Here is a 112,598-nt window from a genome sequence, read left to right as displayed (position 1 = left end):
GGCGGCGGAAAAGGATTCGCCCATCGACGCCTATATGGGAATCGGCGGCGCGCCCGAAGGCGTGCTGGCGGCGGCGGCGCTGCAATGCACGGGCGGGCAGATGCTGGGCCGGCTTGTGTTCCGCCAAGACGGTGAAAAAGCGCGGGCCGAAAAAATGGGCATTACCGATTTTGCGCGCATCTATACCAAGGACGACATGGCCTATGGTCCCAACGTGATGTTCGCGGCCACGGGGGTGACCGACGGGGCGATGCTGCCCGGCGTGCGGCGTTATGCCGGCGGGGCGGTCACACATTCGGTTATCATGCGGTCCAAGACCGGCACCATCCGCCGCATCGAGGCCACGCATAATTTCACAAGGAAGCCGGGGCAATGAGCAAGGTTTATATCCGTTTGTTTGAGCCGCGCGACGCCGAGGCGGTGGTGCGCATGAACGCGGCGCTGGCCCGGTTTCGCGGGGCGACGTCGCTGGCCAATGCGGCGCAGTTCATCGCGGGCGCGGCGCTTGGGAAAATCTGGGTGGCCGAAATTCTGGGCCTTGGCCTTGTCGGGTTCGTCGCCGGGTATGACTGGATGGATTATGTGCTGGGCGTGCGGGTGCGCCAGATCGATCTTCTGTATGTCGACGATGCATGCCGGCACAAGGGCGTGGGCAAGATGCTGGTGCATGCGCTGGTGCACGATGCCACGGCCTGCGGGTGTGGGCGCATCGACGTCACGGATATCGAAACCAACGAGCTTGCCGCCCAATTCTACCTTGCGCTTGGGTTCCAAGCCTCGCACAGGGCGGGGATGCGTTATTCCGTGTCCGGCGACGCGCTTGGCCGGCTGGCTCCCTGAAGACGTGTCGCTTGAACGAATCGTTTAGCGTGGCCGGATGAGTGCATTGCCCGAGCCGGTTTTGGCGCACAGCTATTTCATGGATACGCCGTCCTTCAAGGGGCGGCTGTGGCGGCGGCCGGAATACGACCGGGCGGCGGCCACGCGCATGGCGCAGGCCCATGGATTGCCTGAGATGGTGGCGGCGCTGTTGACCGCGCGCGGGGTGCCGCAGGCGGGGGTGGAGGCGTTTTTAACGCCGGGCATGAAGGATTTTCCCGATCCGTCCTTGCTTGCGGGCATGGATGCGGCGGCGTCGGAGGTGGCGGCCGCGATCATGGCCGGGCGGCGGATCGGCATTCTGGCCGATTTCGATGTCGATGGCGCGACTTCGACCGGGATCCTCACCCGGTTTCTGCGCAGCGCCGGCGCGGGCGAGGCGCCGTTATACATCCCCGACCGTCTGAGCGAAGGTTACGGGCCGAATAACAAGGCTTTTGAATGGCTTAAGGAGCAAGGTTGCGATTGGGTCTTAATTGCTGATTCCGGCATCACGGCTTTTGACCCCATCCAGCATGCCGTTGATTTAAATCTGAAAACCGTGGTTCTGGACCATCACGAGGCGGAATCGCGTCTGCCCCTCGCCACGCATATCATCAACCCCAAGCGGGCGGACGACACATCCGGTTTCACCATGCTGGCGGCGTGCGGGGTGGCGTTTTTGTTCTGCGTCGCGCTCAACCGCGCGCTGCGCGCGGCGGGGCATTACAAGAACGGGCGGGTGGAGCCGGATCTGCGCCAATGGCTCGACCTCGTCGCGCTGGGCACGGTGTGCGACATGGTGCCGATGACCGGGCCCAACCGGCTGTTCGTCAAGGCCGGGTTCGCGCGCATGGCGCGGCGTGAAAACGCGGGCATCGACGCGCTTTTGAGCGTCGGCAAGATCAACGCCGTGCCCGATCCCGGTCATGCCGGTTTCGTGCTGGGTCCGCGCATCAATGCGGGTTCGCGCGTCCATCATTCCGATCTTGGGGCGCGGCTTCTGGCCACCGAGGACCGGGAGGAGGCGATGCGCCTTGCCTGGCTTTTGGACGATTGCAACGTCAAGCGCCGCGCGATGCAAAAGGATATGGTCGCGCACGCCGCCGCGCGGGTGTCGGCGTTCGGATATGACGGGGACCCGGTGATCGTGCTGGAAGACCCGGAATGGCATCCTGGTCTGGTCGGGCTGGTGGCCGGGGACATCAAGGAGCGTTTCGGGCGGCCCGCCTGCGTTATCGGTTTCGCCGATGCCGCGGACGGCGGGCGCGAGGGGCGCGGGTCGGGCCGGTCGGTCGCGGGCATCAACATCGCCGAGGCGCTGATCGCCGCGCGCAACGACGGGGTGCTGGTCAAGGGCGGCGGGCACGCGATGGCGGGCGGTTTCACCGTTCTGCCCGACCGGATCAAGGATTTCCGCGACTATATGAAGGCGCATATCGGGCGGCAGGCGCAATCGCTGCCGCCGCATCCGGAAAGCGCGGTCGATCTGGTGATGAACGTGCGCGGGTTGACGATCGACCTTGCGCGGCTGGTGCACGGGGCGATGGCGCCGTATGGCAGCGGCTATGTCGAGCCGGCCTTCGTGCTTTCGGACGTCATGGTCGTTCATGCCGACATCGTGGGCGGCAGTCATGTGCGTTGTACGCTGCGCGACCGCGACGGCGGCCCGACCATCAAGGCGGTGGCGTTCCGCGCGGTGGATACGCCGCTGGGGCGGTTTCTTTTGAAGGATGCGCGGGATTGTGCCGTGCCGGTGCATTTGTTGGGTCAGGTCCAGATCAACAGTTGGCAGGGCCGGGAAAGCGCCGAATTCCACATTTCCGACGGTTGCACGGGGTATGTGTGAACCGGATGCAGGCCTTTTTCTCCTGTCTGGTGTGGGGCTTGCGGGCGCCGCTGGATGGAGGGGTGGCCGGGATTAAATTCGGGCTGGGCATGAGTCCGCGCATGAGTACGTTCATGCAATTGCTGACCAGTTACGCCTTGCCGTTGTTTTTCGGCGTGGTGTGCGGCGTTTTGGGGCTTGTGCTGGGGTGTCTGGCCTTGATCGGTTCGGCGGTCGAGGCCGTGGCACAGTTGTTTCGCGCTATGCCTTATGCGCGTCCGATTTCGCGCATACTTGTCGACTGGGTTCCGGTCGCGTAAATAATCCCGCATGTTCGCGATGAATATCCGCAAGGCGAAAACCGCCGATCTGGGCGCGCTGGTGGCGTTCGACACCGTCGCGCGCGGCCTGCAACGCCGGATCGAGACGATCAAGCAGGCGACGATTCAGGGGCGGTGCTGGGTCTATGCCGAGGGCGGGACGCCAATGGGCTATGCCATCATGCAGGACGACGTGCTGGACCATCCGTTCATCCAACTGGTCTTCGTCGCGGCCGAGCATCGCCGCCACGGTATCGCCAGCAAGCTGATCCGGCACATCGAAACTCTTGCGCAGGGGCAGGGGCGGGAGAAAATTCTGACCTCGACCAATAAAAGCAACGCGCCGATGCAGGCGGCGCTGGCCACGCTGGGTTATCGACCCTGTGGCGAAATCACGGGGCTGGACGAGGGCGACCCGGAATTTGTTTATCTTAAGCCGCTGGTCTGAACCGCATTCAGGCGTCGATTTATCAAATTGACAAAACGCCCTGATTTTATTTATCTTCTGCGCCGATTCGACATTTGGAGTTTTTTACATGAAGACCAATCAATATCTTCCGTGCGCGGTTAACCGGATTCTTGCCCATACGGCCGCGACCATGGATAGCAAGGGCGTAAGGCCATGCGACGCCGCGCGCGAATTTGCTGCGGCGAGTGTTGCGTGTCCCAGTAAAATGGCCGTGGTGCGTTACGCGCACACGATCGCGCGTCATATCCGCGAGGGTCGGGTTTGTGGCGACGATCGCCGTGCGTTTACCGAAATGGTCGATACGCTTCGAAACATGGGCGAATCCATGGGTATTCCGGCCAAGGCGCTTTCACTGAAGCTGGCCGCCTGATTGCCCGCAAGGCCATTCATGCAGACCGAAAACCCGTATTGCCGTTAAACGGCTACACGCGCGGCGCAATCGGCGCTAAACAGGTTCCATGCGCGTTTCCGTCCTGCCCGCCACCGCCGTCGACAAGGCCTATACCTATGCCCTGCCCGAAGGGGTGGACGCGCCCGCGCCCGGCACGTATGTGCAGATACCGTTGGGGCCGCGCAAAATTCTGGGCTGTGTGTGGGACGATGCGCCGGACAACGTGCCCGCAGGCAGGCTGAAGGCAATCGTACAAATCTATACTTCGGTTCCGCCGCTTGCTTCGGTCATGCGCCGGTTTATCGAGCGGGTGGCGGAATACACGCTTGCGCCGCGCGGCGAGGTTTTGAAAATGACGATCTCGGCGCCCAAGGCGCTGACCGGCAAACGGATGGTCAAGAAGATCGAAGCGCCTTGCGCAGCGCCGGACCCCGCGCGGCCGGGGCCGGCGCTGAGCGCCGACCAGCACCGCGCGGCGGAGGTTCTTTCCGCCGCCGCCGCGCACGATGCGTATTCCTGCACGCTGCTTGACGGCGTCACCGGCGCGGGCAAGACCGAAGTGTATTTCGAGGCGGTGGCCGCGGCCCTGCGCGGCGGCGGGCAGGTGTTGATCTTGCTGCCGGAAATCGCGCTGTCGAACGCGTTTCTGGGCCGGTTCGCGCAACGTTTCGGCTGTGCGCCCGGCCTGTGGCATTCGGGGTTGAGCGAGGCGCAGCGCAAGGCGACGTGGAAGGCGGTGGCGGGTGGCGCGTGCCGGGTGGTCATCGGCGCGCGCTCGGCGCTGTTTTTGCCTTACGCGGATCTTGCGCTGATCGTGGTGGACGAGGAGCACGACGCCGCCTTCAAACAGGAAGACGGGGTGCGTTACCATGCACGCGACATGGCGGTCCTGCGCGGGGCGATGGCTGGGCATGCGGTGATTCTGGTGTCCGCGACGCCATCGCTGGAGACTCTGCATAACGTGCGCGCGCGTCGTTACGACGCCGTGCATTTGCCGGACCGGTTCGGCGGTGCGCGGTTGCCCGATGTCACGCTGGTCGACATGAAGCGTACCCCGCCCGAACGCGGGCGGTTTTTAAGTCCCGCGCTGATCGACGCGATGCGCGCGACGCTGGCGGCGGGGGAACAGGCGTTGCTGTTTTTGAACCGGCGCGGCTATGCGCCGCTGACGCTGTGCCGCGCGTGCGGGCACCGGATCGAATGTCCGCATTGTTCGGCGTGGATGGTGGCGCATAAAGGCGCGGGCCGGCTGGTGTGCCATCATTGCGGGACGTCGATGCGGCGGCCCGATTCCTGTCCGAAATGCGGGAGTGTGGATTCGCTGGTGCCGATCGGCCCCGGCGTCGAGCGTATCGCCGAGGAAGCGCGGGATCTGTTTCCACAGGCGCGAGTGCTGGTGCTGGCATCCGACACGGCGGGGGAAGACGGCGGGGCGCTGCATCAGGCTTTGGAGGCAATCCGCGCCCACGCGGTCGATATCATCATCGGCACGCAGATCATTGCCAAGGGGCACCATTTTCCCAAGCTGACTTTGGTTGGCGTGGTAGATGCGGATCTGGGGCTTTCGGGCGGCGATCTGCGCGCGTCGGAGCGCACGTGGCAATTGCTACATCAGGTCGCGGGACGCGCCGGGCGCGAGGCCGCGCCGGGCCGCGTGCTGCTTCAGACCTTCATGGCCGAAAACCGCGTCATGCGCGCGCTGGCGGCGCATGACCGCGATGCCTTCGTGGCGGTGGAGCTGGAAGAGCGTGCGCAGGCGCGGATGCCGCCCTTTGCGCGGCTTGCGGCGGTCATCGTGTCGGGGACCAATCCGCAAAAGGTGGAAAACGCCGCGCGGGCGTTGGCGCAGATCGCGCCGCAGGCCGAGGGGTTGAGCTTGCTTGGTCCCGCGCAGGCCGCGATTTACAAGCTGCGCAACCAGTATCGCTGGCGCCTGCTTCTGGCCGCCGGGCGGCATTTCCCGATGCAGGCCTATATCCACGACTGGCTGGCGGCGGCCAAGCCGCCATCAAGCGTTCGCGTCGCGGTGGATGTCGATCCGTACAGTTTTTTATAGAACGGTATAAATCAGTCTTGGGTTTTATGCGGGGGTTTCATTAAATGTCGCTCAAATTTGCCTGAAACCCGCTGAAACGGCAGGGTTTCGTTCATATTTTTCTCATAAAATTAATACTGGGCAACGAAGATCATTTCAGGCCGCGAGAGGGAAAACCCATGGGCGCCGAAACCTTGTTTGAAACGTACAGCGTCAGCGGAAAGGTGCTGACAGCGAATCTCTGGAACGAGCGGATCGATACCGGGGCTGCGTATCTGCATGCGGATGCGGGGCAGCAGAAACTGCTTGTGTGCGATGCGCTGGGCCAGAAACATTCGGTGGTTCTGGATGCCGGGACGTTTACGGCGCATGTGGGGCAGGAGGTTACGCTTTTATACATGCGCGCGCGGTTGACCGGGCCGGACGGACGTTATCGCTGTGTGCTGGCTTTTAACCACGAAACGCGCGCCTATGGCGTGGATGCCTTACGGCTGCGCCGTGTGGCGCGCGATACATTGCGCGTCACCGGGGGCGGGCTGATGTTCGGTGTATGGCTTTTGTCGCTTGCGTTGGCCGTGTATGAAAGCGTTGCGCCGGGCGCGGCGGCGGGGTTCGAGGAGGATCTGACGCCGTTGTGGCTGCCGCTGGTGTTGTGGATGCCGGGCATGGCGATCACGCAGTTGCGGTTGGCGCCGCGGCTCAGACTTGCGCAGAGTTTGATCGACGAGGCGCTGCACGGCATTGCCGGCCCGCACCGCGCCAGCCGGGACATTGACCCGTTCTTCGCGGTCGGGATGGCTTGAATAAATTGACATAATTTAAAACGTTTTGCTAAAACCGGCGCATCAAAAACCGTAACCGGATGGCAGGGCGACGTCATGGCCAAAGATCACAAAAAGAAGAAAAGAAAGCGCGTGGCGAAGCTGGCGTTCATACGTTCCGCGTTGCGTTCGGAAGTAGAGAAGAACGAATGGAAGACCCTTGTCGTCTGGGGCATGGCGGGAACGCTGATCGACTGGTCGCCCGCCATGCGCAAGGCTTTTATCCGGCGGACGATGGATGCCGTGCGGGCGCATTACGGCGCCGAAAAACTTTCCTTCGGCGTTGCGCGCCAGATCCACGATCTGGCCGGGGCCGCGCTGGCGCAAGGTTGTTTGCCCACGCATGGCGTGGCGCAGGCGTTGGGGATGGACGAATCGCGTCTGCTTTCGGATGTCACGACCCGGCTTCTTGTCCACGATATCCCCTCAAAGGCTTCGGAATACGGGCTTGGCAATGCGGGCGACCTGAATTTCTTCGTCGATAGCCGGGATCGCGGAATCCTGCACATGGTCGCCACGGCATATCCCAGTTTCTTTGCGCGTGGCGTCCTGAATTACCACGCGTTGCTGCCGCTGATCCACGGAGTCGTGGGCAGCGAAAGCATCGTTTCGCCGGACGGCACGGTCGCGACCAAGGATACACATCCGGATGCGTTTCTGGATGCCGTTCTTTCGGGAGTCAGGAAAAAGCGCATGCACGACGTCATCGTGGTCGATCATCGCGGCGCTTATATCGATGCGGCGGTTGCGCGCGGGGCGCGTGCGGTGATGCTTGACGTACCCATGCCGGCCGTCGATCAGGTACGCGCGGTTTTTGAAAAAGTTCTGGGCGTGCCGTATCAGGAAGAAGGACGGCCCTTTTACCTGCGCGAGCCCGATTACGTGGCCAGTTATGGGCTGGTCTAAACCCGGCCCGCGCTGATTCCCATGTCCGGTTCCTAGATGCGCAAGGCGGGGATGCAGTAGGTTTTGGGCGGTTCAAAGCCGTTAAAGCAATCCGCCGCGTAGGCGCTGGTATAGGCACCCGCGCTTTCAATCCATATTTTGTCGCCGGGTTGTAGCGTCCGGGGCAATGGATAGGGTGTTTTCTCGTAAAGCACGTCGACGGAATCGCAGGTCGGCCCGGCCACGATGCAGGGTATTTTTGGGTCGCCGTCACGCGGCGTGGTGATGGGGTAGCGTATGGATTCGTCCATCGTTTCGGCCAGCCCCGTGAATTTGCCGATGTCGAGATAGACCCATGTAAGCGTGTCGGCGGCGGATTTTTTCGACACCAGCACCACTTCGGAGCGGATGATCCCGGCTGTACCGACCACGAAGCGGCCCGGTTCGATGGCGGTGCGGATTGCCTTTTCGCCGAAATGGTGCCGTAGCGAGGCGTTGATCGCCCGGCCATAGGTCGCGGCGGTGGGCACGTCCTTCAGGTAGCGCGCGGGGAAACCGCCGCCCAGATTCAACATGGCAAGATGGATGCCGCGCGCCGCCAACGCCTTGAACAGCGCGGCAGACGCGGCGATGGCGCTGTCCCATGCCTTTGGGTCTGGTTGTTGCGAGCCGACGTGAAAGGACACGCCGTGCGCGACCAGGCCCGCGCGGGCGGCGGATTCCAGCACCTCTGCGGCCATTTCCGGGTCACAGCCGAATTTGCGCGAAAGCGGCCATTCCGCGCCCTTGTTGTCCACCAGCAGGCGGCAAAAGACGCGCGCGCCGGGGGCGGCGCGGGCGATTTTTTCCACCTCCGGCAGACAGTCCACCGCAAACAGGCGGATGCCGCGCCGGTAGGCATAGCCGATGTCGGCTTCCTTTTTAATGGTGTTGCCGTATGAAACGCGTTCCGGCGCGATACCCTGATCGAGCACCAGATCGATTTCCCACGGGCTGGCCACGTCGAATCCCGCGCCCTGCGCGGCCAGAAGGCGGACTATTTCCGGCGCGGGGTTGGCCTTGATCGCGTAATAGATGTCCGAACCCGGCATGGCCTCGGCAAGGTCGCGGTAATTCCCGCGCACGGTTTCAAGGTCGACGACAAGGCAAGGGTTGCGGTCGGGCAGGGTTTCAAGAAACGCGCCGACGCGCCTGCGAAATGCGGCTCGCAGGCTTTCCCACCCCGTTGCGGCGGGCGGCGCGTCGTTTCGTTTGGCTGAAGCTTCGGCTGCGGGCAAACTGGCCTCCGATGCGTCGGACGGGATCCGGCGTTATTTACGCGCAGAAGCAGGGCGTCCATGGCGGATCGTCGTTGCGGAACGGATCCGGGCAGGTATAGCAGCGGCCGAAGGTTTCATAGCGATCCCATTCGGACAGAAGGCTTTGGTGGAAGCGGCCGTTGAAGATGTGCATCACCTCGCGCCGGCCCCATTCGCCGATGCGCGCACGCACGGGGTTGCGCCAAAGCGCCTCGCGCGAGAGTTTGATGCGCTCGATCAGGTTGAGGCGCGCAAGCGGGATGTTGCCCTCGAAACGCGGGGCAAGATCGAACAGGCTGATGCCGAGTTTGAACCCAGAAGATCCGGAGCCGGACGCGGAGCCGCGGCCGGTTTCGCCGGAATCTTCGGTTTCCACATCGTTTTCAAGCGCTGATTGCGGGTTTGAAAAGTGCGGATTTAATTGTTCCGGGAGGGATTGCGACGTAAAAAGCACGTCGACAGCCGACTTACGCGCGGCCGGCGCGGCAAGAACCATGGTCATGAGCATAAAACCCTAATTAAAATCGTTGTGGGGCTTGGTCCCCAAAACAACCCAAGTTTTACGCCGTTGCATAAACCATTATTTCAGGCCAGTGGCACGCACGTCCCCTAAGTATGGGTTAAGCGGTCCGGGTTTCAAGAGTTTTTTTGATTTTTGCCAAAAAAATTTCGCACGACGTCCAGCGCGGCGTCGAGCGGGAGGCGTTCGACGGGCACGCCATCGGGGAAAGAATCCTCCAACCGGGTCGGAAAAGCGCCATCGAGGATGACGAAGACGCCGTGATCGGCGGGCGCGCGGATCAGCCGGCCGTAGGCCTGGCGCAGCTTCATGCGGGTGATCGATTCGTCATAGGCCTTGCCGCCCATGGCCTTGCGCCGTTCGCGGTGCAGGATGTCCGGGCGCGGCCACGGCACACGGTCGAAGGCGATCAGGCGCAGCGAGCGTCCGGGCACGTCGACGCCGTCGCGCACCGCGTCGGTGCCAAGAAGGCAGGATTCTTCCTCGGCCCGGAAAATATCGACCAGCGTGCCGATGTCGATTCGATCGACATGCTGGGCGTAAAGCGGAATGCCGGCGGATTCGAGCGCGGGGGCCAGACGCGCATGCACCGCGCGCAGACGGTGGATGGCGGTAAACAGGCCGAGCGCGCCGCCGGACGAGGCACGGAACAGCGCCTCGTAAGCGCGGGCGAGCAGGGCGGTGTCGTTTTTCGGCACGTCGCGCACCACCAGCACGCGGGTCTGGTCGCGGTAATTGAAGGGCGAGGGCACGGCGACCCGTGCCGGGGCCAGATCGGCCATCGCGCCCGCGCCGGTCAGGCGGTCGGTTTCGGACCACGCCGTTTCGTCGTCCGCGCGCGCGGATTTGAGCGTGGCGGAGGTGATCAGCACGCCGTGCGCGTGGGGACGGATTTCGGCGGCAAAGGGTTTGGCCGGGTCGCGGTGGTGGCGGAAGAAGCCGACATCGATGTCGCGGCCTTCGGCGCGGGTGATCTCGAACCAGTCGATGAAATTTTCCGGCGCGGGTTGTCCAAGCCCGTCCAGCATGTCGATCCATGCCGCGACGGTCATCGCGGCGCGGCGGTCCAGCCCACGGGACAGCGCATCGAGGCGGCCGCGCTGGTCCGCCGACAGATCGTCGTATTCGCGTTCCAGCTTCGCGCGCAGCGCTTGCGCCAGCGCGACCAGCGGGCGGTACAGGGCGCGCAGCGCGGCAAGGGCGGCGGGTACGGCGCTGGCGACATCGGGGGAAAGCGGGCGGACGTCGCATTCGATCGCCCAGGGCGATGCGGCGTCGGCGGCGCGGGCCCGGACTTGATGCGCGATGCGGTGAAGCAGGGTTTCGATCGCGCCCAGCGGGGCGTCCGTGCCCATACGTTTGTGCCAGTCGGGACCGGGCAGGGCGCGGGCGGCTTCCAGCGCGTCCTCGATCAGGCGGGCGGTCGCGGCTTCGTCGCCCGCGACCACGCCTTCCAGCCGTTTGCGCAGCCCCTTGGCGCGGCGGCTTCGGCGTGAATGGGTTTTTTCATCCTCAGGTCCCAGCACCCAGCGGCGCAGATCGGCGCCCTCGATTCCGGTCAGATGGGCGGCGAAGGTCGAATCGGCGGCGTCGAACAGGTGGTGCCCTTCATCAAAGACAAAGCGCGTAGGCATGGCGTCGGCGTCGGCGGCGCGGGCCAGCATGGTCATGGCCAGCGCGTGGTTGCCGACCACCAGTCTGGCGCGGCGGGCCCGGCGTTGGGCGCGTTCGATGAAGCAGCGGTGGTAATGGCTGCACGCGGCATAGATGCATTCGCCGCGCCGGTCGGCCAGACCCAATGTGTGGTTGTAACCCAAAAGCCCCGGCAGCCAGCCGGGAAAATCCGCGCCCGACATGTCACCGTCGCGGGTCGCGCCGATCCAGCGCGCCATCAGTCCCGCCGCGACCAGCGCGCGCGGATTGCGCGCCAGCGGCGCGGCGCCCGCCGCGTCCTCGTAATTCAGCAAGCACAGATAATTCTCGCGGCCCTTGCGGATCACCGCCTTGCGCGCGCGCTCCATCGGGTCGGGGTAGAGGGTTTCGAGTTCGGTGTCGATCTGACGCTGGAGGTTGCGGGTATAGGTGGAGATCCAGACCGTGCCTTCGTTTTCCTCGGCCCAAAGCTGCGCCGGGGCGAGGTAGCCGAGCGTCTTGCCGACGCCGGTGCCCGCTTCGGCGGTGACGATGTGGGGCTGGTTTTCCTGTTCGCGCGGGGAAAAGGCGGGGACGATGCGGGTGGCGTAATTGTCCTGCGCGGTGCGGGTTTCGCCGTTGCGTCCCGCGCCGCGGCGGCGGGTGATCAGGTCGTGCAGATGGGCGCGCGCATCCTCGCCGCTTACCGGTTTGCTGCCGGGTTGCGGGGGTGGGGCGTCCTCGCTCCATTCGGGCAGACGCTCCCACGCGCCCAGCGCGTCGCGCGCGCGCGTCACTTCGGCGGGGTCGTAGATTTCGTCCATCGCCGCCAGCACGGCAAGGGTCCAGCCCCAGCCCTTTCCGCTTGCGCCCATTGCCACGGCCAGCGCGCGCAAGGCTGGGTCGGGCTTGATTTCGCGCAGCAATTCGGCGGCGCAGGCGGGCAGGGCCATCGCCGCGTCCTCGACGCTTTGCGGAATTTTCAGGCCCAAAGCGGCGGCGATGCCGCCGATGGTGGGCACGCAAAATTGCGCGGGGCGGACGAAGGCGAAGAGTTCAAGGATGTCGAGCGCCATAGGCGGAATGCCCGTGCGCGTCGCCAGATAAGGCAGGTGGCAGACCAGCACCGGCACGTTTTCGGGCAAGACCGGCGCGGCGGGCAGGGTCCCCTCCAGCACCTCGCCGTCCGGCGTCAGCGCGGCCCAGTGCCCGGCCTGCACGGCCAGCGATGTCATCGACAGAGGGATCATTTCTTCGCGATTCTAGCGGGCGGGCGGGGCTGCGCCAAGGCTGGTCTTGACTGAAATCAAGGGGGATGCCTGTATGGCGGCCTAAACTTTGAACGAGAGAGAAAGAGGAGAGAGAGCGATATGTCAGATCTCAACCACGCGCTGATCGACGACCTGCCAGACATGAAGGAAGAAATCCACGCGCTGCGGCAGTCGGACAACCATTTCGCGCGGCTGCTCGATTCCTACGACGACATCAGCCATCAGGTCGCGCTGATGGAGGCCAACGTCACGCCTACGACGCAGGAAACGGAAAGCGGGCTTAAACAGCAACGCGTGCGCCTTAAGGACGAACTGATGCGCATTCTGAACGACAGCGCCGCCTGATACGGGTTTTTTGTTTCGTGTAATAGGGGTGAAAAAAAGGCCGGGTGAGAGATCACCCGGCCTTACAAGTTTTTGTGGGGTCAGAGCAGGGAATCTTCCAAACACAGGGGAAGGTGGTCATTGGCGGGCGCGAACGCCTCCAAAATCAGGTGCCCGGCGACGCTGCCGCCCAGCGAGGGCAGAGGCGCATCGGGAATCTCGAAATAAAAACTTTCGGTCGGGGCGAACATCGCGGTGGTCGTGCCGCAGTCGAGGAAAAAAGGGTTGAGCCCGGACCACACGGGAAGCGCATCGAGCGCCCGTAGCAGGGTGGTGGCAGGGGGGGTGGCGGGCGTGTCGCGGTCGGACGGGCTCATAGATTCAGAATACCGCGAAAACGCGGTTTCCGGCTATTGCGCAGAGGGTCTAGACCTTTTGGTCTATGCCGCGCAAGTCATTGTTAATTATGGATATTTTTTCGATGCGCGGAGGCGGGCGCAAGGGGTGCGGCCGATTCCCGTTTTGGCGCCTTGGCGGGGGCGCGCATGCGCATGCCGACATTGTAATCGTAGCCCTGAACCTGTGCCGAGGCGTGGCAAAGCAGGGCGTTGGCGAAACCCCATTTCCACAGGATCGAGTCGGCGAAATCGGTGTCGGTCAACAGGATCAGGTCGGTGGTCGCCATATAGCGCAGGCGCAGATTGCGGCGGCGCGGATAGCGCGTGAGCATGAAGGGATAGACGCGCTGCGGCGTCATGTCGATGAAGGTGAAGAAGCTTTCGCCCATGGGCGCGACGCGCGCAACCTCGACATCAAACTGGGCGGCGATGTAGCTGCGCGCGGAATCAATGTCGGTGACGCTGGCGGGCAGCGGCAAAGTGGGCAGGGTGAGCATCGCCTCACTCTGGCCGAAACGCGCGGGCACCGGCATCTCGACGAATTCAAACCCGGCCAGCGTGTTGCCCTGAAGATCCTCGGTCAATGGCATGATCGCGGCGATGTTCAGCATGTCGGCGGCGGGGGTCGCGAAATCCGCCTCGTGCGCGGCAAGCGAGCGCCACGTCCCGTCGACGCGACCTTGTTCGACAAAGCTGGAGCGGTGGGTCGAAACCTGCCCCGCACGGCCCCTGATCGGGCGGAAGGCGCCGGACACGCAGGGCCATTTCGCGCCGTTGCGTCCGAATACGTACATCGCCTGCGCGGGCGCGTCGGGTTTTTTCGGTTTTTGTTTGAGGATTTTCGCCGCGCTTAACAGACGGTCATCGGGCGGCGGATCGTAGGCCAGCGGCACCGCCTCGTGCAGCCACGGGGTGACGGGCATTCCATGTTTCTTCATCAGGGTCTGTATCTGGATATCCAGCCATGCGGAAGGGATGACCCCCGCGCCGGTCGCGCGCAACACGTCTTCGGCGTCGAAAGCCTTGAGGCCCAGCGCGTCCCGCGGGCCTGCGACGCGCAGGGCGGCGAAGTCGGGCGACTGGATTTCGATGAACAGTGTTTCCAGTCTTTCGTCGATCATGCCGGGGCTGGGGTATCCGTGCAGGCCGGTTTCAAACATTTTTCCGTGCGCGGGGCACAGGTCCAGTTTCTGGATCATCAGGCGCGCCACGGCGGCCGCGCTGGCATGGTCGAAGCCTTCCAGTTCGTCGGCGCCGAACGTCGCCGGGGCGGGCATGTGGCCGGACCAGCGTTTTCCATCGAGGTTGCGGCGGGTGCGCGGCACGGTGTTGGCCAGGTCCTTTTCGGCGTCGGCGCGCAGAACGACCTTGATACGTCCGTCCGTCCCGCGGAAATAAGGGATGATGTCGGCGCGCGGCAGGTCGCGGGCGACGACGTCGCTGACCTCGCCGGTGCGTTCGTCACGCACGGCTTGCAGGGTCAAGCTTGCGGCCGGGGCGGGGGACGGCCGCAGTTCCTCCAGCCGCAGGGCGCGACCGGGCGCGGTCTTGCGCGCGATGACGATATGCGCGGCGGGCATGTGCGGGCGCGGCTTGCCGTCGGCGGTGTACAGGCGGAAGGCGCCATCGAAATGCGCGCGGGCCGTGTGCGCGTCGCGCCACGGCGCGGTATAGGTCACGCGCGCGCCGATGCGACGGGCAAGGATGCGGTCGTAATCCGCTTCGCCCAGTACCGCGAACTGGTGTCCGATATCGGCCCTGAAATTACGGATGTTGACCTTGCGGACGATAAATTCGTAGGCCCAGCGCGCGGGCAGCCGAAACAGGCGCGTGTGCGGGACGTGGGGGGAGATTTCCTCAAGGAAGAATCCCTTGACCGCGTCGCGGGCGCGGGCGTTTTCGGCGAACCATTGCAACAGCGCGATTTCGCGTTCGCCCTGCGTTTGCGCCAGCGGGTTTCCGAACAGGCGGAAGGAGCGATTGTCGCGCCAAGGGATCGGGAATTCGATCTGGACTTCCTCGTCCGCCGGAGGCATCGCGTAATCACAGATCACCAACGTGCCGTCGGGTTTCAGCAGCCGGATCATGGATTCCAGCCCGGCGGCGACTTTTTCCTCGTCGTAATCCGCGCGAGAATACAGGGTGCCGAGAACGTTGGAGGCGGTCACGGCGTCCACGCTTTCGGCGGCACGACGGATATGCGCACTGTCGGCGATTTCAAAGCTTAAATTTTCGATGTGCCGAAAGCGGGCGCGGGCGCGCATCACCGCCTGCCGGGCGCGGTCGGCGCCGATGAAGCGCAGGCGGGGGTTAAGCGCGGCCATCGCCGCCGTCAGCGCGCCGGTGCCGCAGTCGAGGTCGAGGACGGTGGACCCATCCGGCAACAAAAGGCACGACACCATGTGCTTGGCGCGCAGCATGACGTCGTGCGCGAATGTGGGCACGGATGAGGGCGCAGGTGTGGCCGGTTCTAAGGTCATGTGATAAGGGGTTATATATACATGCTGCGCGCGCTTGCCAAACCCCTTCATCACGCCCTTGACTGGCTGTTGCCGCCGGTGTGTCCCGCGACCGGGCGACAGGTCGACGCACATGGTACGGTGGACCCGGAATACTGGGGGCGGTTGCGCTTTATTCGGGCGCCGTTCTGCCGCGGGTGCGCATTGCCGTTCGCGCACGACATGGGCGGCGGCGGGGCGGAGGTATTGTGCGCGGCCTGTCTGGAATCGCCGCCCCTGTTCCGGCAGGCGCGCGCGGCCCTGATTTACGACGACGCCAGCAAAGCCCTGATTTTACGTTTTAAACACGGCGACCAGTTGCAGGCCGTCCGGGTGCTGACGCCATGGTTGGCCGAGGCGGGGGCAGAGCTGATCGCGCAGGCGGATGTGTTCGTGCCGGTGCCGTTGCATCGCTGGCGGCTTTTGAAGCGGCGGTACAACCAGTCGGCGCTTCTGGCGGCGCGGCTGGCACGGCAGTCGGGCAAAGCGGCGGCGGTGGACGCGCTTGTGCGCGTGCGGGCAACGCCCCCGCAGGGGCATCTGAAGCGGGCCGAGCGCGCGGCCAATGTGCGCGGCGCGTTCCGGGTGCGCGACGCACGCGCCATCGCGGGTAAACGCGTGCTGCTGGTCGACGACGTGATGACGACGGGGGCGACGCTTAATGCCTGCGCGGGCGCGTTGCTGGATGCCGGGGCCCTTTCGGTCGATGTTCTTTGCGTCGCGCGCGTGGTTCGGGATATATAGAAAGACCCATCCAAGGAGACCTTCGATGACCCTGCCGCATCTGATGCCCGCGTTGACCGTATTTGTGATGAGTTTGATCGCGATGATTTCGCCGGGGCCGGATTTTCTGTGCGTCTTGAAAAATTCGCTCGGCCATGGATTTCGCGCCGGGGCCGCGACCGCGCTTGGCATTGCCTCGGCGCTGTGGGTGCATATCGCTTATTGCATGGTCGGGCTTGCGGTCGTGATCGCGCAGTCGATCCTGATGTTCAATGTCATCAAATGGCTGGGGGCCGCGTATCTGCTGTATCTGGCGTGGCACGCCCTGCGATCCAAGGGGTGGGACGACCATATGGTGCGCGCCGACCGCGACCCCGCGCTTTCGCCGCGCCGTGCCTTTATGCAGGGTTTTGTGACCAATGCGCTGAACCCCAAGGCGACTTTGTTTTTCCTTGCGCTGTTCACGCAGGTCATCGATCCGCATACGCCCATTGCGGTGCAGCTTTCCTATGGCGCGATGATTTCGGGCATGGGCGCGGTGTGGTTCGTCGCGGTGGCGGCGGTGATGACGCGGCCCGCCATCAGGACGCGTTTCGCGCGCATATCCAAATGGATCGACCGGGCGTGCGGCGCGGCGTTCGTGGCGCTGGCCGCGAAACTGGCGCTAGCGCGGCAGTAACACCTGATAAAAGGCGTTGTCGTCCTTGCCGCCCGAACCGGCACGGTTGACGCAGCCGGCGGTGTGGTGGTTGAGGCTGGTGGCGACATCCCCGATTTCGTCGGTCGCGTCGGTGGGGCCGGTGAAGCTTCCCGCGTACAGGATCGCCCCCGCCCATGAATCGGAAGGGGGGAAGCCGCTTGGGTTGTCGATGCCCAGTTGTCGGTTGATTTCCTTGCAGGTGTTCTGATCGACGCCCGTGATCATCAGGACCAGATCGTGCTTGTCGGTGCCCACGCCCGCGACGCGCAGGGCGTAAACCCCGGCATCGCCCGAACGCACGTCGCCGGGCGCGGTGGCGTCGAGCACCGCCGCCGGAAAGGCGCGGGCATCCAGCCCGCCGCCCGATGCGTCGAAGACCTTGCATTTCGCGTCGGTGCAGTTGGCGAACATGGCGGCGGTTTCGACCGCGTCGCCATTATTGGTTTGCCAGACGTCGTTTTCAAAGCTTAGCGCGTTTTCGGAAATTTCGTCGCCCAGCATCCTTGCCACGGTCTTTTCCATGCCGCCGGCATAGCCCATGTAATCGGTGGCTGAGATGCTGCCGCGTTCGCGGTCCATCGAGGTCGAGCCGCGGTCGGATTTGGTGATCGCGGCGGTCAGCAGGCCGAACAGGGCGACGGCGATCAGGATCAGGAACAGGACATTGCCGCTGTTTCGGCCCCTGTTGCGCGGTGAATTCAGCATGGACGCCCCTTTTTCTTTCGGATAGAACATTTTGGCACAATTTGAACGGATGGCAACCATGAGCAAACCCGCAGAAAATCAAGCGTCCCAAGATTTGACCGACCCGCATGCCGCGCGCAAGGCCAAGCTTGATGCCGTGCGCGCGCAGGGCGGGACCGGCTATGCCTATGGTTTCGCGCGCGATGCGCGGGCCGGGGAATTGCAGGTAAAATACGCCGACCTTGAATCCGGCACGGAAACCGAGGACAGGGTCGCGGTCGCGGGCCGGATCATGGCGATGCGCAACAACGGCATGTTCATCGACCTGGCCGATGCCACAGGCAAGATTCAGGTGTTCTGTCACAAGGACAGCATGAGCGCCGAAGAACTGGCGGGTCTGGACAATTTCGACCTTGGCGACGTCATCGGCGTCACCGGCACGATCCGGCGCACGCCGCGCGGCGAGCTTTCGGTGCGCGCGAGGCATGTCGAATTGCTGACCAAATGCCTTTTGCCGCTGCCGGAAAAATATCACGGCCTGACGGATATCGAACAGCGCTATCGCCAGCGTTACGTCGATCTGATCGTGAATGAGGAAAGTCGCACAACCCTGCGCGAGCGTTCGCAGATCACCGCCTCGATCCGCGAATACCTGACCGGAGAGTGGGATGGGCTGGAAGTCGAAACCCCGATGCTGCACCCCATTCTGGGAGGCGCCACGGCCAAACCGTTCGTCACGCATCACAACACGCTGGATACCGAATTCTATCTGCGCGTGGCGCCGGAACTGTATTTGAAACGCCTGATCGTCGGTGGCCTTGCGGATTGCGTGTTCGAGATGAACCGCTGTTTCCGCAACGAGGGGATCAGCCCCAAGCACAACCCGGAATTCACCTCGGTCGAGTTGTACAAGACCTATACCGACGTTAGCGACATGATGGACCTGACCGAGGGTTTGGTGCGCCATGTGGCTCAAAAGGTCTTTGGCAAGACGGTGTTCGATTACAACGGCAACGTGATCGATGTGGGCGCGAAATGGCCGCGTAAATCGATGTGCGCACTGGTGGCCGAGGCGACGGGCGTCGATTTTCTGACCATCGTTGACGCGGCGGCGGCGCGCGCAGTCGCGAAAAGTCAGGGTGTGCATGTGGAGCCGAGCGCGAAATGGGGCGAGGTCGTCGCCGCGGTGTTCGAGGAAAAGGTCGAAGATACCCTGATCCAGCCCATCCATGTTACCGAGTTCCCGCTGGATGTTTCACCTCTGGCCAAGCCGCACCGCTCCAACCCGATCCTGACCGAGCGGACGGAGTCGTATATCAATGGCTGGGAAATCGCCAACATGTTCACCGAGCTGAACGACCCCGCCGACCAGCGCGCACGGTTCGAGGAGCAGGCGCGCGCGCGCGAGGCGGGGGACGAGGAGGCACAGATGCTGGATTCCGATTTTGTCACCGCGCTGGAATACGGCCTGCCGCCTTGCGGCGGCTGGGGGCTTGGTGTGGATCGTCTGACCATGATTTTGACCGGGTCGCCCAATATCCGCGACGTCATTTGCTTTCCGACGCTCAAGCCCTTGAAAGGCGATGCGCCCACGAAATACGACATGGCGACGCGCAGCGTTCCGCAAAAAGCCATAAGCCTTGAACCGCAATCGTCCGAGTGGAAAAACGTCAACGAGATGCTCAAGCGTTTCGTGATCGTCGTGAACGAGAAAGAAGACAGTATGGGCCGCGTGCTCAATGCGGCGGGTCACGCGATGGCGGGGCTTGTGGGTGGCGTGGCGAAGGCGGAAGATTTCTGCTTCATCGACTATGTCGATGCCGACAAGGGCGTACATCCAAGCATTTCGCATTATCCGGTGATCGTGCTGAAGGCCAAGAATTCGTCGCAGATATCGCGTATTCGGGCCGAGGCGCAGGCCGCCGGTATTGCCTGTGTCGATTTCCTCGACACCATGACGATCGGGCGTTCCGAAGAACAGGTGAACGCGACCGCCTCCAGGAAAGAGGATGAGTTGAATTATGTTGCGCTTGCCTTGTGGGGGGCGACCGACAAGCTGAAAGCACTGACCGGCAAGTTGTCGCTTTATAAATAAACAGAGGTAATTCGTAATATTTCCGCGCGGCCTTTAAAGGTTGATGCGCGGGGCGCGCATAGTCCGCAGGCGTAAATGCTGCGCGGGGACGTGCCGTGCCCATTGTTCGCTGGCGGCAAAGGCGGCCTGACCGAAAGCGGCTGCGCCCAGAAGCGTGGCGCCGAACTCCGGGACGGACATGACCAGAGAGATGAATTTAAACGTCAAACCCGCGACTTCCCGTACGGCAAGGCCGCTGAGGAATCCAACCGAGCTGCTATAGGCCAGACCCATGAATTTCTCGCTCAGGGTCCAATCCAGAATGTAATAAGTCTGTTCCACGGTGTTGGCGGTGTCTTGTGGCAGAGCCAGGTTTTGCGGCATGAGGAATACATAATGTTAAGTTTGCGCGTGCGCAAAGTTTTTGTAATCCAGCCCCATTCCCGGTTTGGCGCGGTCGTCGCCGCGGTTATGCGCATGGCGGAAATCATGGTTGGTCAGGCCGGCGGGGTCGGGGCGGTCGCGTTCGATCGGGTCGGCCAGCGGGGTGCCGATATAGACGAATCCCGCGATGTTTTCGTGTGGACGCAGTTCCAGAGCCGCGCGCACCGTATCGTCATAGGCGTACCATTGTGTCAGCCAGTTCGCGCCGTATCCCAGCGCGTTTGCGGCCAGCAGCATGTTCTGGCACGCCGCGCCCGCGGAAAGCACCTGTTCCCAGACCGGTACGCCGCTTTCGCGCGGCGCGGATATGATCGCGACGACCAGCGGCGCGCGGGTCAGGCGTTTGCGCTCGTCGTCCAGCCGTTCGGGCGTGGCATCGGGGTTGCGGCGCAGCCATGCGGCGGCCAGCACTTCGCCAAACGCGGCGCGGGTTTCGCCGGTAAAAGTCACGAACCACCACGGGGCCAGTTTGCCGTGGTCTGGCGTGCGCGCGGCGCAGGCCAGAATGGTTTCGATTTCGGCGGGGGTCGGTCCCGGATCGCCCATCGCCTTGGCCGAAGCCGAACGGCGATGCAGCAGCGTGTGGATCAAATCGGGGTTTTTTCTGGCGACAATTAGGTCGGGAGTCAGGTCAGGGGTCCGGTCGGCGGTCATAGCCCGACTATACTATTTTTTCGGCGTTGGGGTGGACCAGATCACGATTTTCCGCGCAGGGCCTTTATTCGCCGCGAAGTCGCCGACGAAACGGTTCCAGACGGATTTTAGCGTTTCGGCCTGCGCCTTGCCGCCGCTGCGCGCCGCTGCTTGTTGAAAGCGGTCTTTCGCGCGCAGGATGTCGCGGCGGAATGTGCGGGTATCGCCCGCGCCCATGCCGCCGTAATCGGCCAGCGCCCTTGGGTTGTCCGAGGCCATGGCGAACGCCTGGCCCAGCGTGGTCAGTTTTTTCGCCTTGCTGCCGCGCGCGGGTTTGGTCAGAAGGTAATCCCACGGGGTTTCGCCCTTTTCGATCAGGCCCAGTTTTTCGGCGTCACCGATCGGCATGTCGTCGGTTAGTTCCGGTTCGGCGGGCATCAATTTGGCCAGATCGCGCCCGGGCATTTCGATGGCGGCGCGCAGCGTGCGGTTTCCCAGCGCCTGCGCGATGTCGTCCGGCAGGCCGTAATGCCTGTGCGCGTCATCAAGCGTCAGGTCGATCACCTTGCCCACGGCCGCGCCCTGCGCGCCGTGGCGGCGGGTGTGTTTCGTGCCCGGTTTTTTGGTACGGCGTGTGCGGGGTTGCGGTTTTTCGCGGTCCGGGTTTTGCTGCACGAAAGCACCGGGACCAAGGCGTTCCCAGACGTTGCCCTGACCGGGGATGAACCCCTCGATCCGGGATTCGAGATTGCGGGCGTCGAACAGGGCGCCGAGCGCCGCATCGGCATCGGCCGAAAAGGCGCCGACGCGCTGGATGAAATCACCGTCCTTGACCGGCATGACATGCGGGCGCAGCACCACCACATAGTCTTTTCGCGCCATGCCCGGCAGGCCGGTTCGCGGGTCGCGCGGCGGGGTTACCGTATCCGGTTTCGGGCGCAGGGCGTTCGCATCCGCGCGCGGCAGAATGGGCAGCAGCACAAGCCCCGCCAGCGGTTCATCCGGGGTCGTCAGGTCGTAATCCGGGCGCAGCAGATAGGCGTACATGTCGCCGCCCGTGCCGCCCAAATATCGGGCAGGCACACGAAGCACATCGCCAGAGGAGAGGGCGGAAGCTTGAAAATTCCCAAGCTTATCATTAGATTTCATTTACATTACATAACACTAAGCCCTGTTTCCACGCAAATTTTTTTCTTGTCGGCACCGGTAAGGCAGGATTACCGTTTCTTCATGGCTGCAAAGTCGCCAATCATATCGGTTTCTGTCGTCTGGGACGTCGTGAACGGCCGGATGGTGCCCCAGTCCGCCAATGTGCGCGGCATCGGTGCGCTTTGCGGACGGGACGAGGCCGAATTGCGCCGCCGCATCGCGCGGCATCAGCGTGTCAGCGTCGCCTGCGTGCGGTTGCATGGCTGCGGTCCGGCGGTACGCCGCCCCGTTTGAGGCGCTGGCGCTTTCTTTTTTCCGTTTGTCGGTTAAGTTTCCTTTTATGCATGTACCCGTTTTAACGCCGCAGGCGCGCCCCGAATGCCGCCCCGAATACCGCGACGAAAGCCGCCCGTTCAGGCTGGTGTCCGATTATACCCCGGCGGGCGACCAGCCGCAGGCGATCGCCGAGTTGCTGGCGGGGTTGGCGCGCGGGGAAAAGGATCAGGTGCTTTTGGGCGTCACCGGGTCGGGCAAGACCTTTACCATGGCGCATGTTATCGCGCATACGCAGCGCCCGGCCTTGATCATGGCGCCGAACAAGACGCTGGCGGCGCAGCTTTACAGCGAGATGAAATCGTTCTTCCCCGACAACGCGGTCGAATATTTCGTGTCCTATTACGATTATTACCAGCCGGAGGCGTATGTCCCGCGCACCGACACCTATATCGAGAAAGAGTCGACGATCAACGAACAGATCGACCGGATGCGCCACTCGGCCACGCGCGCCTTGTTCGAGCGGCGCGACGTCATCATCGTCGCGTCGGTGTCGTGCATATACGGCATCGGGTCCAAGGAAGACTATCAGGCGATGGTCATGGATGTCGGCAAGGGCGACGCCGAGGGGCGCGAGGGCCTGATCCGGCGCTTGATCGCCTTGCAATACGTGCGCAACGACATCGATTTTTCGCGCGGCGCGTTTCGCGTGCGCGGCGATACGCTGGAGCTTTTTCCCGCGCACTTCGAGGACAAGGCATGGCGGTTTTCGTTTTTCGGCGACGAGATCGAGGCGATTTCCGAATTCGACCCGCTGACCGGCGAGGTCAGCGCGCGGATGGACGGGGTGCGGATTTACGCGAATTCGCACTACATCACGCCGGGGCCGACGATGCAGCAGGCAATCAAAGGCATCAAGGCAGAACTTACGACGCGGCTTGAGGAATTTCGCGCGCAGAACAAATTGCTGGAAGAACAACGCCTCAACCAGCGTGCGACTTACGACCTTGAGATGCTGGCCGCGACCGGCATGTGTCAGGGCATCGAAAACTATTCGCGTTACCTGACGGGCCGCGCGCCGGGTGAGCCTCCGCCGACTCTGCTGGAATACCTGCCGAAGGATGCGCTTTTGATTCTGGACGAAAGCCACAACATGATTCCGCAACTGGGCGGGATGTACGGGGGCGACCGGTCGCGCAAATCGACGCTGGCGGAATACGGTTTTCGGCTGCCGTCGTGCATGGACAACCGGCCCCTGAAATTCGAGGAATGGAACGCGTTGCGCCCGCAGACGGTTTATGTTTCGGCCACGCCCGGCCCGTGGGAGCTGGAGCAGACCAGCGGCACGTTCACCGAGCAGGTGGTGCGCCCCACGGGGTTGATCGACCCGCCGGTCGAAGTGCGGCCGACCAAACATCAAGTCGACGATTTGATGGAGGAATGCCGTCAGGTCATCGCGCGCGGGCAGCGCGCGCTGGTCACCACGCTGACCAAGCGCATGGCCGAGGATTTGAGCGAGTACCTGAGCGAGCAAGGGATGAAGGTGCGATACCTGCATTCCGACGTCGAAACGCTGGAACGGATCGAGATTATCCGCGACCTTCGGCTTGGCGCCTATGACATCCTGATCGGCATCAATCTTTTGCGCGAGGGGCTGGACATACCGGAATGCGGGCTGGTCGCCATTCTGGATGCGGACAAGGAGGGGTATCTGCGTTCGCGCACATCGCTGATCCAGACCATCGGGCGGGCGGCGCGCAACGTCGATGGCAAGGCGGTGCTGTATGCCGACACACTCACCAAATCGATGCAGGCCGCGATGGAGGAAACCGCGCGGCGGCGGGAAAAGCAGGCGGCTTACAACGCGGCGCACGGGATTACGCCGGAAAGCGTCAAAAAGCAGATTTCGGACGTGCTCAATTCGGTTTACGAACGCGGGGACCGGCTGACCGTCACCCGCGCGGGCGAGAAGGAAAGCGGTCTGTCGCCCGAAGCGCTGCAAAAGCATATCCGCAAGCTGGAAGCGCGGATGCGTGTGGCCGCGTCAGACCTCGATTTCGAGGAAGCGGCGGCGCTGCGCGACGAAATTCGGCGGCTGGAGGCGCTGGATCTGGGTCTGCCCGCCGGGATCGGCACGCGATAGCGCGGGAAATGCTGGCCCGACGCGGGTAAATCTGCGAAAATGGTGCGATGACGTGGGTGTGGGTTTTCCTGTGGGCGGTGTTCGCGGCGGCGGTTCTTGGCTTTCAGGGCTGGTCCGTCAACATCCTTCTGGCCCAGAAAAAGGCGTGGCGCGAATTTGCCAGCCGCTACAAGCTTGACGTCATCACCCCGAAAAAATGGCTGGAGCCGGTGGCGCTTAGCGGCACGCTGCACGGGCGCAGGTTGAACGTATATGCCGAGATCGAGCAGACCGATCGCGAACGTACGCAACGCATCTATTCTCATATCGAGGTTTTTTTGAACACGCGGCCCGATACCTATGCGGCGTTTTCGTGCAAGCCGTTGCCGGATGCGTTGAAATGGCTGGACCTACCGCAAGTGTTCACCTCGCTTTCGCCGGATTGGCCGAAACCGGCGGTCGCGGTCACCGACGATCCGTATAAACTGGCCAACTGGCTTAACCCCGCGCGGATGCGTACTTTACGTGCGTTCATGGAATCCGCTTCAGCCCGCGGGGATGAGGCGATGCTTCTGGTCGATCATGAACGCGCGTTTTTGCTGTGGCGCACCGACAACCCCTTGAGGGACCCCAGAACGCTTAACGCTTTGGTCCAAAAACTGTTTTCCTTTGCCGGTGACATGGACGCGGCGGCGGCCGGCAACAGCGCGAATCCGAAGGCGGAAAGCGCAATATCCGCGCCCGAAAGTTCGGCCTGAGAGATCAGGTTTTCTCCATCGCTCAGGCGCGCGGGAAGGCGCAGCGATACCGGTGCATCGGCAAGGTTAAAAACGCACAAAAACGATTCTGCGCCTTGCGTGCGCGTGAAGGCCAGCACGGACGGGTGATCGGGCAGGCTTATGAATTTGATCGCGCCGTGCAACAGCGCGGGCCGCGCGCGACGGAAGGCAAGCAGGCGGCGCGCCATGTGCAGGGTCGAATCCTCGGCTGCTTCCTGCGATGCCACAGACAGGCCCTGATGTTCGGGGGCCAGCGGCAGCCACGGTTCCACGCTTGAAAATCCGGCATGAGGCATCGTGTCGGACCATGGCATCGGGGTGCGCGCGCCGTCGCGGCCCTGCCAGACCGGCCAGACGCGCTTGCCCCACGGGTCTTGAAGTTTTTCGCGCGGGACGTTGGCTTCGGGCAGGCCGAGTTCTTCGCCCTGATACAGGCAGATCGTACCGCGTAGCGAAAACTCAAGCGCGAGCAGCAGGCGCGGCCATGCCGGGTTGGTGATGAAACGCTGGCCGAAGCGCGAGGGGGCGCGCGGCGTGTCGTGGTTGGAAAACGCCCAGCACGGCCACGAGGACGCGCCGCCCGCGCCCATTTCCTCCTCCACCGCCTTGCGGATGTAAAGCGGCGTCAGATGCACGTCGGTGCCGGAAAGCAGCGCGAAGGAATAGGCGGTGTGCAGGCGCTTGTCGCCGTGGGTGTATTCGGCCATGCGCAGCGTTTGATAATCGTCGCCGATTTCACCGATCAGCACGCGCGCGGGGTAAGAGTCGGTCAGCGCGCGCAGGCGTTCGATGAAGGCGATGTTTTCGGGCCGGGATTTATCGTACAAATGCCGCTGCATCGAATAGGGGTCAGGGCTTTCGTATTGCAGGGCGAACCCCATGTCGCGCGGGCGGGCCGGGTTGTCGCGCAGTTCGTCGTCATGGAAATAAAAGTTCACGACGTCGAGGCGAAAACCGTCTACGCCGCGATCGAGCCAGAAGCGCGCGATATCAAGAACGGCATCCTGAACGTCGGGGTTGTGGAAGTTCAAATCCGGTTGTTCTTTCAAGAAATTATGCAGGTAATACTGACCGCGCAGCGGATCGAAATTCCATGCCGGTCCGCCGAACAGCGATACCCAGTTGGTGGGCGGCGAGCCGTCCGGTTTCGGGTCGGCCCAGACGTACCACGACTCCTTGCCGTTCTGACGGCGGCGCGATTCCTCGAACCATGGGTGAAGGTCGGAGGTGTGGGAAAGTACGATGTCGAATATGATTTTGAGGTTAAGGCGGTGTGCCTCCTCGATCAGGCGGTCGGCATCGGAAAGCGTGCCGAAAAGCGGGTCGACGTCGCGGTAGTCCTGAACGTCGTAGCCGAAATCGCGCATCGGCGATTTGAAGAAGGGGCTGACCCAGATAGCGTCAACGCCGAGCGCGGCGATATAAGGCAGGCGCTGGATCAGGCCGTTGAGGTCGCCCACGCCGTCGTCGCGCGAATCCTGAAACGAACGCGGATAGACTTGATAGATTACTGCGCCCTTCCACCAGTTTGCCTGTGCCGTTTGCATCGGATGCTGTTCGGCGGCGTGGGGATGAAGGGGGAAGTGCTGCGTGTGCATCAAGACCTCTTTATTCAAGATACGGATGGAATGAAAAAAGCGCCGGGCGGCGCTTTTCCCGTTGTTTTATGTGGCCAGAATTACTTGGCCAGTTCCATTTTCACGATCTTGTCGGGGTTCGCCGGCGGCTCGCCACGGGCGAGTTTGTCGACATTGTCCATACCGTCGATCACCTGGCCCCAGATCGTGTATTGGCCGTTGAGGAATGAGCAATCCTCGAAGCAGATGAAGAATTGCGAATTCGCGGAGTCCGGGTCGGATGTACGGGCCATGCCCACGGTGCCGCGCCCGAAATTGGCGTTGGAAAATTCGGCCTTGAGGTCGGGCAGGTCGGAGCCGCCCATGCCGGTGCCGGTCGGGTCGCCCGTCTGGGCCATGAAACCGTCGATCACGCGGTGAAAGACGATGCCGTTATAAAACCCTTTTTGCGTCAGTTCCTTGATGCGGGCGACGTGGTTCGGCGCCAGATCCGACTTGAGCTGGATCACCACGGGGCCTTGGGTGGTTTCCATGTTGATGATGTTGGATTTATCCGTGGTGGATGTGTCCTGAGCGGACGCGGCGGCGGTGGTCATCAATAAAACTCCAAGCGCAAGGGTTAGAAAGGTCTTCATCTGTCAGATGCTCCGGCGTATGTTGAGGCGCCTAGGTTAACCCAAATCAAGGCATTTGCCAGCATCCTTTTGTAAACAGTCCGCGAGCGGAGGGAATCACATGAAAATCGGCGTCGTCGGAACGGGTTTCGTGGGCAGTGCGTGCGCCAATGCCTGTGTGTTGCGCGGGGTGGGCACGGGGCTGACGTTGGTGGATCATAACCCCGATCTTGCCGCCGCGCAGGCCGAGGATATTTTGCACGCCACGCCCTTCGCCCGGTCGATGCCCGTGCGCGCGGGCGGATACGACGATCTGGCCGGGTGCGGCATCGTGATGATCGCAGCCGGGGTCAACCAGAAACCGGGAGAAACGCGTCTGGACTTGCTTAAACGCAATGCCGACATCTTCGCCGACATGGTGCCACGCATCATCGGGGCTGCTCCGGGTGCCACATTGCTGGTCGCAACAAACCCGGTCGACATCATGACCCATATCACAACGAAGATGGCCGAGGTTGCCGGACTGTCACCAAACCGCGTCATCGGGTCGGGCACGATGCTGGACACCGCCCGTTTCCGTGCGCTGTTGGGGCAGGCATTCGGCGTATCCAGCCATTCGGTCCATGCCTATGTGCTGGGCGAACACGGGGATTCCGAGGTGCTGCACTGGTCCGGGGCAAGCGTGGGTACAATGAGTCTGGGCGATTTCGCCACCGAAACGGGCACGGCACTGAATGCCGCTTTGCGTAAACGCATCGACGACGGCGTGCGCCATGCCGCCGCGCGCATCATCAAGGGCAAGGGTGCGACGTATTATGGCATCGGTGCGGGTATGGCGCGGATCGCCAAGGCGATCATCGAGGACGAAAACGCGGTGATGACCTGCACCCAGCGCCATACATGCGTGGCGGGGGTAGAGAATGTCAGCCTGTCGCTGCCGGTCATCATCAACGCGGGCGGGGTGGCGCGCGTGCTTACGCCCCGTCTGGATAAAGACGAGGAAACGGATCTTGCGCGGAGCGCCACGATTTTACGTGAGGCCGCAACGCAGATCGGCGTTTGATCCGCTTTTTATTCCGGCGCCATATGCGGCACCGCTGCAAATACGTGTAGACGATGGTGCAAATCGGATACCTGACGCAGGGTACGGCCCGACGTGGCCGGCAGTTGCAGGCGCAACGCGATATTGGTGTCGGCGTACCCGTGTGCAATTCCTGCCTTGTACACTTCGGAAAGCATCGCGCGCAACTCGCGCTGGCGGTCCATCGTTTCGCCGTTCGTCATCAGAAAGGCATAGGCGTGTTCGCGCGTCAGCGCGGCCATGGGGGGATGGTTGTTGAGCGCGGACCATTCCAGCACTTCGCGCAGCAATTCATTGCGGTGTTGGATGTCATGCGCGTGTCTTAGGATGCGGTTGCGTGCTTTTGCGCGTTTGTCCCAGTTTTCGCGCACGCGTTCGGCCGCGTCATCAATGGTGCCGGGGTGCAGTTTGCGTTCAAAGGTCAGTTGTTCCATGTGCATGGCATGCAGCAGGTCGGCGTAAATGGCCCAGGCATGGGCGCGGATGGCTGCCGGGCCGTGACCATGGTCGCTGCCCAGCGGTTTGCTGACGGGCCAATTTTTCGGGCGCAAGCCGGCAGGCACGATAAAGACATAGGTGTTTTCGCCGCTGCCTTTATAGCTGCGGACATAGGGCGGCAAGGCAACCATCTGTCCCTCCGTTCCCGGCCGGGGACGATAGCCGACGAGGTGATAGTCAAGATCGCCTAACTGACTGCCGGGTTTTTCAGCCAGATTTTCAGACGCTGGCGCCGCCCGGTTTTCGATTGGCTGGCGGGCCGCGCGCTGGTAATCCCGCGCGGCTTTTTGCGCCTCGTCCTCGAATTGCTGTTCGTCACGGCGGTCGCGCAACGGGGTCGGTGCCAACGGGTTGTTGCTGTCTTCCTGTGGCGGGACCGGGTAGGCGGTGTGATGGGTCAGGTCGTCCATTTGGATACTCCTTAACCGTTCAAAGGCCTGTCATAGCATATATGGCCAGCCTAGCGCTGGGGTATCCATGTGTGGCTTGATTTTGGTCAATCGCCGCCGCGGGCATGCCATACAGGCCGGATTATCGGAACACAGCCTTCAAAATTTTATCAACCTGCTTGGTGTAAAAGCCGGTGTCGAAAATGGCGTCGATCTGTTTCGGTTTAAGTTTCGCGGCGACGTCCCTGTCGGACTTAAGCAGGGCGGCGAAGGATTTCTTGCCGTCGGAATCCCAGACCTTCATCGCGTTTTTCTGGACGATGCGGTAGGCGTCCTCGCGCGCGATACCCGCCTGGGTCAGGGCCAGCAGCACGCGTTGCGAAAACACCAGCCCGCCCATCGAATCCAGATTTTTTTTCATGCGGTCGGGGAAAACCAGGAGCTGTTCGACCACGCCCGCAAGGCGATTGAGCGCGAAGTCTAGCGCGATGGTCGCGTCCGGCCCGATGACCCGTTCGACGGAAGAATGGCTGATGTCGCGTTCGTGCCAAAGGGCCACGTTTTCCATGGCGGGCACGGCATAGCCGCGCACCAGCCGCGCAAGGCCGGTGATGTTTTCGGTCAGGATCGGGTTCTTTTTATGCGGCATGGCGCTGGAGCCCTTTTGGCCCTTGGAGAAGTATTCCGCGGCCTCGCGCACCTCGGTCCTTTGCAGGTGGCGGATTTCGGTCGCAAGATTTTCCATGCAGCTTGCGACCACGCCAAGCGCCGCGAACCATGCGGCGTAGCGGTCGCGCGGGATGATTTGCGTCGAAACGGTTTCGGGCGCAAGGCCCATCTTTTTCGCGACATGGGCCTGAATCGCGGGATCGGCGCTGGCATGCGTGCCGACAGGGCCGGAGATCATGCACACCGCGACTTCGCGCCTTGCCGTTTCAAGCCGTGCACGGCAGCGCGAAAACGCAGCATAATGCCCTGCGAGTTTGAGGCCGAAGGTGGTGGGTTCGGCGTGGATGCCGTGGCTGCGGCCCACGGTAATCGTGTATTTATGTTCGATCGCGCGTTTTTTAAGCGCAGCCAGTACACGGTCGATATCGGCCAGCAGGATATCCGTGGCCTGAACGCATTGCACGGAAAAGCAGGTATCGACCACATCGGAACTGGTCATGCCCTGATGGATGAAGCGCGCCTGCGGCCCGACATGTTCGGCGATATTGGTCAAAAAGGCGATGACGTCGTGTTTGACCTCGCGCTCGATCTCGTCGATGCGGGCGACGTCGAATTTCGCCTTTTTGCGGGTGGCGACGGCGACGCCTTTGGGGATGATGCCGAGTTTCTCCATCGCCTCGGCCGCGAAAATCTCGATATCCAGCCAGATCGCGAAGCGGTTTTCCGGTTCCCAGATTTTGGCCATTTCAGGACGGGTATAGCGGGGGATCATGCGGCGCGGTTCCTTTGTGTGTCAGTGGTTTTTACCGCGAAGACGCAAAGGAGGAAAGCCGGAACTTGGGTTCGTAAGCGGTGAATTACAGCAGGCCAAGTTTTTTCAGGCTGGCGCGGCGACCGGCATTGCGTAGGGTTTAAGTTCAAGCGTTTCGGGGTTTACGACAACGCGTTGGCGGCCCTGGTCAAAGACGATGTGTGCGTGGCGTCCGTGGTGGGCAATGAAATCGAAAAGATGCTCGATGCTGCCGTCTCGTGTGCTGCTTGTTTGCTCGGCGTTGTAAGTCATGAGCCCAACAACGGAAACGCCGTCGATGCGGCTTGAAAACCAACCTTTTTCGATTTCTGATGTTATGACGCACCCGCCGAACTTTCTTTGAAGCCAGTCCGTTTTTTCGGCAGCAGTTTTCGGGTTCGTCATCGTTTCCTCGCAAATTTGAAAGAGAAATCCAACGTTAAAACAGGTTTTGTTTTTATGTCAAGGCTCAGCTATAGCAGGCCAAGTTTTTTCAGGCTGGCGTGGCCGCCGCGCGCGACGATCAGATGGTCGTGAACCGTGATGTCGAGAGGGCCGAGCGCACGTACGATGTCGTGCGTAAGGGTGATGTCGGCGTCGGACGGGGTGGGGTCGCCCGATGGGTGGTTGTGGACCAGAATCAGCGCGGTGGCGCCGTGGTGCAGCGCGCGTTTGGCGATTTCACGCGGGAAGACCGCCGACTGGTCGACGGTGCCGGTCTGGTGGATTTCGTCCGCGATCAGGACATTTTTACGGTTGAGGTAGAGCACCCGGAACTGCTCGACGCTTTCGCGGCTCATCGCGGCGTGGCAGTAATCGATCAGGCGTTTCCAGCTTGAAAGCACGGGGCGGTCGAGCACGCCCGCCTGCATCATGCGCTGGGCCGCGGCCTCGACCGATTTGATTGCGATGGCGGCGTTTTCGCTTACCCCTTCCACCTCGCACAGCGCGGGTGTGGGGGCGGCGAAGACGTTTTCAATGCCGCCGAAGCGTTTGAGCAGATCCTTGGCCAGCGGTTTGACGTCGCGGCGCGGGATAGCCATGAACAGCAGCAGTTCCAGCAATTCGTAATCGGCCAGCGCGCGGGCGCCGTTCTCGACAAAACGTGCGCGCAGGCGGGCGCGGTGGCCGGCGTGGTGGGGCGGTTCGCTTTTGTCCGGATCAGGTCGCATAGGGCGGGAATTCAAGCCCCTTGGGCGAGCGTGTGAAAATCTCGTACCCCGTTTCGGTGACGCCGAGCGAGTGTTCAAACTGGGCCGAAAGGCTGCGGTCGCGGGTCACGGCGGTCCATCCGTCGGATTTGATTTTGGTGCGCCAGTCGCCAAGGTTGATCATCGGTTCGATCGTGAACAGCATGCCCGGTTCCAGCACCGCGCCGGTGCCCGGTTCGCCGTAATGCAGCACCGAAGGCGTGTCGTGGAACACGCGGCCAAGGCCGTGGCCGCAGAAATCGCGCACGACCGAACAGTGTTCGCCTTCCGCCAAAGTCTGGATGGCGTGGCCGATGTCGCCCAGCGTCGCGCCGGGTTTTACGGCCTCGATCCCCGCCATCATCGCGCGGTAGGTGATGTCGGTCAGGCGGCGCGCCTTGATCGAGGGTTCGCCCGCCCAGTACATGCGGCTGGTGTCGCCGTACCAGCCGTCGAGGATGACGGTGACGTCGATGTTCAGGGCGTCGCCCGCCTTCAGCTCGCGCGCGTCGGGAATGCCGTGGCAGACCACCTCGTTGATCGAGATGCAGGTGGATTTGGGATAGCCCTTGTAACCGAGCGGCGCGGATATGGCGCCGTGCGCGGTGATGAATTCATGGCACAGGCGGTCGAGTTCCCCGGTCACCGCGCCGGGTACGACAAAGGGGGTGATATAGTCCAGCACCTCGGCCGCCAGCCGGCCCGCCGCGCGCATCCCGGCGAAGGCATCGGGGCCGTGCAGGGGGATGCCGTCGGCAGAGCGTCTTTGCGTGTCTTTCATCATCGGGCGTCAGTCTACGCTGCACGACGTTTCGGCGCAACCATGCCGCGCCGCTGCCGAGCCAAGGCGGATTAGATTATAAAACGGGTGTGAAGCGCATCCCGGTTTTTTCGACGCGGGCGGCAAGGCCGGAGCGCAGATGGGCCAGTGCCTCGTGGTCCGGTGCGCCGGTTTGTAGGGCGTCGGGGATGGTTGCATCGCGGCCGCGCCCGACCGGGGGTTGGGTTATGGCGGTGGCGCGGGAGGCGATCGCCGGGGCGACCAGATCCATCAGCGGCGAGATGACGTCGAGTTGCCGCGCCGCGAAAACCGTCTGCAATTGCGGGTCGCGGTGCAGGAGTTCGAGTTCGGTCGCACCCAGCACCACGCTTGCGCCGTTCGGGATCCAAGCCAGCGCCGCTTCCAGCAGCGGTTTGTGTTCGAGCAGGGGGAGGCCGTCGGAATCCTTGACCGCGCGCAAAAGCGCCTCGATTTTTGCGATTTTTTTGGCGCGCGTGTCGTTTTTGTCCGGCACCTGTTGGGTCGTGCCAGATGGGTCGGGGATTTTCCGGCCCGGCTTCTTCGGGTCGTCGATCAGCGCCGGGATGGTTTTCATGCCGTCGGCGGGCGTGTGGACCTGCGTGCGGGCGGCAAGCGGGGCAAAGATGCTGTGCGCGCCCATTTCAAGCCCGTCGCCGGTGGCAAGAAGATAAACCTCTTTCAGGTTTTGGGATTCGATGTGTTTTTGCAGTTCCTGCGGATACGACACCACGGTGACATCGTGATGAAGGTTCATGTCCTCGATCAGTTCCCGGACAAACGGGACAAAGAAATTCGATGCGCCGTCGGCAAAGGCGATGGTGGTCACGCCCTGAAGAAGCTGGTGCGCGATATGCGGCCTGATTTCATTTTCCCAAAGCGCGTTGGCGCGATGCGCCAGATCCATCGACAATACAGCCTGATTGGACGATGTGTCGGAGATGTTCGATTTCCAGTGATCGCCCTGATAGCGATTGCCGGTGTGTTCGCGGATCAACGCGGTTTGACGTCGTTCGATTTCGTTTTTCAGTTCCTGCAGCACGCGGGGCGGGTTGCCGCCGAAAAGATAGATGGGGGAGGCATCGACCTGCCAGCAATCGTTGCGTTTAATGCCGATGTTATCCAGCAGCTTGAACGCGGGGCTGCGTAGCTGAAATTCAAATACCCCGCGCAATTCGCGCGGGTCGATTTCCCAGTTGAACTGGTTATGACCCGCGTTGGTGACGACCGTGCCGGTATGGGTACGGGTTTTCAGCAGCATGTCGTGCATGACGACGCGCAACGGCGGCAGGGACGCGTCGGCCTGCGCGCGGGTGCAATACCGGCCGACAACGGCGGGGTTGAAAAACCCGTGCGCGGCGTTCAGGACGCTGGCCGCGCCTTCCCTTGCGGCAGGTGCCGGGTTTCCGTTTTCGTCACGTTCGATATGGATGCCGGTTCTTTTTTCGATTTCGTCGAAATCGACGCGGTAAGCGTTGGAAATGAATACGCATAAAACGACCGGCGCATCGGTCTTTTTAACCGTGCCGCGATAGCACATCGTGGAAAGTTCCTGCGTGCTGTTGATCGCCGAGCCGTTGAGGATGCGCGCCGCCACCGCCGCGTCGGACCCGCCCACCACCTTGACCGGGTTGGCCGAGAAGATGGAGGAATCGTATGCTGCGTATCGCGCCATCGGGTTTGCCGCGCCATCATAATGCGGGGCTGCGGCATAGGCCATGACATCGCGCACGGCGGGCGGAATATCGACGGGGTTTACGCCGCTGTCCTTGAGGGTTTGGGTAAATTTTTCAAGGCGATGCGGCGCGGTTCTTTCGGGAACATATGCGCCCGCTGCCGCCGCACCGCGCAGAAAGGCGCGCACCAGCCGCGCGGGGCGCAGGGTGCCGTCGCGCGTGCGGTCGCGGGCTTCGGCAAAGGAAAGTGCGGTCGGGTTCATAAACGCGATGGGGTTGAATTTGTTTTTCATATTTTTAGCGAGTGTACGGAACGGGCGCAAGTTTTCTTGCGGGGCGGCGGGTGGCGCACTAGTTTTACGGGCATGAGCACAGCACCCAAAACCGCCGCCGTATTGTTGATCGGGGACGAGATCCTGTCCGGACGGACGCAGGATACGAATTTACGCACGATCGCGCAGATGTTGGGGCAAAAGGGGATCGCCGTGGTCGAGGCGCGGACGGTGCCGGACGTGGTCGATGTGATTGTGGAGTCCCTGAATACTTTGCGCGCGCAGGTCGATTACGTGTTCACGACGGGCGGCATCGGGCCCACGCATGACGACCGCACGGCCGATGCGGTGGCACGCGCGTTCGGCGTCGCGCTTGAGCAAAATGCCGATGCGATGGCACGGTTGGCGAAACAATATGGCGGAGCCGAGCACATCACGCCCGCGCGGGCCAAGATGGCGATGGTCCCGGCGGGGGCGCGGCTGATCGACAACGCGGTGTCGGGCGCGCCGGGGTTCGCCATCGGCAACGTGCATGTCATGGCAGGCGTGCCGCGCATCATGCAGGCGATGATGGAGCATGTCCTGCCGCGGCTTGAAGGCGGGGCGGTGATTCATTCGCGCTCGGTCGCGGCGGCGATCGGGGAAAGCACGCTGGCCGAGGCGCTGGTCGCGGCCGAGGCCGCGCACGGGGTTAGCGTCGGATCGTACCCGAAATTCGCGCCGGGCATGGGGCCTGCCGTGACCATCGTGGTGCGCGGGGTGGATTTGGACGCGGTGGACTGTGCGATAGACGCGGTGGCGGCGGCGATGCGCGCGCGCGGCGCGGAACCGGAGTTTTGTTAGGGTTTTGATTGAACTTTTTGGCGGTTCGCGCGTTGGTTTGCCTGCGTGATGCCCTATATCCTTTTGCATGTTTCCGAAAAGGAGGCCTTTTATCATGACGCAGCAACGTGAAATGCGCCGCAATCTGGACGTTCCGCGTATTCTGGAACGGGACGAGGATGGCAATGTTATTTATCCCCGGCGGTACGAAGGTGCTACGGGGGGTGTATTTACTTATGACGATAGCCATGACGGACCGCTGCCGTCGCTGGTGCCGGAGCCGCGCGAGGATGACGACGACGTGGTGGATTACACCGCAGCCGCGGCGCTGGCGGGCGCGGTTGCGCTCAGGCGCGAGGCGTTGGCCGGTGCGCGGCACGAGGAGGATTTGCACGGTGCCGTGCTTGCCGAGGCCGCGAAGCGCGGGGGCGAAACGCCGAAGCCCATACCGCCGCCGGAATCCCGCGCAGGCAGAGCGGATGTGTTTGTGGTGCCGGAAAGCCGGGATGTGGCGCTGGACGATGCGGCCGATCTGCGCGGACAGGTGCACGAAATTCACGAAAAGACCGGCCGGGTGCGCGAGGTGCGGCGCGATCTGATCGCGATGGCGGTGTTGGAGCCGCGTCCCGAAATGCAGGAAGAGCCGCAATTGCCACACACCGAAGCGCCGCGAATAATGGAAGCGCCGGTGGCGGTCGTGGAATCGCCGCATCATTTGCATCGTGTGGAAGATGTCGCATTATCCGGGCCAGAGTCCGGTCCAGAGCCCAGACTTGAGCCTGAAGCCGGGTTGGTTGCCGAACTGCCCGCGCGCGCACCGGTTGAAGGTGGGGCGGGGACCGAAACGCGGGGCGAAGAATTCTCAAGATTGCAGGAGGTTGCGCCCTCCGAGGCAGCGCCAGAGGCGAGGCGTGTGGAAACGCATCCGCCCGAGGCGTCTTTGGTCGAGCCCGTCGTTGCCGACGGCGCGGCGCAGGCGGAATCGCAACGGGCCGAATCCCGCGTATCCGTGCGTGCACCCGAAGCACACGTATTGGCGCCGCATGTGCCAGAAGCGCGCGCACCAGAACGTGCGCCGGAAGGCGCGGCGGTTTCGCCGCGGCGTGAAACGCCGGAGGTCGAATTGCCGGAAGGGGTCGTGCGCGAAGGCGGTGCTATGGGCACCAGCTTTTTTTTCGTTGTCCCGGCTCAGGCGCGCGGGCTGGGCTTCGAGCCGCGCATCCATCTGGGCGTCGATGACGGCAGCGGCGCGGCGCTGGGCCTGATCGCCGAAAGGGCGTGGGGTCTTTCACGCCGGATCGACGCTGCGATCGAGGCACGCCATGAATCGCGTGACGTGTTGCGCGCGGAATTCGATGAGGACAGCGGTTATGATTCCGTGCAGGCGCAAGCAGGCAGGATTCAAGAGAATGAAGAAGGGCGCGCACGAGAGGGTGATAAAGAACGCCGCGCACGGCATGACGAAGATGTCAGGCGCCGCAACGAACTTGTGCGCGAAGGTGTGCGCGACAATTTAGAAGTGCAGGCGGAACTGGCGGAAACGGATGAGGACCTGACCTATACCGAAATCGGCGCGTTCGAAGTTGGTGATGTGATGCGTGCCAGCGGACTGGATAATCATTGGTTGAGCGGTAATGCCTATATCACGCCGATACCCGATTTGCAGCCCGCGCCAGATGCACACCAGGCGTTTAGCGCGGCAGAAGATCCGCAAGCTGCGGCGGCAAGTGATAATGAGGGATTGGCACGACAAGTGGGATTGCCCCAGCCGGTGATGCCCGAGGCGCGCGCCAATCCTCATCTTTCGTTACTGGACGAGGTGTTGAAGCCTTTGCCGCCAATGCCGGAATAAAGGGCGGATAAGCCGGGCGTTCGCATTTTTGGTCTTACCATTGGTGGCCCCGGCCGGACTTGAACCGGCACGTCCTTTCGGACTCGCGATTTTAAGTCGCGTGCGTCTACCAATTTCGCCACGGGGCCAGACTCTGGGCGTGACGATAGGGGAATTCGCGCGATTTGGCTAGGCTGTGACCCCGGCCAGAAACTGGTCGAGCATATGGCGCGCGGCGGGCGTATCGGGGCGCAGCGCATTGCCGATCAGGATATGCCGGTCCAGCCGTACGATGCGCGGTCCCAGCCCGGTAATGACGATCGGGCAGGCGGCGAAGGGCAGGGCCGTGCCGTTGTTGTCGTGGGCATAGGTTTGTGTCCCCATGGATTGCAGCATGTCGAAAGGCAGCGCGAGGGCAGAGGGGGTGGAAAAGCGGCAGCCTTCCATCACCGCGCCGGTGATGTGCGCGCCCGTGAATGTCGCATCCGTGCAATCCATGTCGATCAGGCGGCTTTCGGCCAGGCAGGCGAGGGTGGCGTCTGTGCCGCGCAGGCTTGCGCCGGTCAGGTCGGCTTCGGAGAGATTTGCCCCTGTCAGGTCCGCCCCGTCGAACCGGGCGTAGCGCAGGTCGGCGCCGTCGAGCGTGACATGCGCCAGGTTTGCGCCCGCGAAATCGGCATAGGTGAGGGCGCGACCCGCATCCACCGCGGCCTCCGCGCAGCGACGCAGATCAGGGTATTCTCCGGCGAAAATCACATGGCGGTCGCGGTGCGAGCGGATGGCGTAGGCGGGCATTTTTCTCTCCTGCTTTTCTCTTTATGATTTAGCAGTATTTCGCGGTGCCGGATTCGTCAATAGGAAAAAACTTATTTAATAAACCAACAAAACAAGGTAGAGCGCAAAAATCTTTCATAGATTATAGGAATTAACTTATTCTTAATAAGTTTATGTATAATTCTAATGTCGCTACAAAAAAGACTCTTTATGGTTGTGGCACAAAACAGGGGGGGGACAATGGAAAAAACCAACACGCGGGCGGCGCAGGCGATTGCGTCGATCCTTGAAACACGCTTTGGGCGGGTCGAGGCGCAGGCGTTGATGAACGGGCGGGCACGGATTACGCGCATGGACGTACAGTTCATGGACGTCAAGCTGATGTCGGAATTGTGCGAGCGCTATCGCACACGGGCGCGGGCGCAAATTCTGGCCTATCGTCTGTGGGCGCGGGCGATCAGGACCGAGAGCGACCCGGTCGCACGGCTGTACGGCGCGGCGGAGGGCGCGGCGCTGCACCGCCGAATCGGGGACGAGTTGAAATTGTGGTATTGCGCGCACCGTGATTATCACGCGATGCGGCGCGCCTATCTGATGAAATGCATGGGGCCAAGAATGCGCGTCGATTGGGATCAGGCGGCGTAAGCATGGCGGGGCGAGGGCTCGAAATTCGTTGACATAAGGAAGTTAATGCCATAACACCGGTTTGGAAAACAATAACCGGAAGGTCGAACATGCGCGTTAAATCCGCGTCCCGTGTTTCGCTTTGTGTCATATTGGCGGCGGCGACCCTTGCGGGATGCGCCACGCCGGCCATGCAAGGCGACAAAAAAGCCTCTGCCAGCAACCATTCCGCCATCGCCACGCATAAGGACAAGCTTTGCCTGCTTGGCACGACGGCGCGGGAAGCGCGCGGCGAGCCGAAAGCCGGTATCGCCGCCGTGATGAAGGTCATCATTAATCGCAAGCGCGCGGCTTTTGGGGGTAAAAGGACCGCCTGCGGCGTCGTGTATGCGGAAGATCAGTTCCAGGGCGCGGCGTCCGGTTCCGGCACGCCGAAAGTTCAAGAAGTGTTTAACGATCTGGATAACATCCATACCTGCGCCGACCGGGCGCTGCACTTTCATGCGTTGTACGTCAATCCGCGCTGGAATCGTCGTTTTCTTTGCCGCATCGGAAATCACAAATTTTATGCCATGCGCGATCCGCAAGGGCGTCTGATCGCACAGGCTCCGGTATTCGCGCCTATCGCTCCCGCGCGGGAGGCGCTGGACCGTTCGATGTTGGCCATCGTTACGCCGTCGACCGTTTTCGATACGATGCCGATGCCGATGGCGGTGCGTTGACGCTTCCCCTTGCGCAGGTCATGCGCCGCCGCCATGATCGGCGCATGACGATTTTGTGCGACCGGTTGCTCAAGCCTTCGGAAATCGCGGCGCTTTTCACCACGCTGCGCGCCGCCAATCCGGAGCCGAAGGGCGAGCTGGATTATTCCAGCCCATTCACGCTTTTGGTCGCTGTGGTGCTTTCGGCGCAGGCGACGGATAAAAGCGTGAACAAGGCCACGCCCGCGCTGTTCGCGTTGGCCGATACGCCTGAAAAAATGGCGGCGCTGGACGAGGCGCAAATCCGCGATTGCATCAAGACCATCGGCCTGTTCCGGGCCAAGGCGAAGAATATCCGGCTGCTTTCGCAAAAGCTTGTAAGCGAATTCGGCGGGGTTGTGCCGCAAACGCGCGAGGAACTGGTTACGCTGCCCGGGGTGGGGCGCAAAAGCGCGAATGTCGTGCTCAACATCGCTTTCGGGCAAGACACGATCGCGGTCGATACGCATATTTTTCGCGTCGCGAACCGTGCGGGCCTGTCACGCGGCAAGACGCCGGAGGCGGTGGAGGCCGACCTTGAAAAACGCATCCCCGCGCCGTTCCGTTCGCACGCGCATCACTGGTTGATCCTGCACGGGCGGTATATCTGCACCGCGCGCAAGCCAAACTGTGCCGCCTGTCCTATCGCATCCGTGTGCCGTTTTACCGCAAAAACACTCTGAATCCACTTGCCGCTGGCCGTGGGGCGGGGGCGTGCTATATTTTTGGTCATGCGCCGTGCGCTTTACACTTTCGCCCTTGGGGTCGCCTTTTTGTTGCCGTCCGTTCCCGCTTATGCGCTTTACGGCGCGGGTGGTGCCGATGGGAATGGTCGCTATTTCGCGATCATCAGTTCGCAGATGGAGAACGGGGGCGCGCTTCCCCGCTCGGCGGTCGACGATGCCCATGGATGCAACGGTCAAAACGTCGCGCCGTCGCTTGAATGGTCGGGCGCGCCCGCCGCTACGCGCAGTTTCGCTGTCAGCATGTTTGATCCCGATGCGCCCAATGGCGGGTTTTTGCACTGGGCTGTGCTTAATATTCCAGACAGCGCTTATGTGTTGTCGCCCGATTCCGCCAGCGGCAAGACGAATGCTTTACCCGGCAATGCCGCGCTGATGCGCAATTCATACGGTAATTCCGCTTATGCCGGGGCTTGTCCGCCGCGCGGCGAAACGCATCATTACGAATTCACCGTTTATGCGATGCCGGACCGGTACGAATTCTATCCTTTCAGTCAGACGGGCCCGTCCACCATCGCGTGGCTGCGCGAGCACGCACTGGCCAGCGCGACGTTGAGCGTCACTTATACCCGGAATTGAGCATAAAATTCCTGAAATCGGCTTGTACGCGCGCGTGTTCGCGTGGGACTTCCTTTCCGGCCTGTGCGTAAAGCTGCGAGAGGCAGGCATGGTAGTCCGCATCCGCACGCGCGCCTTGCGCATCGCCGCGCACGCGATATTCGGCATAGGCCGGATGGAGGGCGCCGCGCTGGAAATAGACGTCGAGCGCGCAGGCGGGCGCCACATAATGCCACGATTCCGTTTCCGCTTCGATACGCCGCAGATCGGGTGGGCCGAACAGCACGCCAAATTGCGCACGGTTTAAATCCCGAACCGCGTCGGCGTTTCCTGCTACGCGGCGCAGCAGCGCCGTGCGTGTAAGCGCGCGTGGATCGGCGGGGTTCGCAAGCGCGGTCCCGGCGGCCAAGCCCGCATCGCGCGCCTGGGTGACGAAAGTCTGCAGTGGGTCGCGCAGTGTGCTGGTGCCAAGCACCGCGGTCGCTGCAAGCACCAGCGCGGCAAGCAGGGAAGGGCGTAAAACGACACGACCGGCGCTGGTGCACCGGTCGCGGAAATTTTTTTGAAAAAACATCTCCCGCATGAAGGACATGACGGGTGACATGGGTGCCTATCAGGCCGCCGAAGCCGCGTTGTTGCCCTTGTCGCCGAACAGCGGTTCATTGGGTTTGTTGGCGGCTTCGCGCGCCTGTTTCGCCACGGCCTTGCCTTTCGAGAAGTCGGCGGCAGCGACCTGATCGTCGCCCTTGCGCGGGCCGGTCGGGGACAGCGTGCCTTCGATCGACGCGCCGGCCTCGATCGCCAGTTCCTTGTAGCGGATGGAACCTGTGATCACGCCCGATGCCTTGACGGTCAGGCGGCCCGCGACGGTGATGTCGCCTTCAAAGCGGCCGGCGATGGTCGCTTCTTCGATGTCGACGGTGCCGTAGAACACGCCCGCTTCGCTGATGTCGAGCAGTTTGGCGTCCTTCAAGGTCGCCTGAACCGTGCCTTCGACGATCAGGTGGTCGCAATGTTCGATTTCGCCCGACATGGTGATGCCTTCGCCGATAATCAGCTTGCGGCCCGAACCATAGGGGTTGTAGGAGGTCGGCGCGCCATAGCCCGCGCCCATGCCCGGGGTCATCGGGCGGCCATACGGCATCGAGCCCGGAATGTCCATCGGACGGCCCGCCGGGGCGGATTGGGCGTTGGCGTTTTCGTTGGGGGTGTTCAGAGCGTTCATGGCGCTGGGTCCTTCATTGCTGGTTGGGGTTGGGCTGGGTTTATATGGGGTTTGGTGGACGCTATTATTCTGTGCGCTGATTGGGGCGCTGGTTGGGCGGCTGGCCGTTCCCGGCTGGGTGCCGGTCGGACCACGCACATCGCGCGGTGGAAGATAGGCCGAGGCCGTCTCGTTTCCAGATGCGGTCTGGTTCTGGCCCGGCGTGCCAGGAAAAGTGGTTTGTGGATTTCGCTTATGAAACACCGCGTTAACCCCAGGTTTTTTAAGTTGCACATGACGCGGGAAACCGGCCGGAGCCGACACGAAAACTGTTGTGAATTTCACGCGATGGGATGGACCCTAACATGCATGTTTCGCGAAAAGCAAGATTCAAAGCATGGAATTTTAAAAGCCGGGTTTTTCCAGTCCGGACAGATAAATACCCGATAAATCTCAACTTTATTTCAAGGCGCAACCCATGCGCCGTTTTCTGTTTGATATAAGTATGTTGTAAGGATTTTTTAACTGCCTTGATAATGGTCGTAGATCAGCTTTGCGATGGTCTTGCTGATACCTGGCACGGCTTCAAGATCCTTGAGGCCCGCGCGTTCCACCGCCTTGCCCGAGCCGAAATGCGCAAGCAGCGCCTTTTTGCGCGCGGCGCCAATGCCTGAAATCTCGTCCAGACTTGATGCCAGCATCGCCCGCCCGCGCCGGGCGCGGTGCGCGCCGATGGCGAAGCGGTGCGCCTCGTCGCGCAGACGCTGCATGTATAAAAGGCCGCTGTCGTCCGGATCGAGCTGAAACGCCTTGTGCCCCGGACGATGAAAAAACTCGCGCCCCGCGTTGCGGTCCGGGCCCTTTGAAATCGCGACCACGCAAAACGCTTCGGCAATCCCGAGTTCCGCCAGCACCTGCATGCAGCTATTCAGCTGTCCGATCCCGCCGTCGATCAGTACCAGATCGGGCCAGATTTGCGGGTCGCCCTGGCGTCCCTCCTTAAGCGCGCGGGTAAAGCGGCGTGTAAAGACCTCGCGCATCATTGCAAAATCGTCCCCGGCTTCGGTGGTTTCAATATTGAACTTGCGATAGGCGGATTTACGAAACCCTTCCGGCCCGGCCACCACCATCGCGCCGACCTTATTGGTGCCTTGAACGTGGCTGTTATCGTAAATTTCGATACGCTGCGGTTCTTCGCCCAGGCCGAAAATCGCCTGCACCCTGGCAAGGCCAAGCGCATCGCCCGCGCGTTCGCTTTTGTGCCGTTCAAGCGCGGCGCGCGCGTTGTCGGCGACGAAATCCACCATGCGCCGCCGGTCGCCGCGAAGCGGCGCATGCAGTTTTATTCCGAAGTTTAGCCGGTGAAGCGTACGCAGGCCTTGTTCGATCAATGTCGCTTCGTCGATAGCGTGGGAAAGCAGGATTTCGCGCGGGGGCAGGCGGCTTGCGTAAAATTGCGGCAAAAACGCAGCAAGAATTTCCGCGTCGCCGTTATCCGCCGCCGCGCGCGGGAAGTAAGATTTGTTGCCGAAATTCTGCCCCTTGCGGAAAAAGAACACCTGCACGCAGATTTGTGCACCGTCGCGGGCCAGCGCAAAGACATCGGCGTCGCCCATGCCCTGCACGTTGATGTCTTGCTGTAACTGGATGTGGGAAAGCGCCTGTACCCGATCGCGGTACATGGCCGCTTCTTCGTAATCCATGCGTTCGGATGCGGCTTGCATGGCGTGCGAAAGGCGTTCGACGATTTTACGGCTTTCGCCGGAAAGAAAAGCGCGGATTTCAGCTACCTGCGCTTGATAGGCGGTTCGGTCGACATACCCGACGCATGGCGCGGTACAACGTTTGATGTGGTATTGCAGGCACGGTCGCGTGCGCGCATTGAAAATGGCGTCGGTGCAGTTGCGCAGCAAAAACGCGCGTTGCAAGGTCGCGATGGTTTCGTTGACCGCATGGCTGGATGCGAACGGTCCGTAATAATCGGCGTCTTCGGTTTGTTCGCCGCGGTATTTTTCGATGCGCGGAAAGTCGTGGGTACGCGAAATGCGGATATAGGGGAAGGATTTGTCGTCCTTGAGCAGGATGTTGTAACGCGGGCGCAGCGTCTTGATCAGGTTGGCTTCGAGCAGCAGCGCCTCGACCTCGGTATGCGTGTGGACGATTTCCATACGCAGTGTTTCGGACACCATGCGTTGCAGCCGTTTGGGTAACTGGTCCCAGCGCGTGTAAGAGGTGACGCGGCGCCGGAGCGCCCGCGCCTTGCCGACGTAAAGCGGCGCGTCGTCCGCGCCCAGCATGCGATAGACGCCGGGTGTTTCGGGCAAAAGCCGCGCCTGTGCGCGAATGGTTTCCAGACCGTCGATCATTCCCATGGGCAGAAAATATTTAAACCAAAACTGGACGCGCGCCAATCAAAGAGGTAAATTCCTATCAATGCAACACGCCGTCACTAACGATAAAATCCGCAATGCCCTGCGCCGCTTGATCGCGGAACGCGGGCTGGACATGTCTGCCGTTTCGCGCGCGATCGGCAAGAACCACGCTTATATCCAGCAATACCTGACCCGCGGCGTGCCCGCCGATCTCGGGTATAAGACCGCGCTGGCGTTGGCCGAATATTTTGGCTGCGGGCTTGAGATTTTCGGCATTCGCGCCCCGGGCGCGGCCAGCAACGACGCGGCACCGGCGCAAACTTCCGCGCCGCGCCATCCGTTGCAATCCATAAGGCGGTTGACCGGGCTTGGCCCCGCCGCCTTCGCCCGCGCCCTGAACGTGCCGGAGGCGGAGATCGTGGCGATCGAATCCGGGGAAAAACCGCTGCCCGAAAAACTGTTGCTGCGCGTGTGCAACACATTCCAGATCGACCCCGCCGATTTCGCAGGCTATGCCCCGGCATTGAGCGAAAGCGAGCGCGTGATGCTGATGCGTTTGCGCCAGCTTACGCCGGCCCAGACCCGTACGCTGGAAACCATTTTGCGAAAATTTGAGAAAGAACGCGCCTGACGCCGATTTGTATTTGGCGCAAATCGAAAAAACCCCGCCGTTTTTGGGCGGGGTTTTAAATTCGGTTTGAATGTCCGTTAGGCGATGGGCGCGTCGACGCGCACCGGCAAATCCTGGGCCAGCGGGTCGTCGTCGGTCATTTCGATCATGCCCGTGGGCTGGATCGCGAAGTTCGAAAAGAACAGCGCGTTCGAATAAAAGACGATGGCGTCGCACAGCCAGTAACCTTCGGCGTTCTTGCCTTCAAAGCTGGCGGGGCGAATCGTGCCTTCGATCGCGCGACGGGTGGTGTCGTCCATGTTCTGGGGCAGGCCGTGCGTATCCATGCTTTCGGCGACCAGAAACGGTCCGTCCTCGCCGCGCACGAAAAAGCAGAAAAAGCGCAGGTAATCGAGGATGTTGTCGTCGTTCAGCCGGATCGGGGCATCGGCGTTGGTCTGGTGAATCGGGGGGCTGGTGCCGTCAAGCCGGGTCAGGTTGCCCTGATTGGCGAGGTAATAGATGGACAGGTTTTCCGGCAGCCATGACCGGTCGCGCAGGCGGATCAGCACCACCTGTTCGTAAAAGGGCAGGGTGCGCCAGGATACGGTGGTCGTGTCGGCCGCGGTACGGTGCTTGCCGTCGATCGTGCCGACCTGTGTGAGAAAACCCTGCAATTCCTCGCCGGTGACGGGGTTCCAGCTATCATCGTCGTTAAACATGGAGATTCCTTAAGCGTTTGCCTTGTATTTCAGGAGTATAGGGATAAAGACGGGGGCGGAAAAGCCCTCTTTGGCAGGTTTGACAGGAAAATCAGTGGCGGAATGCGCGGTTGGCGTGCACGCGCACGCGCACGGGTTCGAGAGCCGGACGGGCAAACCAGCCCGCAAGCGCGAAAACCGGGGAGATGGCGAGAGCCGTAACGGCAAAAGAAAGAAACAGGGCCACGGTGATATGCCTTTTTCTAAAATTGATCCTATTTTCTAGTTATAGGGCGAAAAACGTTAATGGCATGTGAATGGTTTGACTTTTATACGGCATGTGCCTTATAAAGCGGGCCAGATCACGGAATTCAGGAGTAATACGTATGAAACGCACTTATCAACCCAGCAAACTGGTGCGCAAGCGCCGCCACGGTTTCCGCGCCCGCATGGCCACCAAAAACGGCCGCAAGGTGCTGGCCCGCCGCCGTGCGAAAGGCCGCGCGCGCCTGAGCGCCTGATTTGGCCCGCCTTTGCGCGCCGACATCACCAAAAAAAACAAGATCGACCGCCTGAAGAGGCGGTCTGATTTTTTGCGGCTGCGCGATGGCCGTAAATGGATATCGCCCAGCGTCATCGTGCAACTGGACGACAATGCCGGGCCGGGTGTGCGCATCGGCATCACAGCGACCAAAAAACTGGGCGGGGCGGTGGTGCGCAACCGCGTCAAGCGCCGGTTGCGGGCCGCGGCGCGTCTGGCGCTAGGGGCAATTCAGACGCCGGTCGACATCGTGCTGATCGGGCGTGAAGCGACCGCGAGCTGCCCGTTCGCCACGCTGCTCAAGGATTTGCGCTGGTGTTTGCGCCGGCTGGAGGTGACAGGCCATGATTCGACGGATCGCCATCACGCTGCTTAAGACCCCGGTGCGGGCCTATCAATACCTGATCTCGCCGCTGATCGGGCCGCGTTGCCGGTTTCATCCGACGTGTTCGGAATACTGCTTGCAGGCCCTTGAAAAACATGGTCCATTGACCGGCCTGTGGCTGGCCGCAAAGCGGCTTGCCGTGTGCCATCCGTGGTCAGGGCGCCATGGATACGACCCGGTGCCGGAACCCAAATCCCGCCAGCCCGAACGTACCACCCACCAAGACGAGTGATTTCATCCCGATGCAGCAACAAGGCCAGATGCACCCAGAGGACAAACGCAATCTAATCATCTTTTTGATCTGCGCTTTGGCCGCCTATTTCTTTTACGACATTTTCGTGCACCAGCCCAAGATGAAGGCGTTGCGCGAACAGGCGGCGCAGGAACAAGCCGTGCAAAAGGCGGCCGCGACCGACGCCCCGGGCATATCGCAGTCGGCGGGAAGCGTGTTGGACGAAACGCAGGCGCTGGCGCTTAGCCCGCGCGTGGCCATCGACAATCCGGACCTTGAGGGGTCGCTGGCGCTCAAGGGCGGGCGGCTCGACGACATCGAATTGCGGCATTACTTCGTGACCACCGCACAGGAAAATCCGGTCACGCTGCTGGCGCCGATGCGCACAAAGAATCCGATGGTCGTCGATTTCGGCTGGCTTTCCGATCAGTCCGGAATCGCGCCCGACGCGCAAAGCGCGTGGCAGGTGTCGGGCGCGAACGCGCCGCTGTCCAAGGATCATCCGGTGACCTTGCGCTGGTCGAACGGCAAGGGGCTGAATTTCGAGCGTACCTATGCGCTGGACGACCAGTATATGTTCACGGTCACGCAAAGCGTGACCAATACCGGCAGCGCGCCGGTGACCTTGTATCCCTATGCCGCCGTGACGCGGCAGGGGCTGCCGGAGGATTTCGTCAAGAACGCGGTGATGTTCGAAGGGCCGATCGGGTATATCGGCAGCGATCTGCACGAGGTCGCCTATAAAGACCTTGATAAAAAGCCGCAGCAGACGTTTACGGGTACGCAGGGCTGGGCCGGGTTTACCGACAAATATTGGTTTTCCGGCCTGATTCCGTCGGGCGAGCGGACCTATCGCTTCATCCGCGCCGCCGGGGCGGCAGGCGCGGTCCCGACCTATCAGGTCGATATGACCGGCGCCGCGACCACCATCGCGCCGGGGGCCAGCGCGCAAACGGTTACGCATGCCTATGTCGGGCCCAAGAAGCTCAGCGTTCTGAACGCGTATAAAAAGAGCCTCGATATTCCGCGTTTCGATCTGGTCATCGATTTCGGCAAATTGTGGTTTTTGACCATTCCGTTTTCGCATGTCCTGTCGTGGCTGGGGCATGAAACCGGGTCGTTCGCCATCGCGCTGCTGATCTTTACCTGTCTGGTGCGGCTGGCGGTGTTTCCGCTGGCGCAAAAATCGTTCCGCAGTTTCGCGCGGATGCGCAAAATCCAGCCGGAGATGGCCGAGATCAGGGAAAAATTCGGCGACGACCGTGCGAAGCTGCAAGAGGCGATCTTCGCGCTGTATAAAAAAGAGAACGTCAATCCGATGGCGGGCTGTTTGCCGCTGGCGGTGCAAATCCCGATTTTCTTCGCGCTGTACAAGACGCTGTATATCAATATCGACATGCGGCATGCGCCGTTTTTCGGCTGGATCAAGGACATGTCCGCGCCGGACCCGCTGTCGGTCGCGACGCTGTTCGGGCATATACACTGGGACCCGCCGCAGCTGATCAATATCGGCGTGTGGCCGATCATCATGGGGCTGACATTGTTCATGCAGCAGCGGATGCAGCCGCCGGCGCAGGACCCGACACAGGCGCGCATCCTGTCGTTCATGCCGGTGATGATGACGCTTTTGATGGCGCATTTCCCGGCCGGGCTTGTCATCTACTGGTCGTGGAGCAATACGCTTTCGATCATCCAGCAATACGTTTTGATGCGCCACGAAGGGGTTGAGGTGCATTTCTTCCGCCGCTCCGCCGCCGACCGCAAGATGGCCGAAGCGGTGGCGCACGGGCCGAATGTCCACCCGGCGGCCGAGGAAGTGTTGCACGATCTGGAAGCGATCGACGGCGACGTCATCGAGAAAACCATCACCCCGCCCGCGCCGCGCAAAAAGCGATAGAGCCAGGGGCGGTAAAAAAGAAGAAGGCCGGACGCGAGGGGATGTGTCCGGCCTTCTTTGTTTTCCGGAAGGGGCAGCGTGGGGCCGCCCGCTTCGCAGGGCGGTGTTTACCCTTCCAGAAAAAGCTCGTCATGCGCGGCGACGTGGGTCGCCATCGAATCCCGTAATTTGTGCATCGCGCGCGATTCCAGCTGGCGCACCCGTTCTTTCGATACACCCAGCACCTTGCCAAGTTCGTCCAAAGTCACGGGTTCGAGGCTGAGATGCCGTTCGCGAATGATGCGCTGTTCGCGATCGCTCAGTTCGGCCAGCGCCTCGTTAAGCCAGCGCGACCGGCTTTCGCGGTCCTTCATGCCGATAACCACGTCTTCCGGGTTCGGCGCGTCGGAGGGCATCAGGGCCTGAAGCTCGGTGTCCCCGTCCTCGCCAACCTGAAGGTTCAGCGACTGGTCGCCGCTGGAAAGGCGCATGTCCATTGTTTCGACGTCCTGTTGCGATACGCCAAGTTCGTTGGCGATTTTCGCGCGCCCTTCCGTGTCCAGATATTGCACGCCGGGGTCGTTGGCGATTTTGGCTTTGAGGCGGCGCAGGTTGAAAAACAGCGATTTGTGGGCCGACGTCGTGCCGGTGCGCACGATCGACCAATTGCGCAGCACGTAATCCTGCATGCACGAGCGCACCCACCACGACGCATAGGTCGAAAAGCGCACGTCGCGGTCGGGGTCGAAGCGGTTGACCGCCTCCATCAGGCCGATATTGCCTTCCTGGATCAGGTCGCCGATGGGCAGGCCGTAATGGCGGAATTTGCCCGCCATGGCGATAACCAGCCGGCGATACGCGCCGATGATCGTCTGCATGGCGCGTTCGTCCCGATTGTCGCGCCATGCGCGCGCCAGTTCCTGTTCCTGCTCCTTGCTCAGAAGGGGGATGTCCATCGCGTCGCGGATATAGTCCAGATTGGCTTTATGCGTGCGGGGATCGTCGATATGGGCCATGGGACACCTCTTTGTGTGTGGTCAGCCGGGCACAGGAACCTACGCACCGGACAACGAAAAGGTTGCATCCGAAATCGATTAAATTTTGGGGCGAGTTGAGGTCTTTAAAAGGCGAAATGTAAGCTTTTTGTAACAGGCGTCCGGTTATGCCTCGAAGATGGGGCCGACCGAAGCGTCGGCCTGCCACGCTCCGCAGGCGAGGGAGCCGCCAAAGCCGCAGCCATTGTCCATGGTCGCGGTTACGCAATTTATGTAAAGTCCTCGGCGTTGCGGGTCGTAACCGCGAATGACCCGCGCATAGGGGTCGTAGGCATCGCTGATCGTCTGGAAATCGTCGCCGCCCCACCAGAAGCGGTCGCCCTGATCCTCAAGCCGCAGGTCGGTCTTGACCCCCGCGTTGACGAACAGCATCGGCGCGGCGGTGTGGGCGGTATAGGCCGCGCGCTTAAGCTGGTGGAAAAATATGTCGTGTCCGGCATGGCGGTAGACCATGTGGCGCATGAAGCCGGTCCAGCGGGCAAGGCGGGCCGAATCGGCGCTTGCGGCGTTCAGCCCTTCGCGCGCGTCGATACCATAGGATTCAAGCGTGCGGGCCAGTCCCTGATCGAGCATCCATTCGTACACCATCCACGGGCTGGAGGCGAAATGCAGTTGGAAGGCGCGTTGCAGCAATTCCTCCTGCTGTCCGCGCAGATAGACGAAATCGCCGGGCTGCATGCCCGCGATGGCCAGCACCATGCGCCGGAAAGCCAGAATTTCGTCGATCACGGGCGCGGATTCCGGGCCCACGCCGATATAATTGCCCAGATAGACGATGCGGTCGCCGGGGCGGATCTGGCCGATCAGCGAGTCGTGCAGGCGGGCAAGGCGTTCGACCTCGCCATGAATCGAGGGAATGGTCCAGACCCGTTTCGCGTGCCGCAGTGCGGCAAAGCGGAAATCGACGGCGGGCTGGAACACGGGCAGGGACACAGGCTGAATAAACCAGAGAATCAACAGGTTGGAAGTAGTGATTCAGAGCCGAATCACCTGCGTTTATTGTGCCTGAACCGCGATTCTTCTGTCTAGAGTCAGGAAAGAAAAAACCGGCCCATCGGGGCCGGTTTTTTTTGAATTCCGGGTTGCAGGGCTGGCCTTTAGGCTGCCTGGGTGAGGACCGTTTCAAGGTGTTCGACGGCCTTGGCCTCGGCAATGCGTTGGACGGCCGCGACCTCGCGGGCCAGACGCTCAAGCGCGGACTGATAGATCTGGCGTTCCGAATAGGATTGCTCGGTGTCGTCCTTGGGACGGCGCAGGTCGCGCAGAACCTCGGCGATCTGAACCGGATCGCCGGAATTGATCTTCGCTTCGTATTCCTGCGCGCGGCGCGACCACATGGTGCGCTTGATGCGCGCCTTGCCGGTCAGGGTTTTAAGCGCGTCTTTCAGGCGATCGCCGGAGGAGAGTTTGCGCAGGCCCGCGATTTGGGCCTTTTGCACCGGGATTTTCAGGCGCATGCGGTCTTTTTCAAACGAAATCGCGTACAGCGTCACCGACATGCCGGCGATGGATTGGGTTTCCACGCCCTCGATCGTGCCGACGCCATGCGCCGGATAGACCACGTAATCGCCGGTGCGGAAATCGACCGGTGTGTCATTGGCCGGGCGGGCAGGGATGGCGACGCCGGGGCGGGGCATGCCGGGACGCATGGCCGGTGCGACCGGGCGCATCGTCGGTGCCGCTATCGGGCGGGCAGCGACAGGCGGATGCTGGGCGGCCGGACGGGCCATGGTCACCATCTGCGGACGGGTCGTGGGTGCCGCCGCTTTAGACGGGGTTTTGACCGGCGTCTTGATGGGGGTCTTAACCGCCGCCTTTTTAACAGGCGCGGCCTTGGTGACAGGCTTCACGGCCTTTTTGGGAGCGGCTTTTTTTGCCGCTGTATTTGTTTTTTTCGCGGCAGGCTTTTTGATCGGGGTCTTTGTCTTAACGACTTTGGCGGCAGTCTTTTTCGGGGCCGTTTTGGCCGGGGCCTTCCCTGCAGGTTTGGTCTTGGCGGTAGCTTGTTTTGTTTTCGCTTTGATTTTTTGTACTTTTTTCGTCATCTCTGCCTCGTCTTAGCGTGTCCAAACCTGACAAAACACAATCCTGCCGCTGCGCCATAAGCGCGCGCGATGCAAGCCATGTTAAGTCTTAGTGGGTATGTTTTTAACAAAAATTTTACATTTTTTCAAATAATTCCGCAGGTCAACCTGTCAAGCCTTGGAAATCATGGGGTTTGCGCCAGTTCGCGGGCGCGAGCCAAGGCGGCATGGACGGCGTCATTCATTAAACGGTCGAGCGCCCGATTCTCATGCAGAACTTTAAGTGCCGCCGCCGTCGTGCCGCCGGGGCTGGTTACCGCGCGGCGCAGGGATTCCGGGCTTTCCGAGGCGCGGGCGGCAAGCAGGGCGCCAGCCCCCTGAACGGTCGCGCGGGCAAGCCGGGCAGCCATATCCGGTGCAAGCCCGCATTCAATGCCAGCCTTTTCCAGCGCTTCGGCCAGCGCGAAGACATAGGCAGGGCCGGAGCCTGAGATGGCGGTGACCGCATCGATCTGCGATTCGTTATCCAATGCCACGACATCACCTAATGTTGAAAATAAGAAAACTGCTTCATCTATTTGTTTTTTTGTAATTTTTTTGTTTGTTATGAACCCGGTAATGCCTGCGCCAATGGCTCCGGGCGTGTTCGGCATCGCGCGCAAAAGCGGACGATCCGCTCCCATAAACCGACCAAGGGTGGCCAGGGTGACGCCCGCGGCGATGGATAAAACCGGGATGCCCTGTGGCAGGACCGGGGCGAGGGTGGCAAGCATCGCGTCCATGACCTGCGGTTTGACCGCAAGGACACAGGCATCGAAATCCCGCCCAGCAAGGGCGTTTAGCGCCCGGTGCATCGTCACGCGGGAATCGGCGGGGGCCGTCGCGGCGGGGTCGACGACGTCGATACGGGCGATGCGTGGATGGTCAAGCCATCCGGCCAGCATCGCGCCGCCCATATGCCCGCATCCGATCAGAAGAATGTTCATGGCGTCAACAAACCAGATAGTGTCGTCAGGTGTTATAAGATTGCGTGACATGGAAAAGGGATGGATGCAAGGAGAAGGGATGAAGGCGGGGTGGTTCCCCTTGCGCCTTCAAAAGCCTTGGCCACAGGAACCGTTGCGCCCTTCGGCTTTGCGCGCAATCCATGACATTAATGAGTCCTGACCCAGAGAGTCCTGACTGGGGCAAAAAATCCGCGTCCGCCATATCCACGACATGATTTTTACGCAAAACTGTTTCGTTCCATGATTGCGTCCCCCGTCCATCAACCTGTCAAAGCCGCCCTGATCATGCTGGCCGGGTGCCTGCTGATCACGCTGATGGTCGTTTTCGCGCGGCTGGCCGCCGCGCATCACGCGATTATCGAGGTGACGTTCTGGCGCAACCTTGTCGGCGCGGCATGCATGGCCATCGTCGTCGCACGCGGGCGGGGCGGGTTCGGCGTGCTGCGAACCGGGCGGCCTTTCGGGCATCTGTACCGCGCGGTGGTCGGGCTTGCCGGTCTGTGCCTCAATTTCTGGGCGGTGACCCTTTTGCCGCTGGCCGAGCAGACGGCGCTGTTTTTCGCCATGCCGCTGATGACCACGGTGCTGGCTATCTTCCTGCTTTCGGAAAAAGTGGACTGGCGGCGCTGGGCCGGGGTTTTGCTGGGATTCGCCGGAATCCTGATCATGACCCGGCCGGGGGGCGACGGGGTGAACTGGTTTGGGGTATGCGTCGCGCTGGGCGGTGCATTTTTCACCGCCCTTGTCGCCATCGCCCTGCGCGATCTGGGGCAAAGCGAGCCGCCAAACCGCACCGTGTTTTACTTTTTTACCCTGTCGGCGGCGATGTCGGCCTGTTTCCTGCCGTGGTTCTGGAGTACGCCCACGCCCGCGACCCTTTTGTGGCTGGTGGCGTCGGGGCTGACCGGGACGGCGGGACAATTGCTGATGACCCGCGCCTATACCATGGCGCCCGCCGGGTTTCTGGGGCCGTTCAATTATCTTTCCATCGTCTATTCGACGTTTTTCGGGTGGGCCATCTGGCACGAATGGCCGCATAACGCCGTGTTCGTCGGTATGGCGGTCGTCGTGGCGTCTGGTTTTTTGAGTCTGGCGCTGGAAAAAGGGCGCGCGGGCGCGCGGGCGGATATCGCAGAAGCCGAAGCGGAAGCGGAGGCCAATTATGGTTGAAACTCCCGTCATTCGCCCGATGCGCGTTTTTGGGTTGGCCGCCGCGTCGGTCACGCTGTTTTCGTGCATGAACGTGTTCGTCAAGCTGGCGTCAGAAACCCATTCCATTGTCGAAATCATGTTTTTCCGCAACGCGCTCGCCATCGTGCCGGTGTTGATGCTGATTCAGGCGCACCCACAAGGTTTCAGCCTGTTCAAAACCCGCAAGCCGCTGGGTCATTTGCTGCGCGGGGCGGTGGGCATCGTGTCGATGGGGTTGATTTTCTGGTCCTTTTCCCTTTTGCCGCTGGCCAATGCCACCGCGTTGCAATTCGCCATGCCTTTGATTTTAACGGCGCTGTCCGTGCCGCTTTTGGGGGAATGGGTCGGTAAATGGCGCTGGGGCGCGGTGATCGTTGGGTTTGCCGGGGTGCTGGTGATCGCGGCCCCCACCGGTGCCGGGGTCAATTGGCTTGGTTTGGCCGTGGCGCTTGGCGGCGCGTTCACCACGGCGTGCACCATGATCATCGTCCGGCGGCTGGGGCGAAGCGAGCACGCGCTTACGATCGTATTTTATTTTTCGCTTTGGGGGGCGCTGGTTACGGCCTGTTTCCTGCCATTTTACTGGACTCCGCCGTCGTTCAAAAGTTTCGTTTATCTGGTGATGACCGGGATTTGCGGCGGCGCGGCGCAGGTGCTGGTGACCAAGGCCTATGCCGAGGGGCCGGCGGCGTATGTCGCGCCGTTTTCCTATCTTGCGATCATATTCGGCACGTTTTTCGGCTGGGCCGTGTGGGACCAGGTGCCGGGCATGAATGTTTTGATCGGTTCTGGTGTCGTCGTCGCCTCTGGCTTGTTCATCCTTTACCGCGAGGCCGTCCTCAGGCGGCATGTGGTGCAGGAATCGGTGCTGGACATTGCGCCGACCGAGGCCGACGAATACGGGCCAGCACCGGACGAATCCGTTACGGAGTCTGGACAAGCCGACGGTGAAATGAGATACCAGATTTCGGCGGGATTGCGCCCCGCGAATGAAAATCAACCGGAACTGCCTAAACCTGAATCGCCTAAAGAGGTAAAACAATGACCTTCGTCGTCACCGATATCTGTATTCGCTGCAAATACACCGATTGCGTGGAAGTCTGCCCCGTCGACTGCTTTTACGAGGGCGAGAACATGCTGGTGATCAACCCCGACGAATGTATCGATTGCGGGGTGTGCGAGCCCGAATGCCCGATCGACGCCATCCTGCCCGATTCCGATCCCAAGGCCGCCAAATGGGTCGAGATAAACCGCGAATACTGCGCCTCGTGGCCCAATATCACGCACAAGAAGCCCGCGATGGACGAGGCCGAGGAATTCAAGGATAAAAAGGGCAAGTTCGAGGCCGATTTCTCGGCCAAGCCCGGCACAGGGGATTAAAGGGCGCGGCATGAACGACGATGTGCTGATCGCTTGCGACCATGGCGGGGTGGAGCTCAAGCAGAGCCTCAAGGCCGCGCTGCCCGATATCGCATGGGTCGATCTGGGCACGCACGGGACGGAGCCGGTCGATTATCCGGATTATGCTGAAAAACTGGCGCAGGCCCTTAAGGACGGGGTGGCCGCCCGCGGGGTTTTGATTTGCGGCACCGGCATCGGTGTTTCCATCGCGGCCAACCGCCACCCCCATGTGCGCTGCGCGCTGGTCCACGACGTCACCGGCGCAAAACTGTGCCGCCAGCATAACGACGCCAACGTGCTGGCGCTGGGCGGGCGGGTCATCGGTTCGCTGGTCGCGAAAGAATGCGTCGAGGCGTTTCTGGCCACCGCGTTCGATGGCGGGCGGCATCAGGCCCGGGTCAGCAAGCTGGGTTGTATTTAGTTGACATAAGTTTTGTGCGGTGTGTAGGGTCCCGCGCATGTCAAAGCCAGATCTTCATTCTCGTGCATCTTCTGCCGAAACCTGCGATCCACACAATCAGGGCGCGCAGGATGCCGCGCATGGTGGCATTTCACGACAGCGATCCGCTTACGAGCCGGGTGGGCTTAGTCTTTTATTCGGCCTGGTCGGCATGGTCGCGCCGATGGCGGCGGCTGGGGCTGAATCGCTTTTGCTGCGGGACATGCCCGCGCAGGCGCCCGGTTCGCCCATGTTCCTTGCCTTTTCAGGCGTTATTGCCATGGTTCCCGTGATGATTGCCGAAATGGAGGCGCGCAAGCGCGTCGAGAAATTCCATATGAGCCTGGCGCGCGGGAAGCGGATGATCGTGGTCGCGCAAAGCCTGACCTATGGATGCGTTGTCGGGGCCGCGTTGTTTTTCAACGCCGTGGCGGCCATGAGCCGTCCCGAGCAGCCGGTTCCCGTGTCGCAGGTTCATACGCAAGGCCCGGTAGCGCATCAGGCGCCGAGATATTAAGGATTTTTACGGTCTGGCAGACGGGCGCGGTGACGGGATACGGTTGCCACGCAAGGTGTTGCGGATCGCGCCGGAAATTTCATGGATGGCGATCGCTCCTGTCGCGCTTGTGAAAAAGCCCGTGAAGTAACCCGCAACCAGACCCCGTACCGGATGTTCCGGATAGGCTTGGTCGAGATTCGCGCTTATGTTGCTGCCGATGGTGATTGTGCCGACGATGCCGAGTGTTCCCGCGCCAAGGGTTTTGACGAAGCGACCGGCATCTGTGAGGCCTTGTGTCGCGGCACGGGTAAAGCTGCGTACGGCGCGCGGCGCGTAATTAAATTTACGGGCTGCGCGATCGTTTGCGCGCTGGACCAGGGCACTGCCGATTTCAAGCGTCGCGCCGGCGGCGGTTACGGCCGAGGAAAAGGCGAGGGGCAGGGATAAAAAGAGATTCTGCTGATCGGATAAAACCGCTTTGGCCAATGCTTCGGCCCCGGTCCATGCTCCCGTGCCCGCAGTGGCGGCGAAACCCAGTGCGGTGGCCGCGCAAGCCGTGGTGACGGCCAGTACGCTGGCACCGTCGCGTACGCCGTAAAGGCGCCGGCGGCGGGAGGTGGGGGCGATGCGTATATCGTTATCCAGATTTTCCATCATTATGTAAATATATAAACGAGTCGGGTTTTGCAAGTTTTTCGTGCGGACAAGCCTATCCGGGGTGCGAGCCCTTCCTTGACAAGGCGCGGGTGCGTTTCCTATTTAGATGGCAGGGAAGCGGGGATGCCACTGACGCTTTCAAGGCGGAAACGACCGCCAAGAAACATCCCCTTCTTTTACGCCGCGCGTCTGGGCTTTTCCCGTCGTTAACCCTAACGCGGAGCCATGTGCCATGAACGCCCAGCCAGTCCTCAAACAAGATATGTCCGATATGCCCAGACAAAACCCATTTTTCACGACCGGAGTCGCCGAAACCGACCCGGATGTTTTTCGCGCCATCGCCGCTGAACGCGACCGGCAGCAAAACCAGATCGAGCTGATCGCCTCGGAAAATATCGTTTCCCGTGCCGTATTACAGGCGCAAGGGTCGGTCATGACCAACAAATACGCCGAAGGCTATCCCGGTAAGCGCTATTACGAAGGTTGCGAATTCGTCGATAAAACGGAACAACTGGCTATTGCGCGCATCTGCAAGCTGTTCGGGTGCCAGTTCGCCAATGTCCAGCCGCATTCGGGGGCTTCCGCCAACATCGCCGTCTATTACGCCCTATGCCAGAACGATGATCTGGTGATGGGTTTGTCGCTTGATCAGGGGGGGCACCTGACCCACGGTTCGCTGGTCAACTTTTCCGGTCGCCAGTCGTGGAAGGGCAAGGACGGCCAGACCGAGAACAAGGGCTACAAAACCCTGTCCTACGGCATTACGGACGAAGGGGTCATCGATTACGACCTGCTGGAGAAGCAAGCGGTCGAGGCGGGTCCGCGCATGATTATCGCCGGCGCCTCGGCCTATCCGCGCGCGTTCGATTTTAAACGCTTTCGCGCGATTTGCGACAAGGTTGCCGCCAAGACGGGCCAGCCCTGCTATCTGTTCGCGGACGTCGCCCATTATGCCGGGCTTATCGTGGCGGGGCTTTATCCCAATCCGTTCCCGCACGCCCATGTGGTCACGACCACCACGCATAAAACCCTGCGCGGCCCGCGCGGTGGTGTCATCATGACGAATGACGAGGCGTTGGCCAAAAAGCTGGACTTTTCGGTGTTCCCCGGCCTTCAGGGCGGGCCGCTTGAGCATGTTATCGCCGCTAAAGCCGTGGCTTTCGGCGAATGTTTGAAACCGGAATGGAAGATGTACGCGCAAGCCGTTCTGGATAATGCAAAAATTCTTGGCGATACCCTCAAAGATGCCGGTTACGACCTTGTGACGGGCGGGACGGATTCGCACATGCTGCTGGTCGATCTGCGGTCCAAGGGGCTGTTCGGAAAGGAAGCCACCCATGCGCTGGAAATGGCGGGGCTGACCACCAACAAGAACTCGGTGCCGGGCGACAAGTCGCCGCTCAACCCATCGGGGCTGCGCATTGGCACGCCGGCGGGTACGACGCGCGGTTTCGGCCCTGCGGAATGGAAACAGATCGGCGGGTTCATCGTCGAGGTGCTGGAAGGCCTTAAGGCCAGCGGGCCGGAAGGTAACGGGGCTGTCGAGGCCGCAGTGCGCGAAAAGGTGAAGGCGCTGTGCGCGCGGTTTCCGATCTACGATAGCCCGATCGGCTGATTTCCGGGGAACGTGATGCGCTGCCCGTTTTGCGGACATGAAGATTCTCAGGTCAAGGACAGCCGCGCCGCTGATGACGGCGCGGCGATCCGGCGGCGGCGCGAATGTCCGTCCTGCGGCGGGCGGTTCACTACGTTCGAGCGGGTGCAACTGCGTGAGCTGACGGTCGTCAAAAACAACGGCGGCAAGGAGCCGTTCGAGCGTGAAAAATTGATCCGTTCGCTGCGCACGCCCTTGCGCAAGCGTCCGGTGACGGGTGAGCAGATCGAGCGCGCGGTCAACGGAATCGTGCGCCAGATCGAAACGTCGCTGGACGGCGAAGTGACGTCGAAACGCATCGGCGAACTGGTGATGCAGGCTTTGGCCCAGTTGGACCAGGTGGCTTATGTCCGTTATGCCTCTGTCTATCGCGATTTTCGGGAAGTTTCTGATTTTCGGGAGTTTCTGGGCGCGATGAAAAAAGAAGGCGCAGCCAAGTAAGGCCATGTTCACAGGCATCGTCACAGATATCGGTACCGTGTTGCGCGTCGAACCGCGCGAGGGCGCGGCACTTTATGAAATCGGCACAAGGCTGGATACGGCGGCGATGGCGATCGGCGCATCCGTTGCCTGTTCGGGCGTGTGCCTGACCGTCATCGACCGGGCGCCGGGGCGGTTTTCGGTACAGGTGTCGAACGCGACGCTGGATAAAACCAATCTGGGCGGGTGGAAGGCGGGAACGCCGGTCAATCTTGAATTCGCCATGAAGCTGGGAGATGAGCTGGGCGGCCACATGGTGACCGGTCATGTCGACGGGCTGGCTTCGGTTGAACGCATTATCCCCGACGGCGCATCGCAGCGTTTGGTGATTGCCGCGCCGGATGCGCTGGCGCCGATGATCGCGACCAAGGGGTCGGTCGCGCTGGACGGCGTGTCCTTGACCGTCAACATGGTTGACGGCAGCCGGTTTTCGGTGAATATCATCCCGCATACGCTGGCCGCGACCACGCTGGGCGCGGCGAAAGTCGGGCAGGCGATGAACGTCGAGGTGGACGTGCTGGCGCGGTATATCGCGCGGCAGCTTGAATTCACCGCGCAAAAAGGCCTATAAGGCGGGCATGTCCGTCATTTCCTTCAACGATGTCCGCGACGCGCGGCTGGGCGCCGAGGATCAAAACGCGCTTTCAGGCGCGGCCGAGATCATCGCCGAGGCGCGCGAAGGGCGCATGTTCATCCTTGTCGACGACGCCGACCGCGAGAACGAGGGCGATTTGATTATCCCGGCGCAGATGGCGACGCCCGCGATCATCAATTTCATGGCGACGCATGGGCGCGGGTTGATCTGCCTTGCCATGGAAAAGCCGATGGTCGACCGTTTGGGGCTGGGGATGATGGTGTCGCGCAACCGCGACGCGCACGCGACCGCCTTTACCGTGTCGATCGAGGCGCGCGAAGGCGTGACCACCGGTATTTCCGCGCCGGACCGCGCGCGCACGGTGCAGGTGGCGATCGACCCGAACGCCGGGGCGCAGGACATCGTGACGCCGGGACATATTTTTCCGCTGCAGGCGGTGGAGGGTGGCGTGCTGGTGCGCGCGGGGCATACGGAAGCCGCGGTCGACATCGCGCGCATGGCCGGTTTGCGGCCCGCGGGCGTGATCTGCGAAATCATGAAGGACGATGGGACCATGGCGCGGCTGCCGGACCTGATCGCCTTCGCCCAGCGGCACAATATCCGCGTCGGCACCATCGCCGATCTGATCGCATTCCGGCTTCAGACCGAAAAACTGGTCGAACGCATGGATGAGCAGACGATCGAGTCTGTCCATGGCGGCGCGTGGCGGATGATTACCTATAAAAACCGGCTGGATGGCGCGCAGGTCCATGCGCTGGTCAAGGGGCAGCCCACGCCGGATACGCCGGTTCTGGTGCGTGTGCAGGCGTTGAACATGGCGACGGACGTTTTGGGCGCGGGGGATTCAACCCTGCGCCGCGCGATGGAGGTCATCGGGCGCGAAGGAACGGGCGTCGTCGTGTTGTTCCGCGAGCCGGTGGGCGAGGGTGGGCAGAACACGCTGCGTCATGTCGGGGTGGGGTCGCAGATTTTGCGCGATCTGGGCGTGGGCGCGATGATTTTGCTGACGCACGCGGCGAAACAGGTTATTGGTCTGCACGGCTTCGGCCTGAACATCGTCGAACAGCGGACATTATGAAGATTGAACGGACCAACAAAGACGCACCCGCCAAAGTGGGTGGACGGGCGCTGGTGATCGAGGCGCGGTTTTATCAGGAAATCGCGGATCAAATGTTCGTGGGCGCCGCGCGCGTGTTGGAGGCCGCCGGCATGGCGGTCGAGCGTATCGATGTGCCGGGCGCGCTGGAAATTCCGGCGGCCTTGCAGATGGCCGCGCTTTCAGGGCGGTACGACGCCTTTGTCGTCACGGGCTGCGTCATTCGCGGGGAAACCTATCATTTCGAGATCGTGTGCGGCGAGAGCGCGCACGGCATTTCCAGCGTCACGCTGGCGCATGAACTTTGTGTGGGCAACGCGGTCTTGACCGTGAATACGATCGAGCAGGCTGCCGAACGCGCCGATCCGGACCGGCTGGACAAGGGCGGGGATGCCGCGCGCGCGGCGGTGCGGATGCTGGAAGTGAAAAAGGCGTTTGTAGCATGAGCGCGCCCAAACCATCGAAAAAAGCCAGGAACACGGCGGCGCGGCTGGTGGCCGTGCAATGCGTTTACGACATGATCCTGACCGGGCATTCGGCGGACGCGGTGCTGGAGGCGTATCGCGACCATCGCCACGGGCAGGCCGTGGAAGATATTGATTTCGTGCCCGCGGATCTGGAGCTTCTGGCCAAAATCGTGCGCGGCGTGGCTGAGCGGCGCGCCGAGCTGGTCGACATGGTCATGGGCGCGTTGGACAAGCGGCAGGGGCAGACCCAACCGGAGCCGCTGTTGCGCGCGGTGCTTTTGTGCGGCGCGTATGAAATGCTGGCGCATCACGAAATCGACGCACCCTTGCTGATCGCCGAATATCTGGCGGTCGCGGAAGGGTTTTTCGGCGAGGCGGAAACCAAGCTGACCCATGCCGTGCTGGACAGGCTGAACAAGGCTTTGCGCGGCTGAAATTTTTTATGGCAATCTGGATTTCCGGGGGTTATGGTTCCTCCCCATGGGACATGCATCGACACTTTTCATGGAAGCGACGCGGCTGCGCCTGGGCCCCCGGACACTGGTGTCGCAACTGGCGCGGATCGAGCAAGAAGCCGGCCGTTTTGAAATGGAATATATGCGCTGCCGTCCGCAGGACGAACAGGCGCTTCATGCACATGACGAATGGGTATACAGCGCGCAAGGGCAGGCTGTTTTAAACCGGCTGGGCCAGCGGATATTGCAGGTCATCGCACAATATCCCGCCGGGTCGGGGACTGCTTTTGATTTAAGGCACATATCGAAGGGTGTGGCGTCGGCGTTTCACATCATCCGTACCGAGGGCTATACGCATGACTGGCGTAGCCTGATGCTGTTCCCGTGTCTGGCGCATGATCTGGGGCGGTTGGCCGAGGCGCAGTTGACTGGCGACATGAATATGGTGCGCATGGTCGGGCAGCAACATGCGCTGATCAGTTTCGAGGCGTTCGCGGATATTCTGCGCGAGCCGGATTTTCTGGAGATTCCGCGCGCGCTGACCGACGAGATGCTGTACGCGGTGCTGAAGCATCGCAGCCATGAAGGGCAAAACCGAACCATGGCCGTGATGGTTCAGCGCAGCGACCGCGAACAAGGTGCCGGCGCAGAGAATATCGTGCGGGTCGCGTTGTACGACGTGGGTGTTCATGGTGCGGCGATGGCGCTGCCGGATTTCAAGAAGGTTGAATTTCCGGACACGCGACAAGAAGGGATTGATGCGGGGTACCTGACCGCCGTCAATGCGTTCGCGGCGTATCTGTATGACAATGCGGGGTCGGACGCGGCGCAGATAGCCAATACGCTTAGGGCCCAGTCGCTGGTTTTCGTCCAGATGGCGTCAGTCGGTCATGGAAGCAGTACGCTGAACGCGGGTAGTACAGACGCGGGATGGGATAAAGACCCGTTCATCCGCTGGAGCGAGAGGGTGTATAACCTGCGCGACCAGATGGACGTTTTGGCACAGGCGCGGGCGTTGCGTGGTGTGGCACGGGCCAAGCTGGTGCAAACAGCCTTTTACACGCCGGAAACCTGCCGCAATACGGTGATGACGGTTCTGGGTTCGCCCAACCGGAAACTGGATGCAGATGCGCGAAGCCATATTTCGGCACGGCTGGACGAATTGCCATTGCCCGCGCTGCGCGCGCTGGCCGCCGGGCTGATCCTGACGCAGGAATGGCGCTATGCCGACGATCTGCGGCAGCTTTCCGTGCTCAAAGCCGCGATCGACGATGAGGCGGCACCGGGCTGGCAGCGCAAGCTGGCCTGTCAGGCGAGTTGCAGCATGGGCGTGGCCACGCATTGCGCGCCGCCTGTTCCGGGAATAAACTTTGTTTACGGCGGTCGCGCCGGTGCGGAATTCGACGCTTCCTATACGCTTTGAGAGTCTTGCCCCACGTCGTCATTGCAATGATGGGATACTAAATACCGGGGGTGGGCGGAGGTTCGACCGTGATGATCTCGCCGGTCGTCACCGCGACGCCGAAGCGTTTGGCGAAAACGCGGCCTTCCGGTGTGCGCAGATAGCGGTTGATTTCCTTCAGCGCCTCGTAACGGTCGCTTTGCGGACTTTTTTCGTTATTCCTGAACGTGCCGTCCGGCATTTTGAACAGGATGTCCTTGTACGGGTGCATGTCGATCAACCCGTCTTCGTTCAGCTCTTCCAGCAGAATGCGGTATTGCTTGCCCTGCGCGCCGTCTTCCTGGATCAGGATGGGCAGGATCGTTTTTTCAAAGTGCAGCTGATTGGGGGCGATCGTGTTGCTTAAAATCCATCTTGTGTCGCGGTACAGGCTGCTGAAATAGCTTTTCCACTTGCCCGACATGATGCCGATCAGATGTTCGTAATCCTTTTTGGGGACGATCTCCGGGTTCGCCAGATGCGCGAAAACGACCATGTTTCCGTCTTCGCAGTGTTTCGCGGCCTTTTCGATCAGTTTCTCGATCCGGTGGGCGAGGGCGCGGCTGGATCTTGAATCCGCCTCGTCGTTGAAGATGTCGCGGATGCGGACCGGCCTTTCCTCGACGCGGATTTTCTGTTCGCGAAGGGGGCGACCGGTTTTCGGATCAAGGGCCCATTCAAACCGTTCGCCGCCTTCGGCTTTTTTGATCGCCGGGGTGTACCAGGTTGTCTGGATATAGGCGATGGGACCGCCTTTCCTGGCGCCGCGCAGGGTGCGTTTGACCATGTGGTTGGTGTATAGCGCTGCGCCGCCGCCGATCGCCGCGCCCAAAAAGAGGTGCCCGATATGCTCGCCGACGACTTTGGTGCCGACGTCAAAAAGAAAGGCTGACCAGCTGAATGGCTCCATTATGCCTGATTTATTAACATAACCATGGGTTTGGTACAAGTTATGGTTATTGCGCGGGTTTTGGCTGTCTTTCCGCGCGGGGGATTCCCTAAAATTCAGGCTTTTGGTTACCCCCGGTTAATATATTGCGGCGCATAATTATAGTGTGCCGGTGTTATGTACGGCGCGGCATATAACAACCGAGGCTTGGGACCAGATGAAAAAAATCCTGCTGCCACTTTTGGCTTTGTTGCTGCTCGCGGGCGGCGGCGCGGGGGCTTATTTCTACATGGGCAAGTCCGAGGCCGCGACCACCGCCGACGCGGCGAAAGAGGCCAAAAAGGCGGAAGGCGAGGCCGGCAAGGACGAGTCCGTCTACGTCCAGATGGCCCCCATCGTGCTGCCGATCATCGACCGCAACGGCATCAGCCAGACGATTTCGATGGTCGTTTCCCTTCAGGTCGAAGGCAAGGCCGAGGCCGACACGGTCAAGGAAAAGCTGCCGCGCCTTGCGGATGCGTTCCTTTCGGACATGTACGGCACGTTGAGCACAAAAGCGATGATGCAGAGCGGCGTCATCAAGGTCAGCGAGCTTAAGGCGCGCCTGGTTTCGATCACCGACCGGGTGATGGGCGAAGGCGCGGTCAACGGCGTTCTTCTGCAGGTCTTGCAACAGCATCCGGGATAAACTCTCGATCATCCTGATATCGACGTGCATGCCCCGGCCAAAGCCGGGGCTGTCGTTTTTGGCAGTCCCGGCCATTTGTGGGGCATGACGGACCGGCGGGTCTTGCCAAGGGCGGATTTCCGTGGTCTGCTTGCCCGCCCTTTTGGTTAAGGGCTTAAAAACCATAATGAATTGGGGAATCATGACTCAGGAACAGACTATCGTACTGGCATGCGGCGCGTTGTCGCTGCTGTACGGCGCCGTGACCACGAGCGGTGTGCTCAAGGCCGATGCGGGCAACGACCGCATGAAACAGATCGCCGCCGCCATTCAGGAAGGCGCTGCCGCCTATCTCAACCGCCAGTACACGACCATCGGGGCCGTGGGTGTGGTCGTCGCGATCGCGTTGGGCAAGCTTCTGGGTTGGCACGTCGCCACCGGGTTCGCCATCGGCGCGGTGCTTTCTGGTCTGGCCGGATATATCGGCATGAACATCTCGGTGCGCGCGAACGTGCGCGTGACGCAGGCGGCGACCAAGGGTTTGCCCGAGGCGATGGGCGTGGCCTTCAGGGCCGGGGCCGTCACCGGCCTGCTGGTCGTGGGTCTGGGCCTTCTGGGCGTGGCCGGTTATTATTTCTATCTGCTTTCCAAGGGCGCGGAGCTGCGCCACGCGCTTGAGGCGCTGGTGGGGCTGGGCTTCGGCGCGTCGCTGATTTCGATCTTCGCGCGGCTTGGCGGCGGCATCTTCACCAAGGGCGCCGACGTGGGCGCGGACCTTGTGGGCAAGGTGGAAGCCGGCATCCCCGAGGACGACCCGCGCAACCCCGCCGTGATCGCGGACAACGTGGGCGACAACGTCGGCGATTGCGCTGGCATGGCCGCGGATTTGTTTGAAACCTATGCCGTGACCGTCGTCGCGACCATGCTGATCGCGTTCAGCGTGTTTAGCGAGGACGTGGCCGGTCAGATGATGATGCTGCCCCTGCTGTTGGGCGCCGTGGGTATCGCGGCGTCGACCGTCGGGACGTTCTTCGTGCGTCTGAGCCATGGATCGCGCAACGTCATGGGCGCGCTTTACAAGGGTCTGATCGTTTCCGGCGTGCTGTCGCTGGGTGCGATCTGGTGGTATCTGGATACCAAGATCGGGCTGAACACCCAGTTCGCGTTGCAGGAACGCGGGCAGTTCTATACCGCGCAGAACCTCCTGTACTGCGCCGTGGTCGGGCTTGGCGTGACCGCGCTTTTGGTCTGGATCACCGAGTATTACACCGGCACGGGTTTCCGTCCGGTGCGTTCGGTCGCGGCGGCCTCGGCCACCGGGCACGGCACCAACGTGATCCAGGGGCTTGCGGTTTCGATGGAAGCCACCGCGCTTCCCGTCGTCGTGATCTGCGCGGGCATCTATCTTGCCTATGCGCAGGCGGGCCTGTACGGCATCGCGATGGCGGCGACGACGATGCTCTCGCTGGCCGGGATGATCGTCGCTCTGGACGCCTTCGGCCCTGTTACCGACAATGCCGGCGGCATCGCCGAAATGTCGGAACTGCCCAAGGATATCCGCGAAACCACCGACACGCTGGACGCCGTGGGCAACACGACCAAGGCCGTGACCAAGGGGTACGCGATCGGGTCGGCCGGTCTGGCCGCGCTGGTCCTGTTCGCCGCGTATACCGAGGAGCTTAAGCACTATCTGCCGGATCTGACGGTCAATTTCTCGCTGCAGGATCCGTTCGTGGTGATCGGGCTGTTCATCGGCGGGTTGCTGCCGTATCTGTTCGGCGCGTTGTCGATGACGGCGGTCGGCCGCGCGGCGGGTTCCGTGGTGGTGGAAGTCCGCCGCCAGTTCAAGGAAATCCCCGGCATCATGGAAGGCAAGGCCAAGCCCGATTATTCCAAGGCCGTGGACATGCTTACGCGTGCCGCGATCAAGGAAATGGTCGTGCCTTCGCTGCTTCCCATCGCGGCGCCGGTGGCGCTGTTCTATGTGGTGAAATGGGTTTCGGGCGATGCGAGTGCGGGCTTCCAGGCCCTGGGCGCGCTGTTGCTCGGCACCATCGTCACCGGCCTGTTCGTCGCGATTTCGATGACATCGGGCGGCGGCGCGTGGGACAACGCGAAAAAATACATCGAGGAAGGCCATCACGGCGGCAAAGGTTCGGACGCGCACAAGGCGGCCGTGACCGGCGACACCGTGGGCGACCCGTACAAGGATACGGCGGGTCCCGCCGTCAACCCGCTGATCAAGATCGCGAACATCGTCGCGATCCTGCTGGTCGCCGTCGTCGCCAAGATGATGACGCAGTAAGCGGTTTCCTGATTAACCCTGATTTACGAAGCCCGCCCCGAAAGGGGCGGGTTTTTCATCAGGTCAGTTTCAGGCTCCTTTGTTCGCGCCGCGCGGTTATTGCGGCGACCACTCTGCGCACAAGGTCGATGCCTGTGTTTGTGTTCGGCATGTCGCGCAGGCGCATGATGGCGGCATCGCCCCGCTCCATCGCGTCGAGCCTGAGCAACAGCCGGTCGATGTAATGGCGTTTGTATTCGTTGTCGAAGCGGTGTTTGCGGATTTCCGCGCGGGTGCGCGGAGGCAGGGCCGCGCGCCATTGTGCGCTGACCTCGTTGTTCGGCATGGACGCGCAGGACAGGATGGTCTTGAGTTTCGCCCAATCGCGCGTGTGCAATATTTGTGTAATGGCGTGGGGCAGGTGTTGCGCCTCGGACCCATCGCGCCAGTCCGGGTGTTTTGCGACCAGCGCGAAAAGATGCGCAAGCGTGTTCATGCGTTTCTGGCGGTCGCGGGCCCAGCGCCCGGAGCGTGGGTGTTTTTTTTCGGATAAAAGATTGGCGTATAGCGGCGCGATTTGTGCCGCACCCAGTGTCCGACGCCATGCGGGAACCGAAAGGGCGACCGAAAGCGCGCGTTGGGCCGTGCCCTCGCAGCCCCATGTGGCGGCGGCGGAAATGAGGTCGGCAACCAGCGCCGGTTCGACCAGATCGCGCGCCTTTTTGTGTTGGGACAGCGTTTGCAGGATATCGGGCAGGAAGTGAAGGAATTCCGTTTGCGTCTGATGGTCCATTTGCGCGCGTTCGGACCGATCGTAGGCCTCGAATGAATGGTCGTCCTCATCCCTGTCCTCATCCTCCACCTCCGGCTGTTGCGCGGCATAGGCGGCAAGATTTTTTAGGCGCAACACATAACGAGAGGTGAAGGTTTCGGCCAGACGGTCCGGCGGAATCAGATCCGGCCCGTCCGCGCCCGCAACGGCGGCAAAATTCAGTAAAATCCGGGCGCGGTCGGCCTGCCGGTTATAAAAATCCCCCGTTTCAAGGTAGCCGAGCACCGGTCCGGCCAACGCCCGCGCCAGCCCCGGCGTTGCGCGCAGCAGCGCGGGAAAAAGAATTCCGCCGTCGGAATAGGATTCACTGGTGGCGCTGAGGTTATAAAGCGAGATCAGATGACGCGCCCCGGTTGCCAACTCCAGATAGGCGTATGTGCCGGTGTTGTCATCGTGGTGCCCGAATGCGGTGTCCTTGCAATAGGCATCGAAGGCCTCGCGCGTGTTAAAGCCATACAGCCGGAAGCCGGGTGTTGCTGCGTGCAGGATCGCGCCACCGTCAGAGAGATATTTTTGATCGCGGTGTTCGATGAATTGCCGGTTGGCGGCGAAGGCACGGCGACGGTCGATCAGGTCCAGTGCTTCTTCAAGCTCGTATATCCGCCTGTGGACGTGCAGGGGGTTGCGTCCGGCGGGGCGTGCATCCCAGCTGCGCTTTTGTCCTGTCGCCTGCGGCATCATGTAAGGCGGGATTTCGTAGGGGGTTCCGGCTTTAGCCGCGCCGGCAAGACGTTCCAGCAGCGCGCGGGCATTGGGAAGCTGGTCATACGCCATGCCGAAACGGAACCAGCGCATCAGTGTGTGCATCCCTGATTTATCCGGCGCGGGGTCGGTTTCAAACAGGCGGTCCGCGAGGAACGCGACAAAGGCGGCCTTGTCCTTCGGCTTCATTTCACTGTCGCTGTTGAACCAGTCTTCGTTTTTGATTTTGAAACGGGGGCGCCAGGCCGCAAGCCAGCCGCCATGGACAAGGCGGTCATCAATGGCGCGCTTGTGCTGTGCCCATAAAGCGGTAAGCGTCTGGACGGCAAGGGGCTTGAATTCCGGGTTCGAGGATGCGGGGTTCATGGTTTACGTAAGTAACAGGTTTTGCGGCGGTGAGCCAGAAAGAGGGCTGATCGCCAGGTGTTTATTTGACATAGTCATAATAATTTTCTAGGTTCGCGGTGCATTTCGAAAGTGGCTTTACGGGAGGGTATTTCAGCCATGCGTGTTTTGTTGGTCGAGGATGATTCAGCGACAGCCCAGTCGATGGAGCTGATGCTGAAAAGCGAAAATTTCAATGTCTACACGACCGACAGCGGCGAGGAGGCGATCGACCTCGGCAAGCTGTATGATTACGACATCATCCTGCTGGACCTGAACCTTCCGGACATGTCTGGATACGAGGTTTTGCGCACGCTGCGTGTAGCTAAGGTGAAAACCCCCATTATGATCGTCAGCGGTCTGGCCGGGATTCAAGACAAGGTCAAGGGGCTGGGCTTTGGCGCCGACGACTATCTGACCAAGCCGTTCCACAAGGACGAAATGGTGGCGCGGCTTCACGCCATCGTGCGCCGGTCAAAGGGGCACGCGCAATCGGTCATCACCACGGGCGATCTGGTTGTCAATCTGGATGAAAAGACGGTAAGCATCGCGGGTGCACGCGTCTATCTGACCGGCAAGGAATACCAGATGCTGGAGCTCCTGTCGCTGCGCAAGGGCACGACCCTGAGCAAGAACATGTTTCTGAGCCATCTTTACGGCGGTATCGATGAACCCGAATTGAAAATCATCGATGTTTTCATCTGCAAGCTGCGTAAAAAACTGGCCGATGCCTCGCGCAGTCAGGCCTATCCGGACGGGTTGGTGTTCATCGAAACTGTTTGGGGGAAGGGTTGCCGGCTTGTGGATCCTGCCATCGTGCGCGGTAACGATTCAAAAATCGAGAACGAAGGCGCGGGCCCCGCGCAGGCGGAAGCGATGCGCGTATTGTTCAACCGCGAAGGGCTGGATATTCGCGCCAATGCGGTGTCGTGCCGCGCGGCGTTCAACGGTACGGCGATCGCGGATATCAACACGCCGCAACTGGCGGCGGTGGCCGCGACGCTGGGGGAATACGGGTTGAGGAAAGTGGACGCACAATTGATGCGTTATGCCGTCAGGCTTGCGACTGGCGACGAGATCGACGAAAGAGGGGCCCAATCATACGAAACACAGGCGCGGGCGGCATTGCGCCGGGCCGGGGTGCCCATTGGGTTCGGACTTTGATCAGATATTCGTATCGGTGGCTTTGAGTTTTTTGCTTTTGTTGAAGCGGCCGAGATTGCCCAGAAGCTGTTGCGCCGCCGTCAGGTCGTGGCCGCTGGTGGGCGTGATGCTGCGCACCAGCGGGACGTCGACGGGCTTGGCGTCGAGTTTCTGAAGCGAGGTCATGGTTCCGTCCTGCGCGAATTTTACCTCATAGACCGTGCGGTCGGTGGTCTTGGGATCAAGAAAAGCTGTCTTTTCGGTTTTCTGGCCGATGTAATACCAGATGCTGTCGTCGAACATCGCGGTGGTCGTGGGTGTCCCCAACGCCTGAAGCACGTCGGCGCGCGAGGCGCCGGCGGGGACGTGGGCGATGTCCTCCTCGGTCAGGTAGATGCCGTTGGTCGCGCGGACGGGGGTGCAGGCACCAAGGGCGAGGGCGGCGCAGGCAACGGCAAGAAGGATCGGGTGGGTGTTTTTCATGTTCTCACCTTTCCGGAATTTCTTGTCTGCGGTCAAGTCTGGTTTATAACTCACGCATGTTTACGTTATTAAAAAGGCAAAAAGCGGGCGCAGCGCAGGGCGATGTCGCCGCCTTGTTCGAGGCGGCGCTGGCGGCTTCGCGCAATCCGGCCCTGTATCGCGATTATGGCGTGCCGGATACGTTCGACGGACGGTTCGACGCGCTGCTTTTGCATTTGGTCCCGATGTTCCGGCAACTGGCGGGCGACGAAAAGGCGGCGCAAGCGCTTTACGATCTGGTGTTCCGGCGGCTTGAACTGGCGTTGCGCGAAAGCGGGGCGGGGGATCTGGGCGTGGCGCGGCAGGTGCGCGCGATGATGAAGGCGTTTTACGGGCGCATGGTGGCCTATGGCGACTGCCAGACAGATACGGCGTGGCGCGAGGCACTGACCCGCAACCTGTATGGCACGGTTCCGGGCATTGAAGTTCCGGACGGCATGGTGGTTTATGCGCGCAATCTGATGGAACGGAAAGGATGAAGGCAATGGCATCTCCAGTGGAGTTTTCGGTATGTGTGCCGGCGGCGCGGATCGCGGCGGCGGAAGATCATATCGTGCGGTTTGCGGCGGATGAAAAGGCGCGCGCGCTTCTGGCGCGGCGGCTGGGCGTCGAGGGTGTCGACGTGCTGGAGGGTGAAACACGGCTGCGCCGCCAGCCGGACGGCATGACCATCCATGCGCAGGGCACGTTCCGGGCGGAGGTAACGCAGGCCTGCGTTACCACGCTGGAACCTGTCCGGGACAGCATCGCCGAGACGTTCGAGGGCTGGTATCTGGACGAATCCCAGGCCTCGTCGTTCGCCCGCGCGCGGCGGCGGCAGATCGAGGTCGATGCCGGGGACTTGCCGCCGGAGGAGGGCGAAATGCCGGTTCCGGACGAACGGGAAGATCCGGAACCCGTGGTCGGCGGGGTGATCGACGTGGGCGAGCTTGTGGCCCAGCACCTGTCCTTGGCCATCAATCCCTATCCGCACAGCGCGGCGGCGCTGGCGGCGGGGCCGGTAGGGGACGAAAAATCCCTTGAAAAACCAAGCCCCTTCGCGGTTTTGAAGGCCTTGAAAGAGAAATAATAGTTGCGCGCGGGCCCGGTATTGGTTAAACAGCCCGTGCAAAACCATTAACAAGAGATTTGGCCATGGCCGTTCCTAAGCGAAAAACCTCCCCCATGAAGCGCGACCAGCGCCGCTCGCACCATACGCTCGAAGCCACCAACTGGGTCGAAGACACCCACACGGGCGAACCCAAGCGCCGCCACCATATCGACCTGAAGACCGGTATGTACCGGGGCAAACAGGTCATTGACGCCAAAGACTGAGCCTCTATTCTGTCCGACGCGGTGAAAGGGAATACCTTGCACCGCGTTTAACTTTTTACGGGTAACTTTTTACGGGGGTCCGTCGTCTCGTGGACGCCATCCGCATCGCACTCGACGCCATGGGCGGGGATCACGGCCCCGGCGTCGTCGTACCCGCCGCCGCGCTGGCCCTTAAGCAGCGGCCCCATCTGAAATTCCGGTTTTTCGGCGACAGCGCCAAAATCGCGCCTTTCCTGACCCCCGATCTGCAGGCCGTGTCCGAGGTCGTGCACACGGACGAGGTGATCGCCGCGCATGAAAAGCCGTCCTCGGCGCTGCGCCGGGGCAAGAATTCGTCAATGCGGCTGGCGATCGACGACGTGGACGCGGGACGGGCGGATTGCGTCGTTTCGGCCGGAAATACCGGTGCCCTGATGGCGACGGCGAAGCTGGTCTTAAGAATGCTGCCGGGTATCGATAGGCCCGCGATCGCGACCATCCTGCCCAACATGCATGGCGGGACAGTGACGCTGGACCTTGGCGCCAATCTGGAGGTCGATGCCGGAAATCTTGTGCAATTCGCCATTCTGGGCGCGTGTTTCGCGCGCACCGCGATGGGGATCGAGCATCCTTGCGTCGGTATCCTGAATATCGGGTCGGAAGACACCAAGGGGCATGAATATCTTCAGGACGCCGCGGAAATGCTGGCGGCGTCAAGCGCGTTCAGCGGCCGGTATGTCGGTTTCGTCGAAGGCAACGACATCACCGCCGGGACCGTGGACGTGGTGGTGACGGACGGATTTACCGGCAATGTCGCGCTCAAGACCGCCGAAGGGGTGGGCAAGTTCATCGCCAAGGTGCTGCGGGAAGAGTTTTCACGCACACCGTTTTCCAAGTTGGCGGGGTTGATCGCGCTGGGTGCGATGCGGCGCGCGAAAAAGCGCATGGATCCGCGCACCTATAACGGGGCGATGTTTCTGGGCTTGTCGCAAGTGTGCATCAAAAGCCACGGCAGCGCCGACGCCTTTGCGTTTTCGCGCGCGATACTGGTGGGCGCGGGCATGGTCGAAAACCGCTTTAACGCGATGGTGGCCGAACAGGTGCAGGCGGTGGCCCATGCGAGCGTTCACGTGCCAGTCCCCGCGCCGGACCATACGCCCGTGGGTTCGGGAGAGGCCGCCTGATGAAGCGCGCGCGTATTCTTTCGACCGGCGCGTATCTGCCCGCGCGCGTGATGACCAACGCCGATCTTGAAAAAATGGTCGATACGTCGGATGAAAAAATCGTCCAGCTGACAGGCATCCGCGAACGGCGCATCGCCGCCGAGGGCGAGCTGACATCCCACATGGCGCTTGAGGCCGCGCGCAAGGCGCTTGTACATGCGCGGCTTACGCCCGCCGATATCGACGCGGTGATCGTCGCCACCACCACACCGGATGACACGTTTCCCGCCACCGCGGTCAAGGTGCAGGCGGGGCTGGGCATGACGCACGGTTTCGCGTTCGACGTGCAGGCGGTGTGTTCAGGCTTCATCTATGCGCTGGCCACGGCCAACGCGATGATCGCGTCGGGCCAGATCAGGCGCGCGATCGTCATCGGGGCTGAAAAAATGTCCTCGATTATCGATTGGCACGACCGAAATACCTGCATCCTGTTCGGGGACGGGGCCGGGGCGGCGGTGGTCGAGGCGACGGAAGACGCGAAGGCGGGCATTATCGGGGTGCATCTTCATTCCGACGGGCGGTTCCGTGACATGCTGTACACCGATGGCGGGCCGGCCAGCACGGGGCGCGCGGGCGTGATCCGGATGCAAGGGCGCGAAGTGTTCAAGCACGCGGTCGAGGCGCTGGCGCAGGTGGTGGACGAGGCGCTGGAGGCCAGCGGCTGCCAACCCTCCGACATCGACCTTCTGGTGCCGCATCAGGCCAATGTGCGGATTATCGAGGGGACGGCCAAAAAACTGGGCCTGCCGATGGAAAAAGTCGTGCTGACGCTGGAGCGGCAGGGCAATACCTCGGCCGCCAGCATCCCGCTTGCGCTGGACAGCGCGATCGGCGCGGGGCGGGCCAAGCGCGGCGATCTTCTGCTGCTCGAAGCCATGGGCGGCGGGTTTACGTGGGGCAGCGTTTTACTCCGCTGGTAGTTCCTGTGGACAGATCACGCGAAATTCCGCACGCGACTCTTGACGCCGGTCGCTTGAACTGCTTCTAATAAGTCATTCACAACAAAAAGGTTTCACGCGATGAGCAACCGTACGATTACGCGCGCCGATCTGGCCGAGTCCGTATACGCCACCGTGGGTCTGTCCCGCGCGGAATCGGGCGATCTGGTGGAGGCGGTGCTGGACGAAATGTCCGAGGCCATCCTGCGCGAGGGGGGGCTTAAGGTGTCCTCTTTCGGGTCCTTCTCGGTCCGGTCCAAAAAAGAACGCATCGGGCGCAACCCGAAAACCGGCGTCGAGGTTCCGATCACGCCGCGCAAGGTGCTGGTGTTCCGCGCCTCGCACATCCTGAAAAAACGCATGAATGACAGCAATGACAACGGGGGGAACGCGTAACCATGCAAGACGCCAGCATACAAGCCAGCGATTTCGACACACGGGATGAGGGAGGCGAGGTCCGCAAGACCGGCGGCGCGTTCCGTACCATTTCCGAAGTCGCCGAGGAACTGGGCGTGCAGCAGCATGTCCTGCGTTTCTGGGAAACCAAATTCAGCCAGATCCGCCCGATGAAACGCGGCGGCGGGCGGCGGTATTACCGTCCGGAGGATGTCGCTTTGCTCAAGCACATCCATACGCTTCTGTATTCGGAGGGTTATACGATCAAGGGCGCGCAAAAGCTTTTGAAAGGCCAGTCCAAGGGCGCCATCGCCGCCGAGGCGGCAGGCCGCGCGCAGGCCAATGCGGGCAATATCGCGCCGATTTCATCGGTCGCGGCTGCACCGTCGGCGCCTGCCGCAGCGAAAGCCGAAACCGTGGCCGATGCCGGGGCGGATCTTTCGCCGCTGATGGTCGAGGCTTTGCAAGGCATGCTTAAGGATCTTAAAGAATTGCGTGCGCTGGTCGGCAAGGCCGCCTGATTTTCATACGCCGAACCGTTTTCAACCGCCGCCCATAACCGGGCGGCGGTTTTTCCGTTTGTGCAACTAATTGTAATACAAATAAAGTTTGTAAAATTATGAAAATCAATGTAGCTTATCTGACATGCAACGTAGATCGGCCCCGATCCCTGTTTATGCTGAAGCGCCGAAAATGGCGGGCAGCGCCACGCGTATTTCGCGCAAGTTGGTGGCGCGGGCCTTCGGGCTTGCGGCGCTGGGGATCGCCGCGACGATGGCGGCGCCGCAAGTGATCTCGGATGCGCCGATGGTATCGGGTTCCACGTCTTTGGACCGTGTCGCCGCGTCTGCATCCGTACAAGAGGATAAGCCGACTGTCGCGGTGGAAGTCGTCGCTCCGGTGAATGGGCCGAGGGTCGTGCCGAGGGCTATCGCGTCTGCGCCGGCGCAAGCCGTGTCCGAAGCAAGTAATTCCCGTTCGCCGAAAGCTAATCGTGTTGTGACCCGGAAGTCGATGGACCAGCCGTTCAGTCTGGTGTTGCGCGATGGTTCGACGCGCTCTTTTGCGGGTTTTACGGGTTTGCGGGCCTATGCGCCAATGCCGGGCAACAATGTCTGGCCGGGTACTTTGCACGTTGTGCCGGAAATACCAAAAGACAATATTGGCGCGCCCGCGTTGCGCGCATCGCGCGAAGCCGTGAACGATAAAGTGTGCGCGGGGCTGGTCGATCCCACCCGTTTTTCCGCCTATGCGGTCGAGATCGACGACGATGGAAACAAAGTCAGTGAATTTTCGGCGGGCGCGGACGTGGTGCGTTACCCCGCATCGATGACCAAGATGATGACCCTGCTGATCGCGATGGACGACCTGACGCAGGGGCGGATCGCGATGGACGACAAGGTGTCGTTCAGCAAACATGCGCTGGCCGCTTCACCAGTCAATCTTTCGGCAGTGTTCCGGCGGCTTGGTACGCATAAACTGTCATTGGGGAATACGCTTTTCGCGATCGGGGTACGTTCGGCCAACGACGCGGCCCGCGCCGCGGCCGAGCACATTGCGGGCAGCGAGGCGGCCTTCGTCGCGCGTATGAACGAAAAGGCCCGCGCGATCGGCATGAACCGTACCCATTTCGCCAACGCCTCCGGTCTGCCCGATCCGCACAATGTCAGCACGGCGCGCGACATGACGACCCTGATGCGGCATATCGACGAAACCTATCCCAAATTCGCCCAGTTTCTAGGGACGCGCGGGTTCGACCTGCGCGAAAAGATCAACGGCAAGCGCACGATCGGCGCCTTGATACGCGGGCATATCGCCATGTTGCAGCGTTTTATTACGCGCGACTTGAAGGTGGACAAGGCCAAGACCGGGTATATCAACGCCAGCGGCTCGAACATCGCCGTCCATGCGACCGGGGAAGGGCGCAATGTCGAGATCGTGGTTATGGGCGCGCGCGGATCTGCGGCGCGCCACACATGTGTGGCGCGTATTGCCAGCAGGCTTTGACGCGCCATACGCGCTGTAATAGCCTTCGTAAAACATTCCAGAGGTTTTTGGGCATGATACGGCATCTTGCGTTCGTGTGTGTGGCGGTTGGTTTTTTGTCGGCTCCGACGATTACATGGGCGGGGGACGGCACCACGCCAGCCGCGCATCCCATCGGCGCGCATAAAAGCGTGCGCGACATGACGCCGGAACAACGGCAGGCGTATTGGGACAATCTGCCGGCGGTGGAGAAAGAGAAGATTCTGGCGCGCCGCCACGAAATCGAGGCCGAGCGGCTTAAAAAAACGGACCCGTCCGATCCGACACCAGGGGAGAACGCGGCGGCGCAGAACGCGCAAGCCCTTGCGATCTGGAAGGCGATGACGCCCGACCAGAAGCGCGCCTTTTTAAGCGCGCACAAGGCCGAGGTCGAAAACCTGCTGCAACCGCAAACCGCGCCCTGAGGCGGAGGCGGCGCGGGGGGTGATGCACCCCCGGCTTTCAGTTGCATCGGGCCGCCGTTATCGGTATAACCTGCCCCTGACCGGAATGTGGCGCAGCCTGGTAGCGCACTTGCATGGGGTGCAAGGGGTCGCAGGTTCAAATCCTGTCATTCCGACCATTTTTCCCCGACCGTTATTCCTGTCGTTTGTTGAGCCCGCTGTGGTTGTTGGCGCGGTTTCGCCGCGGCGTTCGTATTTGCGTGCGCAATTCGGGCGGGAGGTCGGCAAGGTTTGTCGGGCCGTCCACGTACCGGGCCAGCGTCTTCATTTGCCGGGTTTCGTGAAAGTCGATGCTCGCGCTGTATATGGTGCCGACCAGTAAAAACTGGCCCAGTGTTACGCCATTCTTGAAAAAGCCTTCGTTTGTGTAATCCTCCGGGTCTTTTGTTTGGCTGGCCCTGCGGGTGGCCGTGTTTTCCTCATGCAGGCGGTCTTTATACGCACTTACATCGTAAGACATGGCGGCGAGTTTTTGCAGGTCGCCCGCGTGCCTCAGGCGGCCCCATTCATGTGCCCTTGCATATTCGGCTTCGGGCAGGACATCTTGAAGCCGGTCGAGTTGCGCGTGGATGTAGCGCGAAAGATCGTAACGCTGGTCGGCGGCGGGTTCGGCACCGGCCTTGGCCCATACATATCCGCCCATTTCGAGCGAGGCGAACAGGTCGATTTTTTTGAACCCCAGCGCCTGTCCGAAAAGCGCCGCATTGGCCAGCGCCCTGCGTCCATATCCCTGTCCGCGTATGGTGCCATAGGTTTTGATGATATCCGGCTTGAGTATCCCGATGGTAAAATCGACGGCGAGGGATTCGAGCAGTAGGCCGTCCCCCTGTTCCGCCATCAGGCCGATTTTGAAACTGGTTTTTTTGTCGTCATGGCCGGCGGAACAGGCAAAATCGATGTCGATCTTCGTATCATCGGGCAAGCCGTAAGCCAGAAGCGGCTTTACCGCATCGAAAGGCAGGCCCGATACCTGTTCAAAGCGTTGTTCGGGGGTGGTGTCCGGCGCGGGTGGCGGAAAACGGCGATTCGGGCTAAAGCCCGCCATGCCGGAAACCTTGCCAAAGATTTCCCGGATTTTGCCTTTGATGTTCGTGGTCCACACATGCATCCCGTAAAACATTTATAGCAACGAAGTGCTTAAGATGCGGTTTAGCGGCATTTTTTGTGTAGTTTTCCCTTTTTTATCATGTGGTTGGCGTGTAGTGTCGCGCCATGGATTTTTCACGTTCCAGCCAGTCCGTTCCGCCTGTCCCGCGCGCGGCGGCGCATGGGTTCCTGTGCGGGCTTGCGGCGCTGTGCGGGGTTGCGCTGGTGGCGTGGGTTTTTTATTTCTGCGGGCGCGGGCTGGATTTCACGGACGAGGGATTTTACCTGACCGGCGCGGCGCATCCGCAGGATTACGCGATCAACATGCCGCTGTCGTTTTTCGGGTTCGTCTATCATCCGCTTTACCTTCTGGCGCAGGGCGATATCGCGCTGTATCGCCGCGCGAACGTCGTCATCACCTATGCGCTGGCAGTCATGGCGGCGTTTCAGGTCTTACGCACGGCCATGCCCGATACGCGGCGGGGCGATGCCGTTTGCCGTGCCATTGGGTTGGGCGCGGCGGCGATGGGGGTTTTTACGCTGGGGCTGGTCACGCCCAATTACAACACGCTGGCTTTGCAGGGTTTGCTGGTCACGCTTTGGGGCGTGATGCAGGCGCTGCGCCCGGATGGGGATGGGCGGGCGGCGATCACGGGCTGGGCGATGATCGGGCTGGGCGGGTGGCTGACCTGCATGGGCAAGCCGAGCAGCGCCGCGCTTCTGGCGCTGGCCGTGCCTGCCGCTTTGTATGCGATGCAATGCCGGAGCTGGCGGTATCTGCCGGTCGCGGTGACAATCGCAGGCGGGCTTCTGGCCGCGTCGGCGCTGGCGATCGACGGGTCGTTTGGCGGTTTTGTGGCGCGCATCACACACAGTCTTGATGCCGCCAGCGTTCTGGGCAGCGGGCAAGACCTGATGGGCATATTCCGCATCGACGGGTTGGTGTTGAGCAAGCGCGAATACCTGTTCGTCGCGTTGGGCGCGGGGGCGACCATCGGGGGGGCGTGGATCGGTTTCGTACCGGCGGTTGTCGGCGCCGGGGTCACGGCCCTGATCGGTGCGATGATCGCGGGCGTCTGGCTGGGCGGTTTTCGCGGGACGGTGATGCTGGCGTCGGGCATTCTGGCCGGGGCGGGCTGGGCGGTCTATGCGTTCGCGCGGCGCATGACGCCGCTGCCGTGGCCGCGTCCGGTTTTGACGCTGGGCCTGTTTCTTATGGCGTTGCCTTATATCTATGCCTTCGGGACCAACGGGAATTATTGGGAGCGCGGGGCGGAGGCCTGCGTGTTCTGGGCGCTGGGCTGTGTCGTGCTGTTGACGCCCTTGCGGCGGTACAGGGAAACGGCGCTGTTCGTGCCGGTCTTCGTGCTGCTGTTCTGGAGCGGGACGATGATTCACAACGGCATCCGCACGCCATATCGCCAGCCGGAAAGCCTGCGGGCGATGCGGGCGGATACAGCGGTCGGCGGCGGGCATTTAATGCTGACGCAAGGTTTTCACGATTACTTCGCGGCGGCGGCGCAGGTCGCGCAGGCGAATGGTTTTACACCCGGCACGCCGGTCATCGATCTGACCGGGCAGTCGCCGACGACCATCTTCGCGCTTGGCGGCCGCGCGCTGGGGCAGCCGTGGCTGGTGGGGGCCTATCCGGGTAGCGACGGGCTGGCGGTAATGACATTGAAAGACGAATCCTGCGCTGATCTTGCGCGGGCGTGGCTGCTGGTCGAACCGGGCGGGCCGCGCGCGCTGGATGGCCGGGCGGTGATGGCGGCTCAGGGCGCGCATATCGATAGCGGCTATGCAAAAACGGCGGAATTCGCTACTCCTTCGGGGGCGGGCGGTTTTGCCGCGCGCGGCCCGCAATATTTCCTGAAACCTACGCGCGGGGCGGCGCAGGCACGCGCCGCGTGCGAACAAGCGAAAGGGACGCAACCATGAAGGCGGTCATTCTGGCGGGCGGTCTGGGCACGCGTATGTCGGAGGAAACACACCTCAAGCCCAAGCCGATGATCGAGCTGGGCGGCAAGCCCATCCTTTGGCATATCCTGAAAATCTATTCGCATTACGGGATCAACGATTTCGTCATCTGTTGCGGGTACAAGGGCTATCTGATCAAGGAGTATTTCGCGAACTACTTCCTGCATTCGTCCGACGTCACGTTCGACATGTCGAAAAACGCGATGGAGGTGCATCACCGTTACGCCGAGCCATGGCGCGTGACCGTCGTCGATACGGGCGAAGCGACGATGACCGGCGGACGGTTGAAGCGCGTGGCGTCGTATATCCGCGACGAGGAGGCGTTCTGCTTCACCTATGGCGACGGGGTGAGCGATATCGACATCAACGCGCTGATCGCCTTTCACAAGGCGCAGGGCGTCAAGGCGACTTTGACGGCGGTGTATCCGCCCGGACGTTTCGGCGCGCTGGACATCCGCGCCGACAGTAAAGTCACGACCTTCAAGGAAAAGCCCAAAGGTGACGGCGGCATGATCAATGGCGGGTTTTTCGTGCTTTCGCCCGATGTGCTGGCACTTTTGAAAGACGATGCCACGGTGTGGGAGCGCGAGCCGCTGGAAACGCTGGCCAATGACGGGCAGCTGGCCGCGTATCCGCATCGCGGGTTCTGGCAGCCGATGGATACGCTGCGCGACCGGACATTGCTGGAGGATCTGTGGCAAAGTGGCAGGGCGCCATGGAAAAGATGGGCGTGAACGCCGGGGAAAAAATGGGCGTAAACGCAGAATTCTGGCGGGGGCGGCGCGTATTCCTGACCGGGCATACCGGGTTCAAGGGCGGGTGGCTTTCTTTGTGGTTGCGTCATATGGGGGCGGAGGTTACGGGCTATGCGCTTGCGGCACCGGGCGAACCGAACCTGTTTACCGTGGCCGATGTCGCGCGCGACATGAATTCGATTACGGGCGATGTACGCGACGCGGCGGTGCTGGCGCGCGCGATGCGGGATGCGCGGCCTGAAATCGTCATCCATATGGCGGCGCAATCGCTGGTGCGGTTGTCCTATGCGCAGCCGGTCGAAACCTATGCCACCAACGTAATGGGCAGCGTCCATCTGTTCGAGGCTGTGCGCGCAAGCCCCGGCGTGCGCGCGGTCGTCAACGTCACCAGCGACAAATGCTATGAGAACCGGGAACAAGACTATGCGTATCGCGAGGACGACGCGATGGGCGGGTTCGACCCGTACAGCAGCAGCAAGGGTTGCGCCGAACTGGTAAGCGCGGCGTATCGCAATTCGTTTTTCCCGGTTGCCGATTATGCCCGGCACGGCGTGGCGGTGGCCACGGCGCGCGCGGGCAATGTCATCGGCGGGGGCGACTGGGCCGTGGACCGACTGATCCCCGACATGGTGCGCGCGTTCGGTGCGGGCGAGGCGGTCGTGATCCGCGCACCCGATGCCGTGCGGCCGTGGCAGCATGTGCTGGAGCCCCTGGCGGGCTATTTGACGCTGGCGCAGGCATTGTACGCTTCGGGGCCGGAATTCGCGCAAGGCTGGAATTTTGGCCCCGATGCGCAGGATGCGCGCCCGGTCGGGTATATCGTCGAAAAAATGGCCGGGCTGTGGGGCGATGGCGCAACGTGGACGCTGGATGCGCGCGCGCAACCGCACGAGGCGCATCTGTTGACGCTCGATTCCGGCAAGGCGCATGAAAAACTGGGCTGGCGCGGTGTGTGGACGCTGGACGCCGCGCTGGAACGCATCGTGGCATGGCATAAGGCGCATCTGGCGGGGGCGGACATGCGGGCGCGAACGCTGGGCGACATCGACGCCTATATGCAGCGTGTGGCGGGCGGCGGTCGCTGATGGGTTTTGTCCGGTTCTTTCTGGCTTTATTGGTACTGGTTTCGCATACGGGTTATGCGATGCGCGATATCGGGCCGCTGGCGGCGGTCGAGGCGTTTTTCGTTCTTTCCGGCCTGTACATGGCGGCGGTGTATACGACCAGATACAGCCGGATCGAAAACGGTGCGCGGCTGTTTTACCTGAACCGGTTTTTGCGGCTTTATCCCACTTATGCCCTTTTGGTGCTGGTCACGGCGGCGTGCGCGTTCGCCGTCCGCGGACAGCCGGGCGATTACCGGCACGTCTTCGATCTGTTTCACGCGCAGCCGGATATAGGCACGACGACCTTGGCCAGCGTGTGGGCCAGCGTCGTTGCGATTTTCGGGCAGGATATTTTATCAGTGGCCGAGCCGTTGCATTTTCTTTTGCCGGTGCGGCAGGGATGGTCGATCGCCAGCGAGTTGCTGTTTTACGCAAGCGTGCCGTTGCTGTTTCGTTACATGAGCGTGTTTCGCTGTGCGGTTGGTGTCGTCGTATTCATGGTCATCAAATACGCGCTTTTGTATTACGGCGGCTGGCGCATGGCGTATTTCCTGCCGGTCGGGAATTTTGCGTATTTCCTTTTGGGGTACGGGCTGTATCTGGTGTCGGTCGATCCACGGGTCGAGGCGATCAAGGCGCGGGTATACCCGTTCCGCTACGCGGTGCTGGCGGCGATGCTTGGGACATTGTTCGTGATGGGGGATGCCAGTCTTGAAACCGGGGGGCCGCGCCATCATGCCGCGATGCTGGCCGTATTGTGCAGCGGGTGCGTGCTGTTGTTCCAGCGCGCGAGCGCGCGGCTGGACCTGTTTTTGGGCAATATCGCGTATGGGGTCTACCTCAACCATTTCCTTTTGGTGGTGCTGGGGCAGGCCATGGGGCTTGCGGATCTGGCGCTGGTCGGATGGGCGGTTGCGGCCAGCCTTGTCTTTGCCTATCTGACCGAACGCGCGATTCAGGATCCCGTTGATCGTTACCGGCGAGGCTTAACGGGCTTGCCTGAAGGCCGGTAAACGCGATAAACCAGCACTGCAAGAAAGATAAGGGTTTCATATTATGAGCGATTTTAAACTGGTCATGGTGTCCGCGGGGTTCGAGCACGGGGGGAACGTCACCCACCGGCATCTGGACGGGCATTCGCAGCTTTTGGTGTATCCGTTTGAATCGCAGCTGGGGAACCGCAGCTTCAACGATTTTCTGGCCTCGGTCGAGCGTGTTCAGTACCGCTATCCCGAATTTCCCGAAGGGTTGAGCGCGGGCGAATTGTACGAACAGATCATCGACGAGGAATTGAAGACCTTTTTGCGCAAGCGCAACGGCTCGAAGTTCAAGGACGCGGACTGCCAGCTGGACGAGGCCGCGCGCATCAAGGCGTTCACGGATTTTCTTGGCACGGAATGGCCGCATCGCCGCGCGCGCGTGATCGAGGCGTTTTTCCGTTCGACCTTCGCCGCGTGGACGAATTATTACGCCAAGCCGGTCGCGGGGATGCATTATGTGGGGTATTCGCCCGCGATCGGCATCGACGCCGACCGCATCGTGCGCGATTTCCCGGATGTGCGCATCATGCATATCGTGCGCAATCCGTTTTCGGCCTATCGCGACACCAAGCGCCGCCCGTTCCCACAGCCGCTGACCAAATACCTGATCACATGGAACATCTATCACTCGACGGTGGAGATGTTCGCGCGCATGTATCCCAAAAACGTGCGCATCTTCCGGTACGAGGATCTGGTCGAAAACAAGGAGACGTTCATGCGCGACGTGGCGTCGTTCATCGGCGTCGGGTTCGAGCCTGCAATGTTGTATCCAAGCTGGAATGGGGTCGAGATCAAGGAAAGCATCGCACCGTGGGGTACGGTTTTGAAAAGCACGAGGGATTACAACAAGGCCGTGATCGACGAGCTGAACGACGCGGAAAAGGCGCAGATCGTTCAGGGCACCACGGCGTTGGCGCGGCATTTCAAATACGACGAGATCGATTACCTGGCGCCTTATTACCGTGCTGAGTAAGCTGCGGCATTTCGACGATGCCGGCGGGGTGGATGCGGGGGTGCGCCTGCCTGCGCCGGACGAAAATTCCTTCCGTATGCTGGGCGATGCACTGGGCGCGGGGCTTTCGGCGGTGGCGCCGGTCGGCGGCGGGACGCTCGGCGTCTGTTACACCGCGCGGCTGGGCGCAAAGCCCGTCTTCATAAAAACACACCGCGCCGATGCGCGCGATCTGGCCAAGGAAGCGCGGCTTCTGGCGCAGGCGCATGGCGATGCGCTATGGGTTGAAAGCCGCGAGGCGGCAGGGCGGTTATGGCTGGTGATGGACCGGCTGGCGCCGCCGGTCGCGCGCCCGGTCCTTACCGATATTCTTTCCCTGACCCGCGCATATGCGCCACGGCTTGATGGGCGCGGGTGCATTCCCGAAGGCGATACGCTGGCGGCGTTGCTGGCGCGCGGAACGGCCGGGGTTGCGGCGATGCTGGCGGCGGGGATGATTTCGCCTTCTTGCGCGCAGGCCGTGCAGTCGCGTTTTTCAGATTTGGGGGCCGTATTGCCGGGATTGCCGAAACAGGCGTGCCATGGCGATCTGGGGCCGAAGAACATTCTGGTGCATGGTGGAACGCTGATCGCCGTGGATTGGGAGGACGCGTTCTGGGGCGTGGCGGGGTATGATTATCTGTACTGGCTGACATTTTTTGAAAACCGCGCGCTTTACGGCGGGGATATCCTTGAAAAAACCGGGTTGGGGCGCGGGGTGGAGGTGTCTATCATGGCGCTGGTCGTTGTTCTGAAATCCCTGTTGTCATGGCGGGCGGCCACGCATCACGGCAATACTCTGAGTTTCGACGAACGGATCGGGGAGGTTCTGGCCCTTGGGTAAAAAACGCGTCATACCGCAACGCGACCTTGATGCGATCGCAACGCTGGCCGATCCCGATTTGCGGGCGCTTGCGGGTGCGCGGCTGTTCGTGACCGGCGGGACGGGGTATGTCGGCCGCTGGCTTTTGGAAAGCCTTGTTCATGCCGATGCCGCGCTGGAGCTGAATGTGCGGGCGGTGGTGTTGAGCCGCGATCCAGGCAGGTTCGCGCAGCTGTGTCCCGCAATCGCCGCCAGCCCGGTGCTGTCATTCATACAAGGCGACGTGCGCGATTTTGTGTTTCCTGACGGGGCGTTCGATTTCGCAATCCATGCCGCGACCGATGTGATCGCGGAACATGCGCCGCTTGAAACATTCGACGTCACCGTGGGCGGGACGCGCAGGGTGCTGGATTTTTGCGTTGCGCGCGGGGTGCGGCGGGTGCTGCTTTTAAGTTCGGGGGCGGTGTACGGTCCGATCCCGCCGGGGATGACGCATGTGGCGGAAACTTATGGTGGCGGCCCGCGGACCGATCAGCCGCAATCGGCTTATGGGATCGGCAAGGCGGTGACGGAATGGCTGGGCGCGGCCTATGGCGCGGCGCACGGCATCATGTGTCCGTCCGCGCGGGTGTTCGCGCAAATAGGGCCGCATCTGGCGCTGGACAAGCAGTTCGCGGCGGGGAATTTCATCCGCGACGCGCTGGCGGGCGGGGTGTTCGACATTCGCGGCGACGGGACGCCGCGGCGTTCGTATATGTACGGCGTCGATCTGGCGGCGTGGCTTTGGGCCATTCTGGCGCGCGGGCAGGGTGCGCGCGCCTATAATGTCGGCTCGGATGAGGGGATGTCGATTCTGGCATTGGCCGAGATGGTCGCGCAGGCGGCGGGGATTTCCAGCCCTGTAATCAACGTGCACGGAAGTCCGGTGCCGGGCGCGGCACCCGCGTGGTACGTGCCGGACATTGCCCGCGCGCGCGATGAGCTTGGGCTTACGATCAGCGTGCCGGCGATGGAGGCGATCATGCGTACATTGGCGTGGTATCGCGAGGCGGGAATATGAATTTGCACGCAGTCCTGCAATCGCGGTTCGTGCGCTTTCTGGCCGTGGGCGGTTTGAACACGCTGTTCGGATACGGCGTTTATGCCGTGATGATCGCGTCGGGCGCGCATTATGCGCTGGCGTCGGGCGTGGCGCTGGTCCTTGGCGTTTTGTTCAATTTCAAGACCACGGGCGTTTTGGTGTTCCGGTCAGGCGACAATAGCCGCATTGTGCATTTCGTGGGCGTTTATGCCGTGGCTTATGGGTTCAATGTCGGAGGAATCGCGGTTTTGCAGCAGTGCGGGCTGAACGATTACGCCGCCGGACTGGTGGTCTTGTTGCCGCAGGCGGTGTTGACCTATTATCTGTGCCAGCGTTTCGTATTCACCACCGGGAAGGCCTCATGAAAAAAACGATCAGCATCGTCACGCCTGTTTACAACGAGCAGGATAATATCGAGGAGCTGTGCCAGCGCATCGCCGCCGTGATGCAGACCCTGCCTTACGATTACGAGCATATCTGCATCGATAATTGCTCGACCGACCGGACGGTCGAGATGCTGCGCGCGATCGCGGCGCGCGACCGTCACGTCAAGGTGATCCTGAACGCGCGCAATTTCGGATATATCCGTTCGTCCTTCCACGCGTTGTTGCAGGCGCGCGGGGATGCGGTGGTGCTGATCGCGTCGGATTTGCAGGATCCACCGGAAATGATCGCGCAGTTCGCCGCGAAATGGGAGGAAGGCTTCAAAACCGTGATGGCGGTAAAGCCGGAAAGCGAGGAGGCATTCTTGATGTTCTGGCTGCGGCGCCTGTATTACAGGACCATCGCGCGGATATCGGACGTTCCGTTGGTGCAGAACGCGACCGGGTCTGGCTTGTTCGATCGCGCTGTCATCGACATTTTGCGCGGGTTGGGCGATCCCTATCCGTATTTTCGCGGGCTGGTGTGCGAGATCGGTTTTCCCATCGCCACCGTGCCGTTTGTCCAGCCGCGCCGCAAGCGCGGCGTGACCAGCCAGAATTTCCATTCGCTTTACGACATGGCGATGCTGGGCATCGTCAAGCACTCCAAGTTGCCGTTGCGGCTGATGACACTGGTCGGGTTCGGCGTCGCATTTTTAAGCCTGCTGTGCGCGGCTGGGTATTTCATCGCAAAGATCGTGGCGTGGGACACGTTCAGCATGGGGACCGCGCCGATCCTGATCGGGGTGTTTTTCTTCGGCGCGATGCAGATGCTGTTTTTGGGGCTTTTGGGTGAATACGTGCTTTCGATCCAGACGCATGTTCGCAAATTGCCGCATGTGGTCGAGGCCGGGCGCATCAATTTCGATTCATAAGAACCGCCTGAAATTTCCCGCCTTCTTTCGCCCTTTCGCCGCCGTTTCGACTTTTATTTGTTTTTGGTTCCGTGCATTGACACACAGTGCAGCTAACCTCATAATTTCATTTGTCTTTTTTACATAGGTGCGAATCATGGGCGTGCTGCCGCTTACCGGCAAGGAATTGTTTTTGGGCGAGGACGACGTCATCGTCAGCAAGACGGATCTCAAGGGCCGGATTACCTATTGCAACGATGTGCTGATGCGCATCGCGGGTTATTCGGAATCCGAACTTATCGGGCAGCCGCACAGCATCTTGCGCCACAAGGCCATGCCGCGCTGCGTGTTCAAGCTGCTTTGGGATACGATTCAGGCCGGGCATGAAATTTTCGCCTACGTCGTCAACCGTTCCAAGCACGACGATTATTACTGGGTGTTCGCGCATGTTACGCCGGATTACAGCCCGAATGGAGAACTGGTCGGCTATACGTCCTTCCGCCGGTCGGTCGAGCGCAGGGCGATCGATGCGATTTCTCCGGTCTATGCCGCGCTTTTGGAGGAGGAAGCGCGTTTCGCCAACCGCAAGGAAGGCATGCAGTCATCCTTCAACATGGTTTTGAACCTTCTTGCCGATAAAGGGATGGCTTATGACGAGCTTGTTTTCAGTCTCTAAATCGGGCATTGCGTGCGTTGTCGGCGCCTGTCTTTCCGGGGGCGTCGGCATCGCGCTGTATCGCGAGGGGGATGCCACGCTTGCCGGGCTTGCCTGCGGTGCGTCCGTACTAGCGCTTCTTGGTCTTTCCGATCTTCTGCGGATGGCGGTCAACGTCCACAAGGCTTCAAAGACGCTAGCGCAGGCGGCCGAAGGCAATCTGAGCGTCCGTGTCCTTGGCATTCGCGGCAACAGCACGGACAGTGACATGTTGCGCAACATCAACCGTTTCATGGATCTGGCCGAAGCCTTTTCCAAGGAGGCGAATGCCGCGATGCGCGCCGCGCTGGAAGGACGGTTTTACAGGAAAATCGTCACACGCGGGTTGCGCGGCGAGTTTCGCCAGTATGTCACCAGCGTCAACGAGGCGCTGGCCGCCATGGAAAAAAGCAAGGGCGAGCTTTCGTCCTTCGAGAAAACCATGCTTGAGGACGCGGTGACGATCTCCATCACCGTTAACGAAGGGACCATCGCCAACACGGATTTCATTCGCGGTATCCGCGCCACGACGAAGGAGGCGGAAGGCATGGCACATTCCGCCCAGCATGTTGTCGAGGTAATCGAAAGCCTGAAGGAAAAAAGCGCGGAGGCCGTGGTTGCTTCCAACGACGTGCTACGGATAACGGAAGACGCGCGGGGCGCCGTGCGCACCGCGATGAATGAGTTTCAGGCAGTGGAGAAAAACGTGGATGACGCAGCCACCCGCGTTACGCAGCTTTCGCAGGCGTCCGAGGCCATCGGGCAGATATTATCATCGATCGAGGACATCGCGGGTCAGACCGACCTTCTGGCGCTGAACGCGACGATCGAGGCCGCGCGCGCCGGTGAAGCGGGCAAGGGTTTTGCCGTGGTGGCGAACGAGGTCAAGAATCTTTCAAGCCAGACAGCCAAGGCGACCGAGGATATCGGCGCGCGGATCGGCAGGCTGCAGCAGGAAATGAGCGCCATCGTCACGACGATGAACCGCAACACCGACGCCATCGGCAAAGGCCGTGCGGCGATGCAAGCCATGGCCGCACGGATGCAGGATGTTGGTGCGCTTGTCGAAAAAAATACTCAGTATATGAACGATATTTCCGAACAACTGGGCCATCAATCCAGCGCGACCATGCAGATTTCGGAAAGCATCCGACAGGTCGCCCTGCGCACGCAGCAAAACAGCGCATCGCTTGAAACCAGCACCAACGCGCTTGGGAATATCGAGAAGGAAATCTTCTCGCTACTGAATATGCTTGGGAATCGCGACATACCCCACAAGCACCTGTTTCTGGCCAAGGCCGAGCATATTATCTGGAAGAAGCGACTTCTCGATTTCATGGCCGGAAGAGCGCACATGAAGCCTGAGGAAATCAAGGACGACACGGCCTGTCATCTTGGTCAGTGGTGTGTGGGCTCCGAAGCCGATAGCTATAAAAACCATCCCGCCTTTCAAGCGTTGCATCAGCCACACCGGGACGTCCATCGGTATGGGGTCGAGGCACTTGAGTTTGCGACGCGCGGGAACCTCGATGAGGCCATGGAGAAATACCGGCTTCTCGAACTGGCGTCCGAGCAAGTGATGGCCTGCCTTGACCAGATGATCGAAAAAGTTGCCTGAGTCATATTTGCTTTCTGGATGGTAATGCTCTGCGGCTTTGACCAGGGTGCGCCATTTCGTAAGACGTGCGTCAATATCGCGCAGTTGAATTTGTTTACATATTACATATTCGCGCTTATATATGTTTCAAACAAAAAAGGGCATATAAAGCGGAGGGTGTGATGGTATCAGGGATTTTCGGGCGCATCGCCGGGGCGGTGTCGGGCGCATTTCTTGCGCTAGGGGCCGGGCTGGCGGGTGCGCAGGCAGCGGATAAAAATTCTTATGGCGGGCTGCCGAATGCGGCGGCGCTGGTGAACACAGGTTGCGGCGCGCAATCGGGCTGGTCGATGCCGTGGAATCTGGATCCGTGCCGCTTGCGACTTGGCGTTCGTTTCGCGCGCGCGGTCAAGGGCCAGACATCGGCTTTGTTCCTGCATCCGGGGCGCGCTTCGTTCCTTGATACCTATACGATCGGCGCGGATGCCAGCTATACGCTCAAACGTTTCGAGCAGGTACTCTTCAAGCCGGCCATCGATGTGATGCTGGGCGTCAACCAGCATTTCGGCAATGACGGCCATACGCGGGTTTTCCTGATCCCGATGCTGAACTTTACGCCGTATGCAGGCGATGCGGTGGCATTTACGCTTGGCGCGGGCGTCGGCCCTTCGCTCAAGACCGGCAGTTCGGCCTATGAGAGGCTGATCCATACGAGGCCCGGCCCAGACGGCAAAGCCCATACCGGTTCGCGTTTTCTGTTCGAGATTTATGCGAAAGCAGGAATGGAGTTTCCAAAGTTGTTGCCCGGCATCACGTTCAGTGTCGCGCTGGATCATACCTCATGCGGCGGCGGGCTGGGGCTTGGGTTGTGCAACAACGTGCGTGGCGCGGAAAACAACGTCACCTTTGGCGTGGACGGCACGCTTGATGCCTGGGCCAGGCGCGTTCGCGCCGGGGCGGGCGCGTTGGGGCTTGCGCGCCCCTGATTGTTCCACGGATGTTTACCCTGAATTTTTACAGGGTCGCATATGACATTCTGGTGGCATGGATTGATTTCAGGATGCGAAGCACCCATTTTTGCGCGTGTAGATTTATTCCTTCACCTGAGCGAGATTTATGCCGGAAGATTCAGAAGACGTTATGGCGCCGGGGCTGCGTAACGACCTTTTACGTTGCGAAGCCGAGGGACGTCTGGTTCGAGTCGCCATCAAGACGGTGGGCGATCGTGCATTGACGTGCCTGTTTTGCGATCTGGCGCGATTGTGCGGGGTTGCCAGCAGAGACCTGAGAGCAGACGAAGGGCTGATCGTCGGCGATATGACGCCCGAAGACGTGCGGTATCTTAGTGGTGATCCGCGCGTCGTGCGCATGACGCCGCGTTAGACCGAAAATCGATCGTTATAGGGTGAAACGGTGGGTGCGGATGATTTTTGCGACTTCGGCAAGCGAATGCGCCAGATAGTCCGCGCCGCTGGCCGCCAGACGGTCATGGTCGAACCAGCCGCCGGTTAGTGCGATGCTGGCAAGGCCAAGTTCCTTGGCCACCATCGGTTCCTCGATCGAGTCGCCGACGATGATCCCCCGAACGGGCGATTGGCAAAGTCCGTTGAAATAGGCCTGAAGCCGCCCGGATTTTGAAAAGCGGAACCCCGTTTCCATGCGTTTTTCACAGCAGGATTTCCAAGCAAAAGCACGGGAAAGACCGAGTTGGTCGAGCTGGTGTTCCAGCACATCGGGGCGTGTGTTCGAAAGCAGGATGTTGCGCCCGCCCAATTGTTCGACCACGGCCAGCGCATCATATATGCCGTCACGCGCCCGCAGGGCGTGCGGGTGATTCAGATACGCACCATGGTACAGGTTGTCGATCTCATGCAGGCGGGCCTTAAGGTCCGCCTCGTCGATGCCGGCGGCAAGAAAGCCCGCGCTGTATGGAACGGTGGTGCGACGGCGCGTGTCATCAATGCAATCAATCGGCGGCTTGTTGAATATCCGGGTCAGCACGGCGCTGAAGGCGATGCGATGCGCGTCGATGTCATCGACGACCACGCCATTGAAATCCCAGACGGTTATTTCCACGGCATTGCCTAAAGTTTCGGGTTTGCGGGCGCGGATATCGCGGACGGTTGTAGGGCAGGCGGGGCAGAACTTGCCCCTGGGTCCAGCATTACCGATGCCGCGACGAAGGCCGCATAAGCACCCAGCGCGATCATCCCCTGTTTGCGGGTCAATGCGCCCTTGTTCTTGAACAGGGTATAAGCCAGCGCACCGGCCGATGCCGTGAAGGCTGCGAAATTAAGCAGGCCCGTCGGCGTTGCCTGGGGGATGAAGTTTGCGGGCACGTTCACGCCTTCCTTGGCGATGAATCCGCCGACCATCAGGATATTGAAGATGTTGGAGCCGAGCACGTTGCCCAGGCCGATCTCACCCTTGCCCTTGAGGGCCGATTTGATATTGACCATCAGTTCGGGCAGCGAGGTGCCGATTGCGACGGCCAACGTGCCGACCAGCGCTTCGGTGATGCCGATGCCGGTGGCAAAGCGCGAGGCGCCCGCGACCAGCATGTCGGCCGAAACCATCAGACCGCCCAGACCGGCAAGGCCCCATACGGTATTCAGCCATGCGGGCGCGGCATCCGGATGGCCGGGTTCGGCAGAATCGGGTGCGGGGAGCGCATGTGGCTCGATCGTTTCCAGCGCTTGTTTTTTTGCGGCGGTGGTTTTGGCCGCTTTCAAATCCTGTTTGTTGAAGACGTAGCTGCCGACGACGTAGGCGAGGCTTAGCCCCAGCATCGAGGCACCAAGCACCGGCGGCATCGCGCCGTACATCAAGGGCAGGGCGAACAGGCCGGTGGCGCAGGCCATGGCGGCGGTGTTGAATTTCCACGCATTGCCCTTGGCTGCGGGCAATGCCTTGACCGCTGCGGTCGCGCCCAGAATCAGCAGAATGTTCGCGATGTTGGAGCCGACGATGTTGCCGATCCCCAGTGCGGGTACGCCATCGCGCACCGCGTTCCACGACACCAGAAGTTCGGGCAGGGAGGTAAGCGCGCCAAGCCCCAGACCGATCAGCAATTCGGACATGTTCAGCTTGCGGCCCAGTGCGGCCGCGCTGTCGACCAGCGCATCGCTGGTCTTGGCAAGCAGGTAGAACGACGCAGCCATCAAGGCGCCCGCGCCCGCGGTCGTGGCCAGCACGGGGGCGGTCAGCGACGTCGTGACCATCAAACCCGCCGCCGCTGCGATCGCGCCGGTTTGGCCCCTGTTTTCGCGGGCATAAGCGCGCACCGCGTCGAAAGCGCGGCGCAGCAGGTTTTTTGGGGTATCGACAGGCGTATTCGCGGGGGCCGACATGGCGTCCTTCCTTGTTTTTTATTGAAAATATCGCAAGGAAGATTCGCCGCGCAACAAAAACCGGACGCGCGCATGTCGATTTTCAGCAAAGGGCGCGTGGCAGCGCGTCAGGCCATGGCGGGCGCCGGATTTTTCGCGGGTTCGATTTTCAGCGCGAAGGCCGGGTGTCTGGCGGTGACCGGTCCATCGTAATTATGGACGAATAGCTCCATGTCCGTGAGATCTTCCCGTGTCAGGCCGAAATCCTGCGTTTGCGCCTTTTCCAGCACGCGGTCCAGAACGATGGCCAAGGCAGGTCCGTGTTCAGGGGGCAGCAGGTAGGCATGGGGCATGTAGGCCTGAAGCGTGCGGCCCGTGAGGAGGCGGATTTGTTGGCGCTGTTCCCGGTCGTCCTGAGATTCCTCAAAATCCAGAAAATTACAGGCGGATTCGCACGCACTGCGCACCACCGGCCAGGCAAGAGCGGCGTTTTGCGCCGATACGGATGCGACCAGACCGATGAAACGTTCGTCGGGCAGCGTGCCGCCTAATGCCTCGTCGTAAACGAAATTGAGGCGTGCGGCATCGTCGGGTAGCGCGGCCAGAATTGTTTCGACCATGTTGGCGGTAATTTTGTGAAATGGAATACCGAAACAATCTTCGAGCGCCTTTGAAAACCGGCCGGACGCATCGGGGGATGTCAGTCCATCCAGAAACTTCGTACGTTCGGTCGCTGGTATTTTTTCAAACAGGTGGCTGAACACGGCGTTGTGCAGTTGGGGGATATTGTAGTCGAAGAGCGTTTTTTGAATATCCTTTAGAATTTCCTGCGATTGTTCGGCGGGCAATGCCAGCACGGTATCCAAAGTGGGAAGGATCAGTTCGATTATGCGTTCAATGCGCGCGGGCGGTATTTTTTTGTCACGTTCGGCGCGTGCGTAGGAAATTGCGTATTCAATGATTTTTCTGAAGCGGTTTACTTCGTTTATGCGCTCAATCGCGTCTGATGCTTTTGATTTTTCTATAGCGATGGCTTGCGGCTGGGATACGGCAAAGGCGCGCTCTTTCAGCGCCGGGAAATCGGGTGAGGCATCCGTGGCGATGGTGTGGGCGAAATCGGCCGCGATGGTTGCGTTGTTCCGGTATTCTTCTATCTGCGTCGGGTGGTTAAGAACGCGGGCGTGGATTGTGTCGAACATCTCCAACACAACGGGAGCAAGGCGGTTGTCCTGCGTAAGGCTGAAAACCGAAGTGCGCATGCGTTTCATCTGCTCGCCTAGGGATTCCTTTTCTTCGATATGGGCTCTGTAGACCGGGAAGGCTGCGCGCGTGAAAAAGTCTTCGTCCAGTGCGGCGATATCTTCCTGAAGATCGCGCGATTTTTCCAGTGTCCACAGGGCGCGGGCCTTGATCTCCTGCGGGATGTCGGCGCGTTCGATCAGCGCCTTGATCACCGGGGCGACCTGATCGTGCAGGTCTTCGCGTCTGGCTAGAAGCGTCGAGATGCGCGTGAACAGATCGGCGTTTTCGGAGGTCAGCGCATCGGTTCCGTAATGCAGCGCACCGACCAGATGGAGCAACCCCGGTTCCTCGTGCGTCCAGTCGACATATTTGTTCATTAAATCATGGAAATAGGCCTGTGCCGTTCCGGATTCCGCCCATGATTCCAGTTTGGGGTAAATTTTAGCGACGCGCATGTCCTGGGCCATCCAGCCTGCAAAACGCAACAGATTTTCCGTGGCCTGTGCAGGGTCCAGCACCGCGTATTGTTCCAGAAGGTGGATCACCGCGTCGGCCGCCTGTGGGTCGTTGGCCGCTTGATTGAAAATGCTGGCCAGAGTGCGTACGAACTTATTGCGGGTGTCATATTGTTTTTGATTGGCCCCAAAGGCGAGCAGATTTGCGGCAGCGTCGCGCAGGGCGAGGGACAGGCTGGGCATGGATGGTTTCTCCCCGTTTTATGTCAGCTCATTGTTACCGGGCGTGCGGGTGAGTCAACCCATTTTCATATCGTTTTTCAAAAAACGGGCGTTGCGCGGGCGGTCAGGCCGGTTTTTCCATCCAGTGATGGGGGTAATCGGTTTCGTCCAGAAAGCCGTCGCCGACCACCGCGAAACCCAGACGTTGGTAAAATGGAATCGCGTAATCCTGCGCGCACAGGCGGATGAGCCGGCATTCGGGCATGGATTTTTCGACGTCGTCCAACATGGCGCGGACAATTCTATGGCCGATGCCCTTTTTGCGCCAGTTTGGGTGCACGACGATGCGTTCCAGTCTTGCAATACCGGGTTCCGGTATGCGCCAGCGCGCGGCGGCGCAGTATTCCGTGCCGTCCATCGCCAGAAAATGTCGTGCCGTTTCTTCGTGTTCGTCGATGTCCAGATTGACCGGGCTGTTTTGTTCTCCGCCGAATACAATGCCGCGCAGATGCGCGCAGCGCATTCGGTCCAGTTCAGTTTCGGCAAGGCGATAGGTAATGGTCACGGGGTCAATCGGTCAGATCGTTCCAGAATTCCTTGACCTTTTTGAAGAAGCCCTGGGATTCCGGCGAGTTGGCGGAAGGGTCGTTGCCCGCGAATTCGGCCAGCAATTCCTTTTGCTTTTTGGAAAGGTGCACCGGAGTTTCGACGAACAGCTCGATATACATGTCGCCGCGCGCGCTTGAACGCATCATCGACATGCCCTTGGCCTTGAGGCGGAATTGCTGGCCGGTCTGGGTGCCGGCAGGCAGCTTGACCTCGGCCCGGCCGCCTTCGATGGTCGGCACCTCGATCGCGCCGCCGAGGGCGGCGATGCTCATCGCGATCGGCACGCGGCAATGCAGGTCCGCGCCTTCGCGCGTGAACAGCTTGTGCGCCTTGATGTTGACCAGAACATACAGGTCACCTGCCGGGCCGCCATTGGCTCCGGCCTCGCCCTCGCCGGCAAGGCGGATGCGGCGGCCGTGTTCGATGCCCGAAGGAATGTTCACCTTGAGCGTCTTTTCCCGGCGCACGCGGCCCGCGCCGCCGCAGGCGGTGCATTTTTCCTTGATTACCTGACCCGCGCCGCCGCAAGTGGGGCAGCCGCGTTCGATGGTGAAGAAACCCTGTTGCGCGCGCACGCGGCCCTGACCCTTGCAGGTCGGGCAGGTTTCGGGTTTGGTGCCCGCCTTGGCGCCCGATCCGTGGCAGGTATCGCAAGCCGCGAAGGTGGGGACGCGGATGGTTTTCTCGGTGCCTTTGAACGCGTCTTCAAGGGTGATTTCGACGCCGTATTGCAAATCGGATCCGCGCGCCGCGCCGGATTGATAGCCGCCGCGCGCGCCACCGCCCTGCCGTCCGCCGCGCGCGCCGCCCATGATGTCGCCGAACATTTCTTCAAAAATGTCGGAAAATCCGCCCGCGCCGCCGCCGAAGTTGAATTCAAATCCGCCTTGGCCGAATGGGTTGCCGCCCTGTCCGAAGGGGTTGCCGCCGCGCGCGCCGCCCATGCCGCCCTCGAACGCCGCCGCGCCGTAGCGGTCGTAAGCCGCGCGTTTTTCCGAGTCTTTCAGAATGTCGTAGGCGTGGTTGATTTCCTTGAACTTCGCCTCGGCCTTTTTGTCGCCGGGGTTTTTGTCGGGATGGAATTGCATCGCCAGCTTGCGGAACGCCGATTTGATTTCGGCGTCGGTGGCGGTTTTGGCCACGCCCAGCACGTCGTAATAACCCGTATCGGCCATTTACCCCAAGATCCCCAAGTTTACCGGGGGCGCGGCGCGCCCCGCCTTATCGCGACCGACGGATCGGCCAGAAAACGGTTTCGATTGCTTTAAGCCACGCGCGGGCGCGCGTGACAAGCGGTAAATTGTCGTTGCCCGGCGCCACGGTCCTGCGCAAGGCAGCTTTGGGTTTATGTCCCGCGGCGGAAAGGGCGCTGTCATAGGCGCTGCGCGCGTCGGCCGTGCGCAGCTTGTTATAGGCGTCCATGATCGCCTGAAAGCGCAATGTCGCCTCGCCCCGGCGCCATGTGGGCACGCGGTCGGGGTGCCATGCCAGCGCCAGTTTGCGTAGGGCGGAATGCACCTCGCGCTGCGGCGCGTCGGGAGCGATGCCGAGAATGTCATAGGCGGTAACTCGTGTAAGCGTGTTGGTGTCGTTGAGCATGTGACTCTTCCCTCGCGAAACATAGGCCGGGGCCGATATATCGCCAATGCCCGGCACGGATAAACCATTCCCGTAATATCCATGCAAGGATTGGGCCAAATGGCCGCGAAAGGAGCGCCCGCCCAAAAAGGCGGGCGCCGGTAGGTTAGGGGCGGACCCCGTTAATGCTTGGTCGAGCCGTCGTCGCCCAGATCGGTGTAGTCGGCATCGACCACGTCGTCTGGCTTGGCCGTGCCTGAATCGCCCTGCGCCTGAGCGTCCCCGGCGGGGGCTGTGCCATCCGCGCCTGCCGCTTCCTCCTGCGCCTTGCGATAGGCCATTTCACCGAGTTTCATCGATGCCTGGCCCAGCGCCTCGGTCTTGGCGGTGATCGCCGCGACATCGCCGGACTGGATGGCGGATTTGAGATCGGCAATCGCGTCCTCGATACCCTTTTTGGTGGCATCGTCGACCTTGCCCTCGAAATCCTTCAGTGATTTCTCGGTGGCGTGGATCAGCCCTTCGGCGTTGTTCTTCGCCTCGACTTCGGCGCGACGTTTTTTATCCTCGTCGGCATGGCTGGCCGCTTCCTTGACCATTTTTTCGACTTCGGCCTCGGAAAGGCCGCCCGATGCCTGAATGCGGATCGACTGTTCCTTGCCCGTCGCCTTGTCCTTGGCGGAAACGTGCACGATGCCGTTGGCGTCGATGTCGAACGTCACCTCGATCTGCGGCATGCCGCGCGGCGAGGGCGGAATGCCCACGAGGTCGAACTGGCCCAGCGGCTTGTTGTCCGCGGCCATTTCGCGTTCGCCCTGAAAGACGCGGATGGTGACCGCGTTCTGGTTGTCCTCGGCGGTCGAGAAGGTCTGCGACTTCTTGGTCGGGATGGTGGTGTTGCGTTCGATCAGGCGGGTGAAGACGCCGCCGAGCGTTTCAATGCCGAGGCTGAGCGGGGTGACGTCGAGCAGCAGCACGTCCTTGACGTCGCCGCGCAGCACACCGCCTTGAATCGCGGCGCCGTCGGCGACGACTTCATCCGGGTTCACGCCTTTGTGCGGTTCACGCCCGAAAAATTCCTTCACCGTTTCGATGATCTTGGGCATACGGGTCATGCCGCCGACCAGCACGACCTCGGAAATGTCCGAGGCCTTGACGCCTGCGTCGCGCAGGGCGGCCTTGCAGGGTTCGACGGTTTTGCGCACCAGATCCTCGACCAGGCTTTCGAGCTTGGCGCGGGTGAGCTTGATGTTCAGGTGTTTCGGACCCGACGCATCGGCGGTGATGAAGGGCAGGTTGACTTCGGTCTGGACGCCGCTGGACAGTTCGATCTTCGCCTTTTCCGCCGCTTCCTTTAGGCGTTGCAGCGCCATCTTGTCGTTGCGCAGGTCGATGCCCTGTTCGCGTTTGAATTCGTCGGCCAGAAAATCGATGATGCGGTGGTCGAAATCCTCGCCGCCAAGGAAGGTATCGCCGTTGGTGGCCTTGACCTCGAACACGCCGTCGCCGATTTCAAGAATGGAAATGTCGAAGGTCCCGCCGCCAAGGTCATAGACCGCGATGGTGCCGTGGTTTTTCTTGTCGAGGCCGTAGGCAAGGGCCGCCGCCGTGGGTTCGTTGATGATGCGCAGGACATCAAGGCCCGCGATCTTCCCAGCGTCCTTGGTCGCCTGACGCTGCGAGTCGTTGAAGTAGGCGGGTACGGTGATGACCGCCTTTTCGATTTTTTCGCCAAGATGACTTTCGGCGGTTTCCTTCATTTTCTTCAGGACCATCGCGCTGATCTGCGCGGGGGCCATTTTTTCGCCGTCGATTTCGACCCATGCATCGCCGTTGTCGCCCTTGATGATCTTGAAGGGCGCAAGTTTCGCCATTTTCTGGACCTCGGCGTCGTCGAAGCGGCGGCCGATCAGGCGCTTGATGCCGTACAGGGTCTTGTCCGGATTGGTGACGGCCTGGCGCTTGGCGGGCTGACCGACCAGACGCTCGCCGTCCTTGGAAAAGGCCACGATCGACGGGGTCGTGCGCGCGCCTTCGGAATTTTCGATGACTTTGGGCTTGTCGCCCTCCATGACCGCAACGCACGAATTGGTGGTGCCGAGGTCGATGCCGATGATTTTACCGCTCATAATTTCTTTCTCCTTTTCGCAAAATCCGGGGGACCCAAAAGCGGCATCCCCAAGCCGGTTTCCGTATGGCCTATAAGCGACCCGTTTTAAATGACTGGCCGCGCCCCATGATTTAGGCAACGCACGCCGTCTGGTCAACCTTTTAGGCCCGTCGGTATATAGGAATTAAAGCCTATATTTTATTGCCTGTCAATTTGAATTTCATATCAAAAATCTTGTCTTGGCGGCCGGATCCGTGCTTTTTCATATTTCATGAATGCACCGGTTCCTACAGCCCTGATGGCCTTGCGGCTGCGTTCCGCGCTGGAGCGGCGCGGGCGCGGGGATGACCTGTATGACACGCAGAAACTGGCGATAGAGCGCGTGGCCGGGGACGTGCTGAATGGCGAGAGGCAGATCTATGTCGAAAAGCCCGCCGGCAGCGGCAAGGGGCGGCTGGGGCTAGAGATCATCAATCCGATCATTGCGCTGGGCGATGTGCGCGCGATTTATGCGGTACCGACCAACAAGCTTTTGAACCAGACGCTGGATGAAATCCGCACCTATTTCCCGCAATGGATCGCGCAGGGGAAGGTGGGTATCTACAACAAGGATTCCAAGACGGCCAATGCCGCGGTGACACTGACCACGCATACCTCGCTGGCGCTGGGAACGGGGCGCGGCGTGTTTAGCCCGGCCAGGCACGGCGTGCTGGTGCTGGACGAGGGGCACGGCATGATTTCGGCGCGGCGGCAGGAACTGACCGCGCAATACGGGGAATCCCTGATCATTTGTCTGACCGCGAGCGCGGAATTCAGCGCCGAAAAATCGCTGGCGGCTGCGGGGTATCACGAAAGCTACCGGCTGGGCGAGGACGAGGCGGTCAAACGCAGGATCAACGCGCCCTACCGCAATCTGCTTTTGATGACGGCGGGGATCGAGATGGACGACGTGCGCATCCTGCCGACGGGGGATTTCGACCCGGCGCAGCTTGCCAAGGCGACGGATCAGGTCGCGCGGTATCGCCAGATCGCCGATACGATGCTGCATTGGAAAGACCCGGAAGGCGGGCCGGATCTGTTCACGCGCACGAGCATTGGGTTTTGCGCGACCATCGACCAGTCGGAAAGCGCGGCCGCGCATTTAAACAAGTTCATGCGCGCGGTGATGCCCGAAGGCACGGTGTTCGCGCGCGCCATGCACAGCGGGTTGAGCCCGCGCGAATGCAACGATCTGGACGAAGCGTTCCGCGCGCGCGAAATCCGGATGATGATTACGCCGCGCCTTTGGGCGGAAGGGTACAACAACCGCGCGGTCAGCCTGGTCTTCAATATCGTGCCGACGCTTTCGCAGGTGCGTGCGAAGCAGCGCGGCGGGCGCGCCATGCGCATCGACCCCGCGAATCCAACGCTTGACGCCATCGTCATCGATGTCATGGATCGCGGCATGAAACAGCGTGGCTTGCTGTATGCCGAGGCGGTGGGCGGCGCGCGGTTTTACAAGGAGGCCGATATTCCGCCGCAGGTCTTGGATCAAACGCGTTTCGATCGCGCGCTGAAAGGGTATTGGCGGCGCGAGGAGAAGGCGGCGAGGCTGATCGCGCCGCAGGCGCTGATCGACGATTACGTTCGTGCGATGGAAGAAAAAAGCGCGGCGCTTTCCGCGCCGTCGATGGATCTGAATCCGGTGCAGGCACCGGGCGCGCGCACAGTGGTGGTCGCGGATAAAATCCTGCCCTCGCTGCGTTTGTGGATGAACGAGGGCGGGTATCGCAGCGTGCGGGAAATTTACCATCAGTGGAAGGCATTGCACCCTGAGGCGCAGATCGATTACCACGTCATGCTGGCGCTGGCGACCGGCGGACGCGGAAGGCAGACATTCGGGCAAAAAGATCCGATAGCAGATAGCCCCGGCGAACTGGACGTATTCTGCCGCCTGCTGGCTGCCGATACGGCGCAGTTGTTCCGCGATCATCCGAAGCTTGAAAAAATACTGTCGCGGCACTGGGACAGGATGGAGGCGCAAGACGGCAAGGCGTTCAATTCGCGTTTCTCGCTCGACGATCTGTTGCCGAACGTACGCGCCGCGTTGATCGCGCGCGGCTATACCAGCCTGAAATGGGTGGGGCAGTTGATGCGCATGGAAAACCCCGAATGGGACGTGCCGCAGGACGATCTTTCGCGCGTGTGCATCGGGGTGGCGCCCGCGTTTTACCGTAAGGATCATTACCGGGGGCCGCTTGGCCCGGCGGCGGATTTTCTGGCCGCGTTTCTGGAGGAAGATCCGCAAGAGCTGTTTTCCGAGGCGCAGTATTTCAAACACAAAAAAGCGTTGGGAAAGAACAAGGCGACGGTCGCACGACTGGCCGGCAGTTTTGCTGATTACAAGCAGAATTACGGTCATGGTGCGACGATCAGCCGGGGGAATAACGTTTATGGCTATGGTCCGACCAGCAATGTCGCATCACAGAAACCGGACTGGCGCAGCGGTGTTTTTATAGATTTTAACAATATCGCCGCTGATAAACGCTGGCTTGCGGTGGATGCGCCCGTGCATCCGCCGCGTTGGGCGCAGGCGGTGCAGGCATTCAAAAAAACGGCAAGTCCGGACGCGCCAGTCGAATTGTGGATGCCCGAGCGGATGGCGAATATCCGTCCCGGCATCACGTATTGCGAATTCGGTTCCGGTAAGGCGCTTTATGACGCGCTGGGGTTCAATATCCTTGAAACGCAGCAAGCGAAACGCATGCCTTATTACCGGCTTGAACTACCGAAGGATTTTACGCTGGAGCGTTGCGCCGGGGCGGGTTATTCGCAGATCGTCCGTACCTTGGCCGACGGCGCGCGCGAGACGTGGTTTTACGTGCGCGGCCATGCGGGCGAATATGTCACCGCGCGGGGGTGCCGCCCGGTCGAGGCGTGGTTCGACCGTAAAGTCGTGAAGGGGCGCGAATCCCGTAATCTTGAGATTACGGATCGCGGTGCGCGCGTTGCGCAGGTCAAATTCGACGCGGATTACCTAAAGCGGGTCGGAAGCAATTTTCAGGGATATCGCGCGGTCCGTATTCTTGCGCCGTGGCTGGCGCAAGTGGTGATGGCGGCCATCGTACCGGGGTATAACGATTACCCGATTTTGGAAAGCTGGCAGCGGCGGGGGCAATGGGCGGAAGGGCTGGACATACTGCGCACGGATTTAGAGCCGTTCGTGCACGCATTTTTCGATGCGGCGGAAGCCGACACGTCAAAGCAGCGTTATCTGCCGACTTATTATAATCCAACGACAGGTGTGCAGGTGCCCATGCAATGGGTTGATTATGCGCTGGCTGGGCGCGGGGCGCTGCAGGCTGCGTTTTATGACGCCTATCGCCGCCTGCCTTCGGATGCGCGCGCATATTTTACGCAAGACGGGTATTACCGTCCGCCCGTCTACCGCCCGATGCCGTCATGACCCGAACATCCTTCAACGCCGATTTCAACAGAATCGCACAGCGAAGCGGGCGGTTCGAGTTGTGGCTGCCCGATTATCTTTCGGTCGTGCGCGGCAAGGTGACGTATTCCGATCATTGGGATAGCGCCGGTCATGAGAGTCTTAAACTCTATCAGGCGTTGGGGTTTACGTTGCTGAAAACGCACACTGAAACACTGACCAATGTCTATCACCTGATGCGCCTGCCGGATGATTATACGGTCGAAACCGTGCCGCTTGGCGGCGGCAGTACCGGCGTGAGCATCATCAGAATTTTGCCGGACGGGCGGCGCGCGCCGCAGTTCTGGTTGAAGCATTACAAGACTTGTCTTGGTCGTGGTGAAGGGTGTCGCCGTCTGGCCGTATGGAACGAGAGTCTCAACGATTACGTCGGCGCGCACAAAAAGCCATTGAATCAATCGGTCACGATTACCGATGGGGAAGAGGTGATCGCATCGCTATCGCTTGCGCGATACAAGGGCATGGAGATGAATGAACACCTGACGGCAGGGTTCGTGCGTGGCCTTTCGCGTGTGTTCTGTACTGCGGTCTTTCCTGGCATGCTGGACGGACATTTTTTGGACAGCTGGAACACGCCGTATGACTGGGATGCGGCCAAGGTGGTCGTGGCCCGCCATTTTACGACGTTGGCTGATAGATACATGGACGCGGCAGAGGCCGATTTCGTTTCCGCGCAGCATGACAAGATGTTTACGCGTCAGCCGCATAACGAGGTGGTCTGGCGGCGCTGGCTGGATCCGGCGTTGGACGCGGTACCGGAGGCGAGGGTGTTGTTCGATCGGCATTACAATCCGCCGCCGCAAGCGGTGTGGGATTCGCGGTGGGTACAGGACAGGGCTTTTGGAAATCCTGGATTCCTTCTGGATGCGTATTACGTGCCTTCGTACAAGCCGGGAAGGGGTTGAGGGCGGGACGCGCGCTTTGGCGGCTACATGCCGAAATCCTTGGAGGCAACCAGCGCGGCGCGGGCGCCGCAATGTTCGCGGCATTCTGATTTGGACAGGTCGGTGTCGGTGTATTGCAGGCCGATATCCATATCCCACGGCGCGTAGTTGTACCAAAGGCCAAGACCCCAATCCATTGCGCCGCTTTGAATGTAGCTGTTGTCCCGGTTGACGAACTGGAATCCCATATGCGCCTTGGCCTTGAGGTCATAGACGACGGGCACGACCAGATCGGCGCCGTAATAGAAGGATGCGCCGGACCCGTTGATGTAATCGGGCGAAAACGCCCATGTGCCCGATGCATAGAACGGTCCGAAATCGTAACCGCCGGTCAGCGCCAGTTCGACGTAATCTTCCTTGCCGTTGTTGCCGCCGGGATAGGCGTACCACGAAAGTTTTCCGTTATAATCGATGCCTTCGTAATTTCCCTGAAGACCGCCGAACAGGACGGTTTCGACATTTGCATCGGGGTCGGTATTGAGGTCGACGGTCGATGCCGCCGCCCCGGCGAACAGGCCGGTGGGCGCGTGGTTAAGCTGGATGCGGCCTTGCAGCGCGGGCCCGTCGGAGCGCGAAATGCCGCGGTTGACGTAGTCGGTGGTGGCCCATACCGCGCCGGTCAGGGGTTGTGAAACTTGTTGCGCGTGTGCAGGCAGCGCGGCGGAAAAGACGGCGAAAAAGGCGAGCGCGGAAAGGCGGGGGCGTTTCATGGAGAGAACCCGTATACGGATTGGATGGCATAACCGGTCCAAGCGTAACAGATTCGCCCGGCGGGGGTGTCTACACCGACTGGTCGAGGCTATGGGCGGCGGGGATGTTGGGATCGCCCTTGGCGACGCCGACGCGCGCGGGGCGCAGCAGGCGTTCGTGCAGCATGTAACCACATTCGACAAGCTGGATGATCTCGCCCTGTTTTTTGCCGGGGACTTCCGCCTCGAACATCACTTCGTGAATATTGGGGTCGAACGTGCCGGCGGCGGGGGCGATTTTGCGGATGCCGTTTTTTTCAAAGGCGGACAGCATCGCGCGCTCCGTCGCCTCAACCCCCTGAAGCAGGTTTTCGATCGCGTCTGTGCGTTGGGCGGCGGGAACGCTGTCGATCGCGCGGCGCAGGTTGTCGGCGACGTCGAGCAGGTCGCGCGCGAAACCCGCCACGGCGAATTTGCTTGCGTCGATCTGGGCGCGTTCGGCCCGTTTGCGGACATTTTCGGCATCGGCCAGCGCGCGCAGCATCTTGTCCTTCGCGTCGGCCAGTTCGGCGCGCAAGGCGTCGGTGCCGGCATCCATGGGCGCGGCGGATTCGGCTTCGGGCTGGGGCGTCGTGTCTTCGTTGTGCTTCGCGGCTTCGGTCATGGCACATTATTTAGAGGGTTGCGGGCGCAGGATCAAGAACCGCGTCAGGATTTCAGCCCAGAAGCCGGGCGATCATTTGGCTGGTGGCGTCGACGATGGGCACGATACGGCCATAATTGATATAGGTCGGGCCGATCACGCCCACCGCGCCCACGACCTTTTGGTCCGCGTCGCGGGCGGGGGCCACCACCATCGCGATGTTGGCGTTTTTGAACAGCCGGTTTTCCGAACCGATATAGATGCGCACGCCTTGTCCGCCCTCGGCGGCTTCAATCACTCTGGCCATGGTTTCCTGCTGGTCGAGCAGGTCGATGAGTTTCTGGATGGTGTCGAGTTCGCCGATCGCATGCACGTCGTTGAGCAATTCCGCCGTGCCGCGCACGAACATGCGCCCGGTCTGGCGGTCGATCACGGCAAGCCCCTGTTCGACGACATGGGCGCTGAGCGCGTCGAGTTCGGTACGACGCGCGGCGATGTCGTCAAGGATGGCGCGGCGCGCGGCGGCCAGTGTATGTCCGCTCAAGCGGGCATTGAGGAAGTTGGTCGCGGCAATCAGCGCGGACGGGCTGACGCCGTCGGGCAGGCCGATGATGCGGTTTTCGACATTGCCGTCGGCGAAGACGATGACCGCCAGCGCGCGGCGGGCATCCAGCCCGACAAACTGGATCTGGCGCACCGCGCTTTCGCGGCCGGGTGTGGCGACGATGGACACCGCCTCGGTCAGGCCCGCGACAAGGCGGCCCGCATCGGCCATCAGCGCATCCGGTCCGGCGTTGCGGCGGGCAGCCAGCGTGTCGATATGGCGGCGGGCGTCGTCGTCGAGATTGCGCACCTCAAGCAGCGCATCGACATACAAGCGCAGGCCGGTTTCGGTGGGCAGGCGTCCGGCCGAGGTGTGCGGGGCATAGAGCAGACCCATCCCCTCAAGCTCCGCCATCACGCCACGGATCGAGGCGGGGGAAAGCGAGGTGTTCAAAAGTTGTGAAATCGTGCGCGAGCCCACGGGTTCGCGCGTGGTGAGATAGGAATCCACGACAAGCTGGAATATCGCGCGGGCGCGGGCGTCCATTTCGGCAAGCATGACAGGGAATTTAGGGCATGGGGCCCCGGCTTGCAAACCCCTTGCAGCCGGGCGGGAAGGCTGTAAGGTGCCGGGATCGCCAATCAAGACAAAGGAAAAACCATGCTCCGCCCATCAGGACGCGCCCCTGATTCCCTGCGCAATATCGAACTGGTGACCGGCGTATCGAAATACGCCGAAGGGTCGTGTCTGGCCAAATTCGGCGATACGCATGTCTTGTGTCTGGCGACGGTCGAGGACAAGACTCCCGGCTGGCTGAAAGGCACGGGCAAGGGGTGGGTGACGGCGGAATACGGCATGTTGCCCCGCGCGACCAATACGCGCACCGACCGCGAGGCGGCCAAGGGCAAGCAATCGGGACGGACGCAGGAAATCCAGCGGCTGATCGGGCGGGCGTTGCGCGCGGTGGTCAAGCTGGAGGCGCTGGGCGAACGGCAGATCAGGATCGATTGCGACGTCATTCAGGCCGACGGGGGGACGCGCACCGCCGCGATCACCGGCGCCTATGTCGCGCTGGTTCAGGCGATCGCGCACATGAAAAAAATGAACGTCATCGCGATCGAGCCGATCGTCGATTCCGTCGCCGCGATTTCATGCGGGATTTATCAAGGCGTGCCGGTGCTGGACCTCGATTACGCCGAGGATTCAAGCGCCGAGACGGACGCCAATTTCGTCATCACCGGTTCGGGCCGGATGGTGGAGGTGCAGGGCACCGCCGAAAAAACGCCGTTCACGGAAGACGAACTGATGGCGCTTCTGGCCCTTGCCAAAAAGGGGTGCGGTGAACTCGCCGCAGCGCAAAAGGAAGCGTTAGGGCAATGAGTGGCGCTTTGTGATATACTTTGGTTATGCCTGAATTGCGGAATAAGTTAAAAAAAGGCGCCGCGCCGCGCAAATTTGCGGGCGGGCCATTGGTGGTGGCCACGCATAACGCGGGCAAGATGGCCGAATTCGAGACATTGTTGCGCGGGCGGGTGGAAAAGCTGCTTTCGGCGGTCGATGTCGATTTGCCCGAGCCGGTCGAGGACGGGGCGAGTTTTCTTGAAAACGCGACGATCAAGGCGGTGGCAGGGGCGAGGGCATCTGGCCTGCCGTGCATGGCCGACGATTCCGGCCTGTGTGTCACGGCGCTGGGCGGGAATCCCGGCATTTATTCGGCGCGCTGGATGGGGCCGGAAAAAGACCCGATGAAGGCGATGCGGCTGGTGCATGAACGCATGGGCGATGCAACCGACCGGGGCGCGCATTTCATGGCCGTGCTGGTGCTGGCATGGCCGGACGGCCATGTCGAGTGGGCGGAAGGCCGGGTGGACGGGGAAATCGTCTGGCCGCCGCGCGGGAGCGGAGGGCACGGTTACGATCCGGTTTTCATGCCAACGGGCGAAACACGCACATTCGCGCAAATGTCGATGGACGAAAAAAACGCTTATTCCCACCGCGCCCGCGCGTTGGCCGCGTTAATGGAAACGGTTTTCTAGGCGGGCGCGCCGCGCATCGCCATCATGCCGTTTCCACGGCTTGGCTTTTTTACGTTTTTTCCACGCGGATCTTGTCGCTTTTTTTCGGTTTTTCGGCGCGGGCGATTTTTTCCAGCTCGATCCGTCGTTGCTGATGCTCGCGGCGGATATGAATATGTGGCTAAGCGCGGCGGCATCCACCGGCGCATCGGCGGGCGCAGGGGACAGATCATCGGCGGGTTCCGCCTCCCGCGTCAGGGCATCCGGCGCTTGGCGCAGGAAGCTGTCCGCGTAAAGGTCTTCAACCCGTCGCCGGACGCGATGTTCGTACCGTCTTTCGTCGGCGCTGGGGCGGCGGAATTTGATCTCTTTTTTTCTTTCGCGCGAAACACCGGCATCGTGCACGGAGAGTTTTCCGGACATGGCGATCAGGTTGAACAGGGCGTCGGACGCTGCCGCGCGTTTTTTGCCGTCGATGTTCATCGGTTCGGTCATGCGGGCGCGTTCGTGGAATTTACGGCTCAGCCCGCCGCGCACGTTCAGCAACAGCGCCGTGCCGTCGCCGCCCTTGTTGCGCCAGTAAAGATCGAAATCGCCCTGAAGCGAAAAATCGGCGGCACCCTTGCCTTTGAAGGCCGCGGCGACGCGAAAATCCATACGGAAGCTGTGGTCGAACGGATCGACGTCGAAAACGACCGATTCAAGAACATGCCCATGGCGGCCGTAGAAATTGGTTTCAAATTTGCCAAAAGTATTGCGTACGTAATTACGCTGGTCTTCCGAGAGGGCGTGGACCGGACGTTTCGCCATGCTGCGGCGAAGGCCGCGGCCAATCGGCTCCATCGGTTCGTCGCTAAACAGCGGGATGTAATTTGCGCCGCGCGGATGATAGATAAACCCGTTGAGGATGAGCTTGTCGAATATATCGGTGCCGGCTTCCGGCGCGGTATGGATGCGCAGATCCTCAATCGGAAGCATATTTCTAACACCGGGGCGCATGATGCGGCCCGAGAGTGAAACTGCGCGCACGGGAACATCCGGGTCTTTTTCCAGCCCCATGGCGGCCAGCTGTTCGCGCGTGCGGGGTTTCAGGAGTGCCACCGACGCTTCCAGTATCGCGGCGGTATTGATGATGTTTCGTGCGTCCGGATTTTCAACGATCCGTTCAAAGTGGATTTTGACCGTTCGCGATTCCAGATTCAGGTCGGCGCGCACCTGATAGCCGTTCTCATCCCCCAATGCCCGGCCAAGAAAGGCGTATTTCTTTCTGAGGTTACGCACCAGTTGTTTGACGCGGCGGCGCATATACAACAGGTCCTGTTTGGTCAGGCCGTCCTCGCTGCCGATGACATAATGGCGTGTTTCATCCCTTGGAACCACTACCATCGCTGTCATGATTTTCCCTGTTCCATGCTGTTTTATTTGTTTCTTTTTTTGCATATAACCAATCTGGAACGGATAATTCAAATTATAAAAGTGTAAAAATCCCCAGTAATCATGTCGCAGGATAAAGCCCCAATTTTGTTAATGCCGGACACGCCTCCACCCATAGCCCTTTACGTCCACTGGCCGTTTTGCAAGGCCAAATGCCCGTATTGCGATTTCAACAGCCATGTGCGGGCAGGGGTGGACGACGCGGCGTGGGCGGCGGCGCTGCTGCGCGAACTGGAATACACCGCTGGACAATTGGGTGCGCGCCGGGTCACGTCGATCTTTTTCGGGGGCGGGACGCCCAGTTTGATGGCGGCGGATACGGTCGCGGCGGTGATCGCGGCGGCGGGCCGTGTGTGGATGCTGGCCGATGATTGCGAAATCACGCTGGAGGCCAATCCCACCTCGGTCGAGGCCGGAAAATTCCGCGATTTCCGCGCAGCGGGGGTCAACCGCGTGTCGATAGGGGTGCAATCGCTGGTGCCTGCCGATCTGGCCGCGCTGGGGCGGCAGCACAGCGTGGAGGAGGCGCGGGCGGCGGTCGATCTGGCGGCGCGGATCTTTCCGCGCTATTCCTTCGACCTGATCTATGCCCGGCCCGGCCAGACGCCGGATGCGTGGGAAAACGAATTGCGCGCGGCGCTGAGCATGGCGGGGGACCATCTGTCGGCGTATCAACTGACCATCGAGCCGAATACGCAGTTTTTTACGCTGTACCATTCTGACCGTCTTAAGATTCCGGATGAAGATCAGGCGGCAATATTCTATGAAATCACACAAAACATGATGGATGCACATGGGATGCCAGCTTATGAAGTTTCCAACCACGCGCGGCCGGGGTGCGAGAGCCGCCACAACCTGACCTATTGGCGGTATGGCGAATATGCGGGCATCGGTCCCGGCGCGCATGGACGGGTGTTTTTAAGTTCGGACTGGCTTGCGACGCGGACCCACCGCGCGCCGGAAGTGTGGCTGGAGCGGGTGCGGGCGGATGGGCACGGCTATCATCCGTTTGAGGCCATAGACGCGCGCGCGCGGTTCGAGGAGCGGCTGATGATGGGATTGCGTCTGCGCGAGGGTGTGGCGTTGGACGGGCTTGAACAGGGCGGGCTCAATCTGGGCCTTGTGCCGGAATTGCAGGCGGCGGGGCTTTTGGCCGACGTACCGGGACGGCTTGTCCCGACGCAGGCAGGGCGCTTGGTGCTGACGTCACTGAACGCGGCGCTGCTCGCGTGACGCTTATTTTTGCTGCCCCTGCAACAGCGGGCCCAGAGCCGAGACATCAGCGCCGTTAAGGTTAATCTTGCCGTCGGCGTCGAGCTTAAAGTCGAAATTCTTGACCGGCTGGCCGCCCGCATCTGTGCCGGGCAGGCCGGTCATCGCCACCATCGCAATCGCGGCGGGTACGGCGGGCGGCACGGCTAGACCGAGCGCGGAGGTGGCCGTGGAATCGGACAGGAAACCCGCCAGATCCTCCATCCCCCGGACCGAGGCGTGCAGGGCGCCAGTCGCACCGAGGGGCGCGCCACCGCTTGAAGTCAGCAGGGCGTTGCCGGTCAGGCCATAGGCCGGGGCGTTCAGGGCCAGCGCGTCCAAAGTCAGTGTGGTGGCCGATTTATCAAGCAGGGCCTTGCGGGCATGAGTGTCGGCGGCGGTCAGCAGGTCGACCAGCGGCAGTTTGGCGATCGTGCCACGCGCGTCCAGTGTCGCGGGCATGAAGCGCGCGGCCGTGCCATCGGCACTGCCGCCGCTGGCGGCAAGGGTGAAGGGCGCGGTGGCCAGCCCGGTTTTCAGGCCGGCAAGATTGGCGCTTAGCATGAATTTCGCGATTTTTCCGGTTTGGGGCTTGCCGGCAATGAGCGAGGTGATGGTGATGTCGTCGCCTTCGATCGTCATGTTCGCCGTGTTCGCGTTGCGCCCGATATAAGCGGCGACCAAGCCGCCGGGCGAAAGCGCGGCATTTGTAGGCAGGGTGGATTTGGCGATGATGTCGACACCGTCCAGCGCCGCGTTTACCGCAATGCGGCCGATGACATAGCGGTGATCGGGCGCGCGGTAGGTCAGGTTGGTCAACGTCATTTGCGCGGGGCCGGACCAAAGGGCGTCGGAAGCGGCAAGGCGCAGGCTGACGGCGGCATCGGCGATCTGCAGGTCGGTCTGGTGCAGATTGTCGGTCAGGCGCAGCGTCTGGTAATCGGCGTCAAGCTGGGTGAACATCGCCGCGCGGGTGTCGAGGATGCCGTTCATCATCTGGCGCCCGATGGACAGGCTGCCGGTAGCCTTGCCGTTTGCGTCGGCGTCCTGCATCGGGGTGGGCAGGGCGATGGCGACGCGGAAAATATCGGGGTCGGCGGTGGGGATGGCGTTGATCGCGACCATGCCCACGGTGCGGGTGCCGCCGCCGGGCATGTGCAGCACGATGGCCGGTGTGGTGACGGCGTAATAATTGCCCGCGGGTTCGACCATCAGTTCGCCGGTGCGTTCCATGCGCACGCCCGCCGCGCCCAGCGACCCGGCCAGCGTATCGAGTGCGGTCGCGATGCGGGGCTTAAGTGCATCGGCGCCGCCCTGTGTCACGTCGATCTGTGTTGCCGCCGCGGGCAGGGCGAGCAGGAGCAGGAATGCGGACAGGGCGAGAAAATGCGGGCGGGGCATAAAAGTTCCTTTTGTTCGACCTGATGTATAGCTGGTATTGATGTCTTTCCCATGACATTGCCCGATTGCACGCAGAACGCAAGACGCCTATAGTCCGAGCGCATGAGCGATACCAGCGCCCCGCCAGAGGAAAAAATCGAGACACCGGCCAAGCCGACGGAGTCCGCCGGGCGGTATTCGCTGGCCGACGACGGTCAGATTTTCTTTCAGGAAAACGCGTCCAACCCGCTGCCCGGCGTGGCGGTGGGGCGGATCGTGAAGGGCGCGGCGCTGCTGTCCCCCGACACGGATTACGAACCCGCGCGCGAATGGCTGGCCATTCATGTGCGCGGCGTGCTTGAGCCGCTGTTCCTTTTAAAGCAGGAAGCCGGGGAAGGCGCCTTGCCCGAAGGTCCGGCGCGCGCCATCGGCGACAAGTTGTACGCGCATCTGGGCGTGATCAAGCGCACGGAGCTGGAGGGCGAGATCGCGGGACTCGATCCCGATCTGCGCAAGGCGCTGCGCGGCAAGGGCGTGCGGCTGGGGCCGATTTTGGCTTTTCTGCCCGCGCTGGTGAAGCCGGCGGCGGTGAAAATGCGTGCGCTGCTTTGGGGGTTGTGGCACGACAAGGCGCTTCCCATGGCGCGGCCCGTAGACGGGCGTGTGTCCGAGGTCGTCGATCCCGCCGCCATCGACCCTGATTTCTACCGCATGATCGGATACCCGGTGTTCGGGCCGCGCGCCATCCGCATCGACATGCTCGACCGCGTGGTGACCGATGTTTACGACAGCGCGGTCAAGGGCGTGTTCGAGGCCAAGCATAAATATGCCGAATGGCTGGGCACCAATCTGGACGGGCTGTACGCGATTCTGGAGGCGATGGGGCATCGCCGTTTGAAGGAGGACGCGGCGGTTGCCGCACCTGCCGAGATGCCTGCCGCGGAACCTGTTGTGGAAGCGGCGGCGGTGGCGGAGCCGGAATCCGAGCCGGCCTCCGAACCGACGCCCGAACCGGCCTCGGCATCCGAAGCGCCGTTGAGCGACGCGATTGCTGCCGTGATGGCCGAAGCCCCGAGCGTGCCGAAACCGGCGCCTGTGAGCGTCAAATTCATGCTGCGGCGCGGGCGCATGAGCGATCAGCCGCAAGGCCCGCGCGAACGGCGCGGCGGACATGACAGGAAACCGCGCGAGCGCAACGAACGGCAGTCGCGTGCCGGCCATGAAAAGCGTCATGAAGACCGAAACGTGCGCACGGACGCACCCAAAAAAGCCTATGACCCCAACAAGCCGCAGCGACCCAAGCATCATGACGGGGATCGCCCG

113 protein-coding genes, 2 tRNA genes and 1 pseudogene (2 of these 116 cut by a window edge) are annotated in these 112,598 nt (G+C 61.4%); 72 read left to right on the top strand and 44 right to left on the bottom strand.

Annotated elements, in window-relative coordinates; genetic code table 11:
* The 9 genes from glpX to H6866_02020 form a co-directional block, all read left to right on the top strand.
* A protein-coding gene (gene glpX / locus H6866_02060) for a class II fructose-bisphosphatase (GenBank protein USO08558.1) crosses the window boundary here: on the top strand, positions 1-376 show its end. It extends 584 nt beyond the left edge of the window; the window shows 376 of its 960 coding nt (coding positions 585-960); the start codon falls outside the window, past its left edge; it ends in the stop codon at positions 374-376.
* The gene (locus H6866_02055; GenBank protein ID USO08023.1) at positions 373-840 is read left to right on the top strand and encodes a GNAT family N-acetyltransferase; all 468 of its coding nucleotides are present in this window, start codon (positions 373-375) and stop codon (positions 838-840) included. Before glpX ends, H6866_02055 begins: the two co-directional genes overlap by 4 nt.
* A gap of 37 nt (positions 841-877) precedes the next feature.
* Complete coding sequence (recJ, locus tag H6866_02050; GenBank protein USO08022.1) at positions 878-2,707, top strand: single-stranded-DNA-specific exonuclease RecJ; 1,830 nt, start codon at positions 878-880, stop codon at positions 2,705-2,707.
* A complete protein-coding gene (locus H6866_02045; GenBank protein ID USO08021.1) occupies positions 2,704-3,006 on the top strand; it encodes a hypothetical protein in 303 nt (100 codons plus the stop codon). The genes recJ and H6866_02045 overlap by 4 nt, the downstream gene beginning before the upstream one ends.
* A gap of 10 nt (positions 3,007-3,016) precedes the next feature.
* Complete coding sequence (locus tag H6866_02040; GenBank protein USO08020.1) at positions 3,017-3,454, top strand: GNAT family N-acetyltransferase; 438 nt, start codon at positions 3,017-3,019, stop codon at positions 3,452-3,454.
* 88 nt (positions 3,455-3,542) lie between these two features.
* Positions 3,543-3,845, top strand: a complete 303-nt coding sequence (locus tag H6866_02035; GenBank protein ID USO08019.1) for a hypothetical protein — start codon at positions 3,543-3,545, stop codon at positions 3,843-3,845.
* A gap of 88 nt (positions 3,846-3,933) precedes the next feature.
* Positions 3,934-5,922, top strand: a complete 1,989-nt coding sequence (gene priA / locus H6866_02030; protein ID USO08018.1) for a primosomal protein N' — start codon at positions 3,934-3,936, stop codon at positions 5,920-5,922.
* 158 nt (positions 5,923-6,080) lie between these two features.
* A complete protein-coding gene (locus H6866_02025; protein USO08017.1) occupies positions 6,081-6,704 on the top strand; it encodes a hypothetical protein in 624 nt (207 codons plus the stop codon).
* Between the two features lie 75 nt (positions 6,705-6,779).
* Positions 6,780-7,628 (top strand): hypothetical protein, encoded by an 849-nt coding sequence (locus H6866_02020; GenBank protein ID USO08016.1) that lies wholly within the window; start codon positions 6,780-6,782, stop codon positions 7,626-7,628.
* 32 nt (positions 7,629-7,660) lie between these two features.
* Here H6866_02020 and H6866_02015 read toward each other — a convergent pair whose 3' ends face one another.
* The 3 genes from H6866_02015 to H6866_02005 all read right to left on the bottom strand — a co-directional run bounded on the left by H6866_02015 (position 7,661) and on the right by H6866_02005 (position 12,292).
* On the bottom strand, positions 7,661-8,773 hold the full coding sequence (locus H6866_02015) for a type III PLP-dependent enzyme (GenBank protein ID USO08557.1): 1,113 nt from the start codon (positions 8,771-8,773) through the stop codon (positions 7,661-7,663).
* 148 nt (positions 8,774-8,921) lie between these two features.
* A complete protein-coding gene (locus H6866_02010; GenBank protein ID USO08015.1) occupies positions 8,922-9,407 on the bottom strand; it encodes a hypothetical protein in 486 nt (161 codons plus the stop codon).
* Positions 9,408-9,541: 134 nt separating this feature from the next.
* Complete coding sequence (locus H6866_02005) at positions 9,542-12,292, bottom strand: ATP-dependent DNA helicase (GenBank protein USO08556.1); 2,751 nt, start codon at positions 12,290-12,292, stop codon at positions 9,542-9,544.
* 135 nt (positions 12,293-12,427) lie between these two features.
* Here H6866_02005 and H6866_02000 point away from each other — a divergent pair, with 135 nt between their 5' ends.
* Positions 12,428-12,673, top strand: a complete 246-nt coding sequence (locus H6866_02000; protein ID USO08014.1) for a DUF465 domain-containing protein — start codon at positions 12,428-12,430, stop codon at positions 12,671-12,673.
* Between the two features lie 80 nt (positions 12,674-12,753).
* Here the strand turns inward: H6866_02000 and H6866_01995 are convergent, their stop codons facing one another.
* Positions 12,754-13,029 (bottom strand): hypothetical protein, encoded by a 276-nt coding sequence (locus H6866_01995; GenBank protein ID USO08013.1) that lies wholly within the window; start codon positions 13,027-13,029, stop codon positions 12,754-12,756.
* Positions 13,030-13,112: 83 nt separating this feature from the next.
* Complete coding sequence (locus tag H6866_01990) at positions 13,113-15,530, bottom strand: class I SAM-dependent methyltransferase (protein ID USO08012.1); 2,418 nt, start codon at positions 15,528-15,530, stop codon at positions 13,113-13,115.
* 21 nt (positions 15,531-15,551) lie between these two features.
* On the opposite strand from H6866_01990, the gene H6866_01985 reads away from it, so the two are divergent.
* Both H6866_01985 and H6866_01980 read left to right on the top strand, forming a co-directional pair.
* On the top strand, positions 15,552-16,292 hold the full coding sequence (locus H6866_01985) for a ComF family protein (GenBank protein ID USO08011.1): 741 nt from the start codon (positions 15,552-15,554) through the stop codon (positions 16,290-16,292).
* A gap of 43 nt (positions 16,293-16,335) precedes the next feature.
* Entirely contained in the window at positions 16,336-16,950 is a 615-nt protein-coding gene (locus H6866_01980; GenBank protein ID USO08555.1) for a LysE family transporter, read from the top strand.
* On the opposite strand, the gene H6866_01975 is transcribed toward H6866_01980, so the two are convergent.
* Positions 16,936-17,676 (bottom strand): hypothetical protein, encoded by a 741-nt coding sequence (locus H6866_01975; protein USO08010.1) that lies wholly within the window; start codon positions 17,674-17,676, stop codon positions 16,936-16,938. The two genes, H6866_01980 and H6866_01975, sit on opposite strands and share 15 nt — an antisense overlap.
* Before the next feature lie 49 nt (positions 17,677-17,725).
* Here H6866_01975 and lysS point away from each other — a divergent pair, with 49 nt between their 5' ends.
* Positions 17,726-19,750 (top strand): lysine--tRNA ligase, encoded by a 2,025-nt coding sequence (gene lysS, locus H6866_01970; protein USO08009.1) that lies wholly within the window; start codon positions 17,726-17,728, stop codon positions 19,748-19,750.
* Between the two features lie 33 nt (positions 19,751-19,783).
* Here lysS and H6866_01965 read toward each other — a convergent pair whose 3' ends face one another.
* The 3 genes from H6866_01965 to H6866_01955 are packed head-to-tail and all read right to left on the bottom strand — an operon-like array spanning position 19,784 to position 21,955.
* Positions 19,784-20,113, bottom strand: a complete 330-nt coding sequence (locus H6866_01965) for a hypothetical protein (GenBank protein ID USO08008.1) — start codon at positions 20,111-20,113, stop codon at positions 19,784-19,786.
* Positions 20,114-20,128: 15 nt separating this feature from the next.
* Positions 20,129-20,827 (bottom strand): nitroreductase, encoded by a 699-nt coding sequence (locus H6866_01960; protein ID USO08007.1) that lies wholly within the window; start codon positions 20,825-20,827, stop codon positions 20,129-20,131.
* A gap of 12 nt (positions 20,828-20,839) precedes the next feature.
* Positions 20,840-21,955, bottom strand: coding sequence for a hypothetical protein (locus tag H6866_01955; protein USO08006.1), 1,116 nt, complete (start codon positions 21,953-21,955; stop codon positions 20,840-20,842).
* Positions 21,956-22,036: 81 nt separating this feature from the next.
* Between H6866_01955 and H6866_01950 the strand changes: the two genes are divergently transcribed.
* Both H6866_01950 and uvrB read left to right on the top strand, forming a co-directional pair.
* Positions 22,037-22,249: a hypothetical protein gene (locus H6866_01950; GenBank protein USO08005.1), complete on the top strand. Its 213-nt coding sequence runs from the start codon at positions 22,037-22,039 to the stop codon at positions 22,247-22,249.
* A gap of 46 nt (positions 22,250-22,295) precedes the next feature.
* Positions 22,296-24,371 carry an excinuclease ABC subunit UvrB gene (gene uvrB, locus H6866_01945; protein USO08004.1) on the top strand — a complete coding sequence of 692 codons (2,076 nt, stop codon included), beginning with the start codon at positions 22,296-22,298 and terminating at the stop codon, positions 24,369-24,371.
* Positions 24,372-24,930: 559 nt separating this feature from the next.
* Here uvrB and H6866_01940 read toward each other — a convergent pair.
* Both H6866_01940 and H6866_01935 read right to left on the bottom strand, forming a co-directional pair.
* Positions 24,931-26,676: an alpha-glucosidase gene (locus tag H6866_01940; protein USO08554.1), complete on the bottom strand. Its 1,746-nt coding sequence runs from the start codon at positions 26,674-26,676 to the stop codon at positions 24,931-24,933.
* A gap of 131 nt (positions 26,677-26,807) precedes the next feature.
* Positions 26,808-27,341 carry a peptidylprolyl isomerase gene (locus tag H6866_01935; protein ID USO08003.1) on the bottom strand — a complete coding sequence of 178 codons (534 nt, stop codon included), beginning with the start codon at positions 27,339-27,341 and terminating at the stop codon, positions 26,808-26,810.
* A 100-nt stretch (positions 27,342-27,441) separates the two neighbouring features.
* Between H6866_01935 and H6866_01930 the strand changes: the two genes are divergently transcribed.
* Positions 27,442-28,383, top strand: a complete 942-nt coding sequence (locus tag H6866_01930; GenBank protein USO08002.1) for an L-lactate dehydrogenase — start codon at positions 27,442-27,444, stop codon at positions 28,381-28,383.
* An 8-nt stretch (positions 28,384-28,391) separates the two neighbouring features.
* Here the strand turns inward: H6866_01930 and H6866_01925 are convergent, their stop codons facing one another.
* The 6 genes from H6866_01925 to H6866_01900 all read right to left on the bottom strand — a co-directional run bounded on the left by H6866_01925 (position 28,392) and on the right by H6866_01900 (position 34,705).
* Positions 28,392-29,309 (bottom strand): hypothetical protein, encoded by a 918-nt coding sequence (locus tag H6866_01925; GenBank protein USO08001.1) that lies wholly within the window; start codon positions 29,307-29,309, stop codon positions 28,392-28,394.
* Between the two features lie 121 nt (positions 29,310-29,430).
* The gene (locus H6866_01920; protein USO08000.1) at positions 29,431-30,729 is read right to left on the bottom strand and encodes an adenylosuccinate lyase; all 1,299 of its coding nucleotides are present in this window, start codon (positions 30,727-30,729) and stop codon (positions 29,431-29,433) included.
* Positions 30,730-30,834: 105 nt separating this feature from the next.
* On the bottom strand, positions 30,835-31,152 hold the full coding sequence (locus H6866_01915) for a hypothetical protein (protein ID USO07999.1): 318 nt from the start codon (positions 31,150-31,152) through the stop codon (positions 30,835-30,837).
* A gap of 68 nt (positions 31,153-31,220) precedes the next feature.
* Positions 31,221-31,919 carry a DNA repair protein RadC gene (radC, locus tag H6866_01910; GenBank protein ID USO07998.1) on the bottom strand — a complete coding sequence of 233 codons (699 nt, stop codon included), beginning with the start codon at positions 31,917-31,919 and terminating at the stop codon, positions 31,221-31,223.
* On the bottom strand, positions 31,909-32,718 hold the full coding sequence (gene map, locus H6866_01905) for a type I methionyl aminopeptidase (protein ID USO08553.1): 810 nt from the start codon (positions 32,716-32,718) through the stop codon (positions 31,909-31,911). Before map ends, radC begins: the two co-directional genes overlap by 11 nt.
* 76 nt (positions 32,719-32,794) lie before the next feature.
* Positions 32,795-34,705 (bottom strand): hypothetical protein, encoded by a 1,911-nt coding sequence (locus H6866_01900; protein ID USO07997.1) that lies wholly within the window; start codon positions 34,703-34,705, stop codon positions 32,795-32,797.
* A 72-nt stretch (positions 34,706-34,777) separates the two neighbouring features.
* On the opposite strand from H6866_01900, the gene H6866_01895 reads away from it, so the two are divergent.
* The gene (locus H6866_01895; GenBank protein ID USO07996.1) at positions 34,778-35,527 is read left to right on the top strand and encodes a competence/damage-inducible protein A; all 750 of its coding nucleotides are present in this window, start codon (positions 34,778-34,780) and stop codon (positions 35,525-35,527) included.
* 94 nt (positions 35,528-35,621) lie between these two features.
* Entirely contained in the window at positions 35,622-37,358 is a 1,737-nt protein-coding gene (locus tag H6866_01890; protein USO07995.1) for a hypothetical protein, read from the top strand.
* A gap of 41 nt (positions 37,359-37,399) precedes the next feature.
* On the opposite strand, the gene H6866_01885 is transcribed toward H6866_01890, so the two are convergent.
* Both H6866_01885 and H6866_01880 read right to left on the bottom strand, forming a co-directional pair.
* Positions 37,400-37,486, bottom strand: a tRNA-Leu gene (locus H6866_01885).
* A gap of 40 nt (positions 37,487-37,526) precedes the next feature.
* The gene (locus H6866_01880; protein USO07994.1) at positions 37,527-38,132 is read right to left on the bottom strand and encodes a pentapeptide repeat-containing protein; all 606 of its coding nucleotides are present in this window, start codon (positions 38,130-38,132) and stop codon (positions 37,527-37,529) included.
* A 219-nt stretch (positions 38,133-38,351) separates the two neighbouring features.
* Between H6866_01880 and H6866_01875 the strand changes: the two genes are divergently transcribed.
* The 4 genes from H6866_01875 to H6866_01860 all read left to right on the top strand — a co-directional run bounded on the left by H6866_01875 (position 38,352) and on the right by H6866_01860 (position 40,797).
* On the top strand, positions 38,352-38,756 hold the full coding sequence (locus H6866_01875) for a hypothetical protein (protein USO07993.1): 405 nt from the start codon (positions 38,352-38,354) through the stop codon (positions 38,754-38,756).
* A gap of 89 nt (positions 38,757-38,845) precedes the next feature.
* A complete protein-coding gene (locus H6866_01870) occupies positions 38,846-39,457 on the top strand; it encodes a cell wall hydrolase (protein USO07992.1) in 612 nt (203 codons plus the stop codon).
* Between the two features lie 20 nt (positions 39,458-39,477).
* Positions 39,478-40,158, top strand: coding sequence for an endonuclease III (nth, locus tag H6866_01865; protein USO08552.1), 681 nt, complete (start codon positions 39,478-39,480; stop codon positions 40,156-40,158).
* Between the two features lie 48 nt (positions 40,159-40,206).
* Positions 40,207-40,797, top strand: a complete 591-nt coding sequence (locus tag H6866_01860; GenBank protein ID USO07991.1) for a YbhB/YbcL family Raf kinase inhibitor-like protein — start codon at positions 40,207-40,209, stop codon at positions 40,795-40,797.
* Here H6866_01860 and H6866_01855 read toward each other — a convergent pair.
* The 3 genes from H6866_01855 to uvrC form a co-directional block, all read right to left on the bottom strand.
* The gene (locus tag H6866_01855) at positions 40,778-41,350 is read right to left on the bottom strand and encodes a hypothetical protein (GenBank protein ID USO07990.1); all 573 of its coding nucleotides are present in this window, start codon (positions 41,348-41,350) and stop codon (positions 40,778-40,780) included. The two genes, H6866_01860 and H6866_01855, sit on opposite strands and share 20 nt — an antisense overlap.
* A 39-nt stretch (positions 41,351-41,389) precedes the next feature.
* A complete protein-coding gene (locus H6866_01850) occupies positions 41,390-42,001 on the bottom strand; it encodes a polymer-forming cytoskeletal protein (protein ID USO07989.1) in 612 nt (203 codons plus the stop codon).
* A 500-nt stretch (positions 42,002-42,501) separates the two neighbouring features.
* Positions 42,502-44,352 carry an excinuclease ABC subunit UvrC gene (uvrC, locus tag H6866_01845; GenBank protein USO07988.1) on the bottom strand — a complete coding sequence of 617 codons (1,851 nt, stop codon included), beginning with the start codon at positions 44,350-44,352 and terminating at the stop codon, positions 42,502-42,504.
* Between the two features lie 61 nt (positions 44,353-44,413).
* Between uvrC and H6866_01840 the strand changes: the two genes are divergently transcribed.
* Positions 44,414-44,983, top strand: a complete 570-nt coding sequence (locus tag H6866_01840) for a transcriptional regulator (protein ID USO07987.1) — start codon at positions 44,414-44,416, stop codon at positions 44,981-44,983.
* Positions 44,984-45,060: 77 nt separating this feature from the next.
* Here the strand turns inward: H6866_01840 and H6866_01835 are convergent, their stop codons facing one another.
* Positions 45,061-45,684 carry a hypothetical protein gene (locus tag H6866_01835; GenBank protein USO07986.1) on the bottom strand — a complete coding sequence of 208 codons (624 nt, stop codon included), beginning with the start codon at positions 45,682-45,684 and terminating at the stop codon, positions 45,061-45,063.
* Positions 45,685-46,049: 365 nt separating this feature from the next.
* Here H6866_01835 and rpmH point away from each other — a divergent pair, with 365 nt between their 5' ends.
* From rpmH to yidC, 4 genes are read left to right on the top strand one after another with little or no spacing between them, the layout of a single operon-like run.
* Positions 46,050-46,184, top strand: coding sequence for a 50S ribosomal protein L34 (rpmH, locus tag H6866_01830; protein USO07985.1), 135 nt, complete (start codon positions 46,050-46,052; stop codon positions 46,182-46,184).
* A gap of 12 nt (positions 46,185-46,196) precedes the next feature.
* Complete coding sequence (rnpA, locus tag H6866_01825; protein ID USO07984.1) at positions 46,197-46,580, top strand: ribonuclease P protein component; 384 nt, start codon at positions 46,197-46,199, stop codon at positions 46,578-46,580.
* Positions 46,549-46,821 (top strand): membrane protein insertion efficiency factor YidD, encoded by a 273-nt coding sequence (yidD, locus tag H6866_01820; GenBank protein USO07983.1) that lies wholly within the window; start codon positions 46,549-46,551, stop codon positions 46,819-46,821. The genes rnpA and yidD overlap by 32 nt, the downstream gene beginning before the upstream one ends.
* Complete coding sequence (gene yidC, locus H6866_01815) at positions 46,754-48,718, top strand: membrane protein insertase YidC (protein ID USO07982.1); 1,965 nt, start codon at positions 46,754-46,756, stop codon at positions 48,716-48,718. Before yidD ends, yidC begins: the two co-directional genes overlap by 68 nt.
* A 107-nt stretch (positions 48,719-48,825) precedes the next feature.
* Here yidC and H6866_01810 read toward each other — a convergent pair whose 3' ends face one another.
* From H6866_01810 to H6866_01800, 3 genes are all read right to left on the bottom strand, one after another.
* Positions 48,826-49,713 carry an RNA polymerase factor sigma-32 gene (locus H6866_01810; protein ID USO07981.1) on the bottom strand — a complete coding sequence of 296 codons (888 nt, stop codon included), beginning with the start codon at positions 49,711-49,713 and terminating at the stop codon, positions 48,826-48,828.
* A 144-nt stretch (positions 49,714-49,857) separates the two neighbouring features.
* Complete coding sequence (locus H6866_01805) at positions 49,858-50,601, bottom strand: hypothetical protein (protein ID USO08551.1); 744 nt, start codon at positions 50,599-50,601, stop codon at positions 49,858-49,860.
* Positions 50,602-50,849: 248 nt separating this feature from the next.
* Positions 50,850-51,389, bottom strand: coding sequence for a CarD family transcriptional regulator (locus H6866_01800; GenBank protein USO08550.1), 540 nt, complete (start codon positions 51,387-51,389; stop codon positions 50,850-50,852).
* Between the two features lie 91 nt (positions 51,390-51,480).
* Here H6866_01800 and H6866_01795 point away from each other — a divergent pair, with 91 nt between their 5' ends.
* The gene (locus tag H6866_01795) at positions 51,481-51,813 is read left to right on the top strand and encodes a hypothetical protein (protein ID USO07980.1); all 333 of its coding nucleotides are present in this window, start codon (positions 51,481-51,483) and stop codon (positions 51,811-51,813) included.
* Between the two features lie 148 nt (positions 51,814-51,961).
* Here the strand turns inward: H6866_01795 and H6866_01790 are convergent, their stop codons facing one another.
* Positions 51,962-52,762 (bottom strand): pyrroline-5-carboxylate reductase, encoded by an 801-nt coding sequence (locus H6866_01790; GenBank protein ID USO07979.1) that lies wholly within the window; start codon positions 52,760-52,762, stop codon positions 51,962-51,964.
* 261 nt (positions 52,763-53,023) lie between these two features.
* Between H6866_01790 and H6866_01785 the strand changes: the two genes are divergently transcribed.
* From H6866_01785 to H6866_01765, 5 genes are read left to right on the top strand one after another with little or no spacing between them, the layout of a single operon-like run.
* The gene (locus H6866_01785) at positions 53,024-53,953 is read left to right on the top strand and encodes a DMT family transporter (GenBank protein ID USO07978.1); all 930 of its coding nucleotides are present in this window, start codon (positions 53,024-53,026) and stop codon (positions 53,951-53,953) included.
* Positions 53,946-55,019, top strand: coding sequence for a DMT family transporter (locus H6866_01780; GenBank protein ID USO07977.1), 1,074 nt, complete (start codon positions 53,946-53,948; stop codon positions 55,017-55,019). Before H6866_01785 ends, H6866_01780 begins: the two co-directional genes overlap by 8 nt.
* The gene (locus tag H6866_01775) at positions 55,016-55,354 is read left to right on the top strand and encodes a ferredoxin family protein (protein ID USO07976.1); all 339 of its coding nucleotides are present in this window, start codon (positions 55,016-55,018) and stop codon (positions 55,352-55,354) included. Before H6866_01780 ends, H6866_01775 begins: the two co-directional genes overlap by 4 nt.
* 10 nt (positions 55,355-55,364) lie before the next feature.
* The gene (gene rpiB, locus H6866_01770) at positions 55,365-55,796 is read left to right on the top strand and encodes a ribose 5-phosphate isomerase B (GenBank protein USO07975.1); all 432 of its coding nucleotides are present in this window, start codon (positions 55,365-55,367) and stop codon (positions 55,794-55,796) included.
* A 37-nt stretch (positions 55,797-55,833) separates the two neighbouring features.
* Entirely contained in the window at positions 55,834-56,331 is a 498-nt protein-coding gene (locus H6866_01765; GenBank protein USO07974.1) for a hypothetical protein, read from the top strand.
* Between the two features lie 6 nt (positions 56,332-56,337).
* Here the strand turns inward: H6866_01765 and H6866_01760 are convergent, their stop codons facing one another.
* The gene (locus H6866_01760) at positions 56,338-56,970 is read right to left on the bottom strand and encodes a hypothetical protein (protein ID USO07973.1); all 633 of its coding nucleotides are present in this window, start codon (positions 56,968-56,970) and stop codon (positions 56,338-56,340) included.
* Between the two features lie 232 nt (positions 56,971-57,202).
* On the opposite strand from H6866_01760, the gene H6866_01755 reads away from it, so the two are divergent.
* From H6866_01755 to H6866_01725, 7 genes are all read left to right on the top strand, one after another.
* Positions 57,203-58,585, top strand: coding sequence for a serine hydroxymethyltransferase (locus H6866_01755; GenBank protein USO07972.1), 1,383 nt, complete (start codon positions 57,203-57,205; stop codon positions 58,583-58,585).
* A gap of 15 nt (positions 58,586-58,600) precedes the next feature.
* Positions 58,601-59,065, top strand: a complete 465-nt coding sequence (nrdR, locus tag H6866_01750; protein USO07971.1) for a transcriptional repressor NrdR — start codon at positions 58,601-58,603, stop codon at positions 59,063-59,065.
* 4 nt (positions 59,066-59,069) lie between these two features.
* Positions 59,070-59,675: a riboflavin synthase gene (locus H6866_01745; protein ID USO07970.1), complete on the top strand. Its 606-nt coding sequence runs from the start codon at positions 59,070-59,072 to the stop codon at positions 59,673-59,675.
* 7 nt (positions 59,676-59,682) lie between these two features.
* Positions 59,683-60,777 carry a 3,4-dihydroxy-2-butanone-4-phosphate synthase gene (gene ribB / locus H6866_01740; protein ID USO07969.1) on the top strand — a complete coding sequence of 365 codons (1,095 nt, stop codon included), beginning with the start codon at positions 59,683-59,685 and terminating at the stop codon, positions 60,775-60,777.
* Complete coding sequence (gene ribH, locus H6866_01735; GenBank protein USO07968.1) at positions 60,774-61,241, top strand: 6,7-dimethyl-8-ribityllumazine synthase; 468 nt, start codon at positions 60,774-60,776, stop codon at positions 61,239-61,241. The genes ribB and ribH overlap by 4 nt, the downstream gene beginning before the upstream one ends.
* A complete protein-coding gene (locus H6866_01730) occupies positions 61,238-61,696 on the top strand; it encodes a DUF1948 domain-containing protein (protein USO07967.1) in 459 nt (152 codons plus the stop codon). The genes ribH and H6866_01730 overlap by 4 nt, the downstream gene beginning before the upstream one ends.
* Positions 61,697-61,766: 70 nt before the next feature.
* On the top strand, positions 61,767-63,140 hold the full coding sequence (locus H6866_01725) for a hypothetical protein (GenBank protein ID USO07966.1): 1,374 nt from the start codon (positions 61,767-61,769) through the stop codon (positions 63,138-63,140).
* A gap of 37 nt (positions 63,141-63,177) precedes the next feature.
* On the opposite strand, the gene H6866_01720 is transcribed toward H6866_01725, so the two are convergent.
* Positions 63,178-64,068: a hypothetical protein gene (locus H6866_01720; GenBank protein ID USO07965.1), complete on the bottom strand. Its 891-nt coding sequence runs from the start codon at positions 64,066-64,068 to the stop codon at positions 63,178-63,180.
* Positions 64,069-64,264: 196 nt separating this feature from the next.
* Here H6866_01720 and H6866_01715 point away from each other — a divergent pair, with 196 nt between their 5' ends.
* On the top strand, positions 64,265-64,735 hold the full coding sequence (locus H6866_01715) for a flagellar basal body-associated FliL family protein (GenBank protein USO07964.1): 471 nt from the start codon (positions 64,265-64,267) through the stop codon (positions 64,733-64,735).
* A gap of 181 nt (positions 64,736-64,916) precedes the next feature.
* A complete protein-coding gene (locus H6866_01710) occupies positions 64,917-67,019 on the top strand; it encodes a sodium-translocating pyrophosphatase (GenBank protein ID USO07963.1) in 2,103 nt (700 codons plus the stop codon).
* 58 nt (positions 67,020-67,077) lie between these two features.
* On the opposite strand, the gene H6866_01705 is transcribed toward H6866_01710, so the two are convergent.
* Positions 67,078-68,898, bottom strand: coding sequence for a hypothetical protein (locus tag H6866_01705; GenBank protein USO07962.1), 1,821 nt, complete (start codon positions 68,896-68,898; stop codon positions 67,078-67,080).
* 138 nt (positions 68,899-69,036) lie between these two features.
* Between H6866_01705 and H6866_01700 the strand changes: the two are divergent.
* Positions 69,037-69,726 (top strand): annotated as a pseudogene (locus tag H6866_01700) (response regulator transcription factor).
* Positions 69,727-70,080: 354 nt separating this feature from the next.
* Here H6866_01700 and H6866_01695 read toward each other — a convergent pair.
* Positions 70,081-70,542, bottom strand: coding sequence for an outer membrane protein assembly factor BamE (locus H6866_01695; GenBank protein USO07961.1), 462 nt, complete (start codon positions 70,540-70,542; stop codon positions 70,081-70,083).
* A 56-nt stretch (positions 70,543-70,598) separates the two neighbouring features.
* Between H6866_01695 and H6866_01690 the strand changes: the two genes are divergently transcribed.
* The 10 genes from H6866_01690 to H6866_01645 all read left to right on the top strand — a co-directional run bounded on the left by H6866_01690 (position 70,599) and on the right by H6866_01645 (position 77,039).
* Positions 70,599-71,060: a ubiquinol-cytochrome C chaperone family protein gene (locus H6866_01690; GenBank protein ID USO07960.1), complete on the top strand. Its 462-nt coding sequence runs from the start codon at positions 70,599-70,601 to the stop codon at positions 71,058-71,060.
* A gap of 5 nt (positions 71,061-71,065) precedes the next feature.
* Entirely contained in the window at positions 71,066-71,650 is a 585-nt protein-coding gene (locus H6866_01685) for a DUF177 domain-containing protein (GenBank protein ID USO07959.1), read from the top strand.
* A gap of 65 nt (positions 71,651-71,715) precedes the next feature.
* On the top strand, positions 71,716-71,895 hold the full coding sequence (gene rpmF, locus H6866_01680; protein USO07958.1) for a 50S ribosomal protein L32: 180 nt from the start codon (positions 71,716-71,718) through the stop codon (positions 71,893-71,895).
* Positions 71,896-72,014: 119 nt separating this feature from the next.
* Positions 72,015-73,058 (top strand): phosphate acyltransferase PlsX, encoded by a 1,044-nt coding sequence (plsX, locus tag H6866_01675; protein USO08549.1) that lies wholly within the window; start codon positions 72,015-72,017, stop codon positions 73,056-73,058.
* Positions 73,058-74,017, top strand: coding sequence for a ketoacyl-ACP synthase III (locus tag H6866_01670; protein USO07957.1), 960 nt, complete (start codon positions 73,058-73,060; stop codon positions 74,015-74,017). Before plsX ends, H6866_01670 begins: the two co-directional genes overlap by 1 nt.
* Before the next feature lie 99 nt (positions 74,018-74,116).
* Positions 74,117-74,431, top strand: a complete 315-nt coding sequence (locus H6866_01665) for an integration host factor subunit alpha (GenBank protein USO07956.1) — start codon at positions 74,117-74,119, stop codon at positions 74,429-74,431.
* Positions 74,432-74,433: 2 nt separating this feature from the next.
* Positions 74,434-74,952, top strand: a complete 519-nt coding sequence (locus H6866_01660; protein USO07955.1) for a MerR family transcriptional regulator — start codon at positions 74,434-74,436, stop codon at positions 74,950-74,952.
* Between the two features lie 124 nt (positions 74,953-75,076).
* Entirely contained in the window at positions 75,077-76,438 is a 1,362-nt protein-coding gene (locus H6866_01655) for a D-alanyl-D-alanine carboxypeptidase (protein USO07954.1), read from the top strand.
* Positions 76,439-76,491: 53 nt separating this feature from the next.
* Positions 76,492-76,881: a hypothetical protein gene (locus tag H6866_01650; GenBank protein ID USO07953.1), complete on the top strand. Its 390-nt coding sequence runs from the start codon at positions 76,492-76,494 to the stop codon at positions 76,879-76,881.
* 81 nt (positions 76,882-76,962) lie between these two features.
* Positions 76,963-77,039, top strand: a tRNA-Pro gene (locus tag H6866_01645).
* A gap of 14 nt (positions 77,040-77,053) precedes the next feature.
* On the opposite strand, the gene H6866_01640 is transcribed toward H6866_01645, so the two are convergent.
* A complete protein-coding gene (locus H6866_01640) occupies positions 77,054-78,040 on the bottom strand; it encodes a hypothetical protein (GenBank protein USO07952.1) in 987 nt (328 codons plus the stop codon).
* A gap of 92 nt (positions 78,041-78,132) precedes the next feature.
* On the opposite strand from H6866_01640, the gene H6866_01635 reads away from it, so the two are divergent.
* From H6866_01635 to H6866_01575, 13 genes are all read left to right on the top strand, one after another.
* Positions 78,133-79,944, top strand: a complete 1,812-nt coding sequence (locus tag H6866_01635) for a hypothetical protein (protein ID USO07951.1) — start codon at positions 78,133-78,135, stop codon at positions 79,942-79,944.
* On the top strand, positions 79,941-80,717 hold the full coding sequence (gene rfbF, locus H6866_01630) for a glucose-1-phosphate cytidylyltransferase (protein USO07950.1): 777 nt from the start codon (positions 79,941-79,943) through the stop codon (positions 80,715-80,717). Before H6866_01635 ends, rfbF begins: the two co-directional genes overlap by 4 nt.
* A gap of 14 nt (positions 80,718-80,731) precedes the next feature.
* Positions 80,732-81,823 (top strand): CDP-glucose 4,6-dehydratase, encoded by a 1,092-nt coding sequence (gene rfbG / locus H6866_01625; protein USO08548.1) that lies wholly within the window; start codon positions 80,732-80,734, stop codon positions 81,821-81,823.
* A complete protein-coding gene (locus H6866_01620; protein ID USO07949.1) occupies positions 81,823-82,857 on the top strand; it encodes an acyltransferase in 1,035 nt (344 codons plus the stop codon). The genes rfbG and H6866_01620 overlap by 1 nt, the downstream gene beginning before the upstream one ends.
* Before the next feature lie 43 nt (positions 82,858-82,900).
* A complete protein-coding gene (locus tag H6866_01615; protein ID USO07948.1) occupies positions 82,901-83,857 on the top strand; it encodes a sulfotransferase in 957 nt (318 codons plus the stop codon).
* Complete coding sequence (locus tag H6866_01610; GenBank protein ID USO07947.1) at positions 83,847-84,719, top strand: phosphotransferase; 873 nt, start codon at positions 83,847-83,849, stop codon at positions 84,717-84,719. The genes H6866_01615 and H6866_01610 overlap by 11 nt, the downstream gene beginning before the upstream one ends.
* Entirely contained in the window at positions 84,712-85,758 is a 1,047-nt protein-coding gene (locus H6866_01605) for an NAD(P)-dependent oxidoreductase (GenBank protein ID USO07946.1), read from the top strand. Before H6866_01610 ends, H6866_01605 begins: the two co-directional genes overlap by 8 nt.
* Complete coding sequence (locus H6866_01600; protein USO07945.1) at positions 85,755-86,144, top strand: GtrA family protein; 390 nt, start codon at positions 85,755-85,757, stop codon at positions 86,142-86,144. Before H6866_01605 ends, H6866_01600 begins: the two co-directional genes overlap by 4 nt.
* On the top strand, positions 86,141-87,076 hold the full coding sequence (locus H6866_01595; protein ID USO07944.1) for a glycosyltransferase family 2 protein: 936 nt from the start codon (positions 86,141-86,143) through the stop codon (positions 87,074-87,076). The genes H6866_01600 and H6866_01595 overlap by 4 nt, the downstream gene beginning before the upstream one ends.
* A gap of 136 nt (positions 87,077-87,212) precedes the next feature.
* A complete protein-coding gene (locus H6866_01590; GenBank protein USO07943.1) occupies positions 87,213-87,731 on the top strand; it encodes a PAS domain-containing protein in 519 nt (172 codons plus the stop codon).
* Positions 87,706-89,367, top strand: a complete 1,662-nt coding sequence (locus tag H6866_01585; GenBank protein USO07942.1) for a CZB domain-containing protein — start codon at positions 87,706-87,708, stop codon at positions 89,365-89,367. The genes H6866_01590 and H6866_01585 overlap by 26 nt, the downstream gene beginning before the upstream one ends.
* A 161-nt stretch (positions 89,368-89,528) precedes the next feature.
* Complete coding sequence (locus H6866_01580; protein ID USO07941.1) at positions 89,529-90,332, top strand: acyloxyacyl hydrolase; 804 nt, start codon at positions 89,529-89,531, stop codon at positions 90,330-90,332.
* A gap of 130 nt (positions 90,333-90,462) precedes the next feature.
* Complete coding sequence (locus H6866_01575) at positions 90,463-90,729, top strand: hypothetical protein (GenBank protein USO07940.1); 267 nt, start codon at positions 90,463-90,465, stop codon at positions 90,727-90,729.
* A gap of 15 nt (positions 90,730-90,744) precedes the next feature.
* Here H6866_01575 and H6866_01570 read toward each other — a convergent pair whose 3' ends face one another.
* The 7 genes from H6866_01570 to dnaK form a co-directional block, all read right to left on the bottom strand.
* Positions 90,745-91,422, bottom strand: coding sequence for an HAD family hydrolase (locus tag H6866_01570; GenBank protein ID USO07939.1), 678 nt, complete (start codon positions 91,420-91,422; stop codon positions 90,745-90,747).
* An 8-nt stretch (positions 91,423-91,430) separates the two neighbouring features.
* Positions 91,431-92,696 (bottom strand): sodium:calcium antiporter, encoded by a 1,266-nt coding sequence (locus H6866_01565; GenBank protein USO07938.1) that lies wholly within the window; start codon positions 92,694-92,696, stop codon positions 91,431-91,433.
* A 107-nt stretch (positions 92,697-92,803) separates the two neighbouring features.
* A complete protein-coding gene (locus tag H6866_01560) occupies positions 92,804-94,615 on the bottom strand; it encodes a hypothetical protein (GenBank protein USO07937.1) in 1,812 nt (603 codons plus the stop codon).
* Between the two features lie 103 nt (positions 94,616-94,718).
* Positions 94,719-95,159, bottom strand: coding sequence for a GNAT family N-acetyltransferase (locus H6866_01555; GenBank protein USO07936.1), 441 nt, complete (start codon positions 95,157-95,159; stop codon positions 94,719-94,721).
* Positions 95,160-95,163: 4 nt separating this feature from the next.
* Positions 95,164-96,378, bottom strand: coding sequence for a molecular chaperone DnaJ (gene dnaJ / locus H6866_01550; GenBank protein USO07935.1), 1,215 nt, complete (start codon positions 96,376-96,378; stop codon positions 95,164-95,166).
* A gap of 46 nt (positions 96,379-96,424) precedes the next feature.
* Positions 96,425-96,802: a J domain-containing protein gene (locus H6866_01545; GenBank protein USO07934.1), complete on the bottom strand. Its 378-nt coding sequence runs from the start codon at positions 96,800-96,802 to the stop codon at positions 96,425-96,427.
* Between the two features lie 161 nt (positions 96,803-96,963).
* Positions 96,964-98,910 (bottom strand): molecular chaperone DnaK, encoded by a 1,947-nt coding sequence (gene dnaK / locus H6866_01540; GenBank protein ID USO07933.1) that lies wholly within the window; start codon positions 98,908-98,910, stop codon positions 96,964-96,966.
* A gap of 252 nt (positions 98,911-99,162) precedes the next feature.
* On the opposite strand from dnaK, the gene H6866_01535 reads away from it, so the two are divergent.
* Complete coding sequence (locus H6866_01535) at positions 99,163-102,336, top strand: DEAD/DEAH box helicase family protein (protein ID USO07932.1); 3,174 nt, start codon at positions 99,163-99,165, stop codon at positions 102,334-102,336.
* Positions 102,333-103,280: a hypothetical protein gene (locus H6866_01530; GenBank protein USO07931.1), complete on the top strand. Its 948-nt coding sequence runs from the start codon at positions 102,333-102,335 to the stop codon at positions 103,278-103,280. Before H6866_01535 ends, H6866_01530 begins: the two co-directional genes overlap by 4 nt.
* 23 nt (positions 103,281-103,303) lie before the next feature.
* Here H6866_01530 and H6866_01525 read toward each other — a convergent pair whose 3' ends face one another.
* The 3 genes from H6866_01525 to hrcA all read right to left on the bottom strand — a co-directional run bounded on the left by H6866_01525 (position 103,304) and on the right by hrcA (position 105,753).
* The gene (locus H6866_01525) at positions 103,304-104,029 is read right to left on the bottom strand and encodes a hypothetical protein (protein ID USO07930.1); all 726 of its coding nucleotides are present in this window, start codon (positions 104,027-104,029) and stop codon (positions 103,304-103,306) included.
* 70 nt (positions 104,030-104,099) lie between these two features.
* On the bottom strand, positions 104,100-104,672 hold the full coding sequence (gene grpE, locus H6866_01520) for a nucleotide exchange factor GrpE (GenBank protein ID USO07929.1): 573 nt from the start codon (positions 104,670-104,672) through the stop codon (positions 104,100-104,102).
* Positions 104,673-104,724: 52 nt separating this feature from the next.
* Complete coding sequence (gene hrcA, locus H6866_01515) at positions 104,725-105,753, bottom strand: heat-inducible transcriptional repressor HrcA (protein USO07928.1); 1,029 nt, start codon at positions 105,751-105,753, stop codon at positions 104,725-104,727.
* A 102-nt stretch (positions 105,754-105,855) separates the two neighbouring features.
* On the opposite strand from hrcA, the gene rph reads away from it, so the two are divergent.
* Together rph and rdgB are read left to right on the top strand one after the other, a co-directional pair.
* Positions 105,856-106,575 (top strand): ribonuclease PH, encoded by a 720-nt coding sequence (rph, locus tag H6866_01510; GenBank protein ID USO07927.1) that lies wholly within the window; start codon positions 105,856-105,858, stop codon positions 106,573-106,575.
* A gap of 26 nt (positions 106,576-106,601) precedes the next feature.
* Positions 106,602-107,231 (top strand): RdgB/HAM1 family non-canonical purine NTP pyrophosphatase, encoded by a 630-nt coding sequence (rdgB, locus tag H6866_01505; protein USO07926.1) that lies wholly within the window; start codon positions 106,602-106,604, stop codon positions 107,229-107,231.
* Here rdgB and H6866_01500 read toward each other — a convergent pair.
* Positions 107,211-108,605 carry a hypothetical protein gene (locus H6866_01500; protein ID USO07925.1) on the bottom strand — a complete coding sequence of 465 codons (1,395 nt, stop codon included), beginning with the start codon at positions 108,603-108,605 and terminating at the stop codon, positions 107,211-107,213. The genes rdgB and H6866_01500 overlap by 21 nt on opposite strands.
* Before the next feature lie 102 nt (positions 108,606-108,707).
* On the opposite strand from H6866_01500, the gene H6866_01495 reads away from it, so the two are divergent.
* Positions 108,708-109,877, top strand: coding sequence for a coproporphyrinogen III oxidase (locus tag H6866_01495; GenBank protein USO07924.1), 1,170 nt, complete (start codon positions 108,708-108,710; stop codon positions 109,875-109,877).
* Positions 109,878-109,880: 3 nt separating this feature from the next.
* Here H6866_01495 and H6866_01490 read toward each other — a convergent pair whose 3' ends face one another.
* The gene (locus H6866_01490; protein ID USO07923.1) at positions 109,881-111,296 is read right to left on the bottom strand and encodes a hypothetical protein; all 1,416 of its coding nucleotides are present in this window, start codon (positions 111,294-111,296) and stop codon (positions 109,881-109,883) included.
* Positions 111,297-111,398: 102 nt separating this feature from the next.
* On the opposite strand from H6866_01490, the gene H6866_01485 reads away from it, so the two are divergent.
* Positions 111,399-112,598, top strand: partial view of a hypothetical protein gene (locus H6866_01485; protein USO07922.1) — the 5' portion only. The gene runs 144 nt beyond the window's last position; 1,200 of the gene's 1,344 nt are visible here — the first part of the coding sequence; it begins with the start codon at positions 111,399-111,401; its stop codon lies off the right edge, out of view.

Source organism: Rhodospirillales bacterium, assembly GCA_023898805.1.
GTDB lineage: Bacteria > Pseudomonadota > Alphaproteobacteria > Micavibrionales > UBA1664 > UBA6145.
This window is presented reverse-complemented; position numbering and strand designations above follow the sequence as displayed.

Bases quoted from the DNA above. Each gene is read 5' to 3' on its own strand.
- H6866_01895 (USO07996.1), top strand. From the start codon at position 34,778: ATGAGCACAGCACCCAAAACCGCCGCCGTATTGTTGATCGGGGACGAG.
- H6866_01790 (USO07979.1), bottom strand. From the start codon at position 52,762: ATGAACATTCTTCTGATCGGATGCGGGCATATGGGCGGCGCGATGCTG.
- H6866_01560 (USO07937.1), bottom strand. From the start codon at position 94,615: ATGCCCAGCCTGTCCCTCGCCCTGCGCGACGCTGCCGCAAATCTGCTC.
- H6866_01860 (USO07991.1), top strand. From the start codon at position 40,207: ATGCGCCGTGCGCTTTACACTTTCGCCCTTGGGGTCGCCTTTTTGTTG.
- H6866_01705 (USO07962.1), bottom strand. From the start codon at position 68,898: ATGAACCCCGCATCCTCGAACCCGGAATTCAAGCCCCTTGCCGTCCAG.
- H6866_01870 (USO07992.1), top strand. From the start codon at position 38,846: ATGCGCGTTAAATCCGCGTCCCGTGTTTCGCTTTGTGTCATATTGGCG.
- H6866_02010 (USO08015.1), bottom strand. From the start codon at position 9,407: ATGACCATGGTTCTTGCCGCGCCGGCCGCGCGTAAGTCGGCTGTCGAC.
- H6866_01955 (USO08006.1), bottom strand. From the start codon at position 21,955: ATGAAATCTAATGATAAGCTTGGGAATTTTCAAGCTTCCGCCCTCTCC.
- H6866_01655 (USO07954.1), top strand. From the start codon at position 75,077: ATGCAACGTAGATCGGCCCCGATCCCTGTTTATGCTGAAGCGCCGAAA.
- H6866_01600 (USO07945.1), top strand. From the start codon at position 85,755: ATGAATTTGCACGCAGTCCTGCAATCGCGGTTCGTGCGCTTTCTGGCC.
- H6866_01725 (USO07966.1), top strand. From the start codon at position 61,767: ATGGAAGCGACGCGGCTGCGCCTGGGCCCCCGGACACTGGTGTCGCAA.
- H6866_01930 (USO08002.1), top strand. From the start codon at position 27,442: ATGAAAATCGGCGTCGTCGGAACGGGTTTCGTGGGCAGTGCGTGCGCC.
- H6866_01775 (USO07976.1), top strand. From the start codon at position 55,016: ATGACCTTCGTCGTCACCGATATCTGTATTCGCTGCAAATACACCGAT.
- H6866_01785 (USO07978.1), top strand. From the start codon at position 53,024: ATGATTGCGTCCCCCGTCCATCAACCTGTCAAAGCCGCCCTGATCATG.
- H6866_01660 (USO07955.1), top strand. From the start codon at position 74,434: ATGCAAGACGCCAGCATACAAGCCAGCGATTTCGACACACGGGATGAG.
- H6866_01840 (USO07987.1), top strand. From the start codon at position 44,414: ATGCAACACGCCGTCACTAACGATAAAATCCGCAATGCCCTGCGCCGC.
- H6866_01620 (USO07949.1), top strand. From the start codon at position 81,823: ATGGGTTTTGTCCGGTTCTTTCTGGCTTTATTGGTACTGGTTTCGCAT.
- H6866_01590 (USO07943.1), top strand. From the start codon at position 87,213: ATGGGCGTGCTGCCGCTTACCGGCAAGGAATTGTTTTTGGGCGAGGAC.
- H6866_01650 (USO07953.1), top strand. From the start codon at position 76,492: ATGATACGGCATCTTGCGTTCGTGTGTGTGGCGGTTGGTTTTTTGTCG.
- H6866_01690 (USO07960.1), top strand. From the start codon at position 70,599: ATGTTTACGTTATTAAAAAGGCAAAAAGCGGGCGCAGCGCAGGGCGAT.
- H6866_01490 (USO07923.1), bottom strand. From the start codon at position 111,296: ATGCCCCGCCCGCATTTTCTCGCCCTGTCCGCATTCCTGCTCCTGCTC.
- nrdR (USO07971.1), top strand. From the start codon at position 58,601: ATGCGCTGCCCGTTTTGCGGACATGAAGATTCTCAGGTCAAGGACAGC.
- H6866_01565 (USO07938.1), bottom strand. From the start codon at position 92,696: ATGTCGGCCCCCGCGAATACGCCTGTCGATACCCCAAAAAACCTGCTG.
- recJ (USO08022.1), top strand. From the start codon at position 878: ATGAGTGCATTGCCCGAGCCGGTTTTGGCGCACAGCTATTTCATGGAT.
- rfbF (USO07950.1), top strand. From the start codon at position 79,941: ATGAAGGCGGTCATTCTGGCGGGCGGTCTGGGCACGCGTATGTCGGAG.
- dnaJ (USO07935.1), bottom strand. From the start codon at position 96,378: ATGGCCGATACGGGTTATTACGACGTGCTGGGCGTGGCCAAAACCGCC.
- H6866_01985 (USO08011.1), top strand. From the start codon at position 15,552: ATGCTGCGCGCGCTTGCCAAACCCCTTCATCACGCCCTTGACTGGCTG.
- map (USO08553.1), bottom strand. From the start codon at position 32,718: ATGAAAGACACGCAAAGACGCTCTGCCGACGGCATCCCCCTGCACGGC.
- H6866_01935 (USO08003.1), bottom strand. From the start codon at position 27,341: ATGAAGACCTTTCTAACCCTTGCGCTTGGAGTTTTATTGATGACCACC.
- H6866_01615 (USO07948.1), top strand. From the start codon at position 82,901: ATGAGCGATTTTAAACTGGTCATGGTGTCCGCGGGGTTCGAGCACGGG.
- yidD (USO07983.1), top strand. From the start codon at position 46,549: ATGATTCGACGGATCGCCATCACGCTGCTTAAGACCCCGGTGCGGGCC.
- H6866_01980 (USO08555.1), top strand. From the start codon at position 16,336: ATGCCCGCGTTGACCGTATTTGTGATGAGTTTGATCGCGATGATTTCG.
- H6866_01800 (USO08550.1), bottom strand. From the start codon at position 51,389: ATGCCCCGCCCCGGCGTCGCCATCCCTGCCCGCCCGGCCAATGACACA.
- H6866_01940 (USO08554.1), bottom strand. From the start codon at position 26,676: ATGCAAACGGCACAGGCAAACTGGTGGAAGGGCGCAGTAATCTATCAA.
- rpmH (USO07985.1), top strand. From the start codon at position 46,050: ATGAAACGCACTTATCAACCCAGCAAACTGGTGCGCAAGCGCCGCCAC.
- H6866_01730 (USO07967.1), top strand. From the start codon at position 61,238: ATGAGCGCGCCCAAACCATCGAAAAAAGCCAGGAACACGGCGGCGCGG.
- H6866_01685 (USO07959.1), top strand. From the start codon at position 71,066: ATGGCATCTCCAGTGGAGTTTTCGGTATGTGTGCCGGCGGCGCGGATC.
- H6866_02055 (USO08023.1), top strand. From the start codon at position 373: ATGAGCAAGGTTTATATCCGTTTGTTTGAGCCGCGCGACGCCGAGGCG.
- H6866_01880 (USO07994.1), bottom strand. From the start codon at position 38,132: ATGCCCGCCTACGCCATCCGCTCGCACCGCGACCGCCATGTGATTTTC.
- dnaK (USO07933.1), bottom strand. From the start codon at position 98,910: ATGAGCGGTAAAATCATCGGCATCGACCTCGGCACCACCAATTCGTGC.
- uvrB (USO08004.1), top strand. From the start codon at position 22,296: ATGCATGTACCCGTTTTAACGCCGCAGGCGCGCCCCGAATGCCGCCCC.
- H6866_01500 (USO07925.1), bottom strand. From the start codon at position 108,605: ATGACAGCGATGGTAGTGGTTCCAAGGGATGAAACACGCCATTATGTC.
- H6866_02035 (USO08019.1), top strand. From the start codon at position 3,543: ATGAAGACCAATCAATATCTTCCGTGCGCGGTTAACCGGATTCTTGCC.
- H6866_01920 (USO08000.1), bottom strand. From the start codon at position 30,729: ATGATCCCCCGCTATACCCGTCCTGAAATGGCCAAAATCTGGGAACCG.
- hrcA (USO07928.1), bottom strand. From the start codon at position 105,753: ATGCTTGCCGAAATGGACGCCCGCGCCCGCGCGATATTCCAGCTTGTC.
- H6866_01535 (USO07932.1), top strand. From the start codon at position 99,163: ATGAATGCACCGGTTCCTACAGCCCTGATGGCCTTGCGGCTGCGTTCC.
- H6866_01990 (USO08012.1), bottom strand. From the start codon at position 15,530: ATGACCTTAGAACCGGCCACACCTGCGCCCTCATCCGTGCCCACATTC.
- H6866_01950 (USO08005.1), top strand. From the start codon at position 22,037: ATGGCTGCAAAGTCGCCAATCATATCGGTTTCTGTCGTCTGGGACGTC.
- H6866_02020 (USO08016.1), top strand. From the start codon at position 6,780: ATGGCCAAAGATCACAAAAAGAAGAAAAGAAAGCGCGTGGCGAAGCTG.
- H6866_01525 (USO07930.1), bottom strand. From the start codon at position 104,029: ATGAAACGCCCCCGCCTTTCCGCGCTCGCCTTTTTCGCCGTCTTTTCC.
- priA (USO08018.1), top strand. From the start codon at position 3,934: ATGCGCGTTTCCGTCCTGCCCGCCACCGCCGTCGACAAGGCCTATACC.
- H6866_01530 (USO07931.1), top strand. From the start codon at position 102,333: ATGACCCGAACATCCTTCAACGCCGATTTCAACAGAATCGCACAGCGA.
- rph (USO07927.1), top strand. From the start codon at position 105,856: ATGCTCCGCCCATCAGGACGCGCCCCTGATTCCCTGCGCAATATCGAA.
- H6866_01975 (USO08010.1), bottom strand. From the start codon at position 17,676: ATGCTGAATTCACCGCGCAACAGGGGCCGAAACAGCGGCAATGTCCTG.
- H6866_01855 (USO07990.1), bottom strand. From the start codon at position 41,350: ATGTTTTTTCAAAAAAATTTCCGCGACCGGTGCACCAGCGCCGGTCGT.
- H6866_01960 (USO08007.1), bottom strand. From the start codon at position 20,827: ATGACCGCCGACCGGACCCCTGACCTGACTCCCGACCTAATTGTCGCC.
- H6866_01755 (USO07972.1), top strand. From the start codon at position 57,203: ATGAACGCCCAGCCAGTCCTCAAACAAGATATGTCCGATATGCCCAGA.
- H6866_01720 (USO07965.1), bottom strand. From the start codon at position 64,068: ATGGAGCCATTCAGCTGGTCAGCCTTTCTTTTTGACGTCGGCACCAAA.
- H6866_01995 (USO08013.1), bottom strand. From the start codon at position 13,029: ATGAGCCCGTCCGACCGCGACACGCCCGCCACCCCCCCTGCCACCACC.
- H6866_01640 (USO07952.1), bottom strand. From the start codon at position 78,040: ATGTTTTACGGGATGCATGTGTGGACCACGAACATCAAAGGCAAAATC.
- H6866_01595 (USO07944.1), top strand. From the start codon at position 86,141: ATGAAAAAAACGATCAGCATCGTCACGCCTGTTTACAACGAGCAGGAT.
- H6866_01875 (USO07993.1), top strand. From the start codon at position 38,352: ATGGAAAAAACCAACACGCGGGCGGCGCAGGCGATTGCGTCGATCCTT.
- H6866_01835 (USO07986.1), bottom strand. From the start codon at position 45,684: ATGTTTAACGACGATGATAGCTGGAACCCCGTCACCGGCGAGGAATTG.
- plsX (USO08549.1), top strand. From the start codon at position 72,015: ATGGGCGGGGATCACGGCCCCGGCGTCGTCGTACCCGCCGCCGCGCTG.
- rpmF (USO07958.1), top strand. From the start codon at position 71,716: ATGGCCGTTCCTAAGCGAAAAACCTCCCCCATGAAGCGCGACCAGCGC.
- H6866_01850 (USO07989.1), bottom strand. From the start codon at position 42,001: ATGAACGCTCTGAACACCCCCAACGAAAACGCCAACGCCCAATCCGCC.
- H6866_01665 (USO07956.1), top strand. From the start codon at position 74,117: ATGAGCAACCGTACGATTACGCGCGCCGATCTGGCCGAGTCCGTATAC.
- H6866_01915 (USO07999.1), bottom strand. From the start codon at position 31,152: ATGACGAACCCGAAAACTGCTGCCGAAAAAACGGACTGGCTTCAAAGA.
- H6866_01795 (USO07980.1), top strand. From the start codon at position 51,481: ATGGTCACCATCTGCGGACGGGTCGTGGGTGCCGCCGCTTTAGACGGG.
- H6866_01925 (USO08001.1), bottom strand. From the start codon at position 29,309: ATGGACGACCTGACCCATCACACCGCCTACCCGGTCCCGCCACAGGAA.
- H6866_01710 (USO07963.1), top strand. From the start codon at position 64,917: ATGACTCAGGAACAGACTATCGTACTGGCATGCGGCGCGTTGTCGCTG.
- H6866_01810 (USO07981.1), bottom strand. From the start codon at position 49,713: ATGGCCCATATCGACGATCCCCGCACGCATAAAGCCAATCTGGACTAT.
- grpE (USO07929.1), bottom strand. From the start codon at position 104,672: ATGACCGAAGCCGCGAAGCACAACGAAGACACGACGCCCCAGCCCGAA.
- rpiB (USO07975.1), top strand. From the start codon at position 55,365: ATGAACGACGATGTGCTGATCGCTTGCGACCATGGCGGGGTGGAGCTC.
- H6866_01575 (USO07940.1), top strand. From the start codon at position 90,463: ATGCCGGAAGATTCAGAAGACGTTATGGCGCCGGGGCTGCGTAACGAC.
- H6866_01745 (USO07970.1), top strand. From the start codon at position 59,070: ATGTTCACAGGCATCGTCACAGATATCGGTACCGTGTTGCGCGTCGAA.
- H6866_02000 (USO08014.1), top strand. From the start codon at position 12,428: ATGTCAGATCTCAACCACGCGCTGATCGACGACCTGCCAGACATGAAG.
- H6866_01765 (USO07974.1), top strand. From the start codon at position 55,834: ATGTCAAAGCCAGATCTTCATTCTCGTGCATCTTCTGCCGAAACCTGC.
- H6866_01635 (USO07951.1), top strand. From the start codon at position 78,133: ATGGATTTTTCACGTTCCAGCCAGTCCGTTCCGCCTGTCCCGCGCGCG.
- H6866_01670 (USO07957.1), top strand. From the start codon at position 73,058: ATGAAGCGCGCGCGTATTCTTTCGACCGGCGCGTATCTGCCCGCGCGC.
- H6866_01760 (USO07973.1), bottom strand. From the start codon at position 56,970: ATGATGGAAAATCTGGATAACGATATACGCATCGCCCCCACCTCCCGC.
- lysS (USO08009.1), top strand. From the start codon at position 17,726: ATGGCAACCATGAGCAAACCCGCAGAAAATCAAGCGTCCCAAGATTTG.
- nth (USO08552.1), top strand. From the start codon at position 39,478: ATGCGCCGCCGCCATGATCGGCGCATGACGATTTTGTGCGACCGGTTG.
- yidC (USO07982.1), top strand. From the start codon at position 46,754: ATGGATACGACCCGGTGCCGGAACCCAAATCCCGCCAGCCCGAACGTA.
- H6866_02005 (USO08556.1), bottom strand. From the start codon at position 12,292: ATGACATCGCTGGCCGTGCAGGCCGGGCACTGGGCCGCGCTGACGCCG.
- H6866_01495 (USO07924.1), top strand. From the start codon at position 108,708: ATGTCGCAGGATAAAGCCCCAATTTTGTTAATGCCGGACACGCCTCCA.
- uvrC (USO07988.1), bottom strand. From the start codon at position 44,352: ATGGGAATGATCGACGGTCTGGAAACCATTCGCGCACAGGCGCGGCTT.
- radC (USO07998.1), bottom strand. From the start codon at position 31,919: ATGCGACCTGATCCGGACAAAAGCGAACCGCCCCACCACGCCGGCCAC.
- H6866_02025 (USO08017.1), top strand. From the start codon at position 6,081: ATGGGCGCCGAAACCTTGTTTGAAACGTACAGCGTCAGCGGAAAGGTG.
- H6866_01965 (USO08008.1), bottom strand. From the start codon at position 20,113: ATGCCGCAAAACCTGGCTCTGCCACAAGACACCGCCAACACCGTGGAA.
- H6866_01585 (USO07942.1), top strand. From the start codon at position 87,706: ATGACGAGCTTGTTTTCAGTCTCTAAATCGGGCATTGCGTGCGTTGTC.
- rdgB (USO07926.1), top strand. From the start codon at position 106,602: ATGCCTGAATTGCGGAATAAGTTAAAAAAAGGCGCCGCGCCGCGCAAA.
- H6866_01580 (USO07941.1), top strand. From the start codon at position 89,529: ATGGTATCAGGGATTTTCGGGCGCATCGCCGGGGCGGTGTCGGGCGCA.
- ribB (USO07969.1), top strand. From the start codon at position 59,683: ATGTCCGTCATTTCCTTCAACGATGTCCGCGACGCGCGGCTGGGCGCC.
- H6866_01545 (USO07934.1), bottom strand. From the start codon at position 96,802: ATGCTCAACGACACCAACACGCTTACACGAGTTACCGCCTATGACATT.
- ribH (USO07968.1), top strand. From the start codon at position 60,774: ATGAAGATTGAACGGACCAACAAAGACGCACCCGCCAAAGTGGGTGGA.
- H6866_02040 (USO08020.1), top strand. From the start codon at position 3,017: ATGTTCGCGATGAATATCCGCAAGGCGAAAACCGCCGATCTGGGCGCG.
- H6866_01780 (USO07977.1), top strand. From the start codon at position 53,946: ATGGTTGAAACTCCCGTCATTCGCCCGATGCGCGTTTTTGGGTTGGCC.
- H6866_01900 (USO07997.1), bottom strand. From the start codon at position 34,705: ATGAAAAACAAATTCAACCCCATCGCGTTTATGAACCCGACCGCACTT.
- H6866_01890 (USO07995.1), top strand. From the start codon at position 35,622: ATGACGCAGCAACGTGAAATGCGCCGCAATCTGGACGTTCCGCGTATT.
- H6866_01715 (USO07964.1), top strand. From the start codon at position 64,265: ATGAAAAAAATCCTGCTGCCACTTTTGGCTTTGTTGCTGCTCGCGGGC.
- H6866_01695 (USO07961.1), bottom strand. From the start codon at position 70,542: ATGAAAAACACCCACCCGATCCTTCTTGCCGTTGCCTGCGCCGCCCTC.
- rfbG (USO08548.1), top strand. From the start codon at position 80,732: ATGGGCGTAAACGCAGAATTCTGGCGGGGGCGGCGCGTATTCCTGACC.